This is a genomic window from Paenibacillus prosopidis (assembly GCF_003337375.1).
GTDB lineage: Bacteria > Bacillota > Bacilli > Paenibacillales > Paenibacillaceae > Pristimantibacillus > Pristimantibacillus prosopidis.
In genome coordinates, this window is record NZ_QPJD01000010.1 from 115,344 (window position 1) to 230,686 (window position 115,343).

Sequence of the window (115,343 nt, forward strand, 5' to 3'; positions counted from 1 at the left end):
GCTCCGGGAGGTCGGATTACCGGCTTCGTTCGTAGATTATATTGTTCAAGCTATCATAAGAATTTACGACATCATTACTAGCTCCGGCGTTCAAATTCTTATTTTTCTAGCCGCGCTGCAGTCCGTGCCGGGCTCGATGTACGAGGTTGCCAAGATGGAAGGCGCTACAGCGTATGAATCGTTTTGGAAAATTACGTTTCCAATGGTGAGCCCGCTCATTTTGACCAATGTGATTTATACGATTATCGATTCATTTTCGGGCAGCCCCGTTACCGATTTAATATTTACAACCGCGTTCAAAACGCAAAACTTTGGGCTGAGCTCGGCTATGTCCTGGATCTATACGTTAATCGTCAGCCTCATCTTATTGATTGTCGGTCTCGTGCTTTCCAGGAGAGTGCATTACAACTGAGTTCATAGCGAAGGAGGAAACGGAATATGGAAGCTCCTCAGGCCGTTCACAATGAGGCGAATAAATACCGGTTGCAAAAAGCGAAAAATAAGACGGTCGATACCTTATATTCGATCTTTCGGTACGCCCTTGTCATCGGAATTTCGTTTATTATTATTTATCCGCTGCTGATGAAGTTTTCGGTGGCTTTCAAAGCCAAAGAGGATATTTATAATCCAACGATCTACATGGTACCCGTTCATTTTACGCTGGATAACATAAAGATGGCGATGGAGATCCTGAACTACTTCCCGCTGCTTGGGAACACGATGTTTTACGTAATCCTGACTACGCTGCTGACAGCCGCTTCCTGCGCTCTGGCCGGATACGGGTTTGCCCGTTTTTCCTTCCCGGGCAGCAATGTGCTGTTTGCACTTGTCATTATGACGATACTCATTCCTACCAGCACGCTGATGGTTCCTATGTATCTTCATTTCAGAAGCTTCGACTTTCTTGGGCTGGTTCATTTATTCACCGGTAAAGACGGTGTCAATTTGCTCAATACGTATTGGCCTTCTATTATTACCTCGGCGACCGCTATCGGATTAAAAGCGGGTTTGTTCATCTACATTTTCCGTCAATTTTTTAAAGGCATGCCGAAAGAAATTGAGGAAGCAGCGTTAATTGACGGTGCCGGAGGAGTAAAGACTTTCCTGCGGATTATGCTGCCGAATGCTGTTCCGCCGATGATAACGGTCATTTTGTTCTGTTTCGTTTGGCAATATAACGATACCTTCTTCACTTCTCTGTTCATGAGTGAAGCTTCGCTAATGCCGATAAAGGTTTCTACTTTATCCGCCCAAGCGAATCAGTTGATCCCGGTTTTGCTTGGAGTAGGAAGTGGATCTAACGTGAAAGCGGATCCGAATCATGTCGCCATGATTATCGACACCGGCATATTGCTTGCCATTATTCCGCTCATTGTTTTGTATTTGATCGTACAGCGCTATTTTGTGGAGAGCGTCGAGCGAAGCGGAATTATCGGTTAACCAAAGTAGGATGCAGCTGCAAATTGACACTGAGAAGAATGGAGAAACCGCATATGATCAATATGGAAAAACAGCCTGTATTTAATGTGGAGCCTAAGCTCGTGAACCCGAATGCGGATGACAGCGCGAAGAGGCTGATGACCTACTTGTGCGATATATACGGATCACGTATATTGACCGGCCAGCAGATCGGGGTCGAATCGACGCCCGAACTGGATATCATTTATGAAGTAACGGGTAAATATCCAGCCGTATACGGCTTTGATTTCATGAACTATTCGCCGTCGCGAACGGAACGCGGAGCAACATGCAGCGATACCGTTATCGCCATCGATTGGTGGAAAAGCGGCGGAATCGTTACGTTTTGCTGGCATTGGAATGCGCCTAAGGATTTAATCGATTTGCCGCCAGACCGGACTTGGGGGAGCGGGTTTTATACGAAAGCGACGACTTTCGATGTGCAGAAAGCGATGGATGATCAGGAGTCTGAGGAATTCCAGCTTCTTATCCGGGATATTGACGCGATAGCCGAACAGCTGAAACGCTTGCAAAATGCGGGTGTTCCGGTACTGTGGAGACCGCTTCATGAAGCATCGGGAGGCTGGTTCTGGTGGGGAGCCAAAGGGCCGGAGCCATGTGTGCAGTTATGGAAGCTGATGTATGACCGAATGACGAATGTTCATAAGCTGGGTCATCTGATATGGGTGTGGAATGGTCAGCACGCGGACTGGTACCCGGGAGATGAGTATGTCGATATTATCGGCGAAGATATTTATCCTCCAGCCAAAAATTACGAATCGCAGCAGGAACGTTTCCAAAGCGCGCTGTCTTATACCAAAATGAATAAAATTATCGCCTTATCGGAAAACGGACCGATCCCTGATCCCGATCTTATGCTGAGAGATAATGCGCTCTGGGCTTGGAATTGTACATGGTATGGCACGTTCGTCTATGTCACCGAGCAGGGACGCAGGCAATACTCAAGTGAATATACGGAGCGGGAACAGCTGGTTAAGTTTTATAACCATCCCCTCTCGCTATCGAAAGACGAGGTGCCGGATCTATTAACCTACAAGCTGCGAGAATAGCATATAGCAAGCGTAAACGGGTGATCATCGGCATTATCGTCGCATTTGGTGTAGTGCTTGTCTGTTCAGCGGCTGCCATCGGGACTTCTGTCTTCGGAAAGAAGGAACAACCGATTGTTCAGTATGAAGCGGAAGACGGGCTTCTAGACGGAACGGCCGTCTCACAGGAAGCAGAGGGCTTCTCAGGTTCAGGTTTTGTTACTGACTTTACCGATGAGCAAGATGCTCTAACCATACAGGTTGAAGCACCCAAATCGGCGTTATACAGCGTATGGGTCGGTTATCGGGCTCCGAACGGGAATAAAGTGACCGGCCTTGCGTTAAATGGCAGTCCGCATGGAGATTTGGCACTAGCGCCAACCGACGTATTTACTGAGCTTAAAGCTGGAAAAATGCTCTTACACGAAGGCGTCAACACGATTAGTCTGAAGCGCGGCTGGGGTTATTTTGATATCGATTATATTAAATTGCAGAAAACCATACCGGACGCCAAGCATCAGGTTACAGATGAACTCGTTAATCCAAATGCCTCGAAAGAAGCCAAGACGCTAATGAGCTATTTGGTGAAAAACTACGGAAAGTCGATGCTTTCCGGTCAAACAGGGCTCGACAACGCTTCATGGATTGAAAAGGCAACCGGAAAAAAACCGGCGATTGTCGGCTTTGATTTGATTGAATATTCACCAACAAGAGCCGAGCACGGCGCTGTGTCGTTCGAAATTGAAAGTGCGGTCGGCTGGCATAAGCAGGGAGGCATCGCATCCTTCTTATGGCACTGGAACGCTCCGACCGGGATCATTGATGAAAAGGGAAAAGAGTGGTGGAGAGGATTTTATGCGGATTCCGTTACTTTTGACTTGGAATATGCTTTAAGCCACCCTGATTCGGAGGATTATAAGCTTCTACTTAGCGATATAGATGTTATCGCAGCGCAGCTTAAAAGGTTAAACGATGCTAACATCCCTATTCTATTTCGTCCGCTGCATGAAGCGGAGGGCGGATGGTTCTGGTGGGGGGCGAAGGGCCCGGAGCCGGCGAAAGCGTTATACCACATTTTATACGACCGGTTAGTCAACAAACATGGGTTGAACAATCTGATTTGGGTGTGGAACTCTGTGCAGCCGGAGTGGTATCCAGGCGATAATGTCGTAGATATTGTCAGCGTGGACAGTTATCCAGATCCAGGAGACCATAGTCCTATCATCAACCATTATGAGAATCTGGTTGCATTAGTAAAGGACAAAAAGTTAGTCGCAATGACGGAAAACGGCTCTATACCAGATCCGGATATAACGAAGCAGTACGGGGCTAATTGGAGCTGGTTCATGACGTGGGAAGGAGACTTTTTGATTGACGGCAAGCACAACAGTAAAGAAGTGTTAAACAAAATTTTTAATCATCCAGACGTTATTACACTCGATGAGTTGCCTGATTTATTCAATTTTAAGAATTTATAAGTTTCAAACTTATATCTTCTTAGAATTCTCTGCGAAACGAATCTTCACCGCCAGAGGACGGTGAAGCCGTTTACGCTTGGGAATGCAAAAAGATGGAGATATAGAAGAATGACAAGCGGTAGGAAACCACATTACATCTAAGTTTTGCAGGTGCAAGACTTTCAGGAGGAAACAATGGGAGAGACGAAGCAAGTACTGGACAACTGGAAGTTTAAAGCATGCAAGGATGGGGAATGGATGGCGGCTGTCGTGCCGGGCTGCGTCCATACCGACCTGCTTCGAAACGGTATCATTGCCGATCCGTTCTACGGGACGAATGAGCATGATTTGCAATGGATTGATAAAATAGACTGGGAGTACGAGACCAGCTTCGATGTGCCGGAGGCGTTACGGAATGCCGCTTCGCTGCAGCTCGTATTCGATGGCTTGGATACGTACGCGGACGTATATGTGAACGGCAAGCATGTACTGTCTGCCGACAACATGTTTAGAACCTGGAAGGCTGACGTCAAATCGATTGTGAAAGAAAAAGACAATGCGCTGTCGATTCGTTTCCGGTCGCCAGTCCAGGAGGATCTCCCGAAAATTGATAAGCTCGGCTATAACTTGCCGGCTGCTAACGATCAATCTGAGCTGGGCGGGCTTGGCGAGCAGAAGATTAGTATTTTTGCGAGAAAAGCTCCGTACCATTACGGTTGGGATTGGGGGCCGCGCTTCGTTACAAGCGGTATATGGCGCGAGGCAAGACTTGAAGGCTGGTCCGGCTGCAAAATTTCCGATGTTTACGTTCAACAGGACCACGTATCCGCAGCAGAAGCGACCCTAACGGTAAGCGTAGAAATTGAAGCCGAGCTGGAGTGGAAAGGTTCCGTGCGGCTAAGTACGGACGGTCAGATATGGGAGCAAGCGGTAAACTTGAAGCAGGGCCTGAATGCCGTTCAAATACCTGTCGTTATTTCGGAGCCGAAGCTGTGGTGGAGCAGAGGGCTTGGCGAAGCGCATTTGTACACGTTCACAGCGGAACTATTAAGGGATGATGAAGCCGAAGCGGTTGCGGCAAAATCGGTTCGAACAGGCTTGCGGTCCGTTCGTTTAGTGCGCGATAAAGATGCAGCGGGAGCTACTTTTTATTTTGAGCTGAATGGCGTTCCGGTGTTTGCAAAGGGCGCTAATCATATTCCGAATGACAGCTTCATTACTGATGTGACGGATGAGCGGTACAGGCATGAAATTGTAACGGCTGTGGAGTCAAATATGAATATGCTGCGGGTTTGGGGCGGCGGAATTTATGAGCAGTCGATTTTTTATGAGCTTTGCGATGAATACGGCATACTCGTATGGCAGGACTTTATGTTTGCCTGCAGCATGTATCCGGGCGACGAGTCATTCCTGAACAATGTCCGCCAAGAAGCCGAGGAGAACGTGAGGCGTCTTCGCAATCATCCTTCCATCGTGCTGTGGTGCGGAAACAATGAGATCGATTCCGCATGGGCGCAATACGATGAGGATGGCGGCTGGGGCTGGAAGAAAAATTATAATCAGGAGCAGCGGGCAACTATTTGGGCGGATTACGAGGCTGTGTTTCATCGCATCCTGCCTGAAGCGGTAACAGCATTTGCGCCGGGTACGGAATATTGGCCTTCTTCACCGCTCATTTCCTTGTCAGGGGATATTAATCAGCATGCGCATCCACTTTCCGGAGAGGGGGACGTTCATTATTGGGGCGTATGGCACGCAGTGGAGCCGTTTGAAAATTACAATGTGAAAATCGGGCGGTTTATGAGCGAATACGGCTTCCAGTCGTTCCCGGAATATGATACGGTCATGACCTTTGCGGTAGAGCAAGACTTGGCCCTTGATTCGAAGGTGATGCGTGCCCACCAGAAGAACGGTGACGGAAACCGTCTGATCAAGGAATATATGGACATTTACATGAACGAGCCGAAGGACTTCCCATCCTTTCTCTATATGAGTCAAGTTCTGCAGGCCGAGGCGATGAAGATGGCGATTGAAGCGCACCGGCGGAAAATGCCTTATTGCATGGGCACGCTTTATTGGCAAATGAACGACTGCTGGCCGGTCGCCTCATGGGCGGGTATGGACTATTACGGCAAATGGAAAGCCATGCAGTATTACGCGAGAAGAAGCTTCGGCGATACGATCCTCTCATTCGATCGGTCGGATAGCGGAAAGATTAATGTCCATGTCGTAACGGATGGACTTTCTCCGGTAAGCGGCCTGCTGAAAATTACGCTGTATGATTTTGCCGGCGAGCAGCTTAAACAGGATTTTGCTGCGGTGGCGACCCGAGGCAATAGCGCGGCTGTCGTATATTCGTTAGATGAAAAGGTGTGGCTGGAAGGCCGAGATGCAGGCAGCTTGGTGCTGCTGGCAGAGCTTGATCAATCCGAACATCCGGTAGATTGCAAGGAATTCTACTTCGTATGCGCGAAGGAGCTGAAGCTGGCATCAGGCGCCATTCGAATAACGGAAGTTGAAGGCAGCAATGGAACGAGGTATAAAGTGGAGACGGATGTGCTGGCCAAGCAGGTTTGGCTGTCCGCAGAGCGCGAGGGGAGGTTTTCCGACAACTTCTTCGATCTCATTCCCGGCGTCGCCAAGACAGTGGAGTTCTGCAGGCGTGAAAGCGGAGAAGCAATGAGCAGGCCTGCCGTTCCAGGGAGAGTAACGGCTCGTTCGATGATTGATTTTTTGGCTGAAAATAAAGTGGACATTGGATAGTTAAAAAGAGCTGGAGACCGTCTAACGGTCCCGGCTATTTTTTTGTAAAGAGAATTTAAGATATAACGTATAAAAATCAAATAAAAGAAAATTATATAAAAGGATGAATATCAATTTCTGCAGGGACACCTTGGAATTCTATACATGCACTAAAAATGGAACATATGCCTATTGGGCGGAAGAAGGGGGTAAACATATCATGATCAAATTGTTATTAAAGTGGCTGGTTAACGGAGCTATTGTGGTTTCGTCGCTAATGTACTACTCCAACACAACCTTTGTAAATGCGGCTATCGCAGCAACAGTACTTACTATAATTGCATACTTTGTAGGCGATCAGTTTCTGCTTCGAAGAACCAATAATTTAATTGCGACAGTTTGTGATTTTTTATTGGCCGTTGTTTATCTTGGTGCTTTGTCTTATGTATTCGATTGGCAGTTATCATGGGGCGAAGCCTTCTTTATCGCTTTCCTTGTAGGGGTAGCTGAATGGGTACTTCACCGTTTCGTGTTTAATGAGGAACTGAGTGTTGTTAAATAGCCTTCGAAGAGTGCAAAATAATACGCTAAGCCTGAAATCTTCAGTGCTTAGCGTATTTATTTTTGTTCAGCAGCGTTACACGTTAACTAACTCCGGTCTTTGGATTTGAAGCGGCGGAGGGATGAGCCATCCTTTTTCTTTAGATAATTTTAAAATTTGCATGCCTAAGGCTGCTTTCGTTACATGATACTTCGCGAAAAGCGCACCGATATCCTCTCGGATCGACTTACCCATAATTTGACTGCAGGCGACCAAGCCGAGGGAAGTGTCGGTCGCAATCATGGCCGATATTTCTTGATCCGTAAATCTCGCTCCAATCGGAATATCTTCCAGCTTCGCTTCAGGACGGTCAGGTAGAGGAGGAGATGGCACAATGCCGTTATGGGTCAGGATAGCGTCGCACTCACTCACTTCAAGCTCCGATTGATCGATGATCTTGCCCAGAATGTTCTTTAGATCTTTATCGCCAGCATGATAACAGTAAGCCCGGGTAGCCGATATGCATCCTTTAGCTGCCATAGAGAATTGCCACAAATCATAAACCTCGCCGTAATGAAGAGGCTCATTTTTTGAATTACCGCCAAGAATGCCTGAAATGGTAATCATCTCCTTTGAATGGTTTTGCGCAAGCTTCGTTATTTTATCTAATCGATGATGAAGTTATTCAACAAGACTCTGAGAACTGAAGACAGCTTGAACAAACGTTTCTGGCATCAGGAAGTATAAATCTTTCCTTATTCATGCAAATTAACTCATATGGATGAAGGGACACGAAGTTAGGAGGTTAAATCAGCATGGCTACATTTGATGCTTCCGAAGACGATAAAGAAGGGGTTAATAAGGATGTTTATGGGGTTCTTAGGGAGGAGACTGAAGTTGATTCCGATGTCAACGAGGACCGCAACCGGGAACAGCAATTGGACGACTCTTTTCAGGATTGGTACCGCAATATCGGGTATTGGGTTCAGCAAAAAGAAGATATGACCCAGGTGCCGAAGTCGAACGTTTTTGATGAAACTCCTGATATTGACAACGAATAAATGTCATTAATGTGAAAAGAATCGTTATGGGATCAAGTTCTTGTTATACGGATCTTGATCCCAAATTTATACTTATTTATTATTTAGATTCCTTAAAACCATCGGCATCTTTTTCTCTTTCTCCGTTAACTTCTTCTCTGACTTGTAATTAGGATTGGCTGATTTAAACCTTGCCGCATCCATTCCATCCATTATGTTCATCTGAATCCCTCCTTTGGTTACTGTTATTGTCTCCTTATTTACTTGAAAAATGGGTTCCAAATACTGATGCGTTAGCTGATAAATGTTCTGCTTTTGGGAATTATAACTTCCAAGGTGGTGTATTTGAGTGTGGATTATTAAGACCGAACATAAAAGAGACGCAGATGGCGGAACTGCAGCATTGGAACTCGAAACAGAAGATAAGCGTTTTGATGTAAATATTAGATGGGATGGCTGCGCTGAGATCCATGTCTATTCCATTACGGAAGAAAACCGGGATATTAACGACACCTTTCATACATGCGATTTAAAAGGATTTATCGATATGCTGCAGTCGCTTAACAGCGTATGTCAGGATTACTTTGGTGAAGGAAGCTACTGGGAGGACACTAATGATGATGAATTTGGCTGAGCTCGAGAGTCTTCACGCCGATATCCAAGCCGTTCATGAAATTGTCCAAACCTTAAAGGCCTCAATTGATGGTAAAGAAATCGAAATTGATATCCTCAGAAATCAAACCGGCCATTACTTTTATGAGCTGAGCCATTACTATATAGGTGCGGACAAAACCGATCCTCACGATTCATCGGAAAATAGATTTTCATCTGCCCAGGAAGCTGCACGAGGAGCGCTCCGCTGCGTTACGATGTTTTACCGGAGTACGGATGAAGGTGGAGCCTGGGTGAGAAATGAGTCTTTCTAGACACCATGATAGGTGTCTTTTTTGCGTACCAGGACGGTTTTTTAATATGGTCATTGGAAAACATACAGAATGTCAAAAAATCTGCTGCCGGAGATGGCTTCAAATGAAAATACCGATTGTTTTTATTACAATCCTTGTATTCTGCCTCGCTTTCTTAGTTATGGTGGACCTTATATCCGGGATCGCTTTTTCCGAAGCCATTAATATATTGGCCCATTCATTCACTATTGTAACGGCCGGTGAAAAAATAATCGTTTTTGCCACGGTCGCCATTCCATTTATAATCCCATTCGTCAGTTTCTTCATTAAGAAAAAGCAAGCGAAAACGAAATAAACATTAATAGAGATGAGTGCGATCTACCCATCCCCTGACTTCAAGTAGGATTTGATTCTCAGGCCTGTCCGGCGGATGTATGCTTCCACACTTATCTCAACTTCGCTTTGAGAATAAATGACCGGCCAATTTTTCTTCATCTTCTTCCATTCCTTTGGATGGGTGCGCTCCATTTCAGTCGAGAAGCCAAAGACATCGCTCTTCTTTTGTTGGGTGGTTTTTATAGCCAGCTCGATCTCTTTCTTTGTTTCATCCGCCAATTGTTTCTGGAGCTTAACCATCACTTCCCTTTTATCCGGATTGATGGGACACAGCGCTTCGCTCAGATTCCCTTCTTCCTTTACTTGTATCAAAAAGACAGGTTTCCCGTTTCGCATAACTGTCCTCAATTTGGTCGTTGAACGGATGACTTCAATTGAGATCTTTTCTTTCTTATCGTCGCAGTTCATATTGACGATCGTACTCTTCATATTATTTAATGCCCACACGGCACCGCGGGCGGCTTTGCCCTCAAGCCAATCTGTGAGTTTCCCATCGGTGAATATGGCAATTCCTTTCACTTCCAAGTTAGCAAGCGGGGGGGTTTGTTCGAGGTTCGACCTCTTTTTACCTTTGTTCGGATCCCCGACGACCCGTACGCCGCTGATAATTGGCTCACCCGAGCCGCTAAGACTTTTAACAATATCGGTTATATCTTTATCCAAGCTTCGTGCCCACGTATCCGATGCCACCTTAAGCCCGTTCGTGATAGCCACAGCCGAAGTCGTTTGCAAAGGGGGCAATACATTTAGCAAGGCTTCAGCTTCGATCCCCCTTGAGATGACTACCGACGTGTTGAGACGAAGCTCGTGGGATCTTTCATACATATCAAACAGCTCGTTGATTCCTTCTTTTGCGAGCGTTTCTCCAATGATAAACAGCTGAGAATGGGCATAAAACAGCCGCCGCGGCACTTTTTGCGAAGTTTTTCGCATTGCGCTAAACAGCGTATGGTCAACGGAAGAGTATACGATACTGGGCAGCATGCCTTGTCCGCCCCCACCTGCTTTAGATCCGGCAACGGCATTGGGGTTAACGATTTGTAAAGAAACCCGGTATTCGTTCGAATCCGGCACTTTATCGATCCCTATACCAGAGACGATGGCCAGATCGCGCAACTCTCTGCTGTTCCAGCAGCCAGGCAGAAAAAGAAGGCTGAATAGCATCAGGAAGATGAAAGGACGGCTTGTTTTCATTCAGAGCCACTTCCGTTTAGGTGATTTAATGGCGAATCAGAAGATGAAGGTGCGTCTTCTCCATTTGTCACATGACGATTTGAATTAGCGGTTAACTCCGGATTTGAAGCATTTGTCATTAAAGGCTGCCCAAACAAAGTATCCCTCTGATCTTCAGGCACATAGGGAGACAGGGACATATACGGGACTCCTAGTGAAGCGAGACCGCACAAATGCCCTATAAGAAAGATGCTGAATATGGCAATTCCGTAAAAACCGAGCAGTGCCGCAGCCGCCATCATGCCAAAGCGGATTAACCGGATCGCAAGCGCCATATTATAACTGGGGGTCGAAAAGCTGGAGATACCCGTAAGAGCAACCACAATAACCATTGCGGAAGACACAATTCCGGCTTCCACCGCCGCTTGTCCGAGTACAAGCGCTCCGACGATGGATACTGCCTGACCGATTGCGCGCGGCATTCGTATGCCTGCTTCACGCAAAATTTCGAACGCAAATTCCATCATTAAAGCTTCCAGAAACGCTGGAAAAGGTACGCTTTCCCGCTGCGCAGCCAAGCTTAACAGTAACGGAGTCGGAATCATCTCCTGATGAAACGTAATGGCGGCGATGTAGATGGAGGGCCCGAACAATGATATGATTAGCGCTGCGTAACGTAATAATTGGATGATGACCGCTGCCTCCGGACGCTGATAATAATCCTCGACCGATTTGAAATACATAAAAAATGTTGCAGGAGCAATCAAACAAAATGGTGTGCCATCTACAAATATGGCAATCCGTCCATCCAAAATATAGCCCGTTGCTGTATCGGGGCGCTCCGAATTCATGATTGTCGGAAAGGGCGTCATCCTTTGATCCTGAATGAGCTCTTCGAGATGTTCGGAGCCTGCAAGCGCCTCAATCCGGATATTTTGCAGCCTAATCCGGATTTCCTGAACAAGGCTGTCTTCCACTGTGCCTTGAATGTACATGATCGCTACGTTCGTTTGCGTAACGAGGCCGATCTTGAACGGCTCCAATCTTATATTCGAGCTTTTGATTCTTCGCCGGACAAGCGATACATTCGTCCCAATCGATTCCGTGAACCCGTCCTTCGGACCCCGAATCACGACCTCCGTTGACGACTCTGTGATTGAACGCTGCTCTCCGCCTTTCGTGTTGCCGCTTAATGCTTCTTCCGTACTCTCAAAGAAGATAACCGTATTGCCTGAGAGAACAGACAGGATAACGCTGTCCCAATCCTTTAGAACAATCACTTCACCTAAGGTGAGCGCATTGGCATTGATAAACGCCAGAACGTTTTGATCCTGCTCGAGGCTAACTCCAGCATGGGTCTCGAGCATGAGAGAATGTAGAATATATTGATTTACCATGTTCTTATCCGTAATTCCATCCACATAAACTGCGCCCGCTTGAGTTCGGCTCGTCCCGATCTCGAACAGTTTAACGATAATATCCGGACTGTTTCCTAATTCATTTTGGATATGTGCCAGGTTATCGGCTAGAACAGGGGAAAGAAAAAGCTTAGCACCTCTTCCTGACTCGTCCCCGGTCTTTTGGTGAATCTTTTTTTTATTTCGGTATAAATTTTTGGAAAACATCATTCTCACCTCATCAATATCTTTAATGGCTGAATATTGCCTTTATATTGTCCGATCAGTCATAAACCGCTTCTTAATCAGGTGAATGAAGAGGAGCAGCACCAGGATAGCGACTAAAACAGGGAGAACGATGTTTACGACGGTGGCTCCTTCATTGTTATGCTCCGGAAAGCTCCAAGCGGATAGTACCGATACAAGGAAAATAATAACGCCTACGGGATAAGCCAGCTTCCGCTGCTCCTGAAAGCTAAATATATCCGCGGCTATGGCGGAAGCGGCATAAGCGTATATCGTCATTTTAAAAAATACGCCGATAATGAGCGCGAGGATGACAAACGAGTCCAGCCGCTGAAGGTATTCTGCTAACTCCACGGTGGTGATGACCGTGAACAACGGGAAAGTCGTGCGGTTATAAACGCCCGCTCCGATGACGGCAACCTCGATCGCATGCGTCATGCTCAGCAGGATAGTACTGGCGATAATAGCTAGAATACCCGTCTTTCTTGCTATTTTCTTTTGTTTCAAGTGAGTCAAAATAGTTGTGAAACAGATCAATTCACCGAACGGAAACATGAAAATGTTCGGGTATGCATTTCTTATCGTCGAAATCCATCCTTCTCCCAAAATCGGAAGCAGGTTTCTTATATCGATAGCACCGGAAAAAATAACGGCAATATTGCTGATAATGCCTAACGACAGCATGATCAAGATGTAAATTTCCCCTACCCGAAACAGCACTTTTATCCCTTTGTGGATGACATAGATGACCGCGGAGATCATTACTGCATGGATAAACACAACCGGAGTCTGGTCATAGGATGACGTAATCAGAAGATCTCCCGCCTCCCGCAAATTGCGCGCCGAATTATAGATGAAAAAAACGAGATAAAGCAAACTGATCGGCCAGCCGATATAAGCACCGACAATTTTTCGTATATAGCCGCTTAGAATCAACGTCGGATACTGCTTGTCAAAATAAACAATGAGAATATACAAGATTATGCCCCCGGGCATCGCCAGTAAAATCGATAACCATGCGTTTGTTCCGGCCCCCAGGCCGATCGGAACAACAAGGGCGGTGCCTAATTCAAACAAGATGATCATAGCGAAAAGCTGGGTCGGACTAATCGCAGACATTTTGGACATTTTTTAGGTCTACCTTTCTTTGCCTTAGAAAATGTTGTATTTTCGGCACGACGTTATTTCTTTCCAAAAAGAGGCGATTTTATGAATTTTGTTGAACTAATCAGCTCTAGGAACAGCAAAAAGGCCATTTAGTTCGATATTATCGATCTAAATGGCCTTTTTTTTTGAAGCAATCCTCAAAACCCGATTTAAGTGTCTGAAGGCTTGTTAGCGCAAATTAGGGATGTTAACTTCCGGATTCACGTCAGCCTCGTAATCGATGCCGTCGGTTTCGAAGCCGAACAGTTGGAAGAACTCGCGGCGGTAGCCTTCCAGATCGGAAAGGTCATACACGTTCTCGGTAGTCAGATCAGCCCACAACTTAGCAACCTCCGCTTGAATTTCAGGTCTCATCTCCCAATCATCGACGCGGATAAGACCCTTCTCGTCAACAGGCGTTTCGCCTTCGCCGTACAAGCGCTCCGAGAATAGGCGGTACATTTGCTCGATGCAGCCCTCGTGAATGCCTTTTTCCTTCATTACCTTGTATAAGGCGGAGATGTAAAGCGGTACGACAGGAATAGCCGAGCTCGATTGCGTAACGAGCGCTTTGTTGACCGATACGAACGCGCGGCCGCCGCTCTCGCCCAGCTGCTTGTTTAAACGCTGCGCTGTCGCTTCGAGATCATTTTTCGCAGCGCCGATAGTACCTTCGCGATATACAGCATGCGTAATTTCAGGTCCGATATAAGAATAAGCAACAGTGGTTGCGCCATCAGCCAGTACGCCCGCTTGCTGCAGCTCATCGATCCACATTTGCCAGTCTTCGCCGCCCATTACAGCGATTGTCTGACGAAGCTCGTCTTCCGTTGCAGGCTCGATCGTCGCTTGAGTCACTTCTCCGCTATGGAAGTTAACCGTTTTGTTCGAATACGTGCCGCCAAGCGGTTTAATGACCGAGGAGAACGTTTCGCCTGTTTTCGGATGTGTACGGCGCGGGGAAGCTACGCTATAAACGACAAGATCGATCTTTCCAAGCTCGGTGCGGATGAGGTCGATCGTTTTTGCTTTGATTTCGTCAGAGAATGCGTCGCCGACGATGCTGTATGATTTACGGCCGGCAGCAGCAGCAGCCTCTTCGAATGCTGCCGAATTATACCAGCCGGCCGATGCCGTACGCGCGCCTTCAGCCGCTTTGTCAAAATAAACGCCGATCGTATTCGCACCAGCGGCGAACGAGGATACGATGCGGGAAGCAAGCCCGTAGCCTGTAGAAGCTCCGATAACAAGTACGTTGCGCGGCCCTTCGATTGCCGGTTGCGTCTGTACGTAATCGATTTGACGCTGAACCTGCTGTGCGCAGCCTTCAGGATGTGCCGTTGTACAAATAAAGCCGCGTGTTTTAGGTTGAATAATCATATTAGAATATTCCTTTCTTTAATGGAATTCGCTTTTATCCGTTATGTAAGCGGGACAACTCTATCCCATTTTAACGATTTTTGACGCTAAAGGGAAGTTCCACGTTTGCGGTACCGTTATTTTTTACGAAAATCGCTCATTCCTGTCAAAACAAATAAGCGCTGAGACAGTATGACTGTTGTCTCAGCGCTTATTTAAAATATAAGAATTTATAAGTTTCAAACTTATAAATAAGCTTATATTTCACCGCGAAACGTAAGCTCCGCCTTCAAAGACGGCGAAGCCGTTTACGCTAGTGTAATCGTTAAAAACGGCCTGCGAGCTGTTGTTCGGCAATTTGAATGAGTCGGCGAGTGATGAAACCGCCTATAGATCCCATATCTCGTGTTGTCATATTGCCGTAATATCCATCTGCAGGGAGTTGAATGCCAAGCTCTTGAGCAACTTCGTATTTTAGCTGCTCCATTGCTGTGCGTGCTTGTGGTACAACAAGTTGGTTTGTTCTGTTTGCCATCTATTCTCAGCCTCCTTCTTGAACCTATTATGCTTCTTCGCAAAAAGGATTATTCGCTAATTTCACCTAAATTTACCGCCGAATTTTTGACTAAGTCCGTGTTAAAATGGTTACACGGGAGGGGGCGGCGTTATGTTTATGAAACCTATGCTCATGACGGAGCGCGAGAAGCCTTTTGATGATGAACGGTATCTTTTTGAACCGATCATTGACGGGCATCGTCTGCAGCTTTCTTTTGTTGCGAACAAGACAAAATTGTATACAAGGCACTTCTATGACGTTACGAGACAATATCCCGAATTACATAATGTTCCCTTAAAAGAACCGGCTGATATTGTGTTGGACGGCGAGGTTGCTTACGTCAATCCTGATACGGGAGCTATTGAATTCGATACGCTGCTGGAGCGGTATAAAATGAAAAAGGATGCGCGTATCCGTGATGGCAAAGCGTTGTATCCGGTTATATATTTCGTGTTTGATATTCTTCATTATAATGGAGCAGACGTCAGGCAGCAGCCGCTGCTTGAGCGAAAAAAGCTGCTGAACGATATTTTGGAGGATAATGCATATTACAAGAAGATGTTATTTGTCGAGGGAGAAGGCACGGTATTATTCGATCTCGTCAAACGCTCGGAGCTGGAGGGAATTGCGTGCAAGCGGAAGGACAGCCTGTATTTCGAAGGACGTTCGGATAGCTGGCTGAAGGTTGTTAACGCGGAATACGCTGATTTGCGTATGTCACCCGTTCGCAAAGGAGTAAAGGCGGCTGAACGCACAGTGACTCAACCTGTCTGATGCAAAAAAGGATGATGCCGGCACTCGCTGGTATCATCCTTTTTAAAATATAAGAATTTATAAGTTTAACGCTTATAAAAAGCTTATATTTCACCGCGAAACGTAAGCTGCGCTTCCAAAGGACGGCGACAGCCGTTTACGCTTGTGATACGATATGAGAAAATGTTGTGATCTTGTCATTGTGGGAGGCATCATGAATTTTTTGTTCGATCCGGTTAAATTCGAAAACGATACATTCATTTGGACGCATGGCGTAAAGACAGATACCGCGTTCCCGGGGTACTATCATTGGCATCAATGCATGGAAATGCTGTTCGTCCATGAAGGGGAAGGCACTGTCATCGTAAACCAACATACGTATGAAATGCGGCGCGGAATGATATTTATGTTTCAACCCTTCCAATTGCACAAGGTGTTCGCAAATGTTAGCCTGGAAAAGCCTTATAAACGCTCCATTGCTTTTTTTGATCCTTCCGTATTTGCAGACAGCTTATCGCCATTTCCGCTCCGTCATGGCTTATTTATGAAGCTTTGGCAGGGAACGTCAATTGGCCCCGCATTTGATTTAGCGGATGAGGTTGAACGGCTGGAATCCTTTTACGCTTCTTACGATAATATGGTAAAGCAAGACAGGGGGCAGGATCAGGAGGAGGTTGCGATGCTGCTGCTGCAGTTAATGGGTTGTATCCATGCGGCGCGAGAGGGTGAGCAATCTGGCGTAGTGACGGTTTCTGAGTTGAGACCGCTGCGCTATTCCGAGCAAATTATGCAATGGATCGAAGCACATTATGCGGAGGAGGTCAGTCTAGACCTGCTCGCAGAGCGACTTCATTTGTCTAAATTTTATGTTTCCCGGGTATTTCACGAGGAGACGGGAAGCCATATTACCGATTACTTGACGGCAAGAAGAATCAAGCAAGCGTGCAGGCTTCTTCAATCAACAGTCCAATCCATCGAGCATGTCGGCATTGAAGTGGGCTACCCGAATGTTTCTTATTTCATCCATATGTTTAAGAAGGTAGTCGGAACAACGCCACTTAAATACCGCCAGCGGCATGTCGGGTTATATTAAAAAAGGAGCGACATACCGCAGGCTGCGATAGTGGCTCCTTTTTAATGAATATGACTTTTAGTTGATTACACGCCTTGCCGTTACATATCTTTTTGCCCAGTAGCCGGAATCCATGTTTGAAACGGCGACACCTTTGCTGCTGGAGCTGTGAATGATTTTGTTATTCCCTGCGTACACGGCTACATGACTGATCGATTTGCCGTTCGTATTGAAGAAGACGAGGTCGCCCATGCTTAAAGAGCCTTTTGCAACCTTTTCGCCGACCGTAGCTTGCGCAACGGAAGTGCGTGGAAGAGCAACGTCAAACCCTTGAAACAAAAACTGTGTGAACGACGAACAATCGAAAGCGTATGTAACGCCTGCCGGTGCACCGAATTTATAAGGTGTCCCTAAGTAAACTTTTCCAGTGGAAATGAGATTAATCGTTTCAGGTGTTGCTGCATGCGCCTGCTGCGCACTAGAGCCAAAAGTGAATGCCGACAATACGATCGCGCTACAAATGCCTGCTTTTGCAATCGATTTCAAAAGGTTCATTTTTCTCATGCTGTCAGGGTGTCCCTCCGCGTTTCGTTTTATGTATATGACTATAACATATCCAGAAAACGACGTTTTTCGCGTATGAGAACGAATGGTTAGGCATAACAAGGGAAATTAGCAATTATGAGAAATAAATGAAAAATTATTAATTTGTTAAGGCTTGATTTGCGGTTTATGGCATGTTTGCGCCTCTGGCGCTTACGAGAAGCGTATACCATTGCTCTCTGGTCATAAGCTCCGATTGGCGAACGGCATCCTGACAAGCAATAATGCGCGCCGGGTTAACCGTACCGATAACGGGTTGAATGCGTGCAGGATGCTTCATCAGCCACGCGAGAACGATAGCCTCCGGTGTCGTTTCATTCTCATTGGCAATCTGATTAACGAGCGCTGCTGTGTTAATTTCAGCCTCGGATGCTTTCTCGGCTGGTCTACCTGAAAATCTGCCTTGCGCAAGCGGTCCCCATGCTTGAATTTGAATGTTTTCCATTTGCATAAATTCCATAAGTCCCTCAGGAAAGTTATCCTTTAAGCCAGCCTTCTGATTGACGTGAATACCCTGATCGACCCAGTCATGACGAAGCAGGCTCATCTCCAGCTGATTAACGACGATAGGATCAGGCAGCGAACGCTGCAGGAAGCGAATTTGCCCCGGGCTCATATTCGAAACGCCAAAATTGCGTACTTTACCAGACAGCTTCAGCTTGGTGAACGCTTCGGCAATTTCGTCCGGCTCCATTAACGGATCCGGGCGGTGCAGCAGCAGAATGTCCAAATATTCAGTGCCAAGACGCTCTAGAATGCCATCCACCGAAGGCAGGATATGCTTCTTAGAAAAATTGAAACGGGCAGGCAGCGTGCCATCAGAGAGTTGAATGCCGACTTTGGATTGGATGACGATTTGTTCACGAAGCTTCGGCTGGTTTTTAAGCACTTGGCCAAAAACAGCTTCAGCTTTGCCTACTGTATAAATGTCTGCGTGATCGTACATCGTAATGCCAATCGATAAAGCCGCTTCAACTGCTTCCTCTGCTTGACGGACATGTTCTGCCGTATAGTCGTCCGCACGGTTCCAGCTTCCGCCGAGCCCCATGCAGCCAAGCGCAAGTCGGCTGTCCGATATTCCGCGATGCTCTAGTGGCATGATTTTCATTTTCCATCAACCTCCATAATATGATTCAATCTCCAATCGGTTTCTATTATACCTTTCTATCATGATTCACATAAGCACTGAAAAAAAGTTCACTAACTACCCTTGCAGCGCAGACAGACAACTTAAGAGCATAATCCGCCCATTCGATTGCAAACGCTTTATTTTGATGTTAAATTACAGAGGATTATAGATATCTTAAGCTGGCAGGGAGGAATACGAATTGGCTTTAATCACATGCAACTTTTTCTCGGAAACGTTAGGCTTGAGCACCTCAATGACGGTTATTTTGCCGCAGCAGACGATGACACAAATCGGTTTGAACAACTTCAGCAGCAGCCGAAAGCTGCATCCGACGCTCTATTTGCTGCATGGTTTATCGGACGACGATACGATTTGGATGAGAAGAACATCTATTGAACGCTACGTTGCAGAGCTTGGGCTGGCGGTTGTCATGCCTAATGTACATCAAAGCTTCTATACGGATATGGAGTACGGCAATAAGTATTGGACGTTTCTGACAGAGGAGCTGCCGGCGGTCGCACGTTCGTTTTTTCCGTTATCCGATGCGCGGGAGGACAATTTTGTCGCAGGGCTCTCGATGGGCGGCTATGGCGCATTCAAATGGGCGCTGCGGCACCCTGACCGATTTGCGGCGGCAGGCAGTTTGTCCGGGGCGCTCGATATGGCCCAACATATCAAGAATCCGCCGATGCCTTATATGAAACCGTATTTCAGACTTATATATGGAGAAAAAGATATTACGGGCACAGACGATGATTTGCTACATGTTTGCGCGCAGCAAGCTATGTTTGATACGCCGAAGCCGGCGCTCTATCAATGCTGCGGCACGGAAGATTTTCTATATGAGGATAACATATCGTTTCGTGACGCTTGCCGGAAGGCAGGATATCCGCTTACCTTCGAGGAAGGGCCGGGCAGTCATGAGTGGGGCTATTGGGACACGCATATACAGCATTTTTTACGGTGGCTGCCGCTTGTGTAACATACTTAAACATATTAGGCATATAGCTGACGTCGGTATTTATACCGCGCCAGCTTTTTTTAATTTTGCTTACGTCCGTCCGCAAGTAACAAGAAAATTTGATTGTGAAAGCGCATTTAAGGGTTGCAAAATGAAGCCGCTGCCATTATGATTTGTTTAGGATTAATGTTTATATTAAAGAATAAATATATATATTAATCCAATAAGTTTCTTAACGGACTAATCATTAATATTAATGAAGCGAGGGCGATTTTATTATGGCAAACCGCGTGACGATTAATGCCGATTTAGCGGCAGGTACAATCAACCGTAACATTTATGGTCATTTCTCCGAGCATTTGGGCCGGTGTATTTATGAAGGAATCTGGGTTGGCGAGGATTCGCCGATTCCGAACACGAACGGGATCCGTAATGACGTTGTAGCGGCGCTCAAAAATATTAAAATTCCAGTACTCCGTTGGCCGGGCGGCTGCTTCGCCGATGAGTATCACTGGAAGGACGGCATTGGACCGCGCGAAGCACGCAAACGCATGATCAATACACATTGGGGCGGCGTAGTCGAGAATAACCATTTCGGAACGCATGAATTTTTGATGCTGTGCGAAATGCTGGAGTGCGAGCCTTACATTTCCGGCAATGTCGGTAGCGGCACCGTTCAGGAAATGTCCGAATGGGTTGAATATATGACCTTCGACGGCGTATCGCCAATGGCGGAATTACGTCAAGAGAACGGCAGAGAGAAGCCTTGGAAGGTCAAATATTTTGGCGTTGGCAACGAGAACTGGGGTTGCGGCGGTAACATGCGTCCTGAATACTATGCTGACCTGTATAGAAGATATCAGACTTATGTACGCAATTACGGCGAGAATAAAATTCATAAAATAGCATGCGGTCCGAACAATGACGATTACCGCTGGATGGACGTCGTTATGCGCGAGGCGCACTGGATGATGGATTCGATTTCGCTACACTACTATACGGTTCCAGGCGAATGGACGGCCAAAGGCGCGGCAACCGGTTTTACAGAAGACGAGTGGTACAGCACGGTCAAGAAAGCGCTCTGGATGGATGAGCTCATTACGCGCCATTCCACGATTATGGACCGTTACGATCCGAACAAACGAATCGGCCTAATCGTTGACGAGTGGGGCACTTGGTTCGATGTGGAGCCAGGCACGAATCCAGGCTTCCTCTACCAGCAGAACACGATTCGCGATGCATTAGTCGCGGGCGTTACGCTAAACATTTTCCACGATCACTGCGACCGGGTACAAATGGCAAATATTGCACAGGTCATTAACGTACTGCAATCGGTCATCTTGACGGAAGGCGAGAAAATGGTGCTGACGCCAACTTATCATGTATTTGATATGTATAAGGTGCATCAGGACGCAACGCTGCTCACCACGTCGATCGACAGCGCGGAATATGCGCACAAGGATCAAAAGATTCCGCAAGTTTCCGTATCCGCTTCGAAGGATTCGGAAGGTAGAATCCACGTCAGCTTGTGCAATTTGGACAACCAGTCCGGCGCAGACGTCGAAATCGATCTTCGCGGCCTAACGGGTCTGAATCTGACTGTGTCGGGAACGGAGCTTACCGCATCGATTAAGGATGCCCACAACACGTTCGAACAGCCTGATGCCGTAGCGCCAACCGCTTACCAAGCTTTCTCCGTTAACGGTACTACAATTAGCGCGAAGCTATCGCCAATGTCGGTTACCGTGCTTGAGTTGATTGCGGAATAAGGGAGCCAAAGGTATGAGCAGCAACAGCCAATGCAAGGGCTGCCGCGACGGGTACCGTGTAACGGATGATCAAATCGATCGCATTCTGGCGGCGCCGATGTTTCAGTCCGACCTCTGTGTGCCCGATGAGGTGTACGAGCTGCGATTGGAGCAGTGCAGCAGCTGCCCGAAGTTTCAATATGGTACAACATGCGTCGTCTGCGGCTGCTTCGTACGAATTGCCGCCAAATACAAAGATCGAGCATGTCCGAATCCCGGCGATAGCCGCTGGGCGAAGTACGCAAAATCATAATAAAAAGCGGCAGTCCCTGGACTGCCGCTTTTTTAGTTTTTTATTTGTAGCTCGGCAGCCAGCTGCCATGCGCTTCAATCAAATCATCGCAAAGCGACACGATGTCGTCCATCGAAAGCTCGGCGGACGTATGCGGATCGAGGAGAGCCGCGTGGTAAATATGGTCGCGCTTGCCGGTAATCGCCGCTTCAATCGTCAGCAATTGCGTGTTAATGTTCGTGCGGTTCAATGCGGCAAGCTGCGGCGGCAAGTCGCCTACATAAGTTGGCGTAACGCCATTCGCATCGACAAGACAAGGAACCTCGACGCAGGCTTCCTTCGGCAGGTTCGTAATAAGACCGGTGTTCATGACGTTACCGCCAATTTTGAACGGCTTATTCGTTTCGATCGCTTCGAAAATATAGGATGCGTATTCATGGCTGCGGCGGTGCTCCAAATTACGGTCGTTGACGAGCGATTCGCGCATCGACTTCCAGCCTTCGATTTGGTTGACGCAGCGGCGCGGATATTCATCGAGTGGGATGTTAAAGCGTTCGATAAGCTCCGGATAATTGCGCTTGATGAAATACGGATGGTATTCGGCGTTATGCTCGGACGATTCCGTAATATAGTAGCCGAACTTAAGCATCAGCTCGTACCGAACCATATCGTGGTGCTTTTCCAATTGCTTCTCCGCCGCACGGCGCTTGATTTCCGGATAGAGATCGACACCGTCCTTACTTGCCTCGAGAAGCCATGCCATATGGTTGATGCCTGCAATTTTGTATTTGACGCCCGTCGGATCGATGTTTAAATGCTCGAACAGATGCGGCACGCAAACTTGCACGCTATGACACAGGCCTACGGTTTTGACGCCACCGTACGTATTCATAACGTTGGTCAGAACAGCCATTGGATTCGTGTAGTTCAGGAACAAAGCGTCCGGGCATACCTCGTTGATATCACGGGCAAAATCGAGCATAACCGGTATTGTGCGCAGGTTCCGGAAAATACCGCCAATGCCGACCGTATCGGCAATGGTTTGGCGTAAGCCGTATTTTTTTGGAATTTCAAAATCGGTAATGGTGCATGGATCGTAGCCGCCGACTTGAATCGCGTTAACAATGTATTTAGCTCCGCGCAGCGCTTCCTTGCGGTCTGAGTATGCTTTAATTTGGCAGGTACTGGCACTCGTTTGCTTCAGGTTGAGCAGCATTTGCTCGGAATCGTTCAGACGCTCCACATCAATATCGAATAAAGCGATTTCAAAGCCTTGCAGAGCAGGCGTCTGCATGACGTCGCCAAGAATATTTTTGGCAAATACGGTGCTGCCGGCTCCGATAAATGTAATTTTGGACATGGGATGATGGCCTCCTAAAGGATTATTGCTGACTCCTTCAGTATAAGGAGACCAGGTGAAAATGAATATGGAAGGAACGAAGTTATATATGGAGAAATGTTGCATCATTTAGTATGATAACAGGAGCAGAATTAAAGGAGGTTCAGCGGTGGAAACGCATCATCGCATTTCAATAAGCATAAATACCGCCCCTTTAAAGGGAGAAATGTCGGTTTTATTTAGCGGTAAAGGAGAACCGGTTGAAGGACATTTCATCGGACCGGCTGTTCACAACTATTATTTAATCCATATTGTGCTGGACGGCGAGGGCATATTTGAAACATTAGGAGAGACGTATCCTTGCAAAGCCGGTGACGCGTTTGTCATTTTTCCGGATATTCTTGTTAAATATGAAGCAAGCATGAGCAATCCCTGGCAATACATGTGGGTAGCTTTTTCGGGTGATATCGTAGAGGCATCATTATCCACTATCGGCATCACGCCGGATCGGGCGGTCATTCGAGGTTGTTCGCTGCCCGCAATGAAGCGGATGTTCCGCAGATTGCGCAAAAGCGTGGAACGGACCGATTATCCGGAACTAGGAAATATGGAGGCATCGGGGTGGCTGCGGCTTATTATGTATGAGCTCGGGAGGCTGCATCAAACCGAAGGGAGACAGTTCGCTCCGACGTCCCGCTCCTTCCGGCAAATTGATCAAGCTATCCGCTTGCTTTCCTTGCATTACGGACAGTCGCTTTCGATTGAAGAAATAGCGCGAACGCTTGGCTATCATCGTGCTCATTTAACTAGGCTGTTCAAGGAGGCGACCGGCCTGTCGCCTATGCAGTATTTATTTAAGGTGAGGATGAAGAAGGCGGAGGAGCTGCTTGAGGGAGATCTCACGATCGCGCAGATCGCAGCTTCCGTCGGCTATAATGACCCGCTGTTTTTCACCAAGCAGTTTCACAAATGGAGCGGACAAACTCCCACGGAGTTTCGGCGGGTTTTGATTAATAAACATGACTTATGCAGTCCGTTGAATTAATTGTGGATTGTGGAATCGTAGATTAGTATTCAGCTAGCTGGATGCGGACATAGGATCTTCTATACCTCTTAAAAGGCGCTTAAAATACCTTTTTTGCCGCAAATAACGGATTCAATGTCCGCTTGTGACTGACCGCGCGGTGTGGCGATACGTGTTGGCAGTCAATGGACTAGCTTTGATTTGAAACATCGTGACGATTCGTACTCTGGAGGAAAGCGCGAATTCCTATTAGATGGGACGAACTGGATAAGTCTTGTAATAAATAATTAAAAGTTATACGGTTTTTGACCGCATAACTTTTTTCTTTTGTCCAAACACTGCAATTTACGGTTCCATATACTGTCTAAGGACATGTTATGGAGGTGTGAGAGCCGTGATTACGATTAGTTTATGCATGATTGTAAAAAACGAGGAGCAGGTTCTGAGCAGATGCTTAGATACCGTTAAAGATCTTGTAGATGAAATCATCATTGTAGATACAGGATCAACGGACCGTACGAAAGAAATTGCAGCCAACTATACGACGCACATTTTTCATTTTGATTGGATCGATGATTTTTCCGCTGCAAGGAACTACTCTTTCCGTCATGCTGCTGGGGATTATATTTTATGGCTGGATGCGGACGATTGGCTGCAGGAAAGCGACCAGGAAAAGTTCAAAGCGCTCAAACAAACGTTAGATCCGAATGTGGACTCCGTATGTATGGATTACTACGTAGCGTTCGATCCCCTAGGACAGCCAACGGCTGTTATAAAAAGAAACAGACTGGTAAAGCGTTCCAGGCAATTTCAATGGCATGATCCGGTGCATGAGCAATTAGAGGTCGAAGGACGTATAATCTTTGCTGATATTGCAGTGAGTCATGGCCGGGTGCATACCAACACAGAACGTAATTTAAGTATTTATGAGGGATTGCTTGCGCAGGGGGGAATTCTCTCGAGCCGGCAATTATTGCAATATGCGATGGAGTTAACCGCCAATGGCTACTACGAAAAGGCAATCGGGATCTATCAAACGATTATTTCTGATCCAACAAGCTATTTTGAAGATAAATTGCAATCTTGTGATCGAATGGCGCACTGTAATCACGAGCTTGGCAATAAAGAGCAAGAGCTGCAATCTCTATTAAAGACGTTCAACTACGATATCCCGCGCGCTGATTATGTATGCCGGATCGCTTACTATTTTCAGGAGAACAGCGATTTTGAAAAAGCCGTTTGCTGGTATCAGTTGGCACTCAAGCTGGAAAAGCCCAAAAAGCGTTTGTTTGGCATGAATACCATGGCCTGGACATGGTTTCCCCACCTTCAGCTTGTTGCATGTTACGGCAAGCTCGGGCAGTTAGAGCAAGCCTATGAGCATAATGAAATTGCTCTTTCGTATGCGCCAAATGATCCGAACGTATTAAACAACAAAAAATTGCTGGAAGCAGCATTAAGGAAAAGAAGGAGTGAGGATGCATAGCCTTTTTAAGCTTGTCCGGGCAGGTACCGTATCTATTAGAATAATCCATCCATATATTAATAAGGAATTGCTATAACTAGTAAACCGGTCTATAGCAATTGCAAAAGAACTAGGATGAAGGGGGAAAATGGATGGCCATTAAAAGATTAGGGGAGGTAAGCGGGACCAAGAAGCGTGTATGCAAGAAACGTGTCTGCAAGAAGCGTGTATGCAAGCCGTTCAAAAAATCCGCGTTTAGAGCAGTCTCTGGTACCGATCAAACACTTCTTGATGATGAGACTGCCAAAGTTCGCTATCAAGTTCAAGAATTGGATCTCAATAATGAGTACAATCCGGCTACATCGACATTTCGTCCAAAACATGATGGTGTATACTCCCTTTTTGCAAGTGTTTTTTTTGAAATCATTACTCGTCCAGAAGTTATCATAGGTTTAGAGATAAGAGTAAATGGTGCCCCGAAAATTTCAGACCAAGAAATTAGAGCATTATTCGGTCCTCAAAGAGGCATTATTGATGCCTCTGGTATCGTACAATTAGAAGCTCGCGACAGAGTAGAGGTGTTTGCCACGTTTATTGGGGAAAACGCTGAAATTCAAAGCGGAGTAGCTACCCGTTTTGAAGGAGCTAGAATAACTTAGAGAGATTTTGTTCAGATAAATAGTGCCTGGAGCCTCCAGGCACTTTTTTGTTAGGAGCAGAAAGCAAGATCATTTAGTGCTGCTGAGTTATCTCCTTCACCGACCTGCGGATGATTAAGTCAGCGGGCAAAACGATTTTTTTCCACGGCAGCGCGGTTTTGCGTTCCTGAATCCGCTCGATGAGCATCTGCATGCCCATATAGCCGAACTGGTAAGCCTGTTGAGCAGCAACGGTAAGAAACGGCTCGATTTCCGAGTAAGGCCCCAAATCGTCAAAACATACGATAGACATATCATCGGGTACGTTTATTCCGCGTCCGCGAAGCAGCCTCATCACTTCAACGGCGAGCACGTTATTTCCCGCAACGATGGCGGTAGGAAGCGGATCCATTTGCTCAATCCACTGTTCCATTTCCGTCAAATCGTTCATAGGTCCGAAGCTTGTCTCGTACAAATAACGCTCGTCAAACAATAAATCATTGAGCTTATGCCCATCCAGATATCCCTGCAGCCTCAACCGGGCGCTGGAAATTGAAGAAGAGCCGTTCACCATCGCAATGCGGCGATGGCCTTGAGACACAAGGTGCTCGACGAGCATCCTGGCGCCTTCCCTGCTGTCCCCGAGCACGATGTCGCATTCGATGCCGGGCACTTCACGGTCAAGCAGTACGAATGGAACGTTGTGCTTGCGCAGCGATTCCATGTGCGGGAATGACGGATCGCCGGCCGGTGCAACCAGAACGCCGTCAACGCGCGCACTCAATATCGTCGTCACGTAATCCGATTCCTTCTCGAGGCTTTCATCGCTGTTGCCGAATAGCAGCTGGTAGCCGGATTTCTTGGCTGCATCCTCCGCGCCTCGCGCAAGAGTCGTATAGAAGGGGTTCATAATATCGGTAATAAGCAGAAACAACAGCTTGGTCTGCTGTAGGACGAGACTGCGGGCCGTTTGGTTCGGCACGTAGTTCAGCTCCTCCATGACGCGCTTTACCTTCGCCCTTGTTTGCTCGCTTATTTTGCCAGTGTTATTGATAACTCTGGAGACGGTCATTGCGGATACGCTTGCTTTGGCCGCTATGTCATATATGGTCACCATGCGTAAGTCTCCTTATCGATAAATCATAGTTTATATCATACAAAAAAGTAGCCATTGACAGCAACCTTTATTATTGTTATTTTGAGGTTATCGGTAACATTATTATAACTTATTGGAGGTAATATTCATGACGGACGTAAGCACTCGTTTCCAAACAGGCTTTCCGAAGATTGGTATCCGGCCGACGATTGACGGAAGACGCAAAGGGGTTCGCGAATCGTTAGAGGAGCAAACGATGAATATGGCTATCGCCACGGCGAAGCTGTTATCTGAACATCTCCGTTATCCGAATGGAGAGCCAGTCGAATGCGTTATTGCAGACAGCTGCATCGGCGGAGTGGCTGAAGCGGCTGCTTGTGCCGATAAATTTGCCAAATCCGGTGTTGGGGTATCGATAACGGTTACGCCATGCTGGTGTTATGGTACGGAAACGATGGATATGGATCCTTCTATTCCAAAAGCGGTATGGGGCTTTAACGGAACCGAGCGTCCAGGTGCCGTGTATCTGGCGGCTGTGCTTTCCGGATACGCGCAAAAAGGCCTTCCGGCATTCGGTATTTACGGCGAGCATGTGCAGGATGCAGGAGATACTTCGATTCCATTCGATGTGAAAGACAAGCTGCTCGGATTTGCTAAGGCAGCACTCGCGGTCGCATACATGCGCGGTAAATCGTATTTGTCGATGGGCTCCGTATCAATGGGTATAGCCGGATCGATCGTAAACGACGCGTTCTTCCAAGAGTACCTGGGCATGCGTACCGAATATATCGACATGACAGAATTTGTTCGCCGTATGGACGAAAACATATATGACACCGCGGAATTTGAGAAAGCGCTTGCGTGGGTGAAGGAAAACTGTATCGAAGGACCGGATAACAATCCGGCCGACATCCAAACGACAAGAGAACACAAGGACAAGGATTGGGCAACGGTTATCAAAATGACCCAAATCGCCCGCGACCTTATGGTCGGCAATCCTCAGCTGGCCGAGCTCGGCTTCGGGGAGGAAGCGCTCGGACATAACGCGATCGTCTCCGGCTTCCAAGGCCAGCGGCAGTGGACGGACCATTTTCCAAACGGGGACTTCATGGAAGCAATTCTGAACTCATCGTTCGATTGGAACGGAATTCGCGCGCCTTACATCGTCGCTACGGAAAACGACAGCTTGAACGGGGCGGTTATGCTGTTCGGTTACTTGCTGACGAACACGGCGCAAATTTTTGCCGATGTCCGTACGTACTGGAGCCCTGAATCGGTTGAACGCGTTACCGGACATAAGCTTACCGGAGCGGCGCAGCACGGCTTGCTTCATCTCATAAACTCCGGTCCGGCTACGCTTGACGGTACTGGCGAGCAGTCTATTAACGGCCAGCCTGCAATGAAGCCGTTCTGGGACATTACGGAGGAGGAAGCGCAGAAGTGCTTGGATGCAACCTCTTGGCGTCCGGCATCCGTAGAATACTTCCGCGGCGGCGGCTACTCATCCGATTATTTGACACGCGGCGGTATGCCGATGACGATGTCGCGCATTAATCTGGTGAAGGGAATCGGTCCAGTCCTGCAAATTGCGGAAGGCTATTCGGTTGATTTGCCGGCAGATGTTCATGATACACTCGATAAACGTACCGATTCAACGTGGCCGACAACTTGGTTTGCTCCAACTTTAACAGGAGAGGGCGCTTTCCACTCCGTCTATGAAGTGATGGACAATTGGGGCGCGAATCACGGCTCGATCAGCTACGGACATATTGGCGGTGACCTCATTACGCTCGCTTCGATGCTGCGGATTCCAGTTAATATGCACAATGTGCCTGAAAAACGCGTATTCCGCCCGCGGGCATGGGGACTGTTCGGCACAGCTAATTCGGAGAGCGCCGATTACCGTGCTTGCCAAAATTTTGGACCTATATACAAATAAACCGGAGGTATTACGATGAGCAGCACGGACATTCGCAATGAGCTTTGCAAATATGCCCGCAAGACGGTAACGAACAAATTGGTCGTTGGCCCGGGCGGTAACATAAGCGCTAGATTTGATGGTAAAATGTACCTGTCTCCAAGCGGCTTCGCGCTTGACGAAATTGAACCGCATCAATGGGTAGAGGTTGATATTGAAACGGGTGAAATAACGGACATCGGCTTGCGTCCATCCTCCGAGGTGCTTATGCATTTGTATGCGTACCGGGCAAACCCGGATATTGGAGCGATTGTCCATACGCACCCGCCGTACTGCATCGCATTCACGCTCGTTGAGACGGAGCTTCCTATCATGTTCCCTGACCAAGCAGCTCTAGTCGGCAAAACGGTCTACGTGCCTTACGTATTGCCGACGACTGATAAGCTCGCTGACGCTTACGTGGAAAAGGTGAACGAAGCAAGCTCCGTGCTGCTCGGAAACCATGGTCTTGTAACGTCCGGCCGTAATTTACGCGAGGCTTATTACCGGACAGAGGTTGTTGAGGAGAGTACAAAAATTTATTTGATAGCAAAAGCGATTCGCGAGCCGAAGGTGCTGACGAAGGAAGAGTTTGAAGAAATCGCCTCGCTGGAGAGCGAAGCGTACCGCATTGAATTGCTGCAAAAGATGAAGTAATGTGCTGCCGTTATACATTGATTACTCTATTCGGGAGGATTTTAGGATGACGAAGCTTGCCAGCGTACTAGCCTTTGATTTAGGCGCAAGCAGCGGCAGGGCGTTAATCGGCGAGCTGTTGCCTCATACCGGTAGTGGACAGCCGAAGCTGAAGGTAACGGAAATTCACCGGTTTCCGAATCAGCCGATTGCCGTTCACGGACATCTGCATTGGGATATTTTACGCTTGCTGCAGGAGCTGAAAACAGCGATTCGCAAAGCGTTTCAAGAAGGCTATGCGCCGCAAACGTTTGGCATTGATACGTGGGGAGTCGACTTTGGGCTGCTTGATGCGAACGGCGAGCTGCTCGGCAATCCGTATCATTACCGCGACCCGCAAACGGAAGGCATTATTGAAGAACTCGTTAACCTTATTGGTAAAGATAGCTTATATGAGCAAGGCGGCTTGCAGTTTATGCCGTTTAATACGGTCAACCAGCTGTATGCGATGAAAAAAGCGGCATCGCCAAAGCTCACAGCGGCCAGCACACTGCTTCTGACTCCTGATTTGCTTGCTTACTTCCTGACAGGCGAGAAGGTATGCGAGTTTACGATGGCGACGACGACGCAGCTGTTCGGGCCGAAAGAGCAGAAGTGGAATACGGCGCTCATGGAGAAGCTCGGCATTCCGTCACAGATCTTTCTTGAACCGATTCATCCTGGAACGCGTATTGGCCCGTTAACGCCCGAAGTATGCGAGGAGCTCGATGTTCCGCCGATCGAGGCGATTGCCGTCGGCACGCATGATACGGAATCTGCAGTTGCAGCCGTACCGGCAACCGGCGAAGAGGAGTTTGCCTATCTCGTCTGCGGTACCTGGTCGCTGCTTGGGACTGAGTTGGAACGGCCGCTCGTGACGCCGGAGGCGATGGCGCTTGATTTCTCCAACGAAGGAGGCGTCGGCGGGACCTACCAGCTGCTCAAAAACATTATGGGTCTATGGATTTTGCAGGAATGCAAGCGTGAATGGGATGAGCAGGGCGATGGTGTATCGTTCGCTGAGCTGGTCTTGCAAGCCGAGCGGGCAGAGCCGTTCCGCAGCCTCATTCATCCGGATGATCCGTCCTTCTATGCGCCATCCGGTATGATTGCCAGAATACAGAGCTACTGCCGTGAAACGTCTCAGACGGTGCCGCTAACAAAAGGTGAGTTAGCCCGTTGCGTTCTGGAAAGCTTGGCGCTGAGGTACCGGCAGGCGCTGGAGCAAATGGAGGCATTGACGGGACAATCGTTCAATGGTTTGCATATGGTTGGCGGAGGCATTCAGAATGAGCTGCTATGCCGCTTTACGGCTAACGCGATCGGTCGTCCCGTATGGACCGGCCCGGTAGAGGCGAGCGCTATCGGCAACATGCTGATGCAGCTCGTAGCGTTAGGTGAATGTTCAAGTCTGCAGGATGCCCGTCAGTTAGTAGCCGCATCGTTTCCTATTGAAACGTATGATCCGGCGCAAACAGATGAGTGGAATGCTGCTTTTGAGACGTTCAAGCGGCTCTCCGAGCCACAGTAAAGTTGCTTTGAAAGTTTATTAGATCAGGAAGTATGAAAGGAAGAGACGTGTATGTTACTAGGCATATCTAAGCTTATTTCTCCCGAGCTGCTCAAGGTGCTCAGCGAGATGGGACACAGCGACGAGATCGTTTTGGCGGATGGCAATTTTCCGGCAGCCAGTCACGCCCAGCGGCTGATCCGCTATGACGGACACAATGTACCTGAGCTGCTTGATGCGATTTTGCAGCTGTTCCCGCTCGATCAATACGTCGAGAAGCCAGCCGCGCTAATGCAGGTCGTCCCTGGCGATCCAGTACAAACCCCGATTTGGGAGCAGTATCGTTCCATAATCGAGAAGCGCACTGGCCTTGCCGAACCATTCGAGCAGGTTGGACGTTTCTCGTTCTATGAGCGTGCGAAGGAGGCGTATGCGGTAATCGCTACGGGTGAAAGCGCGTTGTATGCCAATCTGATTTTGAAGAAGGGCGTAATCGCGGAGTAAGCCAGTTTGTTTGTTCAAGGGGGCTGTTCCAAAAGTAGGTAAACCTGCTTTTGGAACAGCCTTTATTTCAAGAAGGGAGGACGAACCCAAGCGAAGGCGCGGGAGCGTCCTTTTTGTTTTGAACGGGTAGGTAAGTATAAAGTCTAATGGAATTTTTGTTGTAAATACAACAAAAATGATGTACTATTTTTTTACCATGTTTTAAAAATACAATAGTAGTGGAGTTGCGATTATGAAGGAAATTCTACGTGAGGTTGGAATGATCGCTAGGGCATTGGATTCTATAAGTAATATAGAATTTAAAAAATATGACCTTACAAAAGGACAGTACTTGTACCTTGTGCGAATATGTGAAAATCCAGGAATTATTCAAGAAAAGTTAGCTGAAATGATAAAGGTAGACCGAACAACAGCTGCTCGAGCTATAAAGAAGCTGGAGATTAATGGATTTATTGAAAAGAATGATGATCCATATAACCAAAAAATTAAAAAACTATTTCCTACAGAGAAAGGGATGACTGTTTACCCTTTTATAAAAAGGGAAAACGATTATTCCAATAGGGTCGCACTATCTGGATTCTCCGAAAGTGAAGTGGAAACGATTTTTAACCTGCTGCAAAGAGTCAGAAAAAATGTAGAAAAAGACTGGGAGTTTGTAAAAAAGGGAAACAAGAGAAATTATTGATTTAGTAAAAGGAGGACAAATAAAATGACAACAAATATAAAAAAGTGCACATTTGAAGACCTAGGATTACTTCAAGAAATTAGTGTTGAAACATTTAATGAGACATTTAAGAATCAAAATTCACCTGAAAATATGAAAGCCTACTTGGAAAAAGCATTTAACTTAAAACAATTAGAAAAAGAATTATCAAATATCTCTTCAGAATTCTATTTTATTTATTCTAATGAGGAAATTGCCGGGTATTTAAAGCTAAACACCAATGATGCTCAAACTGAAATAACGGGCACTGATTCGCTTGAGATCGAGAGGATTTATATAAGGAAAAAACATCATAAACAGGGGCTTGGTAAATATCTAATAAATAAAGCTATAGAAATAGCGATAGATCGGAATAAAGAGAAGATTTGGCTAGGGGTTTGGGAAAAAAATGAGAGCGCAATTACCTTTTATAAAAAAATGGACTTTGTTCAAACAGGAGCCCACTCTTTTTATATGGGTGATGAAGAACAAATAGATTTTATAATGACCAAAACACTCATATAACATTTTCCCTGAAATGATACTAAAGGAGGAGAAAACCATATATATTCCTTCACACTTTCATATTGATGAAATAAAAGTCGCTTACGACATTATCAAAGAACATAGTTTTGCAACACTGTTTTCACAACAAAATGGAGTACCCTTTGCTACTCATTTACCATTAATTTTGGATAAGGAGAACAAATACTTATATGGGCATTTTGCACGTCCGAACATGGAATTATGTGACTGTTCATGTATATGGCGAAGTCCAACTTATTGATGATGAAAGAGAGTTAATGGATTCCTTGCATGAAATGGTATTGAAGTATGAAGCCCCTGATAGTTCATATAGATTGCAAGAGGTAGACAAAGACTTTATCGCTGGGCTGAATAAAGGGATTCAAGGATTCAAAATAAGAATCAACAAGATAGAGGGAAAAGCAAAGTTAAGTCAAAACCATTCAGTACAGAGGCAAGAACTTGTCATTAATCAACTGGAACGGATTCAGAATGGAGACGAACAAAAGATTGCCAGTCTTATGAAAGCAAACCTAAAAAAATAACTTTAGGTTATTGCGCTCCATGCTCTTGGCATTGCACAAATTCAATGAATCTTTAACCTGTCGAGATGACAGGTTTTTTGCTGTAAACAAAGAACTAAGCAGATTCTAAACTACTCGTAGACAATAGTCGCTCCAATCATTATGATTTATATAAATGAAAACGCTATCAATACCAGAACGATATTTTATTTGCAGGGGGCAAATCGCTTGCGCAAATTTGTTATTTTAAGTTTGTTTGCCGGATGCTTAGTTATTTTGTTCTTTACGCTGACGTCGATGATAAAAGTGTTTTCCTCTGATTTAATCGAGCCTGCAATGATGGCTGAACAGGATCACGGCTACAGGCTCGTACTAATTACGCTTGAGCTCGACACCCCGTTCTGGGCGAAGGTCGAGCAAGGCGCTATGGCTGCCGCTAAGCGGAATGGAGTCAGCCTTGAAGTATGGGGAACCTACGGAACGAATCGGGATGATTTTCTCAAAAATATAGAAATTGCCATAGCGTCTAAAGTTGACGGCATTATCGTGCAGGGGCTTGATACCGATGAGTTCAAAAGCTTGACGAAGGTAAAGGCCGCAGGCAGCGGCATCCCGGTCATTACCGTCGCCAATGACGTGCCTATGAATGAGAGTTTGCGCCGTACGTACGTCGGGTCGGATCACTTGGAAGCGGGCAGCATGATTGCGCGCCAGCTCGTGTCTGACATGGGCTTTGCCGGCAAAGTCGTATTGATGGTGTCGGACCGGCAGGAGTATTTTCAACGTTCCCGCCTGACAGGCATTTTGGAAGTACTGGGGCAATATTCCGACATCGAGACAAAGATCGTCGCGGCAGGCGATTCACGCGAGGATGTGGCGGAGGCAACGAATCTGCTGCTTAACGAGGAGCCGGATACGGATGCTTTTATAGCGGTATCGGCCAATCACGCCGGCTCGATTATTCAGGAAATTAGCAAACGTATGCAGGTCGACAACTTTTTCATCTACTCGTTCGATGACAGTCCGGAGACATTGAACCTTATGCAGCAAGGCGAAATTGATGCGTTGATTGCCCAATCGCCGGAAACGATGGGTGAGGAGAGTGTTACACATATGATAAAATGGCTGACCGGCGAGCAGGTACCCTTAAATCCCGATGGTTATTTTACAGATATACGGGTGCTTCGGACGGAGGATACACCATGAACGGCATACAGCGAAAAATATTGACGATGTCGGCAATTGTGCTGTTTATTATGGTCACGATTTGGGTGGTGCTCACCTATTACAACCAGAAGACCCAGGAGCAGTACAACGATATATTGCAGCGTTATTTGCGTATGAATGAAGTGACGGACCGCAGTCATCAGACGATTATCGCTTTGAACGATTATTTGCAAAAGCCGTCGTCGTTTAAGCTGGATACTCTTAATCAGAGCAAGGAAAGCGTGGTGCTGGCGAAGCTGCAGACTTCGAACCTGCGCAACAAAGACAATGCGTTTACGCTGACGAATTATATTCATATGATCGATAGCTTAGTCGAAGCGGCAGACTTGTCGGTTATGTTTCACGGGCAAAATAACGGTGAGCAATCGGCTGAGAAGTTTGAGGAAGCAACACGCATTGAAAAATATATCGCAGAAACGACGATTACGCTGATCGATAAGGAGGTTCGGACGTACGATACGTTTTACCGCGGCATTATTGAGCAGAGCACCGAGCTGAAGCGGCTTGGCTTATGGCTGCTTTCGTTAATAACGATTATTTTGCTGCTGTTTACCTATTGGTTTTCCCTCAGCATTACGAGACCGATCCATAAGCTGACGATAGCTGCCAGAGAATTGTCGCGGGGCCGTTTCGATAAGCCAATAGAAATACACTCCAACGATGAAATTTCATTCCTCGCCAAAACGTTTGACCGCATGCGCGTTAACATCAACAATTTGATATCCGAAATCCAGCAGAAGGCGCAGCTCGAAAGCGAGCTGCAGCAAAGCAAGCTGCTTCTGAAGGAAAGCCAGCTCAGAAGCCTGCAGAGTCAAATCAATCCTCATTTCTTATTCAACACCTTGGACACGTTGTCGAAAAAGGCTTATTTGGAAGGCTCGGAGGAAACGAGCGATCTCATTGCTAATGTAGCGGGCTTATTGCGTTACAATTTGCGCCAGCTGGACCGGGCGGTCTCGCTTCATGATGAGCTGTCCATCATACTGAAATATACCGAAATTCAGAGCGCACGGTTTACGGACCGGCTAAGGTTCGTGCATGAAGTAGACGAGGGCTGCTTACAGCTGCAGCTTCCTTGCTTGACTCTTCAGCCCATTATCGAAAATGCGGTTATTCATGCTGTCGAGCCGCTTGAAGAAGGCGGTACGATTTCGCTTCGTATTTACGCGGAAGAAGAGCGAGTTATGATTGAAATCGAAGATGACGGCGCAGGCATGTCGGAAGAGAAGATTAGACATATTTTGACGGAGAGCGGCTCTTCGGAGGGGGCTGGCCATTCAACCGGTATCGGCTTTAGCAACGTTGTAAAGCGGCTGCGGCTGTTTGTCGGTGCCGACGATGTGATCGACATTGAAAGCGCGCCTAACTGCGGGACGAAGGTGACGATCAAAATTCCAAAGGAGAGGAGATTTGGCGGATATGCTTAAATTGTTAATCGTGGATGATGAGCAGGTGGAGCGCGAAGGGCTTCAGGCCATTTTACAAAAAGGATTTCCGGCATTCCGGTTTGAACAGGCGAAAAATGGAGCTAGAGCGGTTGAGAAAGCCATGGAGTGGCAGCCCGATCTCATTCTGATGGATATCAAAATGCCTGGCTTGAACGGAGTAGAGGCGATTGAGCGGATTAAGGATTTCCTGCCGACAGCGAAATTTATTATGGTAACGGCGTATGATACGTTCGAATATGCAAGACAGGCTATTAAGCTGGGTGTTAGGGATTATTTACTAAAGCCGAGCAAAGCGAGTGAAATCATAGCAACCGTTGGAAAGGTTATCGAGGAAATAGAACGGGAACGAAGCGAGAGAGAGCAGCGGAAATATGAGGAAACGGCGCTTCAAAAAGTGATGCCGCTTGTGGAGTCCGACGTCGTGACGCAGCTGCTTTTCGACCATGTGCACGATGTGCATATCGACGACATGCTCGGACTGCTGGGCGGAAATTCGAACGGCGAAGTGTTCGTTATGCTCGTTACGCTGCAAAGCGAGGCGGCGACAGAGACGTTATACTCCGCTGTCAAAGAGAAGGTAAGACAAACTGAAAGCGGCTGGGTCGGAGCTATGTCTGGCCGTCAGATACCGGTCGTCGTCTTTCGGGAAGCCGGCAAAACGCATCGCTCCCAAGCAGCCGCGCTTGTGCAACAGCTGCTTATGCAGCAGCAACGGGACGCAGGCAGCGACTTTTTTGTCGGGATCGGTAATCCATACGGCGGGCTGGTCAATGTAAGGTTGTCCTATCAAGAGGCTTTGTTAGCAACAGCGCATACGGGACTTCCAGCCAAGCATCGGTTTTATAGCGATATGGAGGCACGAGGCGAATTCGCAGGCGGTTATCAGGATAAACAAACGGAGAAGCGGTTCGTTGACAGCATTCGTCTGGGGCAGTGGGACTCGGTGAGGAAGACCGTTATGGATCTTATTGATTTGCATGACAAAAATAACGCAGCGCTGGCGCAGTCCGGACAATGGGTGCTGGAGCGGCTGTGGATTATTGCGCGTGTAGCGATGGAAATGGGCTTCGAGGTGGAGAAGCCGTTGTTTTCGTTTCAGGTGAAGCAGTATCAGCAGCTGCGCGCAGAGACGGACTGCTTGCTTAACAAGCTCATTGAAGCCATTATCACTCATCAGAACCGGGTGCAGCCTGATGCCGTAGGACAAATGAAGCAATACATTTTGGAGCATTCGCGGCAGGACATTTCACTTGAGCTGATGGCGAAGCGAATCGGACTAAGTCCTTTCTATATGAGCAAAATGTTCAAGGAGCAGGCAGGCATCAATTATATCGATTTCCTAACCGAATGCAGAATTGAAAGAGCAAAGACGCTGATGTCTGATCCTGCGTTAAGCTTAAAGGAAATTACGTTCGAGGTCGGATACCATGATCCGAATTACTTCAGTAAAGTGTTCAAAAAAATGTGCGGCGCGTCGCCGACCGACTACCGAAAGGCGATTCTCGGCTCAAAAAGGTGATGGACTGGCGTCACATTAAAAAAGTGCAGACGATAGCAAAAGAGTACTGGAACAACTTCGCTCGCTGTTCGTTTGACCGTGCTATATTTCAAATGTAAGCAGTTACATTTCGTGAGATAAGGGAGCGAAGAAAATGGGGAAAAGGTTTACTAAAAGCGGGGTTTTGGCGTTTGTATTAGCTTTGGTACTTGTGCTGTCGGCTTGCGGCGGGGCAGGCGGTAGCGGAAATGGGGACGCGGAGTCGAACAACAAAGAGACGGTAGCTAACGTAAACGAGGGGAAAACCGAGGGTGACGACAAAATTGTAATCGGATTCTCGCTGGATACGCTGCAGGAAGAACGCTGGCAGCGCGACCGTGACTTATTTATTGCAGCAGCCGAGGCGCTTGGCGCTCAGGTGGAGGTGCAGGCAGCGAACAGCGACGACGCGAAGCAAATCGCGCAAGCGGAAAATTTAATCAGCCAAGGCGTCGACGTTCTTGTCGTCGTGCCGCATAATGCGGAAGCAACAGCAGCTATTGTGGAAAAAGCGCACGCCGCAGGCATTAAAGTACTCGCTTACGACCGTTTGATCAAAAACTCCGATCTTGATCTGTATGTTTCCTTCGACAATGAAAAGGTTGGCGAAATGCAAGCCGAAGCGATTGTTAAACTTGCTCCAAAGGGCAAATTTGTTTACATCGGCGGTTCAGAGACAGATAACAACGCCCATTTATTTAAGAAAGGCGCCTTTAATATTTTGCAGCCGTTAATTGACAGCGGCGATATTCAAGTCGTATTCGACCAATGGACAAAGGATTGGAACCCGGCGAACGCACTTGCGAACATGGAGAACGCACTTACGGCGAATGACAATAAAATTGACGCAGTAGTCGCAGCGAACGACGGAACGGCGGGCGGCGTTATTCAAGCTTTGGCAGCGCAGGGGCTGGAGGGCAAAATTCCGGTATCCGGCCAAGACGCTGAGCTTGCGGCAGCTCAACGAATCGTGGAAGGCACGCAAACGATGACGGTGTATAAACCGATTAAAGATTTGGCTGAGAAAGCGGCAGATCTTGCGGTGAAGCTGGCGAAAGGCGAGGATGTCGGCGCCGACAAGACGGTAAACAACGGCAAAATCGACGTTCCTTCCGTCCTTCTTGATCCAAAAGCGGTGGACAAATCGAATATCGATGCAACCGTTATTGCGGATGGCTTCCATTCCAAAGAAGACGTATACAAAAACGTGAAATAACTTTTTGGCGGGAGAGGGGAAGAAGCGATGGCGTGCCATGACGCTCTTCCCCTTTTTGCCATCCGCGAGGTGACCATTCCATGACGGCGGTTTTAGAAATGCGTAATATAACGAAGCAGTTTCCCGGCGTTAAGGCGCTGAACGATGTTACCTTTTCAGTGAAAAAAGGCGAGGTTCACGCGTTATGCGGCGAGAACGGCGCAGGAAAGTCGACTTTAATGAAGGTGCTAAGCGGTTTATATCCGCACGGCACATACGTTGGGCAAATTCTTATTAACGGCGAAGAGAAGCGGTTCGGCGCTATTAAGGATGCTGAAGTGGCGGGCATTTCCATTATTTATCAGGAGCTTGCTCTAGTGAAGGAATTAACGATTGGCGAAAATTTATTTCTGGGCAAGGAACCGGCCGTATTCGGCATCATCAATTGGGAGCGGGTGTTCAAGGAGAGCGAACGCTGGCTGAAGGAAGTCGGTCTGCATGATGTTAATCCGGAGCAGCCCATCGGCGGACTCGGTATCGGAAAGCAGCAGCAGATTGAAATTGCTAAGGCGTTGTCGAAGAATGCGAACATCCTCATTCTAGATGAACCGACTGCGGCTTTGACGGAACAAGAGGTTGATATTTTACTCGATATATTGCGTGAGTTTAAGAAGCGGGGCGTAACCTGCATCTATATTTCTCATAAGCTTAATGAGGTTTTCGCGGTTGCGGATACGGTCACTGTGCTGCGGGACGGACAGACGGTCGGGACCTTTCCAATAGCGGAAATGAATGAGGATAAAGTGATATCGCTCATGGTCGGACGTGAGCTGAAGGAACGGTTTCCCCGCATTGAGGCTAACCCTGGAGACGTGGTGCTCAAGGTTACCGATTATACGGTCATGAACCCTGAACGTCAGGGTAAGAAGGTGATCGACAACCTTAGCTTTGAGGTGCGTAAGGGAGAAATACTCGGCATTGCCGGCTTGATGGGAGCAGGGCGAACAGAGCTCGTGATGAGCTTATTCGGCTCGTACGCAGGACAAAATTTTGGTACCGTCGAAATCGAAGGCAAGCCCGTCAAGCTGAAAAATACGCAGCAGGCGATTAAAGCGGGATTGGCGCTCGTATCGGAGGATCGGAAAAAATACGGTCTCGTGCTAGGCATGGATATTAAGAGCAACGTGAGTATGGCGAGCCTAGGCGCAATATCCTCCGGAGGCATTCTTCGGCCTAACGAGGAAATCGCGGCAGGCAATCAATATTTGCGTTCGCTGCGGGTGAAAGCGAATTCGGTTGAGACCATCGTCGGTACCTTAAGCGGCGGTAATCAGCAGAAGGTCGTTCTCGGCAAGTGGCTGATGACAAACCCGAAAATTCTTATTTTGGACGAACCGACGCGCGGCATCGATGTCGGTGCCAAATTCGAAATTTATAACATTATGAACGATTTAATACGGCAGGGCGTCTCGATCATTATGGTATCGTCCGAGCTGCCTGAGCTGCTTGGGATGAGCCATCGCATCATCGTCATTTCGGAAGGCAAACGCACAGGTGAGTTTCAAGCGGAAGAGGCGACGCAAGAAATGATTATGACGGCCGCAACAGGAGGGAAAGGACTATGAGTATAAATCAGGAGACCGTATTAAGCCAGTCCAAAATAAAGCAGCGCCCGAACTGGTTTAAATTCGATGTCCGTGCATATACGATGATCGGAGCGTTATTGTCCATTTGGGTTTTGTTTTCGCTGCTGCATGACCGCTTTTTGTCGCCTACGAACCTATCCAATTTATTTTTGCAAATGTCCGTAACGTCAATTCTGGCGATTGGAATGGTGCTCGTTATCGTTGCAGGGCAGATCGATTTGTCTGTTGGATCGCTCGTCGGCTTGACGGGAGGCATAGCGGCTATTCTTAATGTGTGGTACGAATGGAACACGATTCCAGTCATCCTTGCGACCTTAGGGATTGGCGCAGCGATAGGATTTATTCAAGGCTGGATTATTGCATACCGGGCTGTGCCGGCTTTTATCGTTACCTTAGGCGGAATGCTTATATTTAGAGGTGTTTTATTTGGTACAACCGGCAGTGTCACGATTGCACCGCTGACGCCTTCCATGAAGGCGATCGGTCAATCCTATGTGGGCGATGTAATTGGCTGGGTATTTGGGATCGCCGCTTTGGCGGTTGCCGGATATCTTGTGATGCGAAAGCGTGCGGCAAGAGCGAAGTTCGGCTTCGATGTGGAGCCGTTTGCGGTAAGCGTACTCCGCCTTGGGGTAATAGGAGCGCTAGTCATCGGCTTTGTCTATCTAATGAATAGCTATAAGGGCATTCCTGTCCCGTTCGTCATGGTTATTGTGTTGGCGTTGATTTTCACGTTCATATCGCGGAATACGACATTCGGTCGTCAGGTGTATGCAATAGGCGGCAATGCCGAGGCTGCGCGCTTATCCGGTATTAACATTAAGCGGCGAATCCTGCTTGTTTTCGTACTGTGCAATACGCTTGCTGCAATTGCGGCGCTCGTGCTGACTGCACGCTTAAACGCGGCGACGATGAGCTCCGGTCAAAACTACGAGCTCGATGCGATCGCGGCATGCGTCATTGGGGGCACGAGCCTGATGGGCGGGACCGGCACCATCGTCGGCGCCATTATCGGCGCGCTCGTCATGGCCAGTCTCGACAACGGCATGAGCTTGATGAACCTGGAATCTTTCTGGCAGTATATCGTCAAAGGCGGCATCTTGATTCTTGCGGTGTATGTGGATATTTATACGCGGCAGCGGAAGAAGGTATAAGAGGATCAGGTCATTTAAGTGGCAAAATCAATTTAAATGACCTGTTTCCATGATGATATACAGCAGCACTCTTAGGAGTCGGTTAGATAATCCTCGCGTAAAATTCCGTAATAGGAGATATCCTCGTACACATCCCATTTCAGAAAATGCTGACGGAAGGTGCCTTCATATTGCATCCCGATTTTTTTCATAACGTTGGATGAAGCGGGATTCTTTGTCATGGCTGCTGCATGGATTTTATTGAGCTTAAGCTCTTCAAAGCCATATTGAGCAATTCGCTTGACCCCTTCAGTAACGTAGCCTTGGTTCCAGAAGCGTTTTCCCAGCCAATAACCTAACTCGGCCCGGTTATTTTTTTTATCAAGCTGCATGCCGATGGATCCCATAAATTCATTGCTTTCTTTATGTATGATGGCAAAGGAGAAGCCGTCCCCGTTTTGAGCAGCCTCTGTCCGCCGATGAATAAAGGCTTCTGCAGATCCCTTTGGATAAGGATAAGGAATGTTTAGTGTCGTTCGTGCAATGTCATGGTCATTGATTAACAATTCCAACGCTTCAGAATCGCCTACTTCCAATAGTCGAAGAGTTAACCTTTCCGTATGAAAAACTGGCACAACACACACCTCCAAAAGAATGTAAATTTCTACTAAGTATAAAGGAATTTCTGGGAGATTCAATAGTTATATAAGTATCCGAACCGAAAAACCTCCTGTTCATCCTTACCGGTGCGAAGGGTTGCGGAATCAAGTTTGATTCTTTAGGAAGGATCCAAACCCCGTATCCTCAGCGATTTTGCCGATAGGGTCATTGGTATGGATAAGCAGCCGCTTCGCTTGGCTCGATACGATGCCTCGTTAACTAGTCGAGTGGGGTGCAGCCGAACGTTTTCTTCATGCAAACGGCAATATAATCGGAAGTCGATTAGCCGGAGATTATAGCCCCTCTATCGAACTAAAGCAAAGGCCGCTCCAACAGAGCGGCCCTATTTTCGCGCTTGCGAGGGAGTTATCCCCTTATATTGCTTATACAGCTTCGTAAAATAGTTCGGATTATCGCAGCCTACCATGGCTGCGATTTCAGTGATGGTGTCGTTGCTTTCGCGAAGCAGCCGCTCCGCCTCGTTCATGCGGCAGACGTTGACGTATTCGACAAAGGTACGGCCTGTCAGCTTTTTGAACAGCTTGCAGAAGTGGTAAGGGTTTAGGCTGACCTGCTTAGCCGCTTGTTCAATGGTTATTTTTTCGCAAAAATTCGATTCGATTCGTTGAATAAGCACCTTAAAGCGATCGCGGTTGACGAAATACGGCTCTGCCGGCTTACCGGCGAGCTGCTGCTCCATGAAGGTACGGGAGAGCAGCGTAAACAATGCATGCAGCTTTGACTTCACGACGAGCTGATACGCAGGAGGCTTCGCGGCCAGTTCGGCAATAGCTTCATCGAGCATTGAATAATAGCGGAGGCATGCCTCATCCTGCTCGGACGGCTTGACGGGGAAGCGAAGCCGTCCCTCCAAGTACGGAGCAACAAACTGGGCATGAACAGGATCATGCACCCAGTCATTGAACAGGGACGCGTTCAAAACAACGCAATCATAATGAACATTCCCGTAGTGAAGCGCGTATCCGACATGCAGGCCGCCCCCCGGTATAATAATGACGTCTCCTTCATTGACGATATACGGACGGCTGTCGATATGGAACAGCGCGCTGCCTTCTCTCATCACGATAATCTCGAAATGCTCATGCCAATGCAAATATAGGATGCAATCATTTGGCTTGACCGAATGGCAACGATTTTGGAATAGCTGAATCGGGTATGTTTTGTGCTCGAGACGGGTATTTTCCCAAAGCTCCCTCGGATAGGTCATATCTATTTCCACCACCACAAGATTAGACTAGTATTGCACAAGATTGTATAGAGTAATATACGAAACTCCTAGCTATAATGGAGTTGTTACAAATACTATAAGCCAATATTGGAGTGATATACAAGGATGGAAAATAAACTGCGAATTGGAACGCTTGTAGGCGGAGGCAACGCGGATCACGTTATTCCGCAAATTGTGAAGCATGGATTTGAATCGTTTAATCTAACGTTTTGGCAAACGACTGGAAGCACGGATCTTGTGGAAATGGCGAAACGGATAAGAGCGCTTGCGGATGAGCATGATTTTGTTGTTCCTGCTGTAAGCGTTTTCGGTAACCCGCTGACAGGTGATGGCGGTAACGCCGATACCCTTGCAAGCTGGGAGCGTCTTATCGATAATGCCCATTTATTCGGAGCAGATATTGTTTCCGGCTTCACGGGCCGCCTTACGGGCCAATCGATCGACGAATCGATTCCGAAATTTAAGGAAGTGTTCGGCGAGCTGACGCGGAGAGCGGCGGATAAAGGCGTACGGATCGCTTTTGAAAATTGTGACATGGGAGGCACCTGGGCAACCGGCGATTGGAATATTGCGCATAATCCGACAGCCTGGGAGCTTATGTTTAATGCCGTGCCGGAAGATAATATCGGACTGGAGTGGGAGCCATGCCACCAAATGGTCAGCTTGATCGATCCGATTCCGCAGCTGCGCAAATGGGCTGACAAGGTATTCCACGTTCACGGCAAGGACGCAACGATTGCCTGGGATATTGTAAAAGAGCATGGCGTTCACAGTAAGCAGCAGTTTGTTTGGCATCGGACGCCGGGCTTCGGCGATAGCAACTGGACGGATATTATATCGATTTTGAGACAGAACGGCTATAAAGGAACGATCGATATCGAAGGCTGGCACGATCCGGTTTACAAGGGTGAGCTGGAGATGACCGGTCAGGTGCATGCTTTGAATTATTTGAAGCGCTGCCGCGGCGGCGATTTTGTTCCGAATCCAATATAAGGCGATAAGCGAAAGCGAGGTCTGATCATTATGACAATAAAACATCGAGTGGTCGTCGCAGGCTGCGGCGGCATGGCGAATACGTGGGTCGATTATGCGAAGCGGAGAGACGATACCGAAATCGTCGGGCTTGTCGATATTAAAAAGGAGTTCGCGCAGGCAATGGCTGAGCGGAAGGAGCTGGATTGCCCAACATTTACGGATGTAAAGCAGGCGATTGAGGCTACTGGAGCGAATATGTTGTTTGACGTAACCATTCCGGCAAGCCATTATGCAGTCAGCACGACAGCCTTGCAGCTGGGATGCCACGTATTTGGCGAAAAGCCGCTTGCGGAGTCTATGAGCGATTGCAGCGATATCGTTCGTATTTCACAGAGCAGCGGTAGAACGCATGCGGTTATGCAAAACCGCCGCTTTGATCCGCGCATCAGGGCGTATCGCAATCTAATCGATGAAGGAACAATCGGCAAACCGGGCTTTGTCGGCGCTGACTTTTTCATCGGCGCGCATTTTGGCGGCTTCCGCGATGCGATGGACAGCCCGCTGCTGCTCGATATGGCGATTCATACGTTTGATCAGGCCCGGTTCATCATCGGTGCGGATCCGGTGTCCGTCTATTGTCAGGAGTTTAATCCGCCCGGCTCATGGTATGCAGGAAATGCTATGGCTGTCTGTATTTATGAAATGTCTGACGGCTCCGTATTCAATTACCGCGGCTCGTGGTGCTCGGAAGGCATGCCGACCTCGTGGGAAGCATCGTGGCGAGTTACGGGTGAGCGCGGTACTGCAATATGGGACGGTCATGGGGAGCCGTACGCGGAAGTCGTTGCTGCTGGCGATCAAACCGGCAAATTCATTCGTGATTATGAGCGCGTGAACAGCTTATTGCCGGAGATGGCAAATACGTTCCACCATGGCTGTCTCGACGACATGTTTGCAGCGCTTGAGGAAGGCCGAAAGCCGGAGACGGATTGCAGCGACAATATTTACAGCATGGCCATGGTGCTCGCCGCCCTCGAGAGTGCGAAGACCGGCCGCAAAGTGCTGATCGCCGATTTTATGAAGGATGCGTTGGCGCAATAAGTTTCCGCCCGAGCCGATGCTAGACAGATAAGGAAAATCATATATCGCAGTATATTAATAAGTGGGGGTGAGACGCATTGACGCGGATCACTCCTTTCTTCGTATAAAGGTGAAACGGCGGCCATTCGTATATTGGATTAATACAATAACTTTCGGCGTCTAACCCTCAATCAAGGCCTTATATTGGAAATATCCAATGTAAAAGCGCGATTAAAACTCCAAATTATCTCAATTCCCTGATTTTTGTAAGTTTGACTGTATGAAATCCAAGATAGCCATCACAATCGTCCAATGTCCCTCCCTATCCTGTACGAAATCCATTGTAGCAAACTCATCTCGCTTGCTTTAGAGCTGCCTAAGTAGAACAGAACAGTCCTGAAGCTTGAATCCTAACCATAGAGACGATAGCTAAAAGTGTATGATGAATGTTGACAAGCAGAGGCCGACGAGAGCAAAATGAAGCATATACGTAAACGAAAAGAGGCGTGATGATGACATATATTGTAAATAAAGTAAAAGAGCTGGCTGTGGGATTCGATGAGCAGACGCTGAAATCAATTGAAATTAATCCGCTTATTATAGAGGCGGGGGCGATTCAGCAAGTTGCACCTTACTTGAAAGAAAAGAACTACAAACGTGTCATCGTCGCTGCGGACGCCATTACATATGAGATAGCGGGCAAGGCGCTGAAGGAAGCGATAGAATCGCTTAGCATATCCGCTCATGTAACGCTCATTAAGCCTGACCGGCACGGCGATGTTATTGCCGACGAAGCATCGATCGTTCAACTGCTGCTGGATATTCAGCAAACAGGCGCTGAGGTTGTTATCGCAGCAGGGTCAGGTACGATTCATGACATTAGCAGATACGCTGCTTATACAGCGGGTATTCCGTTCGTCTCGGTACCGACTGCTCCTTCCGTTGACGGCTTCAATTCCAAAGGCGCTCCTATCATCATTCGCGGCGAGAAGAAGACGATCACTGCGATTGGTCCCGATGCGATATTTGCAGATTTGGAGCTGCTAGCGAATGCTCCTGCCCCGATGATAGCTGCTGGTTTCGGCGATATGCTCGGCAAATATACTTCGTTGCTGGATTGGAGCTTTGGAGCAGCGGAGGGCGCCGAGCCATATTCGGAAGCAGTTGCTGAAATTACGAGAATTTCACTGCATAAATGCATAGAGCATGTGGAGCAGATCGCCAGCCGCGAACAGGAAGGCGTTCGTATTTTAATTGAAGCGCTAATTGAGTCCGGTCTAGCGATGCTGCTCTTTGGACAATCGCATTCGGCATCAGGCGCGGAGCATCATCTTTCCCACTATTGGGAGATGGAGTATATTCGTCTCGGCAAAAGGCAGCTTCTGCACGGCGCTAAGGTCGGCGTAGCATGCGCAGAAATTTCCAAGCTCTATCATCGGCTTGCAGCAGAGGAGAAAGGACTTGCGTTCGCTGCTAATCCAGAGAAGGCCCGCCGTGAAATCGATGCTCTCCCGGACGAGCAAACGATTCGCAATTGGCTCCGTCAGGTCGGTGGACCTGACGCTACGGAGGAGCTAGGGGTTAGTGATGATCTGCTTGAGCGCAGCTTACAGGAGGCGCATCATGTTCGGCCTAACCGTTATACGCTGCTGCGGGCTTTTAACGAATCGAAATAAAAAAGGGCAGTCCTTTGATAGATTCATCTATCGTGGGACTGCCTTTTTTTAACACAATAGAATTTATAAGTTTCCGAGTTGTCGGAAGAACAAATTCTATTTGGCTATAAAACCTACCTCTAAACGCGGTCGCTCATCATTGAGAGGCTTCGATAGAGGTTTTTTCATATCAAAAATTAAAATTATCCGGATCCGGACCAAGACGATGGTTTCGGTTAAGCGCGTTAATCTCCGCTATTTCTTCCTGTGTTAATGTAAAGTCGAAGATATCGGCGTTTTCCTTCAAGCGTGCCGGATTGGTTGATTTTGGAATCGTGACAACCCCGTTCTGAAGATCCCAGCGCAGGACAACCTGAGCAGGTGATTTACCATATTTTTCTCCGATTTGGGCAAGTACGCGATGATCTAAGTTTCCTTGCATGAGCGGACTCCATGCCTCAAGCTGGATATTGTTGCTCTTCGCGAATGTATGAAGCTCTTGCTGCGACAGAAGGGGATGGTATTCCACCTGATTGACCATGGGTACAATCTCACCGGATTCATAGAGGTCCTTCAAATGATGAATTTGAAAATTGCTAACGCCGATTGCCCGAACGTAACCGTCGCGGTAAAGCTTCTCGAGCGCACGCCAGGTTTCTGTATACTTACCTTTAACAGGCCAGTGAATAAGCAATAAGTCAACAACTTCAACGCCAAGCTTCCGTCTGCTGTCCTCGAATGCGGTCAAAGCTGATTCATAGCCTTGATGCGCATTCCATATTTTCGTCGTAACGAAAATTTCATCGCGTGCAATACCGCAGCTGCGTATGCCGGCTCCAACGCCTTCTTCATTATTATACGCTGCCGCGGTATCAATACTTCTGTAGCCTGCTTCGATAGCAGCGGCAACCGTTCTCTCAGCTTCGCCGTCATCCTTCACTTTCCATACGCCTAGACCGAGCCATGGCATCTTTACGCCATTGCTTAATACAGTAGAATCTGTTAACGCTCTAGTCATTATTTTGTTCCCTCCGATTTAAAGAGACATTTCGAGAATAGCCCGTACGTCTTGTTTCTCTAGTCGCTTGAACGAACCGATTGCGCCGTAACGAACGGCTTCCTCTGCCATGCGGTCGAGCTTCTCGCTGCCGATTTCAAAGTCGGCCAGTTTTGCTTCCGCACCTATGCGGGAGAAGAAATCTCTTGTCGCTTGAATGCCGGCGAGGGCGATTTCTTTATCGGATTTTCCTTCGGGATTAATATTCCAGACGCGTACGGCGTACTGGACGAAACGGTCGAGACGCTCCTCGTAAACGTATTTCATCCAGTTAGGGAAAATAACCGCTAGTCCTGCGCCGTGCGGAATATCATAGATCGCGCTAACTTCATGCTCAATGCCGTGCGAAGCCCAATCATTCGTCATGCCGACGCTGATGAGACCGCCGTTAAGCGCCATCGTTCCGCACCACATCAGGTTAGCGCGTGCTGCTGCATCATCGGGTTTTTCAAGCGCAATCTCTACATTTTCAATGACTGTTTGCAAAATCGACTCACAGAAGCGTTCCTGCAGCGGCGTGTTCTCTGTTAAGCTGAAATATTGCTCAAATACGTGCGACATAATATCAACGGCTCCGTTAACCGTATGATTGCGCGGCACGGTGTAAGTCAATGTCGGATCAAGAATAGAAAACTGCGGATATGTATATGGGCTGCCGAAGGCGCGTTTCAGGTTTTCTTCCCAGTTCGTGACGACGGAGTTGCCGTTCATTTCCGAGCCGGTTGCCGCTAAAGTAAGAACTGTGCCAAGTGGAAGAGCCTTTTCGATAACGGCCTTGTTCGTAAAGAAATCCCAGACATCGCCTTCATAGGGGACGCCGGCAGCAATGGCTTTGGATGCATCAATAACGCTGCCGCCGCCTACTGCGAGAATGAAATCTACGTCATTCGTCCGGCAAATATCAATTCCTTTGTTCACCGTCGAGAGACGGGGGTTCGGTTCAATATTCGGAAGCTCGTGGACAGTAATACCGGCTTCTTGTAAGTAGTTAATGGTTTTGTCGTACAAACCTGTTTTTTTAATGCTGCCTGAGCCGTAAACTAGCAGGATCGTTTTGCCATACTGTGAGGCAAGTTGGCCCACTTGGTCAGCAGAGCCTTCGCCGAATACGATGCGGGTTGGATTTTGAAATTGAAATGCGTTCATCATTTACCTCCTGCGTCTTATTTAGATAACTTAAAAGATAACTAAAAGTGTTGTATACGCCGTTAATTTTATTGAAAACGAGGTTGTATGTCAAGTTAAAGCAATTATAGATTGAAACGTTAACTTTTTAGTTATATAATGAGTAGGTAATTAGTTGGATATATAAAGGGGAAGCAATAATGGAAATTGAAGTAAACAGTCGAAATATGAAATTTCTTGAATGCTTCTCATCACATACCCGGGTAAAGATGATTGAATTGCTGAGCATCCAGCCGATGAATATCAAGAGCATGTCCGAAGCGCTAGACATAAAGTCTCCTATTGTAACGAGGCATATACATATGCTGGAGGACGCGGGAATTGTACGGTGCGAAAGTATAGCCGGCAAGCGGGGGATGCAAAAAATATGCCACCTGCAGCTTACACAAGCTATGCTTTTATTTAAAGGAACACCTGCTGCAGACGAGTCGAACCGATATTTCGTATCGCTGCCGGTGGGTCACTATTCGTCCTATCAGATCAAACCGACATGCGGACTCGCGTCCGAATCGCAAATGATCGGGATGTGCGATGATCCCCGTTATTTTGCTGATCCTGATCATGTTATGGCAAAGGTGCTATGGTTTGGCTCCGGTTTCGTTGAATATCGGATTCCTAATTACATGGTAAGCAACGAAAGCCCGGAGTCGCTGGAAATTTCAATGGAGATTTGCTCCGAAACACCATGTGCGGTCAATCATTTACCCTCTGATATTACTTTTACCTTAAACGGCGAGGAAATCGGAACATGGACTTACCCCGGTGATTTCGGCAGCACGCGCGGATTATATACGCCTGAATGGTGGCATAAAAACATTCAGCACGGGTTAATCAAGACGATTCGTGTTAACCGGCAAGGCTCCTTCATTGATGGGATCCAAGTGTCCAACGTGACGATCGATCAGCTTATGCTTTCGTATGATAAGGAGATTTTGTTCCGTATTTCCTGCAGCGCCACAGCGAAAAACTGCGGCGGCGTGACATTGTTCGGCAAAGGCTTCGGTAACTATAATCAAGATATCGAAGTGACGCTGCGCTGTAAGTAAATAGAGTATGATTGGAAAAAGCCGCTTGATCGTTTGAAGATCTAGCGGTTTTTTTTGTTTTTCGGCGGAAAACGGTCATTCGAAGTAAAGGCGAAAGTCCGCTTGGATTGACCGGTTTGACTTAATGAGTGACCTATATTGGATTGTGTATAGCGTAGAGGCAGCATTTTAATCGGATATGCGGCTATATTGGATTTCATCCAATCATTTTACAGCTTATAGGTTGTTCAGGTGTTCTTGGAGTTAGAGGAATTGCGGATTTTGATTGGAAATGTCCAATATAGATCGAGAAAAGTGGATAGGAAACGTAAGTTATTGCATTTATCCAATATAGCCTCCGGTGTCGTTATTGTTTTGATTATACCTGCTTTTCGTAATAATGACATTTCCGTTTATGTTTGAAATATTTATATTCAAAAACAAACAAATATGATATGATCAATTCAAACAAAAAACAAAACATCATTCGGAGGTATTATCCATGGTACAAAGTTTATGGGACAACGCAAAAGCATCGCAGCTTGAAGGCGGTTTGAACGAACTCGTATACCGCTCCAACATTATTGGCGCAGACCGCCGCGTTTGCAATTACGGCGGCGGCAACACATCAAGCAAAACGGTTGTGAAGGATTTCCGCGGCCGCGACGTTGAAGTCATGTATGTAAAGGGCAGCGGTTCCGATCTGGCGACGATGAAAGCAGGCAATTTTACAGGCTTGCGCATGGATGATATCCGCCCTTTGTTCGAACGTTCTGAAATGCCCGATGAGGAAATGGTTGCTTATCTGGTCAACTGTATGATCGATTCGAAGCACCCGCGTGCATCCATCGAGACCTTGCTGCATGCTTTCCTTCCATTTAAACACGTGGATCATACACATCCGGATTCTATTATTAGCTTGTGCTGCGCGGATAACGGCAAAGCGCTTGCGAAAGAAATTTTCGGCGATCGTTTCGTGTGGGTTCCTTATGTGCGTCCCGGCTTTAACTTGTCCAAAATGATCGCGGAAGGCGTACTCGCCAACCCGAATGCAGAGCTTGTGCTTATGGAGAAGCACGGCCTTGTCACTTGGGGCGAGACATCGGAGGAATGCTACGCGCAGACGATAAAAATTATTTCCGAAGCGGAAGCGTTTATTGAAGCCCGCTTCGACGAAGCATCGTTGTTCGGCGGCGTTAAGCATGAGGCACTTGCGGCTGATGTTCGCAGAAGCGTTGCAGCACGGGTAATGCCAACCATTCGCGGTGCTGTAAGCGATGCGAAGAAAATGATTTTGACATTCGATGACGAGGCAGACGTGCTTGCATTCGTAAGCGGACAAAATTCGCCGCAATTATCCCAAGTGGGAGCAGCTTGTCCGGATCATCTTGTACACACTAAGGTTGTTCCATTATTTATTGATTGGACTCCGAGCGCAGATGATATTGAAGGCCTGAAAGAGAAATTGACAGCAGGAATCGCTGCTTACAAGGAACAATATAAAGCATATTTTGAACGCAACAAAAACGAAGGCGACGTAATGTTCGAAGCAGCGCCGCGCGTAATCCTTATTCCAGGCATCGGGATGATCAATTCAGGCAAAAGCTGGGCAATGGCTCAAGTGAGCGGAGCCCTTTACCACCGTGCAATCGCGGTTATGCGCGGCGCAACCGCACTAGGCGATTTCGTATCGTTAAGCGAGAACGAGTCGTATAACGTGGAATATTGGCCGCTTGAGCTTTACAAATTGTCGCTGGCTCCTGCAGAAGCCGAATTTTCGCGTAAGGTTGCCTTTATAACAGGCGGTGCAGGCGGTATCGGCAGTGAAACGGCTCGTCGCCTCGTATCGGAAGGCGCGCATGTTGTGCTTGCAGACCTTAACCTGGAAGGCGCTCAGAAGGTAGCCGCTGAAATTAATGAGAAATACGGCGATAACCGTGCTACAGCTGTTAAAATGGATGTAACGAGCGAGGAGCAGGTTGTAGCTGCTTATGCGGAGACGGCACTGGCTTATGGCGGCGTTGACATAATCGTTAACAATGCGGGTCTGGCTACTTCGAGTCCGTTCGATGAAACTTCGCTCAAGGAATGGAACTTGAATATGAACGTGCTTGGCACAGGTTATTTCCTGGTAGCCCGTGAGGCATTCAAATTAATGAAGCAACAAAGCATCGGCGGCAACATGGTATTCATCGGCTCGAAAAACTCCGTATATGCCGGTAAAAATGCTTCGGCATATAGTGCTGCTAAAGCTTTGGAAGCACATTTGGCACGCTGCATCGCGGCTGAAGGCGGCGAGTTCGGCATTCGTGTCAACACGATTTTGCCTGATGCTATCCTGCAAGGATCGGCTATTTGGAACGGCAGCTGGCGTAATGAGCGCGCCGCGGCATACGGTATCGAGCCGGATCAGCTGGAAGAATACTACCGCAAGCGTACGACGCTGCTTGTTAACATTTATCCGCGTGATATTGCAGAAGGAATTGCGTTCTTCGCCTCGTCCAAAGCGGATAAAACGACAGGCTGTATGCTGACAATCGACGGCGGCGTACCGGCAGCCTTCACCCGTTAGAAGCTATCCGTAAAAACGAGCACATTGATGAAGGAAGGGGCGCCGATTACGATCGGCGTTCCTTACCCCATCGGGTTGCAAAGCGATATTCCGATCATTGTACAATAAAGCCGCCTAGACGAAAGCGCTAGCGGAGAACAAACTAGGGTCAACGATAGCTTATCCAATCAAAATTTTTCATGTGAAAGGGTGTTCGTCATGTCCGACCGCGCATATGCGTTGTTTGAGGAACAGCAGCAAGCACGAGGCATTAATATAGATGAAGTAAAAGCGAAATTGAAAGCGCTCAAAATCGAAACCCCATCATGGGGCTACGGCGATTCCGGTACCCGGTTTAAAGTGTTTCAAAAGGAAGGCGTTCCCCGCAATCCGTTCGAGAAATTCGAGGATGCAGCGCAGGTTCATAACCTTACAGGACTTGCTCCTTCGGTAGCCATTCACATTCCTTGGGATAAAGTCGATGATTACAGCAAGCTAAGAAACCACGCCGAAGGTCTTGGGCTTTCGATTGGAGCGGTTAATCCCAACCTGTTCCAGGATGAGGATTACATGCTCGGCAGCGTAACGAACACAGATAGCGCCATTCGCCACAAAGCGACGGATCATCTGTTGGAATGCGTGGACATTGCGAAGGAAACGGGTTCCCGTGATCTTAGCTTATGGTTTGCGGACGGTACGAACTATCCGGGCCAAGGGGATATCCGCAAGCGCAAAGCTTGGATGCACGAAGCCTTGTCCGAGATGTACAATGCAATGACGCCTGAAATGCGGATGCTCATTGAATACAAATGCTTCGAGCCTGCTTTCTATCATACGGATCTCGCGGACTGGGGCATGGCTTACAACATGGCGCAAAAGCTTGGACCTCAGGCGGAAGTGCTTGTTGATACCGGCCATCACCTGCAGGGCACGAATATCGAGCACATCGTAGCTTATTTGATCGACGAGAAGCGTCTCGGCGGATTCCATTTCAACAGCCGCAAATATGCGGATGACGATCTTATTGTCGGTTCGGTTAATCCGTATGAACTCTTTTTGATTTTCTATCAAATATTGAGCGCTGCGAATGATTCCGATGCGGGAATTCGTAATGCGGTAGACAATATCGCTTATATGATTGACCAATCCCATAATATTGAACAAAAAATTCCGGCTATGCTGCGTTCCGTACTTAACGTGCAAACGCAATATGCGAAGGCGCTGCTTATTAACCATGCAGAAGTGAGCGAGGCTGCTGAACGCCATGATGTTCTCGGTGCCGAGGACGCCGTTCGCCGTGCATTCGAGTTCGATGTGACACCATTGCTTCACGCAATCCGTGAAGAGCAAGGCTTGCCGCTTGATCCAATGAAAGCATACTTGAACAGCAGCTACGGCAAAGACATACTGGTGAGAGGCAAGGGCGGTGCCAGCTGGTGACCATTCTCGCTTACGATCTGGGGGCGAGCAGCGGAAGAGCGATGCTCGGCCGATTGAATGAAGGTAAGATCGAGGTTGAAGAGCTGCACCGGTTTTCGAATGATCCGGTGCAGGTCGGTGACCGACTGCATTGGGATATTTTGCGATTGCTTCACGAGCTCAAGCAGGGGCTGCTCAAAGCAAAGCACAGGGGAATTAAGCTGGACAGCATCGCTATCGATTCGTGGGCGGTTGATTTCGGTTTTATCGGAAGCAACGGTGAATTGCTCGGGAATCCGTATCATTACCGCGACCATCATACGGATGGGGTAATGGAGCAGGTCATTGAGAAGCTATCGGCTTCACACATATTCGGACGGACGGGCATTCAGTTTCTGCCGTTTAATACAATCAATCAGCTTGCGGCTTTGAAGCAGGCGGACTCACCGCTATTGCGGGATGCGAAGCATTTCCTTATGATTCCGGATTTGCTCCGATATTTCCTGACTGGAGAAATGTTTAATGAGTTCTCCAATGCGACGACGACACAATTATATAATCCGCTTAAAGGCGGCTGGGATGAAGAGCTTATTCGGGCGATAGGCATCTCTCCGGATTTATTTGGCCAAGTGGCTGGGCCGGGCGAGCGGGTAGGACAGCTGCGGTCCGCTGTTTGCGAAGAGCTGAATATAGAATCTGTACCGGTTTATGCGGTAGCAGAGCATGATACCGGCTCGGCGGTTGCGGCCGTACCGGCACTGGAGCGTTCATTCGCTTATCTCAGCTGCGGTACCTGGTCGCTAATGGGGACTGAGATTGAAGAGCCGGTTATCAATGAACTGGCTCAGCAGCTGAATTTTACGAACGAAGGCGGCGCTTACGGGACGTATCGTTTGCTTAAGAACATCATGGGTCTTTGGATTTTGCAGGAATGCAGACGTTCATGGGAGCGGGGAGGAATTTCGTACACATTCCCCGAATTAGTTAAGCTGGCCGATGAGGCGAAGCCATTCGCTGCGTTCATTGATCCTGACGATCCATTATTTCTTCATCCGGGCGATATGCCGGCTAGAATTAGCGAGTATAGCGTGCGTACGGGGCAGACGGCGCCAGAAGATGCGGGTGCGATCGTTCGCTGCATACTGGAGAGTCTGGCACTTAAATACCGTTACGTGCTCGAGCTTACGGAGCAGCTGTCGGGCCAAACATTTAATGGACTGCATATGGTCGGGGGCGGCATTCAGAATACGCTGCTTTGCAAGTGGACTGCTAACGCTATTGGCAAACCGGTTTGGGCGGGTCCTGTTGAAGGAAGCGCGATCGGCAACATGGTCGTACAGTGGATTGCAAGCGGAGAGCTTGCAGACATCTGGGAAGCGCGCAAGGTTATTCGCGAATCGTTCCCGGTTGACGCGTATGAGCCGGAGCAGTATGAAGAATGGGATCACGCATACCGTTCCTTTATAGATAAGACAGGAATCGCTTAAGCATATGCTTCAAGATCAAATACGGTAAGAAAGAGGTACGCTATGCTGGTTGCGGAACGATACGACAAAATTGTACAGCTGGTAAATGAGAGAGGCAGTATTAGGGTAACGGAGCTGAGCGAGCTGTGTCAGGTAACCGAGGAAACGATTCGGCGCGACCTTGACCGCTTGGAACAAGCCGGACGATTACGCCGCTCCCATGGCGGTGCGGTAAGCGTGAAGGATCAGCAGCCGGAAATTCCTTATTTTGAGCGGGAGGTCACGCGTGCGGATGAGAAGAAGCGTATCGCTGAGGAAGCGGTTAAGCTGATTCAACCGAAGGATCGCATCCTGCTCGACGCGAGTACGACTGCGTGGTACATGGCGGCGAGTATGCCGGACATTCCGCTAACGGTACTCACTAATTCCATTAAGGTTGCGATGGAGCTAAGCAGTAAGGAAAAGATCGAGGTCATCTCGACGGGCGGGATACTGGCTTCACGTTCTCTGTCCTATGTCGGTCCGCTGGCAGAGCGTTCTCTGGATGCGTATCATGTAGATAAAGCGTTTTTCTCGTGCAAAGGCGTTCACCTGGAACGCGGCGTAAGCGAGTCGAATGAGCTGCAGGCACGAATTAAGCACAAGATGGTCGGTATGGCCGATCAGGTCATCCTGCTCGCCGATTCCAGCAAATTTGGCGTCCAAGCGTTTACGCATGTCGCCGACTTAAGCGATATCCATACGATTATTACCGACGGTCGCGTCTCGTCCGAGCTGCTATTGCAGCTTAAAGAGAAGCAAATTGCCGTCACGACAGTATAGCGGGTTTGGGGTGGCGCCGCGCTTCGGGCAGAGGCACGGCGTCACTCTCGTGCAGGTCATTTTTTTTAACTCAACTTGTCTGACAACCTGATAAAATAGACTTATGAACCTTGAAAGGGGCGCGGAGATGAAGGTTTCTTTATTTATTACTTGTCTTAGCGATGCGTTGTACCCGCGTGTCGGTGAAGCGATGGTGCGTCTGCTGGCGAAGTACGGCGTCTCGCTGCAGTTTCCGACTGTGCAGACATGCTGCGGCCAGCCTGCATTCAATAGCGGCTATTGGAAGGAAGCCAGGGAATCCGCGAAAACGATTTTGGATGCTTTTGAAGACAGCGACTTCGTCATTTCGCCATCCGGTTCATGTACGGGCATGATTCATCATTATCCTAAGCTGTTTGAAGATGATCCGGTCATGCTGGAGCGCGCGAACAGATTGCAAAGCAAATCGTATGAGTTTACTCAGTTTCTCGTGCAGGTGCTTGGCGTGACTGACGTTGGTGCAGCATTTCCGCATAAGGTTACGTATCACCCGTCCTGTCACGGCAGCCGAATTCTCGGTGTAAAAGACGAGCCGCTGGCGCTGATCCAAAACGTGAAGGGACTCGAGCTTGTGCCGCTGCCGTTCGCGGAGGATTGCTGCGGATTCGGCGGAACATTCGCAGTCAAAATGGCCGATATATCCGGTGCAATGGTTACGGAGAAAGTGGATCACGTGCTGGAAACCGAAGCGGAAGTGCTGGTTGGGCTTGATATGGCTTGTCTGCTCAATATTGCAGGGAACCTGAGGTACCGCAATGAGCCGGTTCGCGTTATGCACTTAGCAGAGCTGCTTTATGAAGGGGTGAAATAACGATGGGCGCCGGATCAAAGACGGAGGCAACGGTCAAAGCCAGAGCAGAGCTTGCGCTTAATGACGAGTTTCTGCGCAAAGCGGTGAGATTCACGACCGAGCGGCTTCGCAACGGGAAGAAAAAAGCATCCGAGGAGCACGGAAATTGGGACGAATGGCGGGAACGCGGCAAGCAAATTCGCCTCCATACGATCGCTCATCTCGACTACTATTTAAATTTGTTCGTGAACAATGCCCGCGCGAACGGTGTGCATGTGCATTTTGCCAATACGGGTGAAGAAGCGGTAAAACTGACGCTCGATATCGCCGAGCACGCGAACGCGAAATCGGTCGTCAAATCAAAATCGATGGTAACAGAGGAGCTGCATCTCAATCATGCGCTCGAATCGATCGGCGTTGAAGCTGTAGAAACTGATTTGGGTGAATACATTATTCAGCTGGCTGGCGAAATGCCGTCACATATCGTTATTCCCGCGATACACAAAAACCGTTACCAAATTGCTGAACTGCTTTCCAAAGAAGCCGGGTATACTTTGCCGCCTGATACGACAGCGCTTGCAGGCTTCGTCCGCAAAAAGCTGCGGGAAAAGTTTCTGGAGGCTGACATCGGCATGACCGGCTGTAACTTTGCGATTGCCGAGACCGGATCGATGGTGCTTTTTGAAAATGAAGGAAACGCCCGTATGGTCAGCACAGTACCGAAGACCCAAATTACATTGATGGGCATGGAGCGCATAATCCCTTCGTGGGAGGATCTCGAGGTAATGGCGACGCTGCTTCCGCGTTCGGCAACAGGCCAAAAGCTGACCATGTATATGTCGGGCATTACCGGCCCCCGTCGTTCAGAGGATGCGGATGGCCCGGACGAGATGCACATCATCATTGTCGATAATGGCCGCTCGCTGCAGCTGGGTGATCCCGAGTTCCAAGAGCTGCTCAACTGTATCCGCTGTGGTGCATGCTTGAACGCTTGTCCGGTTTATCGCCACATCGGCGGTCATGCATATGGGAGCACGTATAGCGGCCCGATTGGAGCCGTATTGACGCCATCGCTTAACAAAAACATTGCCGAATGGGACGATATCGCCAACGCATCGAGTTTGTGCGGCGCTTGTTACGAGGCCTGTCCGGTCAAAATCCCGCTGCATGATATGCTCGTTTATTTGCGTAGGCGCAAGGTGGAGAGCGGCAACGGCAATAAGCTGGAATCGATCGGCATGCAGGGCTTTGCCACCGTTATGGGTAACTCCTCCCGCCTTGGAGGCATGCTTCGCCTCGGGAAGCTGGGACAGAAGCTCGTTGTGCGGAGCGGCGTCATCAAGACGAAGCTGGGTCCCCTTAAAGGGTGGAATACGTACCGCGTAACCCCGAGCCTGCCGAAGGAGTCGTTCCGGGACCGCTGGGATACGCTTGATCAGGAATTGAAGCAAGGACTGAAGCAAATGGAGCCGTCCATGCAACAACGGATGGAAGAGCTTGTGAAAAAGCGCGAGCTGGAACAGAAGGAAGGCAAAGGGGGACACGGTCATGGCTGATACGCATAAGCAGTGGTTGGAGAAGCTGGAGGCAGAGTCGCGCGCAAAGCAGGAGTTGTTTATGAACGATATTGCCGCGAAGCTCAGGCATCCGAGAATGACGCAGCCGCCGCAGCATCCGTACCGCGGGGCTCCTGATTTCTGGAAAGCTTTCGAGTGGCCGGAAGAGGAACGCATTAAAGAGTTTACAGACAATTTCCTCTCCGTAGGCGGTCATGTAGCAAGGCTTCAAACGATGGACGAGGCGAAGGAATATATTGTTCAAAAGGCTCAGGAAATGAGCGCGAAGTATGTCGTGCGTCAAAATCAGCCTGAGCTGGATGCGCTGGATTTGGAGGAAGCGCTGACGGATTCGCAGGTATCGGTATGGAACACGGATCCGGAGCAGTACTGGAGGGCCCGTGCTGCAGAAGCGGATTTTGGTATCGTCATCGCAGATCATGCAGTCGCTTACACGGGCTCGGTTACCGTGTTGTCAGCTGAAAATAAAGGCCGTTCGGTCAGCTTGCTGCCTACCGTACTTATCATTATTATTCCGGTTGAACGGCTGAAAACACGGCTGGGCGAGGTGCTTGAGACGTTCGATCAGGCAGGACGCGACCAGCTTCCGGCGGGCATACATTTTATATCCGGCCCAAGCCGTTCTTCCGATATTGAAAATGATCTCACAATCGGCGTCCATGGACCAGGTATCGTCTATGCACTGCTTGTTGGATAATTGATCATTTGTTCCAGGAGGTGGTAGTCCATGCACTCGCTAGACGTGGTTAAGCTGTCGAAACGCAATCATTACGAGGAAATTACCGATCAAGTAAAGCGTCTTATCGTAGAAGGGAAGCTGAAGGTAGGGGATAAGCTGCCATCTACGAAGCAAATGTCCGAGCAATTCGGGGTGGGACGCTCGACTACCCGCGAGGCTTTAAGCGCGCTCAAAGCGATGGGAATGATCGAAATTCGTCAAGGCGGCGGCTGCCGCGTCATTAGCAGCGCTCCCGCTGAAGTAGAGCTGCCGGAGCTGCAATCGCTCCGACTTAATCGCGAAACGGTGCTGGAGCTGTTAGAGGCCCGCGAGTCGCTGGAGGTTTCAAACGCAGCAATTGCCGCAGCTAAACGAACGGAAGAGGATCTTATTATACTGCGCAGTCTTATTGACGAGATGGAGCGTTCTGCAGGTGACGAAGCAGAAGGAGAGCGGCTGGATCTCCATTTTCATTTGACGCTTGCCAAAGCAACTCACAATTCCATCATAGTGCGCTTGTTTGAGTCGATAATGAATCATATCGAAACGGCGATCCACGATATTAGGCGAGTCGAGCTGTACGCTAGCACAGCTGTTGCGGAGCGTTTGTACAAGGAGCATTCGGCGATCTTCGAGGCCATCGTCAAGCAGGATTCCGAGCTTGCCGCCGGGAAAATGAAGCAGCATTTGCAGCATATTGAGAGCATTGTGCTGAAGCATTTGGGCAAGTAATTCGAAACAGAAAGGCCGAGACACTCAGCTATGTTACGACAGCTGGTGACTCGGCCTTATTACGCTTCTATTGCTTTATAGTCGCTAAATATTTCTTAATAAACGCCTTTGCTTTATCCTGGTTTTTACTGTCGGCGCGTATGCCGATGATCATGCTCTCTTTGTAGAGCGGAAGTTCGTCGACGATGGCAGTATCGCTTAAATCGATGCCGTAAACATGCTCTTCCGTGTCCTCGTCGGTTTTCAGCTTCATCGCTAAACCATCCTTGAGCAGCGGCTTCAGTTCGCCGGAAACATCGTTATCCAAGTTTATCAGCATGCCTTGCGCGCCTACCCACTTGAAAATATTGCGGTCCATAATATACACATCTGGATGCTCGGTCGCCAGGATGAGCACTGCTTTCTGCATGTAAGCATATTGATTCTGTTCATCTGCCGGGACGAAGGTCACCATTGTGACAAATCTTTTCCATTCGGGAAACGCTGCCAAAAGCGCTTTTTCTAATGGCTCTTCTTTGGGAGCATCTTCCCTTAGCATGTAATTCCCCATAAATGATACGTTTAAGTCTACAGGCGGCAGATTTGCGAGCCGTTCCTGCTCTTCGCGATAATCGATAAAGCTAATAATGCCGTAAATAATCAATGCAACTGCAGCGATAGCGCCAATCGTATGAAATTTGTAATAGCGCCAGAAATGATCCATTTTCTGAGCTTGTCCAGCCATCTTCTTGTATTTACCGTATTCTTGTTCGTTAAAGGCGTCTGTCAGCTTGCGGTCCTCATACTCCAAAATAAACCGGTATGCTTGTGTAATCTTCGCAAAAGAATCATCTGTGCCCTCCGTGCCTTGCTTTTGCTGCGATCGGGAGCGTGCTTGACGCATCAACGTCGTATAACGTTTTTCTACTTCCTCTTTGGTCGCAAATTCCGGCAGCCCCATAGTTTCATAGGCTTGTTTTAATTCGTCCACTTGTGTCACCTCTATTAGTAAGTAGCTCCTATATGATTCCTATCTATTAGTATACGGAATTCCGCAACTAACGCAAACTTTGGCGTATTCTATCCGACATTCATCTGAATTTTGAACAAACTGAACGATTTATTGACTTCCTATCCGCTCCCGATCTGCTATTCTAACAGTAACCACAACTTGGTTCAGGGACAGCTTTGTAAAATAGAGTGAGTTTTGTTAACCAAACGTATAGGAGGGTGCAGCAATGACCGTTTCGTTAAAATTTGATTTTGGTATCGGCGCCATGCCGGATGCGCCGTACATACAAGTGCTGCCGGACACGGCTTACAGCGAAGCGCTGGGCTATGGCTTCGAGAATAATGAGCGGGTATACTCGCGTGACCGCGGCGAGGCCGACCGTCTGCACGGTGCGTTCTGCATACCGCTGGAAGCGGTCTTCGCAGTTGACTTGCCAAACGGCTGCTATACGGTCACGGCTACGATAGGGGACGCAATCGCGCCGACCTCAACCATGCTCAAATACGGAGTAGGACGAGTCGTGCTTCATAAAGCAGTCACCTCGGCAGGTCAATACGCTATTCACAGCTTTACCGTTAAAGTTACGGATGGCAAGCTAAGGCTGTCTTTTTCCGGAGCAGCACCTAGAATTAATGCACTTCAAATCAACGAAGCCAAGCAAGCGACAACGATTTTTCTGGCGGGCGATTCGACCGTTACCGATCAGGATACGTTTCCTTATGCGGGCTGGGGACAAATGCTGCCGTTATATTTCAAGACGGATGTAGCGGTCGACAACCATGCTAAGTCAGGAAGAAGCTCAAAGAGCTTCATTGATGAAGGCAGGCTAGCGGCCATATTGGAGCAAATAAAGCCGAATGATTATTTGTGGATTCAGTTCGGCCATAATGATCAGAAGCCGGACACGGAACGGGCTACTGAACCATTTGGCAGCTACAAAGAAATGCTGTCGATCTATGTGAAGGAAGCACGGGCGCGGGAAGCGAGACCCGTGCTCATTACACCGATGCACCGCCGCAAGTTCGACGGACAAGGCCGCATTATCGACACGCACGGCGATTATTTGCTAGGCATGATGCAATTGGCGGCGGAGCTGGACGTGCCGCTTATCGATCTGGCTGCAAAGAGCAAAGCGTTATACGAGCAATTAGGTGACGAACCGTCGAAAGCGCTGTTCATGTGGGCGTATCCCGGCGAGTTCATCCATTTTCCCGAGGGCGCCCAGGACGATACGCACTTTCAAGAGCTTGGCGCCATCCAAATTGCCGGCTTAGTCGCCGAAGGCGTGAAGGAACTCGGTCTGTCGCCGCTAAGCTTGTACTTAAAGGGGCTTTAACAACAGCAATAACTATGCAGAAGGGGGACTTGCCCGGGTAAGGCCGATGGACCGAACGAAGGGAAGTCTCTTATTGGCTAATCTGGACGATCACATGAAGCGCGAGAGGAAACCGACAATTATGGGCCGACATAATAGGATGGTATAATGAAGCTGTACGAAAATATACAAACGAGGGAGCCCGCATGTTTGATCCAACCGTGTTTGAAAATTTGAAAGTCGCGTTTGAAAATCAGCTTTATGATTTGGATAATTTGGATAAAAAAATTCAAATCATTAACCGGATAGACCGGCTTGAGATGGCCGTCATGTCGCGCACGTTTGCGCTGCGGTTTATACTTACAGATCAAAAGGAAGTATCCGCTGAAATATCGCTTGATGCTTCATTAAAGGATTTGGCAGCGGAAATTTTGGAGCTGCAGGGCGAAGCGCCGGCCTGTACGCTGCGTTTAAGATTTTATATGCAGATAAATGAAGCGGCGGTTGTGTGCAAGCAAATTGAGCACATCCTCCAGCATATTTGGAACCCGGAAATTGCGCCGACACAAACGATCAGCTATGTTTACGGACAAGAGAAAGCCATCTATTCGAACACGATTGAGCTAGGCTTTAACCGGAAAATAAGCGAGGAACAAATGGATGATATTCCAGAACTGATCGAGCATGTGCTGCAGACGCTTAAAGAATTGAACGGAATATTGGAATAAGCTTCGGTATAACTCAATCTGCCTCGTAGAAGTTTGTTGAAAATACTGTCTGTTCCCATTCGTGAGAGGCTGTGCTATGATAGGGGGTAACAACTAAAGCAGAAATTCCGGTGCCGCGTATTAAGACGCGAATGGCGGCCGGGAGAGGTTCGCGAACTCCCTCTATAAAAAACTATGCGAAACGATGGCCCGTCAGGAGGCATCGTCGTTTTTGCGTTCGGCGCGATGCGGGTCCTACCGCTTCGCGCCGTTTCTTTGGTTTTTTAGTTTCAAACGAAGGATTTCGGGCAATCTCTGTCTTCTGAGTCAAGAGAGGGAGATGCAGCATGAAAAAGGAAAAAGCGGTAGTCGTTTTTAGCGGCGGACAGGATAGCACGACATGTCTTTTCTGGGCGATGGAGCGGTTCGCCGAAGTAGAGGCCGTGACCTTTAACTATGGACAGCGTCACAAGCTGGAGCTGGAATGCGCGGCTGATATAGCAAAAGAATTAAACGTCAAGCATCACATACTCGATATGTCGCTGCTGAACCAATTGGCACCAAATGCGCTAACTAGGGATGACATTGCCATCGAGCAGAAGGAAGGAGAGCTGCCTTCGACTTTTGTGGACGGACGCAACCTGTTGTTCCTTACTTTTGCTGCTGTGCTTGCGAAGCAAATTGGCGCAAAGCATATCGTAACGGGTGTCTGCGAAACGGATTTTAGCGGATATCCGGACTGCCGGGACGTGTTTATAAAGTCTCTGAACGTTACGCTCAATTTATCCATGGATTATCCATTTGTTATCGATACACCGTTAATGTGGCTGAACAAGGCGGAGACATGGGAACTGGCCGATAAGCTTGGCGCTTTCCAATTCGTCAGGGAACGGACATTAACCTGCTATAACGGCATAATGGCGGACGGCTGCGGACATTGTCCTGCATGCCTGCTTCGCAAAAAAGGGCTGGATGATTATTTGGTCAAACGTGAGCAGGGGGGGACAAGATGATGCTGCAGCAGATTTATCCGGCAGCCAATCACCCTTATCAATACGAGCTTAATAAAGACTTACATTTTGCCGCGGCACATTTCGTACCTGCGGAGGAGGCGGGCAAATGCCGTCTGCTGCACGGACATACGTATTACGCGAACGTTACGGTAGCCGGCGATGAGCTCGATGCAGCAGGCTTTCTCGTCAATTTTGCGGTCATTAAGCAGCTCATCCATACCCGGTTCGATCATTCGGTGCTTAATGACGACACAGAGAGCTTCGACGACGTGAACCCCGACCGATTCCCGACAACCGAGGTGGTGGCGCGCACGATTTGCGAAATCGTTCAAAAGCATTTGGACGGCACGGCTAATCGTCCGCAATGTGTCCAGGTATACTTGCGTGAAACGCCGACGAGCTATTGCATTTACCGGCCGAAACGGAAGGCGGGATCCCATGTCGGCTAACAAACGGATTCCTGTCATGGAAATATTCGGGCCAACCGTTCAAGGGGAAGGTATGGTCATTGGCCGGAAAACGATGTTCGTCCGCACGGCCGGCTGCGATTACAGCTGCTCCTGGTGCGATTCTGCGTTTACTTGGGACGGCAGCGGCAAAGAAGATATCCGCCTGTTAACGGCGTTAGAAATTATAGAGGAATTGAAGCAAATTGGCGGCGATACCTTTGAGCATGTCACCATTTCGGGAGGCAACCCCGCACTGCTGCCTCAGCTTGGCGAGCTAATCGACCGGCTGCACGATGAAGGTATAAGCGTTGCGCTGGAAACGCAGGGCAGCCGCTGGCAGGATTGGTTTTGGGCAATCGATGAACTTACGTTGTCTCCCAAGCCTCCAAGCTCAGGCATGACTACAGATTGGTCGGTGCTTGACGATATTGTCGCCAAATTGAACGGGCAGGAGCGGAACTTCTGCCTGAAAACGGTCGTGTTCAACGATGCTGATTTGGAATATGCGACATCCGTCCACTTGCGCTACCCGCATATTCCGTTTTATTTGCAAGCGGGTAATGGGAATTTACAAGAGACGGAGCCAAGGCTTATGCTTCCCTATCTAGTGGAGCGTTACGAATGGCTGATCGAGCGGATTATGCCGAACCCTGACTTGAAGCGGGTTCACGTGCTGCCGCAGCTTCATACTTGGGTATGGGGCAATAAAAAAGGCGTTTAAACGCGTTTAACACATATACAAAGGAAAGGTCGGTAGCGACTATGGAAGGAAGAAACAAAGAAGAGCTGAACGGCGTGACGCTGCTCGGCAATCAAGGAACGCAGTACTTGTTCAACTATGCGCCTGACATTTTGGAGACGTTTGTTAATAAGCATCCGAACCGGGACTATTTTGTAAAGTTCAATTGCCCGGAATTTACAAGTCTCTGTCCAATGACGGGGCAGCCGGACTTCGCAACGATTTATATTTCCTATATTCCGGATCTTAAAATGGTAGAAAGCAAGTCGCTCAAGCTGTATTTGTTCAGCTTCCGCAATCATGGCGATTTCCACGAGGACTGCATGAACATCATTATGAATGATTTGATTGCGCTAATGGAGCCCAAGTATATAGAAGTATGGGGCAAATTTACGCCGCGAGGTGGCATCTCTATCGATCCGTATTGCAACTGGGGCCAGCCTGGTACCAAATATGAGCAAATGGCGGAGCATCGCCTCATGAATCATGATATGTATCCAGAGAAAATAGACAACCGTTAGTCCCCAGCTGGACTAACCACACTTTAGACCGTCCATGCCACCTAGCGTATGGACGGTATTTTGCTACCTGCTTGACGTTTTATTCGCCCCGCACTCTGCGCTGATACGCAAAATGGTTTGTAGGACCATGTCCGCCGCCTATTCCGAGCTGATCCTCAATCGCGGCCTGAATGAAGCTTTTTGCGGTTTGAACCGCTTCCGCAACCGATTTTCCGCGTGCTAATTGTGCAGTTACAGCTGCTGAGTAGGTGCAGCCCGTACCGTGTGTATGGCGGGTTTCGACCCGTTTGCTTTCCATATAAACAAAGCTTGCTCCATCGTACACGAGGTCAACGATTTCGTCAGCATGTCTGTCGTGTCCGCCTTTTATGACGACATACTTCGAGCCCATTTGAATGAAGCGTTTAGCCGCTTCTTCCCGGTCACTCAATGTACGGATAGGCATCCTCGCCAGAATCTCCGCCTCTGGAATGTTGGGGGTCGTAACGAGCGCCAGCGGGATCAAAAATTTAATGAGAGTCTGCAGCGCTTCCTGCCTCAGCAGAGGAGAGCCGCCCTTGGCGACCATGACGGGATCGATGACCAGGCTGCGCCAGCGGTACTGCTCTACTTTTGCAGCTACGATACGTATGATTTCTGCATCAAATAACATTCCTGTCTTTACGGCATCAGGCTCTAAATCTTCACCAATCGAGTCAAGCTGCCTGCTAATAGCCGCACTTTCAATTGGGTATACCCCTTGAACACCGAGCGTGTTCTGGGCGGTAACGGCGGTTATAACGGACATTCCATATGCGCCCAGTTCTTGAAAGGTTTTCAGATCTGCCTGAATCCCCGCTCCGCCGCCGCAGTCTGAGCCTGCTATAGTCAACGCTTTATATATAGTCATCGCATCATATCCTCCAGTAAAAAAATAAAGGCCCGCCCGTTTCCGGAGGAAACGAGCGGACCCAAACGATCAACAAGGCTTGCGCGCATGCATGTAGGTCTCGTTCCACTTCCCTCCGCTGGAATGATCCAGATCAGGTTCCAAGGGTCCGGAGCGTGCGCCCCGTCTCAGCCGTCAGACTCCCCTAGTGAAATTAATAAGTACTTTTCCATTTGTATTTTTTCTACTATAGCATACACTGGAGATAATTAAACCATAATTATCCGAAAAGGCGTTGAATAGATGAAAAATTTGCTCGTTACCGGCTATCGCGCGCATGAGCTCAATATTTTTAGTCAGAAGCACAAGGGCATCGTATATATCAAAAAGGCATTAACCGGAAAACTTATTCCGCTCATTGAAGACGGCTTGGAATGGGTGATCACGCCTGGACAGTACGGCGTTGATTTATGGGCCTGTGAGGTCGTCATTTCATTAAAGGAGATGTATCCGCAGCTTAAGCTGTCGATTATATCGGCCTACAGCAACCCGGAGGAAAAGTGGAAGGACGATAAAAAAGAGTTCTATCAGCAGGTATTAAAAGGGGTAGACTATTACGCTGCGGTCAGCAATCAGCCTTACAGCGGGATCTGGCAGTTCACTGCGAGGGATGAGCTGCTGTTCAGAAAAACGGATGGGATTTTGCTCGTTTACGATGAGGATGCCGGTGAAGGCAGTCCTAGATTCTTTAAAGAAAAAGCGCTGAAAAAGCAGCACGCAGAAGGCTATGGATACATAAGCATCAGCTCGGAGGATATTCAAAGCATTGCGGATGAGGAAAATTTGTATATGGAGTGAATTTGTTAATTGACAAATAATGTACGTTCCATTATTATCTATTTTAACATATACCTAATTAGAAGATATTTAAATTAACTTATAAGGAGGAGCCAATTCCATGCAGTTAGATAAAGTTGTTGCCTATCATAAAGCACTGGCAGACGCGACAAGGATCAAAATGCTGATTATGCTGGCTGATGGTGAGCTTAACGGTCAAGTGCTTGCGGAGAAGTTAGGCGTTACTCCTGCCACTATCACTCATCACGCCACCAAACTGCGTGAAGCAAGTCTCATTAATGAGCGCAGAGATAAGAACACGATTTATTTTTCATTAAACCACTATTTCATCAAAAGCAACGGGACTGCTACCGAGCAGCTTATTTACAGGAATGCCGGGCAAGAAGGGGTGACGGAAAGCATGGAGGAAAGCCGTAAGCGTTTAAAGGAATCGGTCATCAAAAACTTTTTTACAGCAGACGGGAAGCTGAAGCATGTGCCTGTTCAGCTGAAGAAAAAATTGATTGTGCTCCAGCATATCGTATCTCAGCTTACGAAGGGGCAGAAGTACTCCGAGAAGGAAATTAACGAGTTTATTAAAGGCTACCATGACGATTTCGCAACGATACGCAGGGAATTTATTATGCATCAGCTTATGTTTAGAGAGAATGAAATTTATGAGATGAACCCTGAGGAGCTATGGACGAAGTGGGAAGCACTATCATGAGAGTCAACTATTTCTTGTAAGGCATGCTATAAAGAAAAAAGCAATTGGAGATGCTAACTGATTTTCTGGTTAGTACATTTCCCGAGAGCCAACTAAATGTTTGGCATCCTAATTTTGTGGCAGTACAAAGTGACCTCGTTCCTAAGTGTTCGGTTACAAATCTAATTTATGAAAGCGGAAATTACAAAATAGAAGTCTTTGCATCAGTAGACCACTTAAAATCAGAATGTTAATTTCCGCAATTGTTAATTGAAGCCTACTAGGGGAGGAAACATTAGGCGGCCGTCAAAAAAATTACAAGAGAAGTGATATCGAAGATTCGTTCATATCTTTTCATTGACACTATCGTTTTTGAGTTGGTATACTATGGGAAATTGTAGATTACCAATTAATCTTATAGGATTAATTGAAAAATGGAGGTTATGTCAATGAGAAAATCGCAAGCATCGTACACCAAATTGCTAGCAGCACTCCTCTTATCCTTCTCGATTTTTTTCACACATTCGGCAGTTTTCGCAGCTGCACCAGCTTCTTCAGCTTCATCAACAGTACAAGAGGACGGCGTAGAGCAGTATAAACAATTTTTGAAAGAGAAGTTTGGTATAAGACTTACAGGGACGGTAACGAAAGGTGAATTTATAGAAGCGGTAGCCGACATTTTAGGTTACGTGCCATCGGGTGAAAAAGTAACTTTCACAGATGTGAAGGAAGATCAAGCATTATTTTCATCCGCAGCGGCTTTATATGAGAATGGGATTTTATCCGGCCCCGCCATTCAAGGCGATCAAGTGTTAACAAACACCGTAGCGGTCTCGATTGCCGTAAGAGCGGCTGATTTGAAAGAGCTGGCTTATACATACCCATCGGCTAAGGTTAATAAAGTGCTCAGTCAGCTTAAAATAAAAAGCAGCGCACTCGGTACAAAAGGCGCACAGGAAGTTGCGGCGGCAGTTGACACTGGTTTGCTGCCTGATGAATTTCACAAGAACTTTAAGCCAAAAAGCGCGGCCAGCGATCAATTGATCCACACGCTGCTTGGTAAAGTACTTATTACTAAAGGTCTCTACAAGAAATATATCGGATACGTTAACGACGCCGATATTTACGCAAAGCTGAGCAGCGCCTACGAAACTTCCGACATTATTGATGCGCCTAAGCTGCAAACGTTGGTGAATACAGCTCTAAAACAAGATCTGATCACAGGCTACAGCATAAAGGACTCCCGCTTTGAACCTAACTTTATAGAATCATTGGCACTAGTCTATGGACATTCGGATTTCAAACACGCTATTCAACTGATTGGCCTGCTGCGCAGCGAAGGCCTCAATGCAAAAGTACAATTCGAGCCGAAAACATCCGCATTCATCCATTTGGCAGAGTGGGGCGATCCGGGCCCGAACGTCGTTCAAATTGAAAATGGCAATTTTATCGCCTATGCGAAAGAATATGATCTTGAATTTGAGTTTGCGACCGTGCAGGATAAAGCAGCTTTCCAAGACGTTATTTTGACGTATGCGAAGAAAAATGTGGTGGATCAAGCAGGTTTGATCTCCGGCTCATGGTGGCAGCCATTGTACTACTCTTCAACGGAGTTGAAGGATTATGAATTGATTACGAACAACTTCATTACGGATCCGGACAGTTCTTATACAGTTAATCCATTTTCGCTAAATGAAGACTCTGCAAAGGTGGTTGCCGGTCTGAAAGCTATCGACCCGGATGCAGTTATTACACCGATTCAATTTTGGGTGGATAAGCCGTTCTTCAGATACTTGCATGGTGAAGCGCTGTAAGCCATTCTTTGCTTCTATATGATTACTGGTACAGCCCTAGCTATCAATTGATGGTTAGGGCTGTTGTGTGTTATCGTTCAAAGAAAGGAGCTGTGGCGGATGACTAGTTGTTCGGATGCATTGGAGGCTTGGTTTAGAGAACATGCTGATTCGGAGAAGGCCGTTGCTATGGAAGCGTACATGCGAAATCAATTTTTATTTTTGGGCATTAAGTCAACGGAGCATACACAGCTTACACGGGAGTTTTGGAAGAAGGTTGATATGCCCAAAGGCGACGCGCTGCTCCAAACGGCAGAGCAGCTTTGGCAGCTGCCCGAGCGTGAATTCCATTATGCAGCAATGGCTCTGCTTGAGAAGTATAGTAAACAAGCGGATCAGTCGCATATCGCTGTATTGGAGCGCTGGGTGACGACTAATTCATGGTGGGATACGGTCGATTTTTTGGCGTCTCATCTCGTTGGTAACCATTTGGCGAAATATCCGGAATTGATTGCTTCCTATACGGGGCGTTGGATTGAATCGGACAACCTTTGGTTGCGCCGCACTGCGATTTTGTACCAGCTCAGATATAAGCAGCGGACCGACGCGGGACGGTTGTTTGATTATATCCGGCGTTCGAAGGAGGATAGCGATTTTTTTATCCGCAAGGCGATTGGCTGGGCGCTACGGGAATATGCAAAAACCGATGCAGCAGCCGTGCATCGGTTTGTTGAGGAAACATCATTGTCTCCGCTTAGTAAGAAGGAAGCGCTGAAGCATCTGGTATAACCTTAGTTATATCGGATTCCTAAGGGTTTACTGCCGCACCGAGGCACGGTATAAAGAAGAGGCTGCAATGGCAAACGCGGCTATAACGGCCATGCCCCAGAAGATATTCGAGAACGCTTGTGAGAGCGGAAGCGCGCTTTGCGCTGTAAGCGCAATACCGCTAATGGCGACACTGAACGCCCCGCTGATAAACTGCGCTAGCTGGAATAACCCCATTCCCGCTCCGACATGCTCTCCCGGTAAAATGCGAGACAGCTCGTTGGAGACGCTGGAATTTACAGCGGAGAATCCGACGCTCATCATTATATATACCGACATGATAACGTAAATGGAACGATCGGCAAACAAGGCAAAAAAACAAGCTGCGATTAAAAGCGGCCAGGGCGTGAGGCGAAGAAGCATGCCGTTGCCGTTGCGGTCAATTATTTTACCGATACGCCTTGAGGCCAGCATGGCAACGAAGGCGCCAGGGAATATAATGAGACCCGTTTGACCGGGCGTCAATTGAAACTGATGAATGAGCACCTGCGGAAGCAGGAACAGAGTTGCAAAGTTGCTCATGTAGGATATAATGCCGAGCGTAATTAAGCGCAAGTACTTTTTGTTTCTGAATAAAGAAGGCTGAACAAAAGGATTCGCAGCTCGGTTAATTCGAACCCAGAACAAAACAAGCGCTGTAACGCCGATAATAAGAGCTATCCATAATTGGTTCGTTAAGTACAACAGAACGCCGGTAGAACCAATACCGACCAGCACGGCTCCAGCAACATCGAAGGAGCCTTTGTTTGTCGTCTCTTTCGGCAGCAGACGATAGAACACGGGAATGAGCAGCAGTGAAATACCGGTTACGATAAACAAGTCGTTCCACCCTAAATACTGTGTAATCGCACCACCGACGACGGGGCCTAAGCCTAGACCAAGCGACGCGGCGGATGTAATAAGCGCCATCGATTTGCCGCGGCGGTTGAGCGGGATAAATCGGGTTGTTAGCACAATGGTCAAGCTTAGCACGGACCCTGCCCCTGTTGCTTGGATAAGTCTGGCGCAAAGCAGCAAGATGTAATGATGGCTGAAGAAGCCGAGGACGGAAGCACCGCCCATTGCAATCAATCCGATTGTGAGCAATAAGCGAATGGGAACAAAGTCAGACAGCCTGCTATAAGTAATGGATGAAATGGCGAAAATGATGGAATAGCCTGTAATAATCCAAGAGGCAGCGGTTGAAGAAAGCTGAAACTCTTCGGTTACTTGAGGCAAAGCCAGGTTGAACATCATCGTATTCATAATGACGAGTATAATGGTTAAACCAAGCAAAGGGATGACAATGCCGTCTCTAAATGCTGGTCGCTCCTCTGCTGTTATTGAGGGCGTGGTTACTGCTGCAGCGTTTCTCATGAGACCTCCAAAGGATAGGATATGTTATTTCAATATCGTATTAGTTTCATTATTCGATTATAATCGAACTATTAAACTATAGCATGAGACTCGGGATAATGCAATGAATAGCAAAAAGCCATGGCTGCGGTAAGCGGTCCATGGCTTTTTGCTAAGTTTTTTGGTTAATGTTTCAAGGATTATTACGTTATTGAACGGTAAAATATACCGTCTCTACGATCGGCTTTTGCTTATTGCGGTCCAGGACGGCATCGGACCCTATAGTAGAAAACTTGACGGAAGCGGTGATGCCGGCATCCATGCCGGTCACACGGAGCATCGCGACATTACCTTGCAGCGATACGGATGTCGGTGTAATCCTTCTGCCACCCGCAACTAATTCAAAGCTGTTGAGTTGGATGCCGCTGACTTCTTCGCTTAACGTAATGAAAAGGACGGATGACCAGCCTTCGACAGCCGAGATCTCAGGACGCGCGTTGTCACGATCTATGCCTGTAAACGTAACTTCCCCGCGGCCGGAGGAGGTATCGAGGCGCTCGCCCTGCAGATCGGCGATTCGTCCGATGTCCGACTTGTAAGTCAGTTTATACGTTTTATCAGGACGAAGTGGACTTGTAGCTCCGACAAAGAGATGAATCGTTACCTTCAGACGATCCTCGGATACTTGATAGCCGGCATGGGAGTCTTTTGTCATATTTACAGCAGTACGGTCCGTTTCATTATATAGCGCGTAAACATTCTGTTCAGCGCCAGTCACCGGCTCAGAAAATTCAACTTCAAACGTGTAACGGTCTTTCACGATCACCGATTTGATCCGGGGGGATCCATTGTCTTGACTGATTCCCTGGAACGATACCAAGTAAGGCTTGGAATCTGTTTGAGTTATTAGGCCGTTCCAGCCTGCGCCATCCGTTATGCCTTCGCCCCCGCCCAGTCGATAGGTTTTACCGGCCTCGAGCTTGGCTTCCAAATTGAGTGTCACCTGCGTGACGATTTTGTTTCTGTCATTCAACTGGTCGGAAGCAATCTTAACCGTGAGTCCTTCCCCATCAATAAGCCGGAACGAAGCGGCGCTGACGTTTTTGACCGGTTCGCTGAAATGGACGGTAATCGCCGTATTGTTAACGGGAACAACCTTTGTAACAATCGGCAAGCTGTTTGTTTCGTTTATACCGGCAAAGTGCTTGCTGTTTTCGTCATTCGACGTTTTTAAGCCCGGTATGCCTGTAATTCTGGCTACATATACATGGCCTTCTTTGAATAACGACGGGTTAGGTTGATCCGTTTTCCGGAATTGAATGCGAATCATGCGATCGTCACCTTGCTTAATCACAAAGTAATAGCGCCAATCCGACATGGAGACGGATGAACCGTTGTCTGAAACGATGTCGATTTTAAGCCCGGAAAGGTCGATATTAGCCAAGGAGCGGTTAAAATAAAGATCCAGCACATTTTCGTTTACCGCGGCGATACTTTGCAGCGTAAGGGGGAGGACGCTATTTTTGCCTTTCCCCGCAAACGATATTTTCGTATCGGAGGCGATTGCGTTTCCGGTTTTATCCTTGATGCCGTTCAGAGTCAATGTATATATTTTTCCGTTCGTCTGATCGGCAGTCGTTAGCGTAACCGTCTTGCTGCTGTCGTTATAAGCGGCATTCCACGAATTGCCGAGCCCGCCATCAAAAACGTAATTCGCTTCCCTCTCAGCCGTCCCGCTGTCCAACGCTTCGCTGAAGGTGAGGATCACTTTGTTTTCCCCGAGCGTAATTTGCGTAAGCGCAGGAATCGTTTTGTCAACGACTGAACCGAAGTGAAGATCGGCTCGCATATCCATTATATTGCCTGACAAATCTTTGACATTTTTGACCGTAAGCGTATAGACGGTGGCGGCTGTCTGCTGCCCGGTTGTTATCGTCACTTTTTTGTTATCCGGGGAGAGGGTGACGCTCATGATGATCAGGTTTTTGTTGAAGGTGTAATTTGCTTTGTTTTCCGCAGAGCTTCTGTCAACCGACTCACTGAACAACAGTTCGATTCTGGCATCCGCTGTGATGACGCTTGACGTAATATACGGCTTGGTCGTATCGCGTAAGGAAACCCTGTATACCCACGTGCTTCCGTCCACCTTCAGCCTGTAAATCTCGCCGTCATTTTGCCAATCCGTTGTAAGGGTTACGCGCTTGCCGTCTTGGCTTAGTGAAACACGTACGATGCTGACAACTCTTCCGTTCTCCTTCTCCAATGCGAATTGTTCGATGGAAACTGAGCTTACGGCTGAGCGCAGATCGACTTGCACGACGTTATTTGAAACAGCATTCACAGATAAAATATCAAGCTTCTTATGCTCCGGGTTCTCATTCGGGTTCATGTCAATGAAAATAGAGTAAGCCGCTTCGACCAGCAGCGACCGCAGCGCATTCACCCGGTAATCCGATTGGGCGGGAATCCATTTCTTGTTGAGCGCGACGCCAACATCGTGCTTCGCCCATGGGGACACCTTGCCGACTACGGAAGCCGAGGATGAACCGGATGCGCCGTACGCCCTGACTAGCACGACAGCCAACTGCTCAATAGTCACATTGGATGTCGGAGAGAAGTTTCCGTTTCCTATCCCTTTCATCAGACCTGCTTTGGTCACCGCTTGAATTTCACCGAACGACCACCTTGTCTTCAGCACGTCACTGTAGGATGGCTTGGCTGTTTCTTTCTTCAATTCCCAAAGACGGAATAAAACCGCTGCGAATTGCTCGCGGGTCATCGGTGAATGAAGCCGGGAGCTGCCGTCATCAAATCCGGTAAATATGCCTTTTTTAACCAGAAAGCTGTACTTCTCTTCGGTACTGAGATGATCTGCAAGCACAGTTACAGCAGGTATTGCGGTTAACAACAGGACAACGGACAACAGGATCATAAACAGCCGTTTAATAGTAAATTCCCCCTCATTTGATTGTGGAATTTGCTTCCCTCTTATGGCATGGATTCCATGATTAGCCTCATGACGTGTTATCGCGGCTGAATGTTTCAGGGATGGGAGGGGTTTTGAGAGTTTTTTTTCGGGAGCTTGTCTTCAGTCGTTATCCATTTCATAGGGGGAGTTGAAGTGTACGGGCATATATTTAAAAAGCGAACATATGTTTGTGTTATTGCGTGGTGATGTGATATATTAATTTCAGAATAATTGTTGAGAGGCGGAGTGAATATAATGGCTTCTATTCAGAACACAACTTTACATGAATTTGCGGATTTTTTAACTTGGTTGGAACAATTGAAGGAGACTGCAAACGAGTATTGGTTGAAACCGATTGCTGATGGCAAATGGTCGCTTAGAGAGATCTTGACGCATATCATGTTTTGGGACAAAAACAGCCTGGAAGTGATGGTACCGCACATGAAGGAAGGCGCTCAGCTCTTCTTTGCAGATATTGAGAAGCATAACACGGAAGCTGCTGAACTCGCACAATCATATACGATCCTAGATGTCCTTATTCAAGATACGATCAGAATGCGGCGGCAATTGCTTGAGCTGCTGAATGAACAATTTGACGGCACAACAAAGTTTACGATTGACAATAGCAATTATACATACAAGAAATTTGTTCATGTGTTTATTCATCATGATGAACATCATAGGAAGCAGATTGAGGCATTCTTGGAGCAGCAAAGCGCGTAGCACTGCTTATCTCAAATACTCCTTTCGCAAAAGATGCTTCCCGCATATAATGGAAGGAAGCTGGTTGAAATATTGGCTTGCGAAGCAGTTTTGCATTTGCAAAAGGAGGAAGCAATAATGGCTATAAGTAAGACAAAGAAAGCAAGACAGAAGCTTTCCCAGCGAGGGCTGTTGACACCAGAGTCGCTGCGGGGCAGCTGGCAGGGTGTGAATCCAAGTATGAAACGCACACCTACGTTACAGGAGAAGCAAACGAAACTGAATAAGAAGCACCGAAGGAATCACGCCAATTATAGCGATGATTCCTTTTACTTTTTAAAGTGCAGGTATGATCACGAAAATCAGATTGTTGAAAATAGATGTAAATCTGGATTAAACAGTTACGAACAAAAGGGGCTGTTCCATAGGTCATCGACCTTTTGAAACAGCCCCGCTCTTTGCTTGCCAATCCGTTACATAAGAAACGTACCGATTACGATCGATACACCGATAATGATGGAGCGAAGCAGCTGGGCGACGGCCATGTTGCCTTGCGCAATTTGTTCGCATACTTTAACGCGCGGCGTAAGAAAGTCGAACACGAGATAGACGAGGCATAAGATGACAATACCGATAGCGGACCAGATGAGCATGGATATCCATGAGTCAGAGCTGTACGAAACCATTCCGACAATGATACACAGACCGAGAAGCTTACTGCCCATGTACATGCCAGCCGCTTGATTGCCCTTGTTAATTTCCTCGGTATCGTTGTAACGGGTTAATTTACTGAATACGAATGCTCCTACGCTCAAAATAACGAGCAGAATAACAAGGCCGATGCTGACATTAACAGCATTTTGGGTAAATTCATTCATGTTTGTTCCTCCTAAAGTTTTGTGAAGCAAAACTGGCTTCGAAAGCATAGGCTTAGTTTTGTGAAGCAAAACTTGCTTGAAAGCATAGGCTTAGTTTTGTGAAGCATACGGCTACTCTCGAATGGCAGCGGGGCAAAAGTATGCCATATCACCGGTAATTTTAGCACCGATCCGCGGGAGCAGGCCGGCGAAGCTTCCGCCTATGACATAGGCCCCGGTTAACAAGCAGCCGTGGAATAAGCCGTCTTCCGTATGTACGGAGGCCTCCTCCATAGTAAAGCGCTGCTGATATATTTTAGGCTGCTCGCCGTAGTACCGTTTCGTTTCCTCTGCTTCGTCTTCGTTGTTCTGATGCCCCCATTCCTCCGTTTCCGCCGCGCCGTCCTCTCCGAAAAGAGTCGTGCCTTTACCTTCGCGACCCCAATAGCTTTTGGCGACGTAAGGCTTGTGCTGCTGCAAGAAAACGGTATTTTCAAAATAGGTAGGCAGCAGATAGGTGCGGATCGCCTCAAGCTCCGCATCGTCAAACAGCGGTTGGCCGAGTACGTCCGATGATAGACCGTTGCGTTCAAAAAGCGCCCAGATAAGAGCCATAAAGCCTTTACTTTGTGTAATAACGCTTTGCGGCGGATTGATTAATCCGAGCTGACCCAGCTCGACCAGCTCCATAAGCGCTTCACCGATCGGTATGCCGGTATCTGCATCGGTATCATGGATTAAATATTCAAGCGGGTACAAGCGGTACAAAATGTCAATGCGTTCGCCGCCGCCGTACAAGCCATCTCCTTGCACAATTTCAAGCTGATCGAGCGGGACGAACATAACCGAATAACCAAGCTCGCGAATAATGTCCATTACATATTCGGTATTGCACTTATCCTCAACGTGCCAGTCATAGCAGCTGCATACGATCGTTCCGGTTAAACCTTCACTTCTGTAATGCTCAATGAGCCGGCTGAAAGAGCTCATAAGCGCACCGTGCATTCCCTCGGATGCCGAGCGGAGAGCCGTATATCGGCTGACGACCGTATTACCCAGAAAGGCTGTTTCGGGAATGCCGGTCGGTGTGTCGGTATTATTTTCGATACATTTCAGCCCTTGCCTGGTAACGATCCAGTCTTGTCTGGAGATACCATGAACCGGCGTTTCGATACGCGCCGCCGGCAGCAAGGCAGGATGGATGCCTAATTGCTTGATGAGAAAATCATCCGGCAGATGCTGCTGGGCAAATCGCAATGCTTTCCAATATAGACGGTCGACCTTTTCTGATGCTGTCCTAAGCTCCTCGAACTCAGGCTGCGTATACAGAGTGACGGACGGTAGACAGTATTGCTTGCCATACATAAGATGGTACGGAATGCGCTCGGCAAGCTCCCCTTGAAAAAGCTCGTTGTGGGTTAATGAAAGCGGAATGACGCGCTGCACGGGTTTAACCTCCGCTGCTTCCGCTAATGCCCGAGCTGCCGAAGCCTTTAGAGGAGCTGGAGCCGGAACTGTAGCTTGACGATTTTTTATGCTTTTTACCATTTGATATATAATAAGTACTGGAGCCGTCATCGTCGCAATAGTTGTTATCGTCATAGTCGTAGCATTCTTCCGTGCTTTCGGTATTGCAGCCGCTGAGCGCGATCGGTACCGTTAGCATTAAGGTAAAGGCAAGCAATTTCTGGCCGCCCGCTCTAAAATTGGCGCCAGCTTCTGAAGCTGCAGCCTGCGGTCCGCTCTTGGTTATTTGTTGATTTGCTTTCTCTTCGGACATTTATAAATTCACCCCTTTCAAAAAGATGACGATTTTGCTGCGGTCTATATCGTAAATCGTATAGATCGTTTCATAGGTTCGTTCTTCGCTGACGATATAATGATCCAGCAGAAGCTGGGCGAATTCGAGCGGACTGGCAGGAGGCTGCTGCCCAAGCACGCAAGGATTAAACCGATCGCCGTTCCAGAGCAAATATTCCGCTTCCATATACGGAGAGACCGTGCAGTACTCGTGAAGCGCGGTGCGTATCGCTTGCCCATATACAGTATCGTCGCATTCATTGTACGGCTTGACATAAATATGATGCCGCAAGCCGTCCTCGCATTCGTTCGCCGTATGCTCGAACAGACCGTTGCGGTACACGGTTGCATTAACCAGCTTGCGGACGAATACATCGTCACGCGACACGGTCGCATCTGTGATCGTTCTTACAACGCGCTGGTCTTGATCGGACCATTCCAAATAAGTAAGCGGGCAATTCATTCTTTATAGCCGCCTTTCTGATCGAATCTTCGTAATAGTTTCATCATTAGAAATGACGAATAAGCGTGCAGCGGTTGGAATCGGAGCCTCAAGCCGGCGGTTAATGGTCATATCCGTGCGGTCAGCGATAAGCGTTGCCCCTTGGCGCAGCAGCGCTTGGAAGGCGTCGCCGTATGTCGTCCATGCAGGATCAACTTCAACCTCGAACACGTCCTCTCCGTATTTCCGGCTGAGCAGCTGCATGAATATGTCCACATTGCCTTCCTTCAGCGCAGAACGGACCGCGAGTCTGGAAACCGCATCGTGGGATAATATAAAATCATTTACTTGTACGTGGCGGAAATTGCGAATATGCTTCTCGAGCACGATTTCTACCGTCGTATGGACAGCGGGAGCCGCCTGTTCAATGCTGGAGGCGATAAGCATTGATTTGCCGTCTATCAGCGAGGAGTCGTCAATACGCGGATCGGCAAAAATAATGGCCGAACGTGCAGTATGAATGCTGGCTTGCTCAAGCACATCGGACGAGGTAGGATCACCGCTTACGAAATGGACTCTGGTCTGATCAAAAGGATGCTTTTCGCTGTTATCTATAATAATGATCTCGACAGCAGGATCCGAATCAAGTAAATCTTCAATGGCAAGCTGCGCTTTCTTGCTCCAATTAATGACAATGATGTGGTTCTGACCTTGATATTTCAACTTCCCACTCTCCCTTCTCCGCTGCAATTCAGCAATCGAATCAAATATTTTACCAATTAATAAGCTTAATAGACCGATTCCGAACACATACAGCAGCATGGCGAGAACCTTGCCGGGGACTGTCTTTGGAAAATAGTCACCGTAGCCGACCGTCGCGACCGTCGTCATGACCCACCAAATCGCATTAAACAACGTTCCGAACGTTTCCGGCTCAAGAAGGAAGGCAACAAGCGAGCTGATGAATACGAGCAGCAGCGTCAGCAATGCTACGAAATAATTGTTTAAACGCAGCAGCTTTACAGTAAGTTTCAAAAATAGCTGCATGCCTGTCACCCCCATTAGAATTGTTGCTTTATACACAATACTATCTTTCCTAGCATTTTCCAATATGAAAATATTAGTAAGCAGACGCCCCTTTCATAGAATGGCGTGAACGGCTTAGGTCAGATGACGGACAACCGCCATTTTTCAGCATATAATATTGTAAATTCGAATGAAGGAGAGGTGGGAGAATTGCCGTTAGTCTGGCTGAGTTCCTTTTGCGGTCTGGTTGGCTCGGTTATTACGTTTGCTTTCGGCAGCTGGGTGGAGTCGCTAACCTTATTAATAGTTGCGATGGGTGTCGATTATGTTACAGGCGTTACAGCATCCATTAAAGAAGGAAGAGGACTGAATAGCGTATTCGGTTCATGGGGATTGGCGCGTAAAGGCTTAACGCTGCTCGTTATTCTGCTCGCTCATCGAATCGATATTTTGCTTGAATTAAATAATGTAACGATGGGTGCGGCCATTTATTTCTATATTGCGAACGAGTTGATTTCCATTACTGAAAATTACGGGCGGATCGGATTGCCTATGCCCGATCAGCTCCGCAAAATAATCGAAGTGCTCAAGGAGAAAAAGTAACTTTCGGCTGACAGTAATTGTACTTGCATGAAAGAGCCGCTTCTCGATATAATAAGAACAGATGTTCTGGTTTGGAGGGGTGGCAATGGCCGCTAAAGAGGAAGAAGCTCGCGGCGGGGTGAGGACAGCTCCGCATCCGCCGATACAGACCGAGGATGAGCTCGAACTGGTGAAGCGGTACGTGCTGCTTGGTATAGTTATGCGCATTTTAGATCATGATATTCGTGTTATCGGCACTTCAGCCATTAAGCTGCCGCGTTTTTATGAATCCATGCTGCGGGGTATCCAAGATCGGGTGCTGCTTGATCTTGCGGCCATCAGGCGGCAGTTTCGCGAGACGGGCATTAAAGTGTACGAGGAGAAACGCGAAGCGGATGGGCTGCATGCGCAATATGTGTGCCGGGGATACCATCACCGTTTTTTTATGCTGTGGGGGTTTGTGAAGGCAGAGTCTGAGCGGGTGTTAAAGCAGTATTTGTCCCGCTGAATATGGTTTTGTTCATGGATTTGTCAAAAAAACAAAAAAACTTTTCCTCTTTCCGCAGTTTAAGGTTGAGAACTTCGGACGATCTTATGTAATATAAGAGGTAGACATTATGATCGCAAAGGGGAGCACGTAGCAATGCACAAGTGGATTATGTTTATATTGTTTACAGCGGCGTCGTTGCTGGGCTTATATTTGCTCACATTCGCCCTGCCCGAAAAGCCGGTTGATGAGTCTGCCTCGTTGCCGGAAGGCATGACTTTAATGAAGGTTGTGGCATCAAATGATTTTGTATTTGACCAGGCTGAGTACAAAGTTAAGGTTGGCGACAAGGTTAGATTGAAGCTTTCGAATAAAAGCGGCATTCACGGCATTCATATTGATGAGCTCCAGGTAGCTCTGGACAATGACCATCCAGAAATGGATTTGGAATTTACTGAGCCAGGCGAATATCGGATTTATTGCTCTATTCCATGCGGCGTAGGACACAAAACAATGGAATCTAAGCTGATCGTCGAAGCGGCGTAGGCGTGAAATGAATGGTAAAAAGCGAAAGGAGCCGAAAGGCTCCTTTTTGTTAAGCTGAACGGCGGTTATGGTCACGGCTTCGTCCGCGTGCGATAAGCATATCGGCGATATAGCCGAGCAGTGCCCAGGTGATAACCGTCAGCACATACATGAACAGGACGCTTACCTCGTGCACGTCGACAAATAAATCGACGATCCAAGCGGGGATGCTGAGCATAAAGAATACAAAGTTGTGCGGGTCATAGCCCGTCGAATTAAACAAGCATATAGCAAGTCCAATAATTGTAGCTGCAATTGTAACCGGATAGCGCATAACGTTCCGATCTCCTTCACCATAAAGATTGCCGTAATGCGACTGCTTAGGTTATTATGTGACAAAAGGACGAAAGTCATGCGACAAATAAGAGGAGGAAGATTCGAATGATTACTCATATCGTTTGTTTTAAATTGAAGGACAACAGCGCGGAGAGCGTTGCGCGTACCGCTCAGGTCCTGAGGGATATGGAAGACAAAATCGAAGAGCTGAAATCGATTGAGGTCGGTACTGACATTTTGCATTCGGAGCGTTCTTACGATATTGCGCTTATTACGAAATTCGAATCAATGGAAGCGCTGGAGGCGTATCAAGTACATCCTGTACATAAAAAAGTAATCGAGCATATGCTGCAAGTCCGCGAAGCTTCCGTCAGCGTCGATTTCGAAAGCTGAGAGGCAGGTTAGCGGTAAAAATGAGAGATGTTTATGAAATTTTGACTTATTTGCTTGTCATCATCTTTAGCAGCATTATTATGGTAGCATGGCTTAAACGCAAGGCGAAAAAAAAGAAGTAAGGCTGAAAGCGGGCGACTGATTTATGTATTATGTGAATCGAGAACAAATAGCTGTACGGCTGGATACAATGCCGGATATTGCATCGGCGCTGCGAGCTCTAGCCGCTAATTGGCAGGGCAGCATGATGGAAGGGCTGGCGCAAGAAAGAGCACTACATCTAGCTATAGAAATGGTAACTGATATCGGCAGTTTCCTGATCGACGGGTTTCTAATGAGGGATGCCAGCAGTTATGAGGATATCATCGAAATTACAGGTGCGGAAGGTGTATTTCCTGCGCAAATGCTGGAAACGCTGACTGAGCTTGTCAAGCTGCGAAAGCCGCTTGTTCAGGACTATTACAAATGGCCGAGAAGCGAGCTGCATCCGCTGACTAGAACATTATCTGAGCTGCTGCCCGCGTTCAAGCAATCCGTTGAACGTTATTTGGAGCGCGAGCTGTAGAAAGGATTAGCAGTATCTGCTTGATTTACGAAAACGTTAAAATACGTTACAATGTCGCTATCAAGCCTGCAGAGGTGGTGAAGGGTTGAAGCGGAGCGGAACAGTGCGTGCTGCTGGTCATACAGTAGAGTCGCGAGGGGATGGTTCGACACGCGAGCGTATATTGATGCTGCTCAAGACGAGCGGCAGAATGAATGCGGGCGATTTGTCGCATAAGCTTGAACTAACAGAAATGGCGATTCGGCGGCATATGTATGCCCTGGAAAGCGAAGGCAGCGTGAACATCGTATCTGTGCGCCAGGCGATGGGCAGACCGCTTCATGCCTACGAGCTAACGGCTGAGGCGGATGAGCTGTTTCCAAAAAATTATCATCTTCTCGCCTTGGATTTACTGGACGAGCTTGCGGAAGATCCGGATACTGAAGCGCTAATTGACCGAATGTTTGAAGGCCGCAAGAAAAAACTGCTTGAACGCTATGAGCCGCGGATGGCGGGCAAGAGCCTGGAGCAGAAAATAAGCGAGCTGGCTGCGATTCAGAATGCAGGCGGCTATATGGTTGACATAGAACGCCAAAGCGACGGTAACTTCATCCTTAATGAATATAATTGTCCGATTGCGCAGGTTGCCGGTAAATACCAGCAAGCTTGTAAATGCGAGCTATCTTTATTTGAAGCTTTGCTCGACGTGCCGGTTGAACGAACGGATTGTTTGGCTAAAGGCGGAGGCAAATGCAGTTATCATATCGGTTAATAGAATCATTGCGTTATGCAATAGGCACCTAAGCAGATCCTAAATTGATCTGGTTAGGTGCCTATTTTTGTTTGGCTTCTGCGATATACCATTTTTAATTACGTTGTGTCAAGACGAGCCCATGCTGCTTATACTGTCATTACGCAAGTGGGCATTCGCCCTTGTTAATCATATGTTTTTGCCCTGCAATTGATGGAGGAGGAGGGATACAGGCATGGTTATGACATGGAGCGCAGCTGTAGCTGCAGTCGCATTTGTTGTATTGGTGGCGGGCATACTCCTTGGAATGCGTTCGGCGCTCGGCAGACTAAAGCAAATGCAATCTTCAGCCGAAGCGATGCAGCATGATTTGCAGAAGGTGGCTTCTGAGCTCAGTGGACTCGTTAAGCCTGCAGAGGAGACCATTCGCGCTGCGCATCGTCAGCTGCAATCGGCTAACCGGTTGTTCGAAGCGGCCGGACAGGTCGGAGGAGCAATCGCGCATACGACATCGGCAGTTGAGCGTGTTACGTCTATACTGTCAGAATCCGCTGAGCTTCATGCGAAGCGGTCATCAACGAAGCGCCAAGTCGGTGAGGCATTCGAATGGGCTGAGCTTGGAATGGCAGCCTGGCAGCTGTGGCAAACTAACCGAAAGGCGGCAGCGCCTGCAGATGAACATGTTACCGTATCCGAATCGGATTCCGAATCAGTGAGCAGAGACGAAGGGCATTCTAAGAACGAAAGGAGCGATTATTATGTCAACACGTAAACAAACAAAAGGATTTTTGCTTGGTGCATTAGCTGGAGGTGTTGTCGGCTCGATTACAGCGCTGCTTTTAGCGCCGAAGGCTGGCAAGGAGCTGCGTCAGGATATTTCTGCAAACGCACAAAAGGTTAGTGATACAACGGTGAAGGTGGCCGGTCAAGTGAGTGATACGACCGGACGAATCGCAAAGCAAATCGGCGGTCAAGCGGTGCAAATTGCTGACAGAACGAAGCAGGCGGCTGGCAGCGTCGTGAGCAGCGTTAAAGGTTGGACCAAAACAAATGGAGCTTCAGAAGTTACTGATTCTGCAGTAACCATTGTATTACCGGATGGCGAATTAGAGACAAGTGCGATTGAAGCGGTCGAAGCGGGCGAGACGGAAGCTGCAGCATCGAAGGAACTGTAATCGAAGATAAATCACACCAAAAAAGAGCCGGGCGCTTCAAGTAGAAGGCGCTCGGCTCTTACTCATTCACATTAAATGAGATGCATTTGCGGCTCAGAGGCCTCAGTCTCGTTCATTTTTTTCGGCTGCTGCATGATTTTCACATTTTTCAAAAACAGCGTTAATGCTGTTCCTATCAAAATAAAAACCAGACCTACCCAAAACACCGTGTGAAGCGAATCAATAAGCGTGGCTTGCACTACAGGCACCATTTTATCGGTAAGCTCCTTCGGAAATTGAGCTAATATCGTCGGATCGAGGAGGGTGGAGTAAATGGCTTGCGGGTTCGAAGCAACGGTTGCCGATGTTTGATCAGCGAATTGCTTCGCTTCCTCAGGCAGCTGTCCGAGAAGCGGCATAAGCCGTTCCTTTAGTTGGCTGCTGGATTGCATGTTCATAACGGCACCGAGCAAGGTCATTCCGAACGTCCCGCCAATTTGGCGGAAGAAGGTGCTTGACGATGTAACGACACCCAGCTGGGATTTCGGGAATGTTTCCTGCAGAACGAGCGTTAGCAGCGGCATAACTAGACCGATGCCGATCCCCAGAACAATCATAAAGCAAGATGCGGTGAGTTTGGCCGTCGATGCGTCCAGCGTTGTGAGCAGGAAGAACGAGATAGCCACAATAATCATCCCGATCGCGAGCTGTGGGCGAACGCCGATTTTGTAGACAATTTGACCGCCAAAAACGCTGAAGATCATCATGGAAACCATCATCGGCATCATGACCGTTCCGGATTCGGAGGCGGAAATGCCGACAATCCATTGCATGAAGAGCGGCACGAACATAATGGCCCCGAACATACCTAGACTCATAAAGAAGCCGATCCCGTTAATCATCGTAAACGTTTTGTCTTTAAACAGCTTGACAGGCAATATAGGCTCTTCCGTTGTAGCTTCTATACGTACAAATAGTGTGAGTGCGATGGCGGAAAGGACAAACATGCCAATAATTTGCCATGACAGCCAGTCAAACTCGCTGCCGCCAAGCGATAGAGCAAGCAATAGGCTGACCACGCCAATGACCATTGTGAAAATGCCGGCCCAGTCAAATTTGACAGGACCTTCGGTTTTCTTGCCGCTAAGCGAAATCGCGATTAGTACCGCAGCAACCACGCCTACGGGCAAGTTAATGTAAAATACCCAGCGCCAGTTCCAAGCATCGACAATCCAGCCGCCGACTTGGGGCCCAAGAACGGAAGAGAGTCCGAACACGGCCGCAAACACGCCCTGCCACTTCGCACGCTGCTTGCCAGTGAATAAATCACCGATAATAATCATCGCCATTGGCATCATAATACCGCCGCCAAGACCTTGGATTGCGCGGAAAATAATAAGCTGTTCGATGTTTCCGGCCAAGCCGCAAAGAGCTGAGCCGATGATGAAAATGATAATTCCGAGAACGTAAACCATTTTTCGGCCAAGTAAATCGGCAAGCTTGCCGGCAATTGGCACGATTGTCGTCGAAGTGAGCATGTAAGCCGTGGTAAGCCATGCCATCAGCTCTAAGCCGCCCATTTCTCTAATGATCGTTGGCATCGCGGTACCGACAATCGTGCCGTCGAGCGCTGCGAATAGCATTGCAATGAGCAGGCCGATAATTAATAATCCCCGCTTATTGCCTGTATCTGAAGAGTTAAGCGGTGCATCCGCTTGTTGTGTATATTCCATTTTGATTGGTCTCCTCTCATTGGAAGTCAGTCGGTTCGCGGCTCGGTATTATCCTTCGAAAGCTCGGCTGCTATCTTTTCAAATGTTTCAACAAATCGAAGCAACTCGTTGACATCGAGCTCTTTCAAATGATGCTTAAGGAGCGCTTCGATATCCCCCTTAACGCGCAACAAAGCTTCGTGGCCTTTTTCCGTGCATTTCACTAAAACGACACGCCGATCTTTCGAATCGTGAATGCGTTCAGCGTATCCGTTATTGACAAGCCGATCGAGCATAACCGTGATTGCACTCGGCTTTACTTCCATTTTGTCGGCGAGATGGGATACGGTAATATTTTGCTCCTTCGAGATCATGCTCAAAATAAAGCACTGGGGACCGGTTAAATCATTGTCCAGCTTCTGTGAAATAAGTGATCCGAGCCGGCGATGGGTCGTTAGCATTGCTTTGTGGAATCGTTCCACGACATGCTCCGATGACGAGCCGGATTCCTGCTGCATATTGTTCACCTCTTTATTATTTCATTGTTTAATAGTTAAAGTATTTAAATATTAAGTCATATAATTTAATTTGTCAAGGCTACTGACGGCTCTTAGACATTCCGCTTTCTTGAACCTTGTCCGATTTTGAGTTAAGATGTAGGTACTTTTTTGTGCTCGTATTCATATGCTATTCTGTCTCGATTCATTACACTTAGTTTAGGAAAGCGGTGTGTTTGTGCAGCAACCGATTGCGATACTAGATTCCGGCGTAGGCGGCCTCACCGTTGCCAAAGAAGTGATGCGCCAACTGCCGCGAGAAAAAATTGTTTATTTTGGAGACACGGCCCGCACGCCTTACGGCCCGCGTTCTTCAGACGAGGTAGTTAAATTTACACGCGAAATTGTTGATTACTTAGTACAGTTTCGCCCAAAAATGATCGTTATAGCATGTAATACGGCAACTGCCGCTGCACTCGAAGATATTCGTTCAAGAGTTGCCATTCCTGTCGTAGGCGTCATCAATCCGGGTGCAAGAGCGGCTATCGGGCGGACAGTTACTGGCTGTATCGGTGTCATCGGAACAGAGGGGACCATTAAGAGCGGCGCTTATGAGCAAGCCTTGCGAGAGCTTTCACCCCATGTGCTGGTGGTATCTGAAGCATGTCCGAAATTCGTGCCGCTTGTGGAGATGGGTAATTTCCGTTCGCCTGAAACGTATGAGACGGTTCGCGGTTCAATCGGTCACTTGCACAGCTATCCAATGGATACGTTAATACTTGGCTGTACACATTATCCATTTCTGACGGAAACCATATCCGAGGTGATGGGTCAGAGCGTCAAACTGATCAGCTCCGCGGACGAGACGGCACGTGAGATAAGTACAATTTTGCAGGACAAACGAAAGCTCGCGCGTGGCGGTACCGTACCTGTGCATCATTTTTTTTGCAGTGGTGAATCGCGGGTGTTTAAAACGATCGCCCAGCAATGGCTGGGTGAGCAAATCGAGCTTACGCCCGTCGTATGGCAAGTGCCGAATATAAGCTAAATGAAGAAGGAGTCGAAGCCTGCAGCCGCAGGCCCGGCTTCTTTTTTTCGCTTGCTTCATAGGACAAGCGCAGTACCGCATAGCATGATAGGAACAAATTCGCGATATTGGAGGCGATCCTTATGTATTCGGTGGAAACGTACGGCTATCTCGATTTGGTGGAAGGCTGCAGACAACTTACAGACAGATATCCGTTTCTTTCCGCTTATGTCATCGGAGAGAGCGTAATGGGCAAGCCTCTACTTGCCCTGCGATGCGGCACCGGTCCGCGCAACATTCATATGAACGGCTCCTTTCACGCAAATGAGTGGATTACTTCTGCCTTGCTCATGCGCTTTGTGGCGGATTTGTCGGCGGCATTCTGCAGCGGAGAGCGTATAAGCGGCCAACAGGTGGTAGAACTCTGCAATCGAGTAACCCTGTGGGCAGTCCCCATGGTCAACCCGGATGGAGTGGAGCTCGCGCAGCGCGGAACGTCACCGTCGCATCCATGGCATAGGCAGCTAATCGCATGGAACGGCGGCTCAGACCAGTTCAGCGGCTGGAAGGCCAATATACGCGGCGTCGATTTAAATGACCAGTTCCCTGCTTTTTGGGAAGAGGAGTGCAAGCGCCGTGGATTAGCGGGCCCGGGTCCCCGTGACTATCCGGGCCCGTATCCGCTAAGCGAGCCCGAGGCGATTGCGATGGCCCGGTTTACAGAGACGATTGCGTTCGATGCTGTCTTGGCGCTTCATACGCAAGGGCGGGAAATTTACTGGAATTACCGTGATTACGAGCCGGCTGAAGCGGAGCAGCTGGCATGGAAGCTAGGACAAGTAAGCGGATATAAGCCGGTAAAGCTGACAGGCAGCGATGCGGGCTATAAAGATTGGTTCATTCAGCAGTACAGAAGGCCTGGATTTACGGTTGAGGCAGGCTATGGCGAGAACCCGCTGCCGATGAGCAACTTTGACAGCATCTATGTGGAGCTGCAGCCTCTGCTGTTAGAGGCGCTTCGATTATGACTTGCAGCTGCCCTAATATGGTATAATAAGTGGCAAAGGTCAGCAAAGGCGGGATTCCTGATGCGTAAATTACTGTCGCTGCGCCACTGGCAGCGGACGTTTGTCCGTATTTTTCAATTGTTGAAGTCAAGAGACGTTTCACTTATAGACAAGCTGTTTTTTTCAGTGCCTGTGCTATTGTACTGGGTTTTGCCGGATGTGCTGCCGTTGCCTTTTTTACCGGTTGACGATATCGCTGTGACGATGTTCCTTGCGGATTGGTTTGCCCGTAGAATGGAGAGCAAGTATAATATGAAATAACGATGATTGCCGCAAGGCATACGAATAAGAGGAGCTGGATAAACAATGAATTGCAAAATTTCTAAAAACGCCGCAAAGGTTATAAAAGCAGAATTGGACAAGCCGGAAAACGAAGGTAAAATGCTTCGTGTTTACGTTACTCATTCCCATGGCGACCATGCCCATTACGGTATGGCGATTGATGTAGCGTCGGATAAGGACGAAATCGTATCGACGGACAAAGAAATTGATGTGATCCTGGAGAAAGACAATGAGTTTCTGGACGGCGTTCGCATCGATTATTTCTATGTGCCGGAAGAAGGCTTTGCAATTACGAATCCAACCAAGGGCAACCACGGCGACCACTAGGATTCTTCTTCAGTAACCTTTGGGAATAGGACGTTGAATGATGGCTAACGATATACGAGTTTGTGATAAATGCAAGCACATGAAGATGAAAACGATTGTGCCTAAGCTGCAGAAGCTGGTGCCCGATGCGGAAATTCGGGTCGGCTGCAAGTCATACTGCGGACCGTGCGCCCGCTACGCATTCATATTTGTAAATGGCCGTTACGTGAAGGCGGCAACCGAGGATGAAGCCATCGAGAAGGCTCTTCCTTATATAAAAAAGAAGAAATAACGATTTACATAATTGGAATACTCACAACAAGACCCAACGAAAACAGCATTCGTTGGGTCTTTGTATGCGATTGAGAGGATCATGGTCGTCGGGTCTTTCGTTTGTCATCAAGCGATGTAGTACCTGCGAATGAAGGAGGATAGCAATTGGTTAAATGAAGCCTATTCATTATTATATATTTGGTTTGGCAACTGCACTCGTGTGTTTGATTGCCGCAGAGCTCATATGGTTGCCGGCTCCGCTTCAGACTGGCGGAGGCGTGCAATGGATTGAGATGATCGATCGCTTGTTCTATGTGCTCGCGCTAGTTCCTCTTAGTTGGCTGGCCGGAGCATGGCTTGGCTACATGAAGCATCGGAAAGCCCGGCGGTTAAACGGAACGGGTTTGATTTCACATTCACGAGCGGCGAAGGCGCTGTCCGGTTTGCTGCAGCTGCTCCGACTTGTTATTTGCGCTCTAGCTCTAGCAGGAGCGGGTTTTGTATTATTTGCTTCAGAGAAGCCGCTTCTCGTACTGTTTTTTGTTGTTGCACCTGTTCCATTTATTTTCGTGGATATGCTGCTAAGCGAGGCGTTGGCTGCACCGCATGACACGGGTGGTACAGCGGGGCGCCGGCGACTTTTGATAATGCCGAAGCGAAGCGGCACCGTATTTCTTGTCACCGCTGTTATGCTCTTGCTTCTCCTTTTGCCGACAGGCTATGAGGTCACTTATCCCGGCATGACGCTCAATATGAATCGCTATGCGCACGTAGAAGGCGGAGAGAGCGGCGGTACGATTAATGGAGTGTTAGTGTTCGATAGGCCGGCGGTGCCCGCAGATTGGTTATATGCGCGGATACTGCCACTGTATTCGTTCGAGAAAATACCGGATGACGAACCGCCGCTGACGGAATCATACACTCAGGTCGTCATGATGAAAACAGATGCGAATAGCATTGCTGCTGCTGTTGCAATGCAGAAGTCGGGAGTTGGCGGAGGGGTAACGGCCGACGGTGTACGGGTTATTGCGGTAGTGAAGGATAGTCCGGCAGAGCAGCTTCTGAAGGCTGGCGATATTATTGATAAATTGGATGGCCACGTTGTGAAAACCATAAATGAAATGACCTCTTATATGGGCGAATCAGTCAAGCCCGGCCAGGTTTTGTCCGTTACACTACGGAGGAACGGTACCGAAACCCAGGTAGAGGTACCAACGAAGGCTTCTGCCGATGCGCCGGAGAGGGCCGTATTCGGCATCTCGGTTCAGACGGAGCTGCAATTGGATATACCTCGCAGCGTTAATTATAACCGCTATATGGCGCATATCGGGGGACCGTCGCATGGTGCTATGCTAACATTGGCGCTCATTGATCAGCTGACGCCGGGCGGTGTGACTAAGGGGATACAGGTGGCGGGAACGGGGACCATTGAAGCAGACGGCTCCATTGGTCTCGTCGGGGGTATCCCGCAGAAGGCCTATGCGGTCAGCAGGACCGATGCCGATGTTTTCTTCGTCCCCGCGGTATCAGAGCAGGAAGCCCGGGGTGCTGCTCCTGATTTAAACATCGTGCCGGTAAAAACAATTGACGATGTTCTTGGCTGGTTAGCGCAGAACGGAAAATAAGCTGCGATAGGGGCTGTCTCAAAAGGTACTAAGACCTGAGAGACAACCCCTATTTACGTATATAAGCTGACATTAGTGTGTGTAAGAATCGAAATGGATTCATGACTAGCGTACAAGGACATCAAATCCGTTATTTGCTGCAAAACAGTTATTTTAGGTGCATTCTCAGGCGTATAGCGGATCCAATGTCCGTACGATTCGCATTTCAAGCCTCTTTTACATAATTAACGGATCTTATGTCCGCATCCGTTCAAGCTAGCGGAACCCTAATCCACGCAACTCACTTGGCCATAACTTGCACAAGATAGCAGAAATAGACAAAATCAGAAAAAGTGAGCCTACTAACTTTTAAGACAGCCACTTATTGCCGGGCAGCCGTTTGGACGGCGCTTCTGTCTTTGCTTTTGACATCGACGCGTGCTTCCGTGGAGGCTTGCTCCTTAAAGTATTCGATGAGATTGTTCATCACGATTTGATCGGAGATAAGCAGTTCAGTACGCGTTTCTTCAATTGTACCGATGCAAGCATTCATATCGACAGCTGTATTAGCGGCGATATTCCAGCACTTGCCGTTCTCGGCGATCCCGTCGCTGGAAGGCATATAATAGACGGTGCCGTCTGTCCATGCGCCGCCCCGCAGAACGACCTTTTTGCCGTCAAGCGGCTGTTCGGTCAATAGCGGAGTACCGATTAAATATTGATCGGCCGTGGAAATGCCAAGCAAATGCAGGATTGTCGGCGTTACATCGAGCTGCCCGCCCACATTCGTATACGTGTCTGTATGCTCATCATTCGGCAAATGCACGAGCAGAGGGACCTGCTTTAGAATCATTTCCCGCTGCAGCTCATTTAGAGGCTCGCCGAGAAATGTCTCAAACATCTTCCAGTCCTTAATCGAATTGTCATGGTCACCGTACATGATGAAAATCGTATCGTCCCAAAGGCCTTCTGCTTTCATCCGTTCGACCAGCTCGCCGAGAGCGGCATCGACATAATGAATGGACTGCAAATAGTCACCCATTATTGTGCCGTTAAGCTTACCGACGTTAAGCTTTTTCTCCGTATCCGGCATCGTGTACGGATGATGGCTCGAGAGTGTTATAAGAAACGAGTAGAACGGCTGCTGCTGATCCGAAATGACGTCCAGCGATTGCTTGAAGAACGATTTGTCCCCCAGCGCCCAGCCGACCTTCTCATCCAAATTAAAATGCTTCAAGCTGTAAAATTTATCGTACTTCATATTGTGATACATCGTATTCCGATTCCAAAAGCCGCCTTCATAGGAGTGGAATACGGTTGTCGAATAATCGTTTTTCTTCAGCGTTTCAGGTAAACAGTCGAATTCGTTGGCAGCGTACTGGATAAACACGGCACCGTTCGTTACAGGCTGCATCGAGCAGTTGGCCGATAAATCAGCATCCGCTGTTCTGCCTTGTGCCGTCTGGTGATAAAACTGACTGAAGTACGCACTTTCTTGAATAAGCTTGTTCAAATGAGGCGTAACTTCTTGACCGCCGACGGATTTGCCTATCATAAAGTTTTGAAACGCCTCAGCTTGTACCATAAGGACGTTCTTTCCCTCATACGCGCCAAAAAGCGGATCCTGCTCCATAGCTCCCCGAAGGTCACCGCGCGCTTTCATCCATGCCCTGGCTTCCGCCGATTGCTCAGCCGTTACCGTTTCTGCATCCAGCCAATTTTGTTTCAAATAGCGAAAAACATCATAGCCGTGAAAGCCAAGCGCGCCCGTTACATTATATATGGATAAGTTCCACCATGCACCGACGAAAATACCGTGAGCCCACGTACGCTTTGCTTCATTGACATGATTGAAAACCAGCGTCGTACCGGTGACGAAAATAACAGCGCTCAGCGCGATACGTACGATTGCTTTACGCCACAACGGAGCAGTGCGGCGCGATGGGCTGCGACTATTGCGTATATCTCCGCGTCCCCGCCAAATCACATAAACCGCAAAGGGAATAATGATCAGCCAGTCAAAGAAAAAAATGAAATCTTTCACCCGCAGCAGCGTTCCGATGCTGCCGCCAAGGGAATCAACTTGGCTTAACTGCAGCAGCACAGGTACCGATATTAAATCTTGAAAGTAACGATAATAAATCAGATCGGCAAATAAAACAAAGGAGAGTATCACATTAAGGACGATGAGAGCAATAATTCGTCCCCGTGCAGGCAACCAAATAGTCCAACAGACAACGAGAAGGACCGCTCCAAGTTCAATCTGAGCGTCTATGTTATTCATAGACATTTGGTTCATTTCAAGAAATTTTGAAAACAAATAAAGCTTGGCCATCATTACGATGATAAACATGAGCAAGTCGACAGCTTTAAGCCGCTCCAGACCAATTAAGAGCATGCTCATACCGCGACGCGCCGTACTCTTTTGAGTAGGTAACAACATAAGCTTAGTGTCCTTTCTTACGTGTTAATCCCGTTTCCCGCGAGGCGGCAGGGGGCCGAAAAATTGATAGTAATTACATTCGATGCGGCCGTTAAACAGCTTGCGCTTCTTGTCGGCAGGACGTCCGAAATAATGCTCGACCGTCGTAGCCGGACTGATTGCAAAAAATGACCATGTCGGGTAATGGAGCGCGGTCAAGCCAAATTGGCGCAAAGCGGCTTCCGCTTCACTGTCGTCACCGAGACGTTCGCCGTAAGGAGGATTTGTAATCATTACGCCGTAGTCGCCCTGAGGCTTAACTTTTGCGACCGGTTGCACGGATAACTTAATATCTTTGCCGAAGCCTGCTTTCTTAATGGCAGCCTCGGCGATTTCGATAGCATTCGGATCAATATCCGACCCGGCGATTTGCAAAGGTATATCATCCTTAACTAAATCGAAAGCTTCATCGCGCGCTTCATCCCAGAGCTCGTCCGGGATAAGCGGCCAGCCTTCGCTATTAAAGCTGCGGCGCAGTCCCGGCGCAATGTTCCAGCCAATCATAGCAGCTTCTATGAGGATCGTCCCCGAACCGCAAAACGGATCGTAAAGCGGCCGTTCCGGACTCCAGCGGCTTAGTTGAACGAGTGCAGCCGCCATCGTTTCACGGATAGGCGCTTCCGTTGCTGCTTTACGATAGCCCCGTTTATGCAAACCGGCACCGGTCGTATCGAGCGTGAGCATCGCCCGGTCATTCATAAGCGTTACTTCAATTACGTAACGTCCGCCGTCCTCAGGAAACCACTCCGTTCCGTAGCGTTCCTTCATTTTTTCTACAACTGCTTTTTTGACAATACTTTGGCAGGCCGGAACACTTGTGAGCTGCGATTTTTGCGAGCGGCCGTCAACAGGGAACTCCCCGTCTTCCGGAATCCAGGTCGGCCAATCCAGCGCTTTCGTTCCTTCAAACAGCTCTTCAAAAGTAGTAGCAGGAAATTCCCCCATTTTGATAAGAATTCTACCCGCTGTGCGCAACCATAGGTTGGTACGGCAAATATCGATAGGCCCGCCTGTAAAATTAACGCGACCGTTTTCCACTTGCAGGTCGGTATAGCCCAAATCCTTCAGCTCACGTGCCACAACCGCTTCTAATCCCATCGGTGCGGTTGCAATTAGCTGTAACTTTTCCATTTTACACTCTCTCTTCATTTATAATTAGCGGCAGCAAGACCGCATAGGAAGCTTAAGCTTGTAACCTCACGAACAAAAACTTACAATCAAGTATAGGACAAATCAGGTTGTTTTTACAAATTGTAAAAATGGAGAGAGAAAAATAATGTTGCTAAATGAACAATATGTGGATTCGCTTTACGGGGAAGACACTGATCTTGAACGGGTAAAAGCAGGTATTGCCGCGAATGGAATGCCGGATATCTCAGTAGCTGACGGTTATGGAAGGCTGTTGACGATGCTGGTGACCATGTCGGGAGCACAAAAAATTATGGAAATTGGAGCGCTTGGCGGGTACAGCGGCATTTGTTTGGCGCGCGGTCTGCGAGCGGGGGGAAGTCTAGTTTCGCTGGAGCTGCTGCAAAATTATGCAGATGTTGCAAAGGTACATATGGAAGCAGCCGGGTTAGGTGACAAAGTAGAATACTTGATCGGCGATGCGAAGCAAAGCCTAGTCGAGCTGAAGTCGGCTGGCAGGAAGTTTGACTTTTTTTTCATTGACGCCGATAAGGAAGGCTATCCGGTCTATTTGAACTACGCGATCGAGCTGGCTGAGCCGGGGGCGATCATTGTAGCCGATAACATCCTGCTCCGCGGTAGAACGACAGATCCAGCCAAAGCGGGACCAGCGGTTCGGGCGGTTCGTTCCTTTAATGAAACAATCGCTTCTGACGAACGTCTCATGAGCACCGTACTGCCAGGTTACGACGGACTGGCTATTGCAATTGTCAAGTAAAGCCTAAGCTTAACAAAATAACGCCTTTGGGGGAGCCGGCATTATGACGAGCCTCGGGTTGCGTTAGGGTTATAAGCCCTCATCAACAAAAGGGACGGCGGGGAAGGTTATTCTCCTGCACGTCCCTTTATATTGATTGGCCGCTTGCGAAGCAGCGACTGCCACACCCATGCGGCGTTCACGAGCAGCATGACCGCTGATACGATGAACAGACCCTGAATGCCGATCCAGCCGGACAGGGCGCCGCCGGTAATCGGTCCGACCATGTTGCCGAGGCCAAGCGTGCTGCTGTTGAAGCTGTATGCCCGGCTTTCCATACCGTCCGGGGTGTACTTGCGGATCAAAGCATTAACGGCAGGAATCAGGCCGCCGAGAAAAATGCCTAGAACAAAGCGTGCAAGCAGCAGCTGCCATACGGTACCGGCAAATGCTTGCGGTATGAAAGCGAGAGCCGCACCGATTAGCGCAACCCCGAGCACGCGCTCCGCGCCGACGCGGTCGCTCAGCCTGCCAAGCAGCGGGGAGGCAATAAGGTTTGAAAGACCGGTAACCGAGCCGACGAAGCCGGCAAAGAACGCAAGGTTAGCGGTGGTACCGTGCAGCTCTTGTACGTAGAGCGGCATGAGCGTCATCGGACTCATCATGGCAAACTGGATAAGGAAGGTGACCGCGAACAGCGAAGTAAGCTCAGGAATGCGGCTCAGCCGCCGAAAGCCTTCAATAACGGAAGCCTGTATACGGGCAGCTGCTTTCACGCGGTCGAAAGGCTCCTTAACAACAAATAATGCAAGCAGCGACGCTGCAAATAGCAGCGCGCCGGTCAAATAAAAAATGGGCCTGAAGCCGATCGTATCCGCCAGCAGGCCGCCCATGAAAGGACCGAGTATCGTTCCGGCGATGCCGCCGGATTGAATCGTCCCCATTGCGAAGCCCATGCGGTTTTTCGGTGTCGTTGCCGAAATGAGCGCGACAGATGCAGGATTAAAGCCGGAAATCGTACCGTTCAGCATACGAAGCAGCAGCAAGTGCCATGGATTTGTAGCAAAGCCCATCAGCGCCATGACGATCGCCATCCCGAAGCCGGAGCGCAGCAGCATCATTTTGCGGCCGTAGCGGTCTGCGAGCTTCCCCCAAATCGGCTGGAAAATAAATGATGTGACAAAGTTGCCGGCAAAAATAACTCCTGCCCAAATGCCGATCTCATGCTTATCGGTTAAACCTAAATCAAACTGCAAATAAAGAGACAAAAAAGGAATGACCATCGTCATCCCAGCCATAACAAGAAATTGACCGAACCACAACACGATTAGATTTTTTTTCCACTGTTCCATAGCAATAGTATAGCACAAGTGCTACTGCGCGTAATCGCCGGTATAATTTATAAGCGAGACGTCGTTTACGCCTTCAATAGCGGACAATACATTCACGAACGCCGTGTTGTCATCTCTGAGACGAATTTCGATCGTCATCTCGATATAATCTTTTCGGACCGTTTTCGACTTGAGCGTATAGTTCAGCTTGCGGAGCTGAGACCGGACATCTGAAATTGCGACTTCCGAATGGCGGATGATGAGCAGATATGGCTGCTCACGTACTTTTCGCCTGGAAAGCCATAGCAAAACAAGACCTACCATGAGCGAGCCGATCAAGGCGATTGGGTACAATTTGGCGCCTGACGCGATGCCTGCGGAAATCGCCCAGAACATGTAGACGATGTCGAGCGGGTCTTTCACAGCTGTCCGGAAACGGACGATGCTGAGCGCGCCGACCATGCCAAGCGACAGGACGATATTCGTGCTGATGGTCATGATGATGAGCGCTGTAATCATCGTCATAAGCACAAATGTTACATTGTAATTGTAGCTGTATACGACGCCCCGGAATGTTTTTTTATAAATATAGAAGATGAACAGTCCAATACTGAAAGAGGCCATAAGACCGATCAGCACGTCAATATACGAGATGCTGCGGAACGATTCTAAATGAAGCATGCTCTTCTTGAATAGATCTTGAAAGTTAACGGTCTCTCCCATGTGCTTCTCCTCTATCGTTTGAAATGTTGCTTGGCAATTTCCCTGCAAATGACGTACTTCGAGATGGCCGAGCGATTGCTGGCATGCGGGCTGGCCAGCAGACGGATCATTTCCGGCAGGTATTCATTGAACTTGACCTCCAAAATCGTACGTGTCGGTTCCAGCGTTTCCGTCATTATAAGATGCGGATCGAACAGATCGTACGTATTGATCCCGGCTGCCAGTCTTTTGTCGAAGGTGATGCGGACATCCCCATGCTCATACACGTAGGCTTCCCGAGTATAATCGACGATGACTGCAGGACGATATCCTTCATGTACTAACGCACGGTAGAAATCCTGCACCAGCGGAATGGGCGACGATTGAAGACATGATGTATCCCCGCTCAAAATCTGATCGTAATCCTCCCTGCCGAGGCTTGCCGATTCCTTATTGACGAATTCCCCGAATTTATTCTTTCTCTCCAGCTTAATTGTCCAGTCACTACCGTTGTATATTCGTATACGGTATTTGTGACGGCGGAAGATACCATTCGTTTTGTCGAATAATGCGCTGTCCTGTGGACTGTCAAAATATAGGCTGCGGATGCCGTAGCCGTCTTTGCCGATCGCGTGAGAATCGAGAGGCAGCAGGGCGGATACGCGCTGCCGCAGCGCTAGATACTCCTGTGGGTGCAAATAATATTTCAGTTCATGCCGCAGCTTTCGACCGAGGAATTTCACGTTACTCCACCTTCGCTTCCCTTACTCCGTAATAGGGGGTGTCTTCCATATCGTAATAAATATCAAAAGCGATTTGAGTATGTCCCAACTTATCGCGAGCAATAACCTTCCAGTAGTACGTGCCAGGAGAAAGCGTAACCTCGGTCGTTGTGCTCTGTAAATTAAGCCGCTTCTCGATGATTTGTGTGAAAGCAGGATCCTTCGCGACAGTAAAGTCGTAAAAAAGGTCATCGCCCTGCAGGTCGAACGCCGGATCCCAAACGAATGACTGTTTTCCATCTTTTCTCTCGATTTCTCCGAGAAAGAAGGGCTTCGGCTTCTCCACATCCTCTTTAAAACGCTCCAGAGATCGAAGCGGAACACCCATAATCTGCTCATATTCATCACTCAGCCCGTTGACATCTATCGGCATGAATCCAATATCGGGCACCCGTTTGATGAACGGCTCGGCTACGCTGCGCAAGGGGGGCAGTATTTTCGCGACGGTATCGTTATTGATGGTCACATAGAGTTCGTCAATCTTGTCCTTTAGCATCTGGACGTGCTCTTCGCTGCGGAAAAAACGGTTGTGAAGCCGGCTGCCCCAGAAGTTACTTATTCCACTCGAGTAATCACTAATGCTGCGCAAACCGCGTTGCAGCTCCCAGCCGCCATCATAGTCCCACGGGAGGAAGTACCATTTGCTCGAGTTAAGCGGAGAATAGAGCAGGAAATTGTGCGCGTTGGTATCCATGTTGTCCATCAATATGTTGGCCGCGGCCCACGTTAAGTAATTATCGAGGTCAAAATGCTTCTCGAACACGTCATCGATTGGAATCGCCATATTGTTTACGTCTTCCAGCATCGCGATCAGCTTTTCGTGCTCCTCGCGCCCGTTAATTTCGAGTCTCGTCTCGAACAATGCTTTATCGTAATTCGGATCAGACAATGGTTTTATTTCTTCTGGGTAACGGAAAAACTCAAACATAACCGCTTTGTACAGCTGGCCGTACGGATCGAGCCAATGGTTTTTCAAAAACGTTTCGTTCGGCTGCTCGATTTGGGTAAACAAGCCATAGTCCTCGAATGGTTTGTCCTCCTTGCCACCTTCGGACAAGTCTCTAACGTACAGATGAACGAACTGTGTGCGAAGGCTAGTCATACTCGGAAGCGTTTCGAAAATATCGAAGCTGAGCTTGTTGCGGATCCGCGAAGGGTCGTAAGCATGCTTGTTCAGATTAAGTGTCCGCTGATCATGCCAAAGGCCGGCCTGATCGTTGAGTTTAATTTTGTAAGAACGCTGCGATGCATATCTTGCCGTATTGCCGCGAAGAGTGATTGTTCCATTCGCATCCGTTGTTCCGTATCCGAACATGCCGGATTTCGGCCCGCTGCCGTCAGCCGCGCCTTCTTGAACGATGACCTTCAAGTCGCCTTCCTCCATGCGTTCGCTTATCCGGTTTAGTTCATACCATGTCAAAGGCTGGTCATTGTCAGGGTCATCCTGCAGGATGGTAATGTACATCGGTACGACCGAAGTATCATTGTCGCGCTCGTAGAGCTTCTTGTCTTCAGTTAAGCCGATCTTCTGAACAACACTAGGCGCGTCTGAACCGATGTCGTTTTCGTCTGTTAGCATGTCTGCGTTGCTGTTGTCAGAACAGGCAGATAGCAGCACGGCAACTCCAACGAGAAGCACGGCGGTCATCGACGTTTTGCCGCGCAATCGTCGTAAGAAAGACGATTTTCGGGGAGCGGTAATGGGCTGAGAACAGAATGTGTAATAATCGATGTTTCGTACGTACAGCATCAGCCTGCCGAGCGCTGCGGCAAGGGTCAGCAGCGCTGCGAGAAACAAGCCAAGCCCGTGGTAGCCCTTATGCATCGTCCAGAACGTAAGCGCGGCATTTAAGACGACGAACAGGCCGCTAATAATCAACACACCCTTGCGGTCATCGAAGTAAAGCATCATCAGCATGACAATAAAGGCGGTAATGAACAGAAAATAACCGAGCACCAAAATAGTAAACGCATAAAACTGTTCCATCGTGAAGCCGATTGCCGGAAGAATCTTGATGCCAAGCGCCAGCGATACGATGGTAAACAGCAGCTGAACCTCCATAATGAAGCTGATTTCCTGAATGAGTGTGCGCTGCATTTCCTTCTTGGCTAACGTAATGTCGGTTAGCGTGCCGCCGTTTAATATTTTGTCGTAGTAGGCACGGAATTTCTCATAGAATGACGTTTCAACTGACACGACGAACGTGACAAGCGTCGGAACGACAGTCAAATAAGCGTAGAAAACCGGTAAATCGAAAAATGGCGAAATAGCATAATGCTCAGCGACGCGAAACTGTTCGGGTCCGAACCAATAGACGAAGCTGTGGATGTATACGCCTGCGTAGAAGAACGTCCCGATGAAGAAAAGCGACGGATACTTGCCGAAATAGGATAGAAAGCTCCAATAAATCCGGCTTTGCTTTGGCGGGAAAAATTGCTCAAAATGTATGGCAGACAAAAGCACGACGATAAAAAAGCCGGCTGCAATCGCTGTCAGCACGGATGTGGCGCTGTCATAAGGAGTATAGTACAACAGCAGCCATGCACCGATCGTCGCGCAGATGACGCCGATCAGAAAGCTTCTCACGATCCGTTTGTAATCTTTAAGCGCAGACAAATGGACTGTTTGCAGCCAGATTATGATCAGCTCGGAGAACAGCAGGTAAGTAGCTATTTTATAGCCGAATCCGACCGGCATGCCGCGCAGGAACAGCCAAGCGGCTAGCGCTCCGAAAGGCAGGCAAACAGCCATCGAGCCGTAATAGGAAGAGAGTAGGTGTTCATACTTTTTCAAGTACATCATGTCGGCGATGAACCGGGTCAGCACCATCGACAGCCCGCCGGTAATTAATACGGAGAAGATGAAGCAGTAGACGATTGTCGTCAGGAATAGCTCCTTCTCCAGAAATGATACGCCAGATAGCGTCATCAGCCACTGCATGCCTACGACCATGAACATACAAAGCATCATCGGTCCAATTGTGGTCAGTGACGAGTAGGCATATGCTATGAAATGATTCAACAGCCCCTGACCGTTAAAGAGCTTTCTCAGCTCGAAGCCGATGCCTGCCATTGATTCCCCTCCTTGTAATCCGCATACAGCTTACGGTAACTCTCGATAAATTTCTCCCGGGTATAAGAGACATTGATGCGCGACAGCCCGTTGCTGCCCATTTCCTCCCGGAGAATACGGTTTTTGCATAACTTAATGATCGCTGACGCCATCTGGTCGTAATGCATGACCGGCACCACGATTCCGGCATGTCCGATCCCGTCGTCCAGCCCTTGCAGCAATTCTTTGCAACTGCCGACATCTGTCGTTACGCACGGCTTGGACGCCGCCATCGCTTCCAGAACGGCAAGAGGCATGCCTTCGCTTACGCTGGAGAGAAGAATAATATCCATCCGGGCGAGATAGTCTTTGATCCGAACCGCGCCCGTGAAGATGACATCCGTCACCTGAAGCGTCTCCACCAGCTGCAGGCATTCCGCATAATACTCCTCGTTCTCTTCGGCTGGACCCATAATATACAGCTCGGCTTCCGGTACCTCGCGCTTTACGAGAACGAAGCTTTGGATCATCGTCTTGATATCTTTGATCGGCACGATACGTACGATGGCACCTAAGCGGATTTTGTCGTTATCGCCTTCAGAAGGGCCAGCGACATCGGCATAGTCGGATACATTAACGCCGTTTGGAATAATTTTGATTTTATTCTCGTCGCAGCCAAGCTCGATTTCAATTTCCCGGTTACGGTTGAAAAGGGTAATCACTTCGTCGGTGTACTCGTAAGCGGCTTCGGAAAGCCGGTAGAAATACTCGATCCACAGATCTTTGAAGTAGCCTTTGACCCAGTCCGCTTTAATGATTTCTTCCTCTCGTTCGCGTGAATAGATGCCATGCTCGGTCAGCACGTAAGGCTTGCCGTACAAATGCTTGGCGAGCGCGCCGACGACACCGGCATATCCGGTCGATACGCTATGATATAAGTCAGCCTTCGGTATGTCGCCCCGAATGGTCTGGAAGAGCGGGAGGATCATGGATCGCACGGTCCAGAACATTTCCGTAAACGGTACTTGGGCGTATTTTGCCTGGCATAGCTCAACCAGAATATCAAAATAATCCTTGCTCATAAGAAAATCAGCCACCGCTCGCAGCTTCTTTGCCCGGAGCAGGTCAAAGATACCGCTCCATTCGACTTCACCGCCTGCGCCGAGCAGTGAACGGAACGCGTTTTGTTGTGCATGCGATAGACGGAAGCGGTGACCGCTTTCGCCATTTTCGCGCAAATACGCATCCAAAAACATCTCCTTCACATCCGAAACGTTGGGAGGAAGCGTGTATTTGAACTGGCCGCGCTGCTTCTCGTTTGCGACGATGGCGTAGATGACGAATTCGTGCTCCGGCATATTGGAGATTAGTGAATGAATCCAGCTTGACACACCACCGGTTATGTGAGGGTATGAGCCCTCCGCAATGATGCAAATTCGCATTATCGTTAATCACCCAATTCAATGTCAAATTCCGCTTTGCCAGCGGTTATCAAATAAGTGCCATCGTCGATTTTGAGGACCGTGCAGCCCACATGCGATCGTATCGTCTTTTCCGTCCGGAGTATGAAGAACGCTTCGCTTCGATAAGGTTGAATCGAACCGTGCAGCGTCGGTCCGCTGCGATTCCATTCGACGCTGCTTGAAAGCATCTCCGCCATGCCGTTCGCCGCTTCCGTCGAAGTCATTGGCCTTAACCACGGATACGTTGTGTCAAGCCGGGCCAGCATGTCTGAATATTTCTCGTACAGCTTCTCCCAGTTCAAGCCGCGGTTGCGTTCCGTATTGAGCAAGTCATCGGGATGAAGAAAGTGGGAGAAGATGCCGAGCGAGGTCATCGTACTTGCTTCCGCCCACCTCTCGAAGGTACCTTCCAAATAGCCTGATGTTACCCGCGGCATCTCGAGAATGCCATCCTTCGCAATCTCGTATTCCTGTACGTAAGCAAGTCCGGATGCATCCTCGCCGTATAATGAGGATATAACCGCGATATCAGGCCAGCCCTTCTTGAGCGCCTCCCGGCCTTCCGGACTAAGCACGTTGGAGGGGGGGACGTAGGTCAGCATCGTATAGTTCGGAAAAGCCGTCTTAGCGAAACGGACAACTTCTTCAATAGCTTTAGCCATATCATCGACACTTTGCCATGCGTTATAGCCGAATTCATCCGCAACCGCTTGCGAGAGAATAAGCGACTGGTGATTGTAGCCGTGAAGGCCGATTTCGCCGCCGCTCTTTAGCACCTCGCGCCCATAAGAGATGAGTCCTTCTTCGTCGGCATCTTTCGGAGACCGGAACGGAGGCGTAATCTCGTCGTGGTAGGATTCGATCAGTACGGCCGAATATCTGATGTCGAACCGTTTTGCGGCTTTGAGCATGTCGGGCCACCACACATCCCGGAAGAAGGTCGGCCGGTCCCTGCGGAAATCGCGGTATATGGCGGCGTCGAGCACCTTGCTGATCGGGGCGGGGAAATCGTCTATGTACATGATTTTTGAATTGAATATCGGGTAGATAAAATCTGGCTGCAGCATAGAAATTGCGCCCGCGAGCAGCCCGCGGTTTATTTTTTCTTGAAGCATAGCACCGTTAAACACCATGAATTTACCTTCGCCGTATGGGAACTCCCACAGAAGCGGCATGCCGCTTGCCGTTGTGGCATGCATCCGGCTTTTCTCGTCCAGTTCGACGCTCATGACTGGGTTGGTGACGAACGAATCATCGATGAGAAGCCCTCTCTCCCCAATCAGTACATTGGAGGTGAGCTTAATGCCCTGGGAATCGGAAATGTCTCCCACATCGAGAATTCCCATCTTCCGGTACAACCGAAAAAAGGCGTCGTCCTGCACGGGCTGTACCGTCAAGAAAGCATAGCCACCCTGATTGACATAATCGGCGAGCACCTGCGTCTCTCCAAGCAGCCCCAACTGCTGCACGGATACGAGCACCGCTTCGCACCCTGAAGGGTTCAGCTCCCTTTGCCGGATGTCGATGTCTTTAACCGGCTTTTTCATATATTGAAGCACGTGCAGCGCTTGATCGTTTACCTTAACGCTGTATTCGTCGGCGCCGTCGAACGCCAGGCAGTAAGGAGGGGCGGCTGTTGAGGAAGCAGGGCGGCTTGCAACGGCATCTTTCCACTGTTTGACGCTGCTGTTCATCTGCTCGTTGCTGCTGAACTGCAGAACAAACTGGGATTGGGTGATTTGCACGCCTATTGCCAGCAGCACGACGCCGATGATAATAAGATAGACATTCCGGTTTAATCTGATTTTTGGTTTCATGCTATCCTCCTTCCGACCAGAATCGGACAGCGGTCATTGCCTTGCTCGACAAACGGATGGACGACCGCTTCAATTGCTCCAGCGTCTGCTTCAACTGCTCAGAGGAGCGTAGAGAAAAATAAACGTTCATCAAGCCGAGATATGCGTCCTCGCTGTGCGGAAAACGCTCAAGAAATCGTCTGGCCGTCTGTTCGGCTGCGGCATATTCGCCAAGGTCCAATTCGGTTTCCACCTTTTCCGCATAAGCACCGGCTGCATCGGGAGCTGCTTCGATCAGCTTCCCGAGTACCTCAGCGTAGGTATGCTTATGTTTGAGCATCGTCCGGTCATCGAGGAAGCCGCTTCGCATATAGCTTTTCAGGACGTCAGCGTAAGAGGAGAGCAAATAAGCGTCATGCTTGTTGTCTTCATATTTGACAGACAGCTCCTGCAGCGTCAGCGTCAACTTGCGTTTGATTTCCATAATTGCGCTGACGGCATAATGGGATGTCTCCGTATCTTCGTTGCTGACCGCAAGTCGTAGCACCTCGAGATATTCCAGAGAATCCTGCTTCAGCAAATCGATCATGATGCGCCTTCGAGTCGTCAAATCGTTCACGAGAAGCGCTTCCTCGAGCGGTACGACGTTCATTTCTTTCTCGGTTTCCGGTTTCCTGTAAACGCCGGTATGCCCGCTCAAGTCACCTATAGAAACGGCTACATCCAATTCGGCAATGCGAGCGGCTGCGCGGCTTGCGTTCCGATCATGCCACCTTCTCCGCCAAAATAACGGAAGCAGGAAACCGATTACCGGAAGCGCTGCGGCGAGAACGAAGCGGAGCAGCCATTCCCGCTTGTCCTTTCTGTGATAGATTCCGAGAAGAAAACTGCATAAGAGCAAGTAGGAGATAAATATCAAATCAAACATACATTAAATCCTCTTTCATAATGTCCAATTTGATGTTGTTTCTGTAGAATCGGTTCAGCACGAACTCAGCGTCCTGCTGACCGGAATTGCTCAGAAGGATGAGAAGCTGTCCGTCCTGCCCAAGACCCAGATAGTCAGTTTCCCGCAGCGAGCGGAAAATTTGATTTGCAAGATCCGGCGAGACATCGGCCGCCGAACCGGCGGAGAGCAGCACGAATTCAACGCCATGCTTGTTGCTGGCCAGTCTCTTGCTGGCAAGTATGTCAGCGAATACATCGGGTTTCAGCACTTGCGAGCCCTCGAGGTAGCGCTGGCTACCTGTCGCCTCTACATAAGAGAGTGCACGAGACAAGGAGGAGGAGATAAGGTCGATGGTGATTTTGAACAGATTTTGATAATAAAGCGAAAAATTATCAAATCTCATTTCGTGCAGCGACACGACGGCAACCACTTCCCCGTTGCTTAATACCGGAGCTGAGAGCAGCGGAGAATCCCCATGAAGCTCCTTGTTAATATAGATCTTTTTATTGCCGAGCAGTTGCTTGATATAGGGATAATCTTCAACCTTTATCGATTTGGGCGCCTCGAAGTCATTGCCGCTTGAACGTGCTGCGATCCGCAGGTAGTTTTTATACTTATTAACGGTATAGATCGTAACCATTTGGGATTTCATAATAGACTCAACGACGCTTACGGTGGATGTGAAAATTTTCTCGGGCTCTAGGCTTTCCAGCTCTTTGGTGACGGAATAAATTTTGCCGAAGCTGTCGCCGTTGTTCATAATTTGCTGCTGAAGCTCTTCCTTCACTGTTCGCGTTTCTTCGTAAACTTCATTCAGAAACGTATATTTCTCTTGGAGCGCATTAAGCTGCCGCTCTTTGCTTTTTAATGCGTTTGTTCTCCGATCAATCGAGTATCCGACGACCAGTCCGATGAACAGGTAAATAGCGATCTGAAAGAAGAGGTCGGTGCCGTAAAACAGCGAGATTAGATCGTACCCGTTTTCTAGTAGGTTGTATGTATAAAGCGCTACGGATAAGATAACGGCCACAATAGATTGACGGTTTCCGTAAACTATGCCGATTATAATGATGTAGATAAGTTTTATATCGATAAAATTGTATTGCGTATCTTCGATTGCTAACGTCAACCAAGCCGCAAGAGCAAACGCCAGCACATTTTCCGCATACGGGATTATTCCTTTCACGGCACGGCTAATAAAGGAAGGGTTCTCGTTTTCTGGCTTCGCTATTTTTTCATCGGGTGTGCGCTCGTTTTTGAACCAATCATAGGTGCGGTGAAGACCTTCCTGGAAGCTGTACTTAGGCGCCCAATCGAGGTCCCTTCCGATGCGCGCGTTATCAAGTGAAGAACGGTAGATATCACCTTGGCGGACATCACGATAGGATACGGACGCTTTACCGTGCAAGCTGCGCAGCCATTCAATCAGATCGTTCACGCTATTCTCGGTGTTAGTGGACAGGTTGTAGACGCCGGTCAGATCCGAATAGGAGGCACGGTAAATTGCATCGGCCACATCCTCCACATAAACAAAATCCCTAGTCTGCCCGCCGTCTCCGAAGACGATCAGATCCTTGCCACCTGTCGCCCGCTCCATGAAAATGGAAACGACCCCGCCCTCGCCGAGACTGTCCTGACGAGGACCGTACACATTCGAGAAACGAAAGCTTAGCGTCTCCAAACCGTAAATTTCCTGCCACTTCAAACAGTAGGTTTCACCAATCATTTTGTTGATGGCGTATGGCGATATTGGACTGCAGGGCGCTGATTCCGAAAGCGGCAGCTGGTCGTTCATGCCGTAAACGGCGGCGGAAGAAGCAAAAATAAATTTTTTGACTCCGTATTTATGAGATAATACAAGCATGTTGGAGAGGCCGAGCACATTGGATTTCGTATCTTGTCTCGGGTTTTCCATCGAGGCGGCTACGCTTACCTGCGCGGCCAAATGGATAACGGCGTCAAAGCGGTTATTGCGGAAAATTTCTTCGCAGTTGCGATCTTCGACTGATAAAATATAAGACTTATGTTTGAAATCGACGTTTCGTTTGTTTCCTGAAGACAAATTATCTATAATGGAAACCTCGTAACCTTCTTTACTAAACCGCTCTGCTACGAAGGAGCCAATAAAGCCGTATCCGCCCGTGACAAGCACTCTCATTAATCATCACTCCATACGCGAGAGGTATTCGACATCATTCGATATTATCATAGCATTTTCTGCAAACTATTTATTGAATAAATCGACCTGTCTATTTCTATTATTATCTCATATTATAGTAGAAAATAAAACCAAAGGCCCAAGTTTATTAAACAGGAAAGTAATAACTAGGTATAATTATCCATGGTTGATAAGGTTTTGATCGCGATTTTGTATATTTCGAAAATAGAAGGAGGGTTGCTTGATGTCGAAGCAACATAGGTTTTTGACTGTTCTTGTCGTTTTTTTAATCAGTGCGATCGGGCTATTACTAGGTAGAGGGCTATATGCGGAAGCGCAGATTCCGGTTGTTTCGTTCTTTCCCGCCGAAACGGATGAAGTGCTTGCCAATCCCTATATGGGTTTTGCAGTAGATGCCAAATATGACGATGCGAAGCAGCCGTTTCGGCTTGCGCATGCCAATTTGACGTGGCGCGAGATTGAACCGGTGAAAGGGAAGTATGCGTTTGATGAGATTGAGCGCAAATATAATTTTGCCTCTTGGAAGCAGAAAGGCGTGAAGCTCGTCGTGCGGGTGGTGCTGGATTACCCAACGGAGGACGCCCATATGGATATACCTGAATGGCTTTACGTCGAAACAGGGAAGAAAGGCACCAGTTATAATACCGACTACGGCAAAGGATTTAGTCCGGATTATAATGAACCCGCTTTGATCAGCAACCATAAACGGCTTATAGCCGCCTTGGCAAAACAATATAATAATGATCCGCTTATTGCCTTCATACAGCTTGGAAGCATGGGCCATTGGGGCGAGTGGCATACGCGGAACGATAAACAAGCGCGCATTCCATTTCCTAAGCGTTCAGTTTCGGACCAATACGCGGGACATTATATAAAATACTTTACGGCAAAACCGCTGCTAATGCGCAGACCGCATGCGATTGCGGCCAAAAACGGGCTTGGACTGTATAACGACGCATTCGGAAAACGCGACGCGACGGTGGACGGATTTCTGAACTGGTATACGAAAGGCTATACGTCATGGCTTACGCAGGAGAAGGAACCAGCTATGCCGAACTTCTGGACTAAGGCGCCGAGCGGCGGAGAATTTGCTGACGAGAAAAAGTACTTGCGCGACGGTGCTATCGAAGAGACGTTGCGTCAGGCTAGACTGACGCACGTTACGTGGATGGGACCGAATGCTCCTTCGCTCGAGGAGCCGGGCGGTGAACTGCAGGAAAACATCGATAGGTTTCTGAAGACGATTGGTTACCGTTTCGTCATCACCAAAGAGTCCAACGAGGCTGAAGTGGATGCGGGAAGCCTGCTGAACGTCACAATCGAAGTGAGGAACCGGGGAGTGGCGCCGTTTTATTTCCGTTGGCCGGTTGAATTGTCGCTCAGCGACCAGAATGGGAAAATCGTAGCAGTCGCCAAGCCGGATATCGATATCCGCAAATGGCTGCCTGGAACTCACAAAGTCGCGGCACATCTAAATGTTCCGGAACTTTTACCCAATGGCGAGTATACCGTCAACGCTGCAATTCTCGATCCGGAGACTGGAAAACCGGGGTTAGAGTTCGCAAATAACGGCAAGCGGGCCGACGGCCGCTACGCGCTTGGCTCCGTGATCGTGAACGGAACGGGAAATTGACGGATTTTTCATTCGCTCTTCATGCAAGCACACGCTGATTGTCATACTATTGTCATAGGAAGACTAAAAGCGGCGGTTGTTAGGTCTTATGAAAAAGGGCATAATGGTAGCATAGGAAAATTCATAGAAATGGGGAACGGGGATGTCTTATAACGACCGTTTCATACGGGCTTGCCGGAAGGAACACGTAGATCGGGTACCTGTATGGTACATGCGACAGGCAGGACGGTACGACCCTGATTATCGCAAAATAAAAGAAAAATATTCGTTGCTTGAAATATGCAAACAGCCTGAGCTGGCAGCAGAAGTGACCATGATGCCGGTCCGCAAGCTGGGCGTCGATGCCGCTATCTTGTATTCGGACATTATGAATCCGGTTGCGTCGATTGGTATTGATTTTGACATCGTGGCCAACATTGGGCCTGTCATCCACAACCCCATCCGCTCAGCCGCTGACGTTGACCGCCTGAAGCCGATTGACGTTGAGGGCGATTTAGGTCATGTGCTTAAGACGATTCGCATACTGGATCGGGAGCTTGAGGTGCCGCTTATTACGTTCGCCGGCGCACCGTTCACAATTGCCAGCTATTTAATTGAAGGAAAACCTTCGAAAAATTATTTGCGCACGAAAGAAATGATGTATAGCGAGCCCAAAGTATGGCATGAGCTGATGCGGAAGCTTGGCGATATGGTCATTGCTTATTTGCGCGCGCATATGGCGGCGGGCGGAAAAGCGTTTCAGCTGTTTGACAGCTGGGTAGGCGCGCTGGCACCGGCAGATTTCAGGCAGTTCGTGCTGCCGACGATTGAACGGATTTTTGCGGAGCTGTCGGACTTGCCGCAGCCGAAAATTTATTTCCCGGGCGTAAGCTCGGGAGAACTGCTGCCGGATCTGCGCAGCTTGAAGTCTGATGTCATTGGACTAGATTGGCGCGTGTCGATCGCAGAAGGCAGACGGAGATTGGATGGCGGTTTCGCGGTGCAGGGAAACCTGGATCCGACCATTCTAACCGCTCCTATCAGCGTCATTGAATCGTATGCCAAAGAAATTATTGATAGCGGTATTGAGGAACCGGGTTTTATATTCAACCTGGGACACGGCTTATTTCCTGAAGCGTCGCTTGAGAAGCTGGCTGAATTGACCGCTTTCGTTCATTCGTATTCAGAGAAAGCAATCGCAGCGCGGGGCCAGAAGGAGGCCAGCCATGTCTGAGCTAAATAGGAAACAGACTGGCGTGCTCGTCATGTCCTACGGCACACCGGAGTCGATGGACGACGTCGAAGCGTATTATACGCATATACGGCGCGGTCACGCACCAACGCCTGAGCTGCTGGCAGAGCTGAAGGGACGATACGAAGCGATTGTAGGCGGCGTATTCCCATTACGGGAAAATACGAACGGTCAAGTAGCCGGCTTACAGGACAAGCTGGAGCAGCTTGCTCCGGGTCAATTCGTTTGCTACCAAGGCTTGAAGCATGCGAAGCCGTATATTGAAGACGGCGTGGAGCGGATGGCAAAGGACGGCATTACGCAAGCTGTAGGTATCGTGCTTGCGCCACATTTTTCGACAATGAGCGTTGGAAGCTACATGAAGCGAGCGCAGGAAAAGGCAGCGGAGCTTGGTGTGGAGATGACCTTCGTCAGACAATATCATATGCATCCGAAGATATTGAAGGCGTTAACGGACCGGGTGGTAGACGGATTAAGCCGCTTATCTGAGGAAATGGATGGTGAAGGGCGGGTTAAAGTGCTGTTCAGCGCGCACAGCCTGCCTGAGAAAATACGTGAGCTTGACGATCCGTATGAGCAGCAATTGCTGGAGACGTCGGCAGCGGTTGCGAAGGCGGCTCATGTGAAGGATTGGCAGTTTTCGTGGCAGAGCGCGGGACGGACTAGAGAACCGTGGCTCGGGCCGGATATTTTGGAGACATTGCCGGGACTCGCTGAAGAAGGCGTAAAAGCGGTGCTCGTTGCGCCGGTCGGGTTCGTATCGGATCATCTGGAAGTTCTGTATGACCTCGATATTGAAGCGAAGGCAGCAGCGAAGGAACTAGGTATGACACTTGACAGAATAGCGATGCTGAATCGCGATCCATTATATATGGAAACGTTGGCGGAGTCGGTCATCGAGGCCTTGGACAGCCAAGGGAAGGAATGAAGGATATGCGGAGAATCGGAAACCCTGATCGAATTGTCATTATTGGCGGAGGGATCAGCGGACTGAGCTCCGCTTTTTATTTGCAGCGGGAAGCGGAGCGGCAAGGCAAGGACATCGAAATCACGATTATCGACGGTTCACCTGTCTTTGGCGGAAAAATAAATACGCTGCAGCGTGGCGGCTTCGTCATCGAGAAAGGCCCGGATTCTTTTCTGGCGCGTAAGCTTGCTATTATTGACTTGGCTAAGGAGCTGGGTATCGAAGAGGAGCTAACGACAACGAATCCGGGAGCAAAAAAAACGTATATTTTGCATGATCGCAAACTGTTTCCGATGCCCCCCGGTCTAGTGCTGGGCATACCAACCGAAATTGGGCCGTTCGCGATGACGGGGTTGCTGTCATGGGGCGGAAAGCTGCGCGCGCTGCTAGATTTGGTGCTGCCTGTCCGCAAAGAGCAGGGCGATGAGTCACTCGGGGGCTTCCTCGAGCGCCGTGTAGGCACACAAGTCATGCGGCGGATTGCCGAGCCTTTGCTTGCCGGTATTTACGCCGGCGATTTGAAGAAGCTGAGCCTCCAGGCGACGTTTCCGCAATTTGCCGCTGCTGAGCGGAAGCACGGCAGTCTAATTCGCGGTATGCAGCATAACCGCAAGGCGAGTGCCGCTGCGGCAGCATTGCCGGCGATTGCAAAGGGAGGAACCTTCCTTACGTTTAAGGGAGGTTTGTCGACGCTAGTGAATGCTCTTGAAGAAGCTCTGAGCGGTGCTCAAAAGCGGCTTGGCGTAAAGGTTACGGAAATTCGCAAGGCGGATGCAGGAGACGGAGCAGCTTCGGGAGTATCTAAGGGATTGGCGGATTCTCGTTATGAGGTTGTCCTGGATAGCGGAGAACGATTACAGGCTGACCGGATCGTTATGACGGCGCCGGCCTATGATGCGGCTGATCTTCTTGGGCCGTTAACTGATTGCCGTGAGCTGCGGGCGATTAACTACGTGTCCGTTGCCAATGTGGTCATGGCGTTTGACAAAGCGACGTTCGGGCTTGATTTTGACGGGTCGGGATTCGTGGTTCCCCGCTCGGAAGGATTGCATATAACGGCTTGCACATGGACATCTAACAAATGGCTTCATACGAGTCCGGATGATAAGGTGCTGCTGCGCTGCTATGTTGGCCGGTCGGGGGACGAGGAAAGCGTCAAGCTGTCGGACGAGGAGCTGCTTAAGGCTGTCCGAAGTGACATTAAGAAAACGATGGGCATTACGTCTGAACCTCTATTTACCGAAATTACGCGATTACCTCGTTCGATGCCGCAATATCCTGTCGGACACGTCGATAATATGAAACGGCTGCGCTCTAGACTTGAACAGGACCTGCCGGGCATTTGGGTGACGGGTGCTGCATTCGACGGCGTTGGGCTTCCGGATTGTATTAGACAAGGCAAAGAAGCGGCTCAAGCGATTCTAGCAGCGGAATAATAGTTTCCCCATCATAGACCGAAGATTGATATAATGGAGAAGTCTTTTGTATTTTATTCCATCAAGGAGGAGACATCTTCTATGTTATCAAGGTCCGAGTCACATCAGCAGGACAAGCTTAAACGTAAAAAAAGGCTTAGAAGGTTAATCGTCATTAACTTTGCGCTGTTAGGCGTTATTATAGTAATTTTAGGGGCATGGCTTGCAGCATCAGTTATTCAATCGAAACCTGAGGCTGGCGGAGATCCGGTAAACGATGGTCAAACGGCGGATGCAACGGATCCGCCAGCGGACGAAGGCAGCGGTAACAGTAAGGGCAGCGATAACAGCCAGGGCAGCGATAACAATGGCAATAACATCGGAAATAGTACGAACGGTACGCCGGAGGATGACGGGGAGAATGGAACGGTGCCCGGGACAGAAGGCAGCCCGGACGAGACGGTTAGTCTATCCTTTGTCGGCGACCTGCTGTTAGGCGAGTATGTAGATCCTGTGATGCAGCGTGAAGGCTATGACTTTTTATATAAAAAATCGTTGCTTTATTTGAGTGAGCCAGATCTCACGGCAGGGAATTTGGAGCATCCGGTGACGAGTGGCGGTGTTCCGGTAGAAGGAACGCCTTACGTGTTCAAGGGATCGCCTGACGCACTGCCCGCACTGCGGGAGGCGGGTTTCGATGTGGTGAGCCTCGCAAATAATCACGCGCTTGATCAAGGCGTAGAAGGCATGCTTGACACGATGAAACATTTGGAAGAAGCGGGAATTTCGCATATGGGCGCAGGCAGAGACGATACGGAAGCTTTTTCGCCTGTTATCAAAGAGGTTAGAGGCATTAAGATCGCCTATATC

At 48.4% G+C, this 115,343-nt stretch carries 110 protein-coding genes, 1 pseudogene and 2 riboswitches (2 of these 113 cut by a window edge); of the genes and pseudogenes, 74 read left to right on the plus strand and 37 right to left on the minus strand.

Annotation, left to right across the window (positions count from 1 at the left end; translation table 11 throughout):
• From DFP97_RS16790 to DFP97_RS16815, 6 genes are all read left to right on the plus strand, one after another.
• Positions 1–412 carry the 3' portion of a carbohydrate ABC transporter permease gene (locus DFP97_RS16790; RefSeq protein WP_181873555.1) on the plus strand. It extends 488 nt beyond the left edge of the window, so only the last 412 of its 900 coding nucleotides appear in the window; its start codon lies off the left edge, out of view; the stop codon is at positions 410–412.
• 26 nt (positions 413–438) lie between these two features.
• Entirely contained in the window at positions 439–1,440 is a 1,002-nt protein-coding gene (locus DFP97_RS16795; protein WP_114381348.1) for a carbohydrate ABC transporter permease, read from the plus strand.
• A gap of 53 nt (positions 1,441–1,493) precedes the next feature.
• Complete coding sequence (locus DFP97_RS16800; RefSeq protein ID WP_245976321.1) at positions 1,494–2,528, plus strand: glycosyl hydrolase; 1,035 nt, start codon at positions 1,494–1,496, stop codon at positions 2,526–2,528.
• A 20-nt stretch (positions 2,529–2,548) separates the two neighbouring features.
• A complete protein-coding gene (locus DFP97_RS16805; protein ID WP_342773278.1) occupies positions 2,549–3,985 on the plus strand; it encodes a glycosyl hydrolase in 1,437 nt (478 codons plus the stop codon).
• A 174-nt stretch (positions 3,986–4,159) separates the two neighbouring features.
• Entirely contained in the window at positions 4,160–6,727 is a 2,568-nt protein-coding gene (locus tag DFP97_RS16810; RefSeq protein WP_114381350.1) for a beta-mannosidase, read from the plus strand.
• A gap of 199 nt (positions 6,728–6,926) precedes the next feature.
• A complete protein-coding gene (locus DFP97_RS16815; protein WP_181873556.1) occupies positions 6,927–7,268 on the plus strand; it encodes a DUF2512 family protein in 342 nt (113 codons plus the stop codon).
• Positions 7,269–7,343: 75 nt separating this feature from the next.
• Here the strand turns inward: DFP97_RS16815 and DFP97_RS16820 are convergent, their stop codons facing one another.
• Positions 7,344–7,874, minus strand: a complete 531-nt coding sequence (locus DFP97_RS16820) for a DUF3231 family protein (RefSeq protein WP_114381352.1) — start codon at positions 7,872–7,874, stop codon at positions 7,344–7,346.
• Between the two features lie 188 nt (positions 7,875–8,062).
• Between DFP97_RS16820 and DFP97_RS16825 the strand changes: the two genes are divergently transcribed.
• Positions 8,063–8,308, plus strand: a complete 246-nt coding sequence (locus tag DFP97_RS16825; RefSeq protein WP_114381353.1) for a hypothetical protein — start codon at positions 8,063–8,065, stop codon at positions 8,306–8,308.
• A 72-nt stretch (positions 8,309–8,380) separates the two neighbouring features.
• On the opposite strand, the gene DFP97_RS31940 is transcribed toward DFP97_RS16825, so the two are convergent.
• Positions 8,381–8,509, minus strand: a complete 129-nt coding sequence (locus DFP97_RS31940) for a hypothetical protein (RefSeq protein WP_281270978.1) — start codon at positions 8,507–8,509, stop codon at positions 8,381–8,383.
• 127 nt (positions 8,510–8,636) lie between these two features.
• Between DFP97_RS31940 and DFP97_RS16830 the strand changes: the two genes are divergently transcribed.
• The 3 genes from DFP97_RS16830 (at position 8,637) to DFP97_RS16840 (ending at position 9,547) form a co-directional block, all read left to right on the plus strand.
• A complete protein-coding gene (locus tag DFP97_RS16830; protein ID WP_114381354.1) occupies positions 8,637–8,921 on the plus strand; it encodes a hypothetical protein in 285 nt (94 codons plus the stop codon).
• Positions 8,902–9,213 carry a hypothetical protein gene (locus DFP97_RS16835; protein ID WP_245976322.1) on the plus strand — a complete coding sequence of 104 codons (312 nt, stop codon included), beginning with the start codon at positions 8,902–8,904 and terminating at the stop codon, positions 9,211–9,213. The genes DFP97_RS16830 and DFP97_RS16835 overlap by 20 nt, the downstream gene beginning before the upstream one ends.
• A 103-nt stretch (positions 9,214–9,316) precedes the next feature.
• Positions 9,317–9,547 carry a YczF family membrane protein gene (locus DFP97_RS16840; RefSeq protein ID WP_114381356.1) on the plus strand — a complete coding sequence of 77 codons (231 nt, stop codon included), beginning with the start codon at positions 9,317–9,319 and terminating at the stop codon, positions 9,545–9,547.
• A 23-nt stretch (positions 9,548–9,570) separates the two neighbouring features.
• On the opposite strand, the gene DFP97_RS16845 is transcribed toward DFP97_RS16840, so the two are convergent.
• From DFP97_RS16845 to DFP97_RS16865, 5 genes are all read right to left on the minus strand, one after another.
• The gene (locus DFP97_RS16845) at positions 9,571–10,782 is read right to left on the minus strand and encodes a Ger(x)C family spore germination protein (protein WP_114381357.1); all 1,212 of its coding nucleotides are present in this window, start codon (positions 10,780–10,782) and stop codon (positions 9,571–9,573) included.
• Positions 10,779–12,389: a spore germination protein gene (locus DFP97_RS16850; protein WP_114381358.1), complete on the minus strand. Its 1,611-nt coding sequence runs from the start codon at positions 12,387–12,389 to the stop codon at positions 10,779–10,781. Before DFP97_RS16850 ends, DFP97_RS16845 begins: the two co-directional genes overlap by 4 nt.
• Positions 12,390–12,428: 39 nt before the next feature.
• Positions 12,429–13,532, minus strand: coding sequence for a GerAB/ArcD/ProY family transporter (locus DFP97_RS16855; protein ID WP_114381359.1), 1,104 nt, complete (start codon positions 13,530–13,532; stop codon positions 12,429–12,431).
• Positions 13,533–13,739: 207 nt separating this feature from the next.
• Positions 13,740–14,930 (minus strand): enoyl-ACP reductase FabV, encoded by a 1,191-nt coding sequence (gene fabV / locus DFP97_RS16860; RefSeq protein WP_114381360.1) that lies wholly within the window; start codon positions 14,928–14,930, stop codon positions 13,740–13,742.
• 304 nt (positions 14,931–15,234) lie between these two features.
• Complete coding sequence (locus DFP97_RS16865; RefSeq protein WP_114381361.1) at positions 15,235–15,444, minus strand: alpha/beta-type small acid-soluble spore protein; 210 nt, start codon at positions 15,442–15,444, stop codon at positions 15,235–15,237.
• Positions 15,445–15,576: 132 nt separating this feature from the next.
• On the opposite strand from DFP97_RS16865, the gene DFP97_RS16870 reads away from it, so the two are divergent.
• Both DFP97_RS16870 and DFP97_RS16875 read left to right on the plus strand, forming a co-directional pair.
• Positions 15,577–16,239 (plus strand): ATP-dependent DNA ligase, encoded by a 663-nt coding sequence (locus DFP97_RS16870; RefSeq protein ID WP_114381362.1) that lies wholly within the window; start codon positions 15,577–15,579, stop codon positions 16,237–16,239.
• 193 nt (positions 16,240–16,432) lie between these two features.
• Positions 16,433–17,311, plus strand: coding sequence for a helix-turn-helix domain-containing protein (locus tag DFP97_RS16875; RefSeq protein WP_181873557.1), 879 nt, complete (start codon positions 16,433–16,435; stop codon positions 17,309–17,311).
• A gap of 57 nt (positions 17,312–17,368) precedes the next feature.
• On the opposite strand, the gene DFP97_RS16880 is transcribed toward DFP97_RS16875, so the two are convergent.
• Complete coding sequence (locus DFP97_RS16880) at positions 17,369–17,854, minus strand: C40 family peptidase (RefSeq protein ID WP_114381364.1); 486 nt, start codon at positions 17,852–17,854, stop codon at positions 17,369–17,371.
• Between the two features lie 166 nt (positions 17,855–18,020).
• Positions 18,021–19,001 (minus strand): aldo/keto reductase, encoded by a 981-nt coding sequence (locus DFP97_RS16885; RefSeq protein ID WP_114381365.1) that lies wholly within the window; start codon positions 18,999–19,001, stop codon positions 18,021–18,023.
• Positions 19,002–19,221: 220 nt separating this feature from the next.
• Here DFP97_RS16885 and DFP97_RS16890 point away from each other — a divergent pair, with 220 nt between their 5' ends.
• From DFP97_RS16890 to DFP97_RS16900, 3 genes are all read left to right on the plus strand, one after another.
• Positions 19,222–20,004, plus strand: a complete 783-nt coding sequence (locus DFP97_RS16890; protein WP_114381366.1) for an alpha/beta hydrolase — start codon at positions 19,222–19,224, stop codon at positions 20,002–20,004.
• A gap of 257 nt (positions 20,005–20,261) precedes the next feature.
• Entirely contained in the window at positions 20,262–21,752 is a 1,491-nt protein-coding gene (locus DFP97_RS16895; protein WP_114381367.1) for an alpha-N-arabinofuranosidase, read from the plus strand.
• A gap of 13 nt (positions 21,753–21,765) precedes the next feature.
• Entirely contained in the window at positions 21,766–22,044 is a 279-nt protein-coding gene (locus DFP97_RS16900; RefSeq protein WP_114381368.1) for a DUF6171 family protein, read from the plus strand.
• 40 nt (positions 22,045–22,084) lie between these two features.
• Here DFP97_RS16900 and melA read toward each other — a convergent pair whose 3' ends face one another.
• Positions 22,085–23,383 (minus strand): alpha-glucosidase/alpha-galactosidase, encoded by a 1,299-nt coding sequence (melA, locus tag DFP97_RS16905; protein ID WP_114381369.1) that lies wholly within the window; start codon positions 23,381–23,383, stop codon positions 22,085–22,087.
• A 148-nt stretch (positions 23,384–23,531) separates the two neighbouring features.
• Here melA and DFP97_RS16910 point away from each other — a divergent pair, with 148 nt between their 5' ends.
• The 3 genes from DFP97_RS16910 (at position 23,532) to DFP97_RS16920 (ending at position 26,510) form a co-directional block, all read left to right on the plus strand.
• Positions 23,532–24,407: an AraC family transcriptional regulator gene (locus DFP97_RS16910; RefSeq protein ID WP_245976324.1), complete on the plus strand. Its 876-nt coding sequence runs from the start codon at positions 23,532–23,534 to the stop codon at positions 24,405–24,407.
• Positions 24,408–24,780: 373 nt separating this feature from the next.
• Positions 24,781–25,872: a tetratricopeptide repeat-containing glycosyltransferase family 2 protein gene (locus tag DFP97_RS16915; RefSeq protein WP_114381370.1), complete on the plus strand. Its 1,092-nt coding sequence runs from the start codon at positions 24,781–24,783 to the stop codon at positions 25,870–25,872.
• 131 nt (positions 25,873–26,003) lie between these two features.
• Positions 26,004–26,510 carry a hypothetical protein gene (locus DFP97_RS16920; protein WP_114381371.1) on the plus strand — a complete coding sequence of 169 codons (507 nt, stop codon included), beginning with the start codon at positions 26,004–26,006 and terminating at the stop codon, positions 26,508–26,510.
• 73 nt (positions 26,511–26,583) lie between these two features.
• Here DFP97_RS16920 and DFP97_RS16925 read toward each other — a convergent pair whose 3' ends face one another.
• Positions 26,584–27,606 carry a LacI family DNA-binding transcriptional regulator gene (locus DFP97_RS16925; RefSeq protein WP_114381372.1) on the minus strand — a complete coding sequence of 341 codons (1,023 nt, stop codon included), beginning with the start codon at positions 27,604–27,606 and terminating at the stop codon, positions 26,584–26,586.
• Positions 27,607–27,733: 127 nt separating this feature from the next.
• On the opposite strand from DFP97_RS16925, the gene DFP97_RS16930 reads away from it, so the two are divergent.
• The 13 genes and pseudogenes from DFP97_RS16930 (at position 27,734) to DFP97_RS16990 (ending at position 42,190) form a co-directional block, all read left to right on the plus strand.
• The gene (locus DFP97_RS16930) at positions 27,734–29,524 is read left to right on the plus strand and encodes an L-fucose isomerase (RefSeq protein ID WP_114381373.1); all 1,791 of its coding nucleotides are present in this window, start codon (positions 27,734–27,736) and stop codon (positions 29,522–29,524) included.
• A gap of 15 nt (positions 29,525–29,539) precedes the next feature.
• Entirely contained in the window at positions 29,540–30,199 is a 660-nt protein-coding gene (locus DFP97_RS16935; RefSeq protein ID WP_114381374.1) for a class II aldolase/adducin family protein, read from the plus strand.
• 46 nt (positions 30,200–30,245) lie between these two features.
• A complete protein-coding gene (locus tag DFP97_RS16940; RefSeq protein ID WP_114381375.1) occupies positions 30,246–31,748 on the plus strand; it encodes a rhamnulokinase in 1,503 nt (500 codons plus the stop codon).
• A gap of 51 nt (positions 31,749–31,799) precedes the next feature.
• Positions 31,800–32,231 (plus strand): RbsD/FucU family protein, encoded by a 432-nt coding sequence (locus DFP97_RS16945; RefSeq protein WP_114381376.1) that lies wholly within the window; start codon positions 31,800–31,802, stop codon positions 32,229–32,231.
• A gap of 232 nt (positions 32,232–32,463) precedes the next feature.
• The gene (locus DFP97_RS16950) at positions 32,464–32,916 is read left to right on the plus strand and encodes a MarR family winged helix-turn-helix transcriptional regulator (RefSeq protein WP_114381377.1); all 453 of its coding nucleotides are present in this window, start codon (positions 32,464–32,466) and stop codon (positions 32,914–32,916) included.
• Positions 32,917–32,940: 24 nt separating this feature from the next.
• Positions 32,941–33,459 carry a spermidine/spermine N(1)-acetyltransferase gene (gene paiA, locus DFP97_RS16955; RefSeq protein WP_114381378.1) on the plus strand — a complete coding sequence of 173 codons (519 nt, stop codon included), beginning with the start codon at positions 32,941–32,943 and terminating at the stop codon, positions 33,457–33,459.
• A gap of 37 nt (positions 33,460–33,496) precedes the next feature.
• Positions 33,497–34,004: pseudogene (locus tag DFP97_RS16960) on the plus strand (FMN-binding negative transcriptional regulator).
• 207 nt (positions 34,005–34,211) lie between these two features.
• Positions 34,212–35,189: a substrate-binding domain-containing protein gene (locus tag DFP97_RS16965; protein WP_181873558.1), complete on the plus strand. Its 978-nt coding sequence runs from the start codon at positions 34,212–34,214 to the stop codon at positions 35,187–35,189.
• Positions 35,186–36,637 carry a sensor histidine kinase gene (locus DFP97_RS16970; RefSeq protein ID WP_114381380.1) on the plus strand — a complete coding sequence of 484 codons (1,452 nt, stop codon included), beginning with the start codon at positions 35,186–35,188 and terminating at the stop codon, positions 36,635–36,637. The genes DFP97_RS16965 and DFP97_RS16970 overlap by 4 nt, the downstream gene beginning before the upstream one ends.
• The gene (locus tag DFP97_RS16975; protein WP_114381381.1) at positions 36,630–38,177 is read left to right on the plus strand and encodes a response regulator; all 1,548 of its coding nucleotides are present in this window, start codon (positions 36,630–36,632) and stop codon (positions 38,175–38,177) included. Before DFP97_RS16970 ends, DFP97_RS16975 begins: the two co-directional genes overlap by 8 nt.
• 133 nt (positions 38,178–38,310) lie before the next feature.
• Positions 38,311–39,411 (plus strand): D-xylose ABC transporter substrate-binding protein, encoded by a 1,101-nt coding sequence (gene xylF / locus DFP97_RS16980; RefSeq protein ID WP_114381382.1) that lies wholly within the window; start codon positions 38,311–38,313, stop codon positions 39,409–39,411.
• Between the two features lie 80 nt (positions 39,412–39,491).
• Positions 39,492–41,015, plus strand: coding sequence for a xylose ABC transporter ATP-binding protein (locus tag DFP97_RS16985; protein ID WP_114381383.1), 1,524 nt, complete (start codon positions 39,492–39,494; stop codon positions 41,013–41,015).
• Positions 41,012–42,190 (plus strand): sugar ABC transporter permease, encoded by a 1,179-nt coding sequence (locus tag DFP97_RS16990; RefSeq protein WP_114381384.1) that lies wholly within the window; start codon positions 41,012–41,014, stop codon positions 42,188–42,190. Before DFP97_RS16985 ends, DFP97_RS16990 begins: the two co-directional genes overlap by 4 nt.
• A gap of 71 nt (positions 42,191–42,261) precedes the next feature.
• Here DFP97_RS16990 and DFP97_RS16995 read toward each other — a convergent pair whose 3' ends face one another.
• Together DFP97_RS16995 and DFP97_RS17005 are read right to left on the minus strand one after the other, a co-directional pair.
• Positions 42,262–42,804 carry a GNAT family N-acetyltransferase gene (locus DFP97_RS16995; RefSeq protein ID WP_114381385.1) on the minus strand — a complete coding sequence of 181 codons (543 nt, stop codon included), beginning with the start codon at positions 42,802–42,804 and terminating at the stop codon, positions 42,262–42,264.
• Between the two features lie 368 nt (positions 42,805–43,172).
• Positions 43,173–44,057, minus strand: coding sequence for a helix-turn-helix transcriptional regulator (locus DFP97_RS17005; RefSeq protein WP_114381386.1), 885 nt, complete (start codon positions 44,055–44,057; stop codon positions 43,173–43,175).
• Positions 44,058–44,183: 126 nt separating this feature from the next.
• Here DFP97_RS17005 and DFP97_RS17010 point away from each other — a divergent pair, with 126 nt between their 5' ends.
• From DFP97_RS17010 to DFP97_RS17020, 3 genes are all read left to right on the plus strand, one after another.
• Positions 44,184–45,071 (plus strand): sugar phosphate isomerase/epimerase family protein, encoded by an 888-nt coding sequence (locus tag DFP97_RS17010; RefSeq protein ID WP_114381387.1) that lies wholly within the window; start codon positions 44,184–44,186, stop codon positions 45,069–45,071.
• 30 nt (positions 45,072–45,101) lie between these two features.
• On the plus strand, positions 45,102–46,154 hold the full coding sequence (locus DFP97_RS17015; protein ID WP_114381388.1) for a Gfo/Idh/MocA family protein: 1,053 nt from the start codon (positions 45,102–45,104) through the stop codon (positions 46,152–46,154).
• Positions 46,155–46,645: 491 nt separating this feature from the next.
• Positions 46,646–47,809, plus strand: a complete 1,164-nt coding sequence (locus DFP97_RS17020) for a sn-glycerol-1-phosphate dehydrogenase (protein WP_114381389.1) — start codon at positions 46,646–46,648, stop codon at positions 47,807–47,809.
• 169 nt (positions 47,810–47,978) lie between these two features.
• Here the strand turns inward: DFP97_RS17020 and DFP97_RS17025 are convergent, their stop codons facing one another.
• Together DFP97_RS17025 and DFP97_RS17030 are read right to left on the minus strand one after the other, a co-directional pair.
• Positions 47,979–48,806: an aldo/keto reductase gene (locus DFP97_RS17025; protein WP_114381390.1), complete on the minus strand. Its 828-nt coding sequence runs from the start codon at positions 48,804–48,806 to the stop codon at positions 47,979–47,981.
• 18 nt (positions 48,807–48,824) lie between these two features.
• On the minus strand, positions 48,825–49,991 hold the full coding sequence (locus DFP97_RS17030; RefSeq protein WP_114381391.1) for an iron-containing alcohol dehydrogenase: 1,167 nt from the start codon (positions 49,989–49,991) through the stop codon (positions 48,825–48,827).
• Between the two features lie 179 nt (positions 49,992–50,170).
• On the opposite strand from DFP97_RS17030, the gene DFP97_RS17035 reads away from it, so the two are divergent.
• The 9 genes from DFP97_RS17035 to DFP97_RS17075 all read left to right on the plus strand — a co-directional run bounded on the left by DFP97_RS17035 (position 50,171) and on the right by DFP97_RS17075 (position 61,169).
• Positions 50,171–51,076, plus strand: coding sequence for an ArsR/SmtB family transcription factor (locus DFP97_RS17035; RefSeq protein ID WP_114381392.1), 906 nt, complete (start codon positions 50,171–50,173; stop codon positions 51,074–51,076).
• A gap of 481 nt (positions 51,077–51,557) precedes the next feature.
• A complete protein-coding gene (locus tag DFP97_RS17040) occupies positions 51,558–53,627 on the plus strand; it encodes a bifunctional aldolase/short-chain dehydrogenase (RefSeq protein WP_114381393.1) in 2,070 nt (689 codons plus the stop codon).
• Between the two features lie 198 nt (positions 53,628–53,825).
• On the plus strand, positions 53,826–55,046 hold the full coding sequence (gene rhaI / locus DFP97_RS17045; RefSeq protein ID WP_114381394.1) for an L-rhamnose isomerase: 1,221 nt from the start codon (positions 53,826–53,828) through the stop codon (positions 55,044–55,046).
• Positions 55,043–56,512, plus strand: a complete 1,470-nt coding sequence (locus DFP97_RS17050) for a rhamnulokinase (RefSeq protein ID WP_114381395.1) — start codon at positions 55,043–55,045, stop codon at positions 56,510–56,512. The genes rhaI and DFP97_RS17050 overlap by 4 nt, the downstream gene beginning before the upstream one ends.
• A gap of 42 nt (positions 56,513–56,554) precedes the next feature.
• Positions 56,555–57,313 carry a DeoR/GlpR family DNA-binding transcription regulator gene (locus DFP97_RS17055; RefSeq protein ID WP_114381396.1) on the plus strand — a complete coding sequence of 253 codons (759 nt, stop codon included), beginning with the start codon at positions 56,555–56,557 and terminating at the stop codon, positions 57,311–57,313.
• A gap of 127 nt (positions 57,314–57,440) precedes the next feature.
• Positions 57,441–58,163 (plus strand): (Fe-S)-binding protein, encoded by a 723-nt coding sequence (locus DFP97_RS17060; RefSeq protein WP_114381397.1) that lies wholly within the window; start codon positions 57,441–57,443, stop codon positions 58,161–58,163.
• A 2-nt stretch (positions 58,164–58,165) separates the two neighbouring features.
• Positions 58,166–59,698 carry a LutB/LldF family L-lactate oxidation iron-sulfur protein gene (locus tag DFP97_RS17065; protein ID WP_114381398.1) on the plus strand — a complete coding sequence of 511 codons (1,533 nt, stop codon included), beginning with the start codon at positions 58,166–58,168 and terminating at the stop codon, positions 59,696–59,698.
• Positions 59,691–60,416, plus strand: coding sequence for a LutC/YkgG family protein (locus DFP97_RS17070; protein WP_114381399.1), 726 nt, complete (start codon positions 59,691–59,693; stop codon positions 60,414–60,416). Before DFP97_RS17065 ends, DFP97_RS17070 begins: the two co-directional genes overlap by 8 nt.
• Positions 60,417–60,446: 30 nt before the next feature.
• Positions 60,447–61,169: a FadR/GntR family transcriptional regulator gene (locus tag DFP97_RS17075; protein WP_114381400.1), complete on the plus strand. Its 723-nt coding sequence runs from the start codon at positions 60,447–60,449 to the stop codon at positions 61,167–61,169.
• 67 nt (positions 61,170–61,236) lie between these two features.
• Here DFP97_RS17075 and DFP97_RS17080 read toward each other — a convergent pair whose 3' ends face one another.
• Entirely contained in the window at positions 61,237–62,139 is a 903-nt protein-coding gene (locus tag DFP97_RS17080) for a J domain-containing protein (RefSeq protein ID WP_114381401.1), read from the minus strand.
• 247 nt (positions 62,140–62,386) lie between these two features.
• Here DFP97_RS17080 and DFP97_RS17085 point away from each other — a divergent pair, with 247 nt between their 5' ends.
• From DFP97_RS17085 to queF, 6 genes are all read left to right on the plus strand, one after another.
• Positions 62,387–63,496: a rhamnogalacturonan acetylesterase gene (locus DFP97_RS17085; protein ID WP_114381402.1), complete on the plus strand. Its 1,110-nt coding sequence runs from the start codon at positions 62,387–62,389 to the stop codon at positions 63,494–63,496.
• A gap of 185 nt (positions 63,497–63,681) precedes the next feature.
• A complete protein-coding gene (locus tag DFP97_RS17090; RefSeq protein WP_114381403.1) occupies positions 63,682–64,203 on the plus strand; it encodes a hypothetical protein in 522 nt (173 codons plus the stop codon).
• Between the two features lie 138 nt (positions 64,204–64,341).
• Positions 64,342–64,385: riboswitch (PreQ1 riboswitch) on the plus strand.
• Positions 64,386–64,529: 144 nt separating this feature from the next.
• The gene (gene queC / locus DFP97_RS17095; protein ID WP_114381404.1) at positions 64,530–65,195 is read left to right on the plus strand and encodes a 7-cyano-7-deazaguanine synthase QueC; all 666 of its coding nucleotides are present in this window, start codon (positions 64,530–64,532) and stop codon (positions 65,193–65,195) included.
• A complete protein-coding gene (locus tag DFP97_RS17100) occupies positions 65,195–65,644 on the plus strand; it encodes a 6-pyruvoyl trahydropterin synthase family protein (RefSeq protein ID WP_114381493.1) in 450 nt (149 codons plus the stop codon). The genes queC and DFP97_RS17100 overlap by 1 nt, the downstream gene beginning before the upstream one ends.
• Entirely contained in the window at positions 65,634–66,365 is a 732-nt protein-coding gene (queE, locus tag DFP97_RS17105) for a 7-carboxy-7-deazaguanine synthase QueE (RefSeq protein WP_114381405.1), read from the plus strand. The genes DFP97_RS17100 and queE overlap by 11 nt, the downstream gene beginning before the upstream one ends.
• Before the next feature lie 41 nt (positions 66,366–66,406).
• The gene (gene queF, locus DFP97_RS17110) at positions 66,407–66,904 is read left to right on the plus strand and encodes a preQ(1) synthase (protein WP_114381406.1); all 498 of its coding nucleotides are present in this window, start codon (positions 66,407–66,409) and stop codon (positions 66,902–66,904) included.
• Positions 66,905–66,983: 79 nt separating this feature from the next.
• Here the strand turns inward: queF and thiD are convergent, their stop codons facing one another.
• Positions 66,984–67,793 (minus strand): bifunctional hydroxymethylpyrimidine kinase/phosphomethylpyrimidine kinase, encoded by an 810-nt coding sequence (thiD, locus tag DFP97_RS17115; RefSeq protein WP_114381407.1) that lies wholly within the window; start codon positions 67,791–67,793, stop codon positions 66,984–66,986.
• Between the two features lie 93 nt (positions 67,794–67,886).
• Positions 67,887–67,989: riboswitch (TPP riboswitch) on the minus strand.
• A gap of 86 nt (positions 67,990–68,075) precedes the next feature.
• Here thiD and DFP97_RS17120 point away from each other — a divergent pair.
• From DFP97_RS17120 to DFP97_RS17135, 4 genes are all read left to right on the plus strand, one after another.
• Positions 68,076–68,630: an SLOG family protein gene (locus tag DFP97_RS17120; protein WP_114381408.1), complete on the plus strand. Its 555-nt coding sequence runs from the start codon at positions 68,076–68,078 to the stop codon at positions 68,628–68,630.
• A 100-nt stretch (positions 68,631–68,730) separates the two neighbouring features.
• Positions 68,731–69,336, plus strand: coding sequence for a DUF2087 domain-containing protein (locus DFP97_RS17125; protein ID WP_114381409.1), 606 nt, complete (start codon positions 68,731–68,733; stop codon positions 69,334–69,336).
• A 428-nt stretch (positions 69,337–69,764) separates the two neighbouring features.
• A complete protein-coding gene (locus DFP97_RS17130) occupies positions 69,765–71,129 on the plus strand; it encodes a hypothetical protein (RefSeq protein ID WP_114381410.1) in 1,365 nt (454 codons plus the stop codon).
• Positions 71,130–71,228: 99 nt separating this feature from the next.
• A complete protein-coding gene (locus DFP97_RS17135; protein WP_114381411.1) occupies positions 71,229–71,897 on the plus strand; it encodes a DNA alkylation repair protein in 669 nt (222 codons plus the stop codon).
• 27 nt (positions 71,898–71,924) lie between these two features.
• Here DFP97_RS17135 and DFP97_RS17140 read toward each other — a convergent pair whose 3' ends face one another.
• Positions 71,925–73,292 carry an MFS transporter gene (locus DFP97_RS17140; protein WP_114381412.1) on the minus strand — a complete coding sequence of 456 codons (1,368 nt, stop codon included), beginning with the start codon at positions 73,290–73,292 and terminating at the stop codon, positions 71,925–71,927.
• Positions 73,293–73,479: 187 nt separating this feature from the next.
• The gene (locus tag DFP97_RS17145) at positions 73,480–76,203 is read right to left on the minus strand and encodes an Ig-like domain-containing protein (protein WP_114381413.1); all 2,724 of its coding nucleotides are present in this window, start codon (positions 76,201–76,203) and stop codon (positions 73,480–73,482) included.
• A 291-nt stretch (positions 76,204–76,494) separates the two neighbouring features.
• On the opposite strand from DFP97_RS17145, the gene DFP97_RS17150 reads away from it, so the two are divergent.
• Positions 76,495–76,962, plus strand: a complete 468-nt coding sequence (locus DFP97_RS17150; RefSeq protein WP_114381414.1) for a DinB family protein — start codon at positions 76,495–76,497, stop codon at positions 76,960–76,962.
• A 452-nt stretch (positions 76,963–77,414) separates the two neighbouring features.
• On the opposite strand, the gene DFP97_RS17160 is transcribed toward DFP97_RS17150, so the two are convergent.
• The 5 genes from DFP97_RS17160 to DFP97_RS17180 all read right to left on the minus strand — a co-directional run bounded on the left by DFP97_RS17160 (position 77,415) and on the right by DFP97_RS17180 (position 81,087).
• Positions 77,415–77,819, minus strand: a complete 405-nt coding sequence (locus tag DFP97_RS17160) for a DUF350 domain-containing protein (protein WP_114381416.1) — start codon at positions 77,817–77,819, stop codon at positions 77,415–77,417.
• Positions 77,820–77,930: 111 nt separating this feature from the next.
• Entirely contained in the window at positions 77,931–79,244 is a 1,314-nt protein-coding gene (locus tag DFP97_RS17165; protein ID WP_245976326.1) for a glutathionylspermidine synthase family protein, read from the minus strand.
• Positions 79,245–79,248: 4 nt separating this feature from the next.
• A complete protein-coding gene (locus tag DFP97_RS17170) occupies positions 79,249–79,578 on the minus strand; it encodes a hypothetical protein (protein ID WP_245976329.1) in 330 nt (109 codons plus the stop codon).
• The gene (locus tag DFP97_RS17175) at positions 79,579–80,061 is read right to left on the minus strand and encodes a hypothetical protein (RefSeq protein WP_114381418.1); all 483 of its coding nucleotides are present in this window, start codon (positions 80,059–80,061) and stop codon (positions 79,579–79,581) included.
• Between the two features lie 3 nt (positions 80,062–80,064).
• Entirely contained in the window at positions 80,065–81,087 is a 1,023-nt protein-coding gene (locus DFP97_RS17180) for a potassium channel family protein (protein ID WP_114381419.1), read from the minus strand.
• A 189-nt stretch (positions 81,088–81,276) separates the two neighbouring features.
• Between DFP97_RS17180 and DFP97_RS17185 the strand changes: the two genes are divergently transcribed.
• From DFP97_RS17185 to DFP97_RS17195, 3 genes are all read left to right on the plus strand, one after another.
• On the plus strand, positions 81,277–81,669 hold the full coding sequence (locus DFP97_RS17185) for a phage holin family protein (RefSeq protein WP_245976330.1): 393 nt from the start codon (positions 81,277–81,279) through the stop codon (positions 81,667–81,669).
• 85 nt (positions 81,670–81,754) lie between these two features.
• The gene (locus DFP97_RS17190) at positions 81,755–82,156 is read left to right on the plus strand and encodes a YhjD family protein (RefSeq protein ID WP_114381421.1); all 402 of its coding nucleotides are present in this window, start codon (positions 81,755–81,757) and stop codon (positions 82,154–82,156) included.
• A gap of 135 nt (positions 82,157–82,291) precedes the next feature.
• Positions 82,292–82,681 carry a cupredoxin domain-containing protein gene (locus DFP97_RS17195; protein ID WP_114381422.1) on the plus strand — a complete coding sequence of 130 codons (390 nt, stop codon included), beginning with the start codon at positions 82,292–82,294 and terminating at the stop codon, positions 82,679–82,681.
• A 49-nt stretch (positions 82,682–82,730) separates the two neighbouring features.
• Here the strand turns inward: DFP97_RS17195 and DFP97_RS17200 are convergent, their stop codons facing one another.
• Positions 82,731–82,994, minus strand: a complete 264-nt coding sequence (locus DFP97_RS17200; protein ID WP_114381423.1) for a hypothetical protein — start codon at positions 82,992–82,994, stop codon at positions 82,731–82,733.
• A 107-nt stretch (positions 82,995–83,101) separates the two neighbouring features.
• Between DFP97_RS17200 and DFP97_RS17205 the strand changes: the two genes are divergently transcribed.
• The 5 genes from DFP97_RS17205 to DFP97_RS17225 all read left to right on the plus strand — a co-directional run bounded on the left by DFP97_RS17205 (position 83,102) and on the right by DFP97_RS17225 (position 85,859).
• Entirely contained in the window at positions 83,102–83,389 is a 288-nt protein-coding gene (locus tag DFP97_RS17205) for a Dabb family protein (RefSeq protein WP_114381424.1), read from the plus strand.
• Between the two features lie 145 nt (positions 83,390–83,534).
• On the plus strand, positions 83,535–83,954 hold the full coding sequence (locus tag DFP97_RS17210) for a DUF86 domain-containing protein (RefSeq protein ID WP_114381425.1): 420 nt from the start codon (positions 83,535–83,537) through the stop codon (positions 83,952–83,954).
• Positions 83,955–84,039: 85 nt separating this feature from the next.
• A complete protein-coding gene (locus DFP97_RS17215; protein WP_281270980.1) occupies positions 84,040–84,705 on the plus strand; it encodes a helix-turn-helix transcriptional regulator in 666 nt (221 codons plus the stop codon).
• A gap of 214 nt (positions 84,706–84,919) precedes the next feature.
• Entirely contained in the window at positions 84,920–85,456 is a 537-nt protein-coding gene (locus tag DFP97_RS17220; protein WP_114381426.1) for a DUF948 domain-containing protein, read from the plus strand.
• A complete protein-coding gene (locus DFP97_RS17225; protein WP_114381427.1) occupies positions 85,443–85,859 on the plus strand; it encodes a YtxH domain-containing protein in 417 nt (138 codons plus the stop codon). Before DFP97_RS17220 ends, DFP97_RS17225 begins: the two co-directional genes overlap by 14 nt.
• Positions 85,860–85,930: 71 nt before the next feature.
• Here the strand turns inward: DFP97_RS17225 and DFP97_RS17230 are convergent, their stop codons facing one another.
• Together DFP97_RS17230 and DFP97_RS17235 are read right to left on the minus strand one after the other, a co-directional pair.
• Positions 85,931–87,571, minus strand: coding sequence for an MDR family MFS transporter (locus tag DFP97_RS17230; protein ID WP_114381428.1), 1,641 nt, complete (start codon positions 87,569–87,571; stop codon positions 85,931–85,933).
• A 26-nt stretch (positions 87,572–87,597) separates the two neighbouring features.
• Positions 87,598–88,068: a MarR family winged helix-turn-helix transcriptional regulator gene (locus DFP97_RS17235; protein ID WP_245976332.1), complete on the minus strand. Its 471-nt coding sequence runs from the start codon at positions 88,066–88,068 to the stop codon at positions 87,598–87,600.
• 217 nt (positions 88,069–88,285) lie between these two features.
• Here DFP97_RS17235 and racE point away from each other — a divergent pair, with 217 nt between their 5' ends.
• The 6 genes from racE to DFP97_RS17265 all read left to right on the plus strand — a co-directional run bounded on the left by racE (position 88,286) and on the right by DFP97_RS17265 (position 92,627).
• A complete protein-coding gene (gene racE, locus DFP97_RS17240) occupies positions 88,286–89,095 on the plus strand; it encodes a glutamate racemase (protein WP_114381497.1) in 810 nt (269 codons plus the stop codon).
• A 122-nt stretch (positions 89,096–89,217) separates the two neighbouring features.
• The gene (locus DFP97_RS17245) at positions 89,218–90,102 is read left to right on the plus strand and encodes a M14 family metallopeptidase (RefSeq protein ID WP_114381429.1); all 885 of its coding nucleotides are present in this window, start codon (positions 89,218–89,220) and stop codon (positions 90,100–90,102) included.
• A 60-nt stretch (positions 90,103–90,162) separates the two neighbouring features.
• Complete coding sequence (locus DFP97_RS17250) at positions 90,163–90,402, plus strand: hypothetical protein (RefSeq protein ID WP_114381430.1); 240 nt, start codon at positions 90,163–90,165, stop codon at positions 90,400–90,402.
• A 45-nt stretch (positions 90,403–90,447) separates the two neighbouring features.
• Complete coding sequence (locus tag DFP97_RS17255; RefSeq protein ID WP_114381431.1) at positions 90,448–90,750, plus strand: iron-sulfur cluster assembly accessory protein; 303 nt, start codon at positions 90,448–90,450, stop codon at positions 90,748–90,750.
• A 40-nt stretch (positions 90,751–90,790) separates the two neighbouring features.
• Positions 90,791–91,021: a YuzB family protein gene (locus DFP97_RS17260; RefSeq protein WP_114381432.1), complete on the plus strand. Its 231-nt coding sequence runs from the start codon at positions 90,791–90,793 to the stop codon at positions 91,019–91,021.
• A gap of 154 nt (positions 91,022–91,175) precedes the next feature.
• The gene (locus DFP97_RS17265; protein ID WP_114381433.1) at positions 91,176–92,627 is read left to right on the plus strand and encodes a PDZ domain-containing protein; all 1,452 of its coding nucleotides are present in this window, start codon (positions 91,176–91,178) and stop codon (positions 92,625–92,627) included.
• Between the two features lie 361 nt (positions 92,628–92,988).
• Here the strand turns inward: DFP97_RS17265 and DFP97_RS17270 are convergent, their stop codons facing one another.
• Together DFP97_RS17270 and DFP97_RS17275 are read right to left on the minus strand one after the other, a co-directional pair.
• Positions 92,989–95,010 (minus strand): LTA synthase family protein, encoded by a 2,022-nt coding sequence (locus tag DFP97_RS17270; RefSeq protein WP_245976334.1) that lies wholly within the window; start codon positions 95,008–95,010, stop codon positions 92,989–92,991.
• A 63-nt stretch (positions 95,011–95,073) separates the two neighbouring features.
• On the minus strand, positions 95,074–96,219 hold the full coding sequence (locus DFP97_RS17275; RefSeq protein WP_114381435.1) for a THUMP domain-containing class I SAM-dependent RNA methyltransferase: 1,146 nt from the start codon (positions 96,217–96,219) through the stop codon (positions 95,074–95,076).
• A gap of 145 nt (positions 96,220–96,364) precedes the next feature.
• Between DFP97_RS17275 and DFP97_RS17280 the strand changes: the two genes are divergently transcribed.
• Complete coding sequence (locus DFP97_RS17280; protein ID WP_114381436.1) at positions 96,365–96,994, plus strand: O-methyltransferase; 630 nt, start codon at positions 96,365–96,367, stop codon at positions 96,992–96,994.
• Positions 96,995–97,101: 107 nt separating this feature from the next.
• Here the strand turns inward: DFP97_RS17280 and DFP97_RS17285 are convergent, their stop codons facing one another.
• From DFP97_RS17285 to DFP97_RS17320, 8 genes are read right to left on the minus strand one after another with little or no spacing between them, the layout of a single operon-like run.
• Positions 97,102–98,325 (minus strand): MFS transporter, encoded by a 1,224-nt coding sequence (locus DFP97_RS17285; RefSeq protein WP_114381437.1) that lies wholly within the window; start codon positions 98,323–98,325, stop codon positions 97,102–97,104.
• A gap of 21 nt (positions 98,326–98,346) precedes the next feature.
• Complete coding sequence (locus DFP97_RS17290; RefSeq protein WP_114381438.1) at positions 98,347–99,027, minus strand: DUF4956 domain-containing protein; 681 nt, start codon at positions 99,025–99,027, stop codon at positions 98,347–98,349.
• An 11-nt stretch (positions 99,028–99,038) separates the two neighbouring features.
• On the minus strand, positions 99,039–99,749 hold the full coding sequence (locus tag DFP97_RS17295; protein ID WP_114381439.1) for a polyphosphate polymerase domain-containing protein: 711 nt from the start codon (positions 99,747–99,749) through the stop codon (positions 99,039–99,041).
• Between the two features lies 1 nt (position 99,750).
• Positions 99,751–102,861, minus strand: coding sequence for an exopolysaccharide Pel transporter PelG (gene pelG / locus DFP97_RS17300; RefSeq protein ID WP_114381440.1), 3,111 nt, complete (start codon positions 102,859–102,861; stop codon positions 99,751–99,753).
• Complete coding sequence (pelF, locus tag DFP97_RS17305) at positions 102,837–104,282, minus strand: GT4 family glycosyltransferase PelF (RefSeq protein ID WP_114381441.1); 1,446 nt, start codon at positions 104,280–104,282, stop codon at positions 102,837–102,839. Before pelF ends, pelG begins: the two co-directional genes overlap by 25 nt.
• Before the next feature lie 5 nt (positions 104,283–104,287).
• Positions 104,288–106,120, minus strand: a complete 1,833-nt coding sequence (locus DFP97_RS17310) for a DUF2194 domain-containing protein (RefSeq protein WP_114381442.1) — start codon at positions 106,118–106,120, stop codon at positions 104,288–104,290.
• Between the two features lies 1 nt (position 106,121).
• Positions 106,122–107,027 carry a hypothetical protein gene (locus DFP97_RS17315; RefSeq protein ID WP_114381443.1) on the minus strand — a complete coding sequence of 302 codons (906 nt, stop codon included), beginning with the start codon at positions 107,025–107,027 and terminating at the stop codon, positions 106,122–106,124.
• Positions 107,020–109,206 carry an NAD-dependent epimerase/dehydratase family protein gene (locus tag DFP97_RS17320; RefSeq protein ID WP_114381444.1) on the minus strand — a complete coding sequence of 729 codons (2,187 nt, stop codon included), beginning with the start codon at positions 109,204–109,206 and terminating at the stop codon, positions 107,020–107,022. The genes DFP97_RS17315 and DFP97_RS17320 overlap by 8 nt, the downstream gene beginning before the upstream one ends.
• A gap of 244 nt (positions 109,207–109,450) precedes the next feature.
• Between DFP97_RS17320 and DFP97_RS17325 the strand changes: the two genes are divergently transcribed.
• The 5 genes from DFP97_RS17325 to DFP97_RS17345 form a co-directional block, all read left to right on the plus strand.
• On the plus strand, positions 109,451–110,860 hold the full coding sequence (locus tag DFP97_RS17325) for a DUF4832 domain-containing protein (protein WP_114381445.1): 1,410 nt from the start codon (positions 109,451–109,453) through the stop codon (positions 110,858–110,860).
• 142 nt (positions 110,861–111,002) lie between these two features.
• Positions 111,003–112,073 (plus strand): uroporphyrinogen decarboxylase, encoded by a 1,071-nt coding sequence (gene hemE, locus DFP97_RS17330; RefSeq protein ID WP_114381446.1) that lies wholly within the window; start codon positions 111,003–111,005, stop codon positions 112,071–112,073.
• Complete coding sequence (gene hemH, locus DFP97_RS17335) at positions 112,066–113,019, plus strand: ferrochelatase (protein ID WP_114381447.1); 954 nt, start codon at positions 112,066–112,068, stop codon at positions 113,017–113,019. Before hemE ends, hemH begins: the two co-directional genes overlap by 8 nt.
• Positions 113,020–113,024: 5 nt before the next feature.
• The gene (gene hemG, locus DFP97_RS17340; RefSeq protein ID WP_114381498.1) at positions 113,025–114,494 is read left to right on the plus strand and encodes a protoporphyrinogen oxidase; all 1,470 of its coding nucleotides are present in this window, start codon (positions 113,025–113,027) and stop codon (positions 114,492–114,494) included.
• Positions 114,495–114,575: 81 nt separating this feature from the next.
• Positions 114,576–115,343, plus strand: the 5' portion of a protein-coding gene (locus tag DFP97_RS17345) for a CapA family protein (RefSeq protein WP_114381448.1). Its footprint extends 528 nt past the window's final position; the window shows 768 of its 1,296 coding nt (coding positions 1–768); it begins with the start codon at positions 114,576–114,578; the stop codon falls past the right edge of the window.

What these genes read in the sequence shown, in the direction of transcription:
- DFP97_RS16950 (WP_114381377.1), top strand. Translation starts at nt 32,464, where the DNA reads ATGAAGGAAATTCTACGTGAGGTTGGAATGATCGCTAGGGCATTGGAT.
- DFP97_RS16840 (WP_114381356.1), top strand. Translation starts at nt 9,317, where the DNA reads ATGAAAATACCGATTGTTTTTATTACAATCCTTGTATTCTGCCTCGCT.
- DFP97_RS17070 (WP_114381399.1), top strand. Translation starts at nt 59,691, where the DNA reads ATGGCTGATACGCATAAGCAGTGGTTGGAGAAGCTGGAGGCAGAGTCG.
- DFP97_RS16970 (WP_114381380.1), top strand. Translation starts at nt 35,186, where the DNA reads ATGAACGGCATACAGCGAAAAATATTGACGATGTCGGCAATTGTGCTG.
- DFP97_RS17135 (WP_114381411.1), top strand. Translation starts at nt 71,229, where the DNA reads ATGACTAGTTGTTCGGATGCATTGGAGGCTTGGTTTAGAGAACATGCT.
- DFP97_RS16945 (WP_114381376.1), top strand. Translation starts at nt 31,800, where the DNA reads ATGTTACTAGGCATATCTAAGCTTATTTCTCCCGAGCTGCTCAAGGTG.
- xylF (WP_114381382.1), top strand. Translation starts at nt 38,311, where the DNA reads ATGGGGAAAAGGTTTACTAAAAGCGGGGTTTTGGCGTTTGTATTAGCT.
- DFP97_RS17225 (WP_114381427.1), top strand. Translation starts at nt 85,443, where the DNA reads ATGTCAACACGTAAACAAACAAAAGGATTTTTGCTTGGTGCATTAGCT.
- DFP97_RS17025 (WP_114381390.1), bottom strand. Translation starts at nt 48,806, where the DNA reads ATGACTAGAGCGTTAACAGATTCTACTGTATTAAGCAATGGCGTAAAG.
- DFP97_RS16975 (WP_114381381.1), top strand. Translation starts at nt 36,630, where the DNA reads ATGCTTAAATTGTTAATCGTGGATGATGAGCAGGTGGAGCGCGAAGGG.
- DFP97_RS16825 (WP_114381353.1), top strand. Translation starts at nt 8,063, where the DNA reads ATGGCTACATTTGATGCTTCCGAAGACGATAAAGAAGGGGTTAATAAG.
- DFP97_RS17320 (WP_114381444.1), bottom strand. Translation starts at nt 109,206, where the DNA reads ATGAGAGTGCTTGTCACGGGCGGATACGGCTTTATTGGCTCCTTCGTA.
- DFP97_RS17140 (WP_114381412.1), bottom strand. Translation starts at nt 73,292, where the DNA reads ATGAGAAACGCTGCAGCAGTAACCACGCCCTCAATAACAGCAGAGGAG.
- DFP97_RS16800 (WP_245976321.1), top strand. Translation starts at nt 1,494, where the DNA reads ATGATCAATATGGAAAAACAGCCTGTATTTAATGTGGAGCCTAAGCTC.
- DFP97_RS31940 (WP_281270978.1), bottom strand. Translation starts at nt 8,509, where the DNA reads ATGAACATAATGGATGGAATGGATGCGGCAAGGTTTAAATCAGCCAAT.
- DFP97_RS17250 (WP_114381430.1), top strand. Translation starts at nt 90,163, where the DNA reads ATGCGTAAATTACTGTCGCTGCGCCACTGGCAGCGGACGTTTGTCCGT.
- DFP97_RS16845 (WP_114381357.1), bottom strand. Translation starts at nt 10,782, where the DNA reads ATGAAAACAAGCCGTCCTTTCATCTTCCTGATGCTATTCAGCCTTCTT.
- DFP97_RS17275 (WP_114381435.1), bottom strand. Translation starts at nt 96,219, where the DNA reads ATGGAAAAGTTACAGCTAATTGCAACCGCACCGATGGGATTAGAAGCG.
- DFP97_RS17325 (WP_114381445.1), top strand. Translation starts at nt 109,451, where the DNA reads ATGTCGAAGCAACATAGGTTTTTGACTGTTCTTGTCGTTTTTTTAATC.
- hemE (WP_114381446.1), top strand. Translation starts at nt 111,003, where the DNA reads ATGTCTTATAACGACCGTTTCATACGGGCTTGCCGGAAGGAACACGTA.
- DFP97_RS17055 (WP_114381396.1), top strand. Translation starts at nt 56,555, where the DNA reads ATGCTGGTTGCGGAACGATACGACAAAATTGTACAGCTGGTAAATGAG.
- DFP97_RS16865 (WP_114381361.1), bottom strand. Translation starts at nt 15,444, where the DNA reads ATGGCAAACAGAACAAACCAACTTGTTGTACCACAAGCACGCACAGCA.
- DFP97_RS17260 (WP_114381432.1), top strand. Translation starts at nt 90,791, where the DNA reads ATGGCTAACGATATACGAGTTTGTGATAAATGCAAGCACATGAAGATG.
- DFP97_RS17270 (WP_245976334.1), bottom strand. Translation starts at nt 95,010, where the DNA reads ATGAGCATGCTCTTAATTGGTCTGGAGCGGCTTAAAGCTGTCGACTTG.
- queE (WP_114381405.1), top strand. Translation starts at nt 65,634, where the DNA reads ATGTCGGCTAACAAACGGATTCCTGTCATGGAAATATTCGGGCCAACC.
- DFP97_RS17125 (WP_114381409.1), top strand. Translation starts at nt 68,731, where the DNA reads ATGCAGTTAGATAAAGTTGTTGCCTATCATAAAGCACTGGCAGACGCG.
- DFP97_RS17280 (WP_114381436.1), top strand. Translation starts at nt 96,365, where the DNA reads ATGTTGCTAAATGAACAATATGTGGATTCGCTTTACGGGGAAGACACT.
- DFP97_RS17120 (WP_114381408.1), top strand. Translation starts at nt 68,076, where the DNA reads ATGAAAAATTTGCTCGTTACCGGCTATCGCGCGCATGAGCTCAATATT.
- DFP97_RS16920 (WP_114381371.1), top strand. Translation starts at nt 26,004, where the DNA reads ATGGCCATTAAAAGATTAGGGGAGGTAAGCGGGACCAAGAAGCGTGTA.
- DFP97_RS17005 (WP_114381386.1), bottom strand. Translation starts at nt 44,057, where the DNA reads ATGACCTATCCGAGGGAGCTTTGGGAAAATACCCGTCTCGAGCACAAA.
- DFP97_RS17210 (WP_114381425.1), top strand. Translation starts at nt 83,535, where the DNA reads ATGTATTATGTGAATCGAGAACAAATAGCTGTACGGCTGGATACAATG.
- DFP97_RS16930 (WP_114381373.1), top strand. Translation starts at nt 27,734, where the DNA reads ATGACGGACGTAAGCACTCGTTTCCAAACAGGCTTTCCGAAGATTGGT.
- DFP97_RS17145 (WP_114381413.1), bottom strand. Translation starts at nt 76,203, where the DNA reads ATGATCCTGTTGTCCGTTGTCCTGTTGTTAACCGCAATACCTGCTGTA.
- paiA (WP_114381378.1), top strand. Translation starts at nt 32,941, where the DNA reads ATGACAACAAATATAAAAAAGTGCACATTTGAAGACCTAGGATTACTT.
- DFP97_RS17265 (WP_114381433.1), top strand. Translation starts at nt 91,176, where the DNA reads ATGAAGCCTATTCATTATTATATATTTGGTTTGGCAACTGCACTCGTG.
- DFP97_RS16870 (WP_114381362.1), top strand. Translation starts at nt 15,577, where the DNA reads ATGTTTATGAAACCTATGCTCATGACGGAGCGCGAGAAGCCTTTTGAT.
- DFP97_RS17200 (WP_114381423.1), bottom strand. Translation starts at nt 82,994, where the DNA reads ATGCGCTATCCGGTTACAATTGCAGCTACAATTATTGGACTTGCTATA.
- DFP97_RS17100 (WP_114381493.1), top strand. Translation starts at nt 65,195, where the DNA reads ATGCTGCAGCAGATTTATCCGGCAGCCAATCACCCTTATCAATACGAG.
- DFP97_RS16900 (WP_114381368.1), top strand. Translation starts at nt 21,766, where the DNA reads ATGAGCAGCAACAGCCAATGCAAGGGCTGCCGCGACGGGTACCGTGTA.
- DFP97_RS16875 (WP_181873557.1), top strand. Translation starts at nt 16,433, where the DNA reads ATGAATTTTTTGTTCGATCCGGTTAAATTCGAAAACGATACATTCATT.
- DFP97_RS17190 (WP_114381421.1), top strand. Translation starts at nt 81,755, where the DNA reads ATGGCCGCTAAAGAGGAAGAAGCTCGCGGCGGGGTGAGGACAGCTCCG.
- DFP97_RS16885 (WP_114381365.1), bottom strand. Translation starts at nt 19,001, where the DNA reads ATGAAAATCATGCCACTAGAGCATCGCGGAATATCGGACAGCCGACTT.
- DFP97_RS17255 (WP_114381431.1), top strand. Translation starts at nt 90,448, where the DNA reads ATGAATTGCAAAATTTCTAAAAACGCCGCAAAGGTTATAAAAGCAGAA.
- DFP97_RS17195 (WP_114381422.1), top strand. Translation starts at nt 82,292, where the DNA reads ATGCACAAGTGGATTATGTTTATATTGTTTACAGCGGCGTCGTTGCTG.
- DFP97_RS17065 (WP_114381398.1), top strand. Translation starts at nt 58,166, where the DNA reads ATGGGCGCCGGATCAAAGACGGAGGCAACGGTCAAAGCCAGAGCAGAG.
- DFP97_RS17040 (WP_114381393.1), top strand. Translation starts at nt 51,558, where the DNA reads ATGGTACAAAGTTTATGGGACAACGCAAAAGCATCGCAGCTTGAAGGC.
- DFP97_RS16850 (WP_114381358.1), bottom strand. Translation starts at nt 12,389, where the DNA reads ATGATGTTTTCCAAAAATTTATACCGAAATAAAAAAAAGATTCACCAA.
- DFP97_RS16835 (WP_245976322.1), top strand. Translation starts at nt 8,902, where the DNA reads ATGATGATGAATTTGGCTGAGCTCGAGAGTCTTCACGCCGATATCCAA.
- DFP97_RS16855 (WP_114381359.1), bottom strand. Translation starts at nt 13,532, where the DNA reads ATGTCCAAAATGTCTGCGATTAGTCCGACCCAGCTTTTCGCTATGATC.
- DFP97_RS17030 (WP_114381391.1), bottom strand. Translation starts at nt 49,991, where the DNA reads ATGAACGCATTTCAATTTCAAAATCCAACCCGCATCGTATTCGGCGAA.
- DFP97_RS17310 (WP_114381442.1), bottom strand. Translation starts at nt 106,120, where the DNA reads ATGAAACCAAAAATCAGATTAAACCGGAATGTCTATCTTATTATCATC.
- DFP97_RS17090 (WP_114381403.1), top strand. Translation starts at nt 63,682, where the DNA reads ATGTTTGATCCAACCGTGTTTGAAAATTTGAAAGTCGCGTTTGAAAAT.
- thiD (WP_114381407.1), bottom strand. Translation starts at nt 67,793, where the DNA reads ATGACTATATATAAAGCGTTGACTATAGCAGGCTCAGACTGCGGCGGC.
- DFP97_RS16795 (WP_114381348.1), top strand. Translation starts at nt 439, where the DNA reads ATGGAAGCTCCTCAGGCCGTTCACAATGAGGCGAATAAATACCGGTTG.
- pelF (WP_114381441.1), bottom strand. Translation starts at nt 104,282, where the DNA reads ATGCGAATTTGCATCATTGCGGAGGGCTCATACCCTCACATAACCGGT.
- queF (WP_114381406.1), top strand. Translation starts at nt 66,407, where the DNA reads ATGGAAGGAAGAAACAAAGAAGAGCTGAACGGCGTGACGCTGCTCGGC.
- DFP97_RS17015 (WP_114381388.1), top strand. Translation starts at nt 45,102, where the DNA reads ATGACAATAAAACATCGAGTGGTCGTCGCAGGCTGCGGCGGCATGGCG.
- DFP97_RS16990 (WP_114381384.1), top strand. Translation starts at nt 41,012, where the DNA reads ATGAGTATAAATCAGGAGACCGTATTAAGCCAGTCCAAAATAAAGCAG.
- DFP97_RS17245 (WP_114381429.1), top strand. Translation starts at nt 89,218, where the DNA reads ATGTATTCGGTGGAAACGTACGGCTATCTCGATTTGGTGGAAGGCTGC.
- fabV (WP_114381360.1), bottom strand. Translation starts at nt 14,930, where the DNA reads ATGATTATTCAACCTAAAACACGCGGCTTTATTTGTACAACGGCACAT.
- DFP97_RS17020 (WP_114381389.1), top strand. Translation starts at nt 46,646, where the DNA reads ATGACATATATTGTAAATAAAGTAAAAGAGCTGGCTGTGGGATTCGAT.
- DFP97_RS17220 (WP_114381426.1), top strand. Translation starts at nt 84,920, where the DNA reads ATGGTTATGACATGGAGCGCAGCTGTAGCTGCAGTCGCATTTGTTGTA.
- DFP97_RS16935 (WP_114381374.1), top strand. Translation starts at nt 29,540, where the DNA reads ATGAGCAGCACGGACATTCGCAATGAGCTTTGCAAATATGCCCGCAAG.
- DFP97_RS16810 (WP_114381350.1), top strand. Translation starts at nt 4,160, where the DNA reads ATGGGAGAGACGAAGCAAGTACTGGACAACTGGAAGTTTAAAGCATGC.
- DFP97_RS16880 (WP_114381364.1), bottom strand. Translation starts at nt 17,854, where the DNA reads ATGAGAAAAATGAACCTTTTGAAATCGATTGCAAAAGCAGGCATTTGT.
- DFP97_RS16925 (WP_114381372.1), bottom strand. Translation starts at nt 27,606, where the DNA reads ATGGTGACCATATATGACATAGCGGCCAAAGCAAGCGTATCCGCAATG.
- DFP97_RS17060 (WP_114381397.1), top strand. Translation starts at nt 57,441, where the DNA reads ATGAAGGTTTCTTTATTTATTACTTGTCTTAGCGATGCGTTGTACCCG.
- pelG (WP_114381440.1), bottom strand. Translation starts at nt 102,861, where the DNA reads ATGGCAGGCATCGGCTTCGAGCTGAGAAAGCTCTTTAACGGTCAGGGG.
- DFP97_RS17230 (WP_114381428.1), bottom strand. Translation starts at nt 87,571, where the DNA reads ATGGAATATACACAACAAGCGGATGCACCGCTTAACTCTTCAGATACA.
- DFP97_RS17085 (WP_114381402.1), top strand. Translation starts at nt 62,387, where the DNA reads ATGACCGTTTCGTTAAAATTTGATTTTGGTATCGGCGCCATGCCGGAT.
- DFP97_RS17175 (WP_114381418.1), bottom strand. Translation starts at nt 80,061, where the DNA reads ATGAATTGCCCGCTTACTTATTTGGAATGGTCCGATCAAGACCAGCGC.
- DFP97_RS16940 (WP_114381375.1), top strand. Translation starts at nt 30,246, where the DNA reads ATGACGAAGCTTGCCAGCGTACTAGCCTTTGATTTAGGCGCAAGCAGC.
- DFP97_RS17130 (WP_114381410.1), top strand. Translation starts at nt 69,765, where the DNA reads ATGAGAAAATCGCAAGCATCGTACACCAAATTGCTAGCAGCACTCCTC.
- hemG (WP_114381498.1), top strand. Translation starts at nt 113,025, where the DNA reads ATGCGGAGAATCGGAAACCCTGATCGAATTGTCATTATTGGCGGAGGG.
- DFP97_RS17010 (WP_114381387.1), top strand. Translation starts at nt 44,184, where the DNA reads ATGGAAAATAAACTGCGAATTGGAACGCTTGTAGGCGGAGGCAACGCG.
- DFP97_RS16985 (WP_114381383.1), top strand. Translation starts at nt 39,492, where the DNA reads ATGACGGCGGTTTTAGAAATGCGTAATATAACGAAGCAGTTTCCCGGC.
- rhaI (WP_114381394.1), top strand. Translation starts at nt 53,826, where the DNA reads ATGTCCGACCGCGCATATGCGTTGTTTGAGGAACAGCAGCAAGCACGA.
- DFP97_RS17160 (WP_114381416.1), bottom strand. Translation starts at nt 77,819, where the DNA reads ATGAATGAATTTACCCAAAATGCTGTTAATGTCAGCATCGGCCTTGTT.
- melA (WP_114381369.1), bottom strand. Translation starts at nt 23,383, where the DNA reads ATGTCCAAAATTACATTTATCGGAGCCGGCAGCACCGTATTTGCCAAA.
- DFP97_RS17180 (WP_114381419.1), bottom strand. Translation starts at nt 81,087, where the DNA reads ATGCAGCTATTTTTGAAACTTACTGTAAAGCTGCTGCGTTTAAACAAT.
- DFP97_RS16820 (WP_114381352.1), bottom strand. Translation starts at nt 7,874, where the DNA reads ATGATTACCATTTCAGGCATTCTTGGCGGTAATTCAAAAAATGAGCCT.
- DFP97_RS17205 (WP_114381424.1), top strand. Translation starts at nt 83,102, where the DNA reads ATGATTACTCATATCGTTTGTTTTAAATTGAAGGACAACAGCGCGGAG.
- DFP97_RS17150 (WP_114381414.1), top strand. Translation starts at nt 76,495, where the DNA reads ATGGCTTCTATTCAGAACACAACTTTACATGAATTTGCGGATTTTTTA.
- DFP97_RS17315 (WP_114381443.1), bottom strand. Translation starts at nt 107,027, where the DNA reads ATGTTTGATTTGATATTTATCTCCTACTTGCTCTTATGCAGTTTTCTT.
- DFP97_RS17290 (WP_114381438.1), bottom strand. Translation starts at nt 99,027, where the DNA reads ATGGGAGAGACCGTTAACTTTCAAGATCTATTCAAGAAGAGCATGCTT.
- DFP97_RS17285 (WP_114381437.1), bottom strand. Translation starts at nt 98,325, where the DNA reads ATGGAACAGTGGAAAAAAAATCTAATCGTGTTGTGGTTCGGTCAATTT.
- DFP97_RS17075 (WP_114381400.1), top strand. Translation starts at nt 60,447, where the DNA reads ATGCACTCGCTAGACGTGGTTAAGCTGTCGAAACGCAATCATTACGAG.
- DFP97_RS16815 (WP_181873556.1), top strand. Translation starts at nt 6,927, where the DNA reads ATGATCAAATTGTTATTAAAGTGGCTGGTTAACGGAGCTATTGTGGTT.
- DFP97_RS16895 (WP_114381367.1), top strand. Translation starts at nt 20,262, where the DNA reads ATGGCAAACCGCGTGACGATTAATGCCGATTTAGCGGCAGGTACAATC.
- DFP97_RS17235 (WP_245976332.1), bottom strand. Translation starts at nt 88,068, where the DNA reads ATGCAGCAGGAATCCGGCTCGTCATCGGAGCATGTCGTGGAACGATTC.
- queC (WP_114381404.1), top strand. Translation starts at nt 64,530, where the DNA reads ATGAAAAAGGAAAAAGCGGTAGTCGTTTTTAGCGGCGGACAGGATAGC.
- DFP97_RS17035 (WP_114381392.1), top strand. Translation starts at nt 50,171, where the DNA reads ATGGAAATTGAAGTAAACAGTCGAAATATGAAATTTCTTGAATGCTTC.
- hemH (WP_114381447.1), top strand. Translation starts at nt 112,066, where the DNA reads ATGTCTGAGCTAAATAGGAAACAGACTGGCGTGCTCGTCATGTCCTAC.
- DFP97_RS17170 (WP_245976329.1), bottom strand. Translation starts at nt 79,578, where the DNA reads ATGTCCGAAGAGAAAGCAAATCAACAAATAACCAAGAGCGGACCGCAG.